Below are 115,343 nucleotides of genomic sequence, written 5' to 3' on the forward strand. Positions count from 1 at the left end.
CGCTTTCGAGGTCGAGGCCATTCAGATCCTGGCCGTCGTAGTAGATCGCCCCGGTCTCGGGGGTTTCAAACCCCAAAAGCAGGCGCAGCAGGCTCGACTTGCCCGAGCCGGAGGGGCCGACCAGCGCCACGAACTGGCCGGCCTGTATCTGCAGGGAAATATCCTTCAGCACCAACGGGCCATGCTCTTTGTAGCGAAATGAGACGTGATTGATTTCGAGCGCGCCTGCCAGCGTGCCGGGGTCGGCTTTCGCCTGCGTGACCTCGGGGATCGTCTGGAGAATCGGCTTGGCGCGCTCGTAGATCGGCACAATCGTCAGAATGGCGATAAAGGCGCCGCTGAGCTGCAGCGCGGCCGCCAGAAGCTGGGCAAACGCCGCATTGAACGCCAGAAACTGGCCGGTCGACAGCCCGCGCTCGATCGAGGCCGCAACCGTCGCAAAAATCACCAGCGAGGTGATCACGGGGTAGACGGCGTTAAAGACCGCCAGGCCATTCGCGACATTGCGCGCCCGGTAGGCAAGCCTGCGCTGCTGGCTGAACTGGTTGACCCACGTGGCGAAGGCGTGATGCTGCGCGCCGGCGACGCGAAATTTCGCGATCCCGTTGAGGAACTGGAGCACGGTCCCCGAGATCCGCCCTTCGATCTCGGTCAGCTCGCGCTGGTAGCGCACCTGAAGATAGCCCGCCAGCGTGGTGGCAAACACCGCGATCAGCACCAGCGCGGTGGCCACAACCGCCAGCACGCGGTCGTAGAAGAACAGCAGCAGCAGATTGAATACCGAGAACACCCCCGACAGGATCGACGTGATCACCGGGCCGGATATGACCTGCTGGATTGCGGTGATGCCCATGACCCGCAGCCCAAGATCGCCTGCCGAATAGTTGCGGAAGAACGGCACCGGCAGGCTCAGCAGCCGGTCCCACAGCGCCGCCTGGAGCGCGCCGGTGATCTTGCCCTCGATACGCAGCATCGCAATGCTGCGCGTTATTTGAAACAGCATGGTCGATAGCGCGATGGCCAGCAGCACCAGGCCGATGATCAGCAGCTGGCCGCGCTGCGACTCGGGGATCAGCCGATCGAAGATCACGCCTGTCGCGATCGGCACAACCATAGCCAGCAGGCCCGCCGCCAGGCCCATGCCCACAACCATAAGCAGATCGTCGCGGCTTTGGCGCGCGCCAAAGCCAAGCAGATCCCAGAGCGATAGCATGGTGCGCGGCAGCGTGCGGTAGAACGTATAGCAGCTCGTGGCGAGCGACGCGGCAACCTGCGGCGTCACCGGCGTGCTGGCCTGGGTGGTCGGGTCGTGCAGCATATAGCTGCGCGGCGTGGTCTGCAGGAGCGCGACCGGCCGCCCGGTCGCCTCCACCAGAGCGACCAGCGGGCCGTTGTCGTCGCGCCACCATTCGCCCGCAAGCGTGACCTGCCTGACACGAATATTCGAAGCTTTCGCGATCTGCCGGATCGCGCTCTGCTGGCTGCGGCTGGCCTGCGAGCCGGCCGGCGGGCGGATCTCGATCCGCAGCGCCTGGCCGACCAGCTGGCATGCGGCGAGTAGCGGGTCGTTCAGCGGGCCGGGCTGGCGCGCGAATGGCGTGGCGGCCTGCGGCTCCAGCAGCGATGCGATCTGGGCAACGGCGTTTTCAATCACCAGGGCTTGCGAGTCGGCCTTTCGCTGGAGCCGCTCGCGCTCGCTGGTTTCTTCCACCAGCACATTGCGCGTCAGCGCCAGCAGCATAAGGCTATGGAAATCGGCCAGGCCGGCCCACACGTTGTTCTGCTCGAGCAAGGGCGCTGTGCCGAGCGCGGCGACCTGGCCGGGCTGCGCCGCCCGCGCCCAGGTATACACCGACAGCGGGATGTAGCCCTCGCCGCCGAGCGGCGGCAGATCGTCGCGCCCCATCCACTGCGAGCTGCCGGCCAGGTGCTTGATCCACAGCACGCCGTGCCTGGGCATGACCGAATTGTGGAGCTTGAGCGCAGTTGGCTTGCCCGCGTCGAGATGGATCACATCTTTCGGCGGGACATCGCGAGCGACCGCGCGCGAAAGATTGTTGACCCAGCGGTCGAGCAGCGCGCTGAGCACTGCCTGATATTCGATTTCGCCGGCAAGCTGGCGCAGCCGGGTGTGCTTCAGCCGCAAAACCTTGGTGCCCGGAACACCGCTTGCCAGCAGGCCCACGCCCTGGCCGTCCTCCGAGCGCTCGAAGCCAAACAGCAGGTCGCCGACCTCGGCGCGCAGCATGTGCCGGCGCGGCGCAATAAACTGCCCGGCGCGCAGGCGAACGGCGAACACGTCGACCTTGCCGGTATACACGATGTAGCAGGTTGCGGGGTCGTCGAGCAGAAACGGGTTGTTCGCCTCCAAAGAAAGCAGCTGGCCTTCTTTGTAGCGCAGGGCGAGCAAAAATAGCTCGAGCCCCGTGGCGCTGTCGCTCGCACCCTGGGCCGGCTGTGAGTCGGTCATCGTTATAGCATCTCCAGGTACGACTTCGGCTTCGACGTCTGGTCGGCCATCATCAGGCGGCGGTATGGCCCGTCGACGCGCTGCATTTGCATATGCGTGCCGCGCTGCACCACCTTGCCGCGATCGAGCACGATGATCTCGTCGCAATCGCGAATGGTGCTGAGGCGGTGGGCGATAATCAAGCAGGTGCAGCCGCGCCGCCGCAGGTTATCGTCGATCCGCTGCTCGGTGATCGGGTCGAGCGCGCTGGTGGCTTCGTCCAGCACCAGGATCGACGGGTTGCCAACCAGCGCGCGGGCGATCTCGAGCCGCTGGCGCTGGCCGCCGCTGAAGTTGCGGCCGTTCTCTTCGACCTGAAAGCTATAGCCGCCGGGCCGATCGGAGATTTCCTCGTGGATGCAGGCGTCTTTGGCGGCCTGCACGATATTGGTCTCAGAGATGGTCGTATCCCATAGCGTCAGGTTGTCTTTGATCGTGCCCTCGAACAGCGCGATATCCTGATCGACGATCGCCAGCGAGTTGACGATCCGCGCGTGGGGCGTGGCGCTGCGCGGCTGGCCATCGAACAGCACCTCGCCGCTCCACGGCGCGTACAGGCCCGTCACCAGCTTCGCGATCGTCGACTTGCCGCTGCCGGTGCCGCCGACCAGCGCGACGCGCGAGCCGGGCTTGAGCGTCAGGCTGAACTGCTCGACCAGCGGCGGCTCGAGCTGGCTGTAGCCGAAGCTGATGTTGTGCAGCTCAAGGTAGCCGGTGAGCTTGGTGGTGGCCGCGCCGGGCACATTCAGCTCGGCCAGCGCGTGGTGCTCGGCCGGGTAGCGCAGCACGTCGTCGAGCCGGGCCATATCGCCGGCGGCCTCCTGCATTTTCGCGCCCAGGCTGACCATCTGGGTGATCGGGGTCATGAAGGCGAGCATCAGCACCTGAAAGGCCGCCAGCACGCCGATACTGAGCTGGCCGTCGATGACGCGCAGGCCGCCGATAACCAGAATGGCGGCGGTATTGATCGCCGTCAGCAGCGGCGGAACAGCCGCCAGAACCTGCGTCGAGAGCCCGAGGTCTTGCTCGGCGTTGACCGACTTGGCGAGGTAGCCCGAGATGCGGGCGAAGAAATCGGACTCGGTGCCGCTGGCCTTGAGCGACTCGATCGACTGCAAGCCGTTAAAGGCCGTGCCCATCATCTGGCCGCGCTGCTGAAGCAAGCGCTGGTTCTGGTCGGTGCGCTTGCGCGCCACATAGCGCAGCGCCACAAGGTTGACGATCGCGATCGCGACCGCCAGAAGCGTGAGCACCACATCGTAGCGCAGCATCAGCCCGACGTATATCACCACGAGCACGACGCCGAGCAAGTTGGTGGCCAGGTCGCCCGAAAGCAGCTGCGCCACCTTATCGTTCAGCGCGACGCGGTTGCTGATCTCGCCGGACGAGCGCTGGGTGAAAAAGACGATCGGCAGGTTCAGCACATGCCAGAAAAACGTGCTCGCCGAGGTCAGCGCGAGCTTCGCCTCAAGGCGCAGCAGGTATCGCTGCCGAAGCCAGGTGAAGACGCCCAGCAGCGCTGCGGTCACGATCATCGCCAGCAGCAGCGGCTGCAGCCAGCTCGCCAGGCGCCCGACCAGGTATTGGTCGATGAAGATCTGCGTAAAGCCCGGAATGACCAGGCCGAGCAGCACCAGCGCCAGGCTCACCAGCACCACGTACAGCACCGCCTCGCGCGAGCCGCGGAGGCGCCGCCCGAGCGCCTGCACGACGCTGGGCCGGGTTCCGCCTTTCACAAAGCTAGGCTCTGGCTCGAACACCAGCACCACGCCGGTGAATGATCGGTCGAACTCTTCGAGGCTGGCGACGCGCGGGCCGCGCGCTGGGTCGTTCAGGTAGACTTTGTCTTTCTCAAAGCCTTCGACCACCAGGAAATGGTTGAAGTTCCAGAAGGCGATAAACGGCGCCGGCACGGCGCGCACGCTGGCCATATCTTTGCGCAGGCCCTTGGCGGCAAGCCCGTAACTGCGCGCCGCCTTGACGATATTGCCGGCCTTGCTGCCATCGCGCGACACGCCGCAGGCGACCCGCAGCTCTTCAAGCGGCACGACGCGGCCATGGTAGCCGAGAATAATGCCCAGCGACGCGGCGCCACACTCGACTGCTTCCATCTGCAGCACGGTTGGCGTTCTGGCGCGCTGCGGGCGGGCGGCGCGCCGCGCGGCCGGCGGTTTCTCTTTGGCGCCTGCTGGTGCGCTCATGGGGTTGCTCTCCAGTGTTGTTCATCGCCTGCGCGGCACTTTCGCTTATCTGCGTGCGCTTGTCCGCGCTCCGCGCGGAAGACCGCACACAAAGTACCGCTGCCAAGGGCAAAAAACGCCGGCGCGTGTCGCGCGGGCTAGCGGAGCATCAGGCTGATCGCGCGCTGCTCGTTGATCGTGATCGTGCCCTGGCACAGCATGCCCTTCTGCAACGGCATCGGCGGCCCCTGCGGCGACGACCACTTGTAGCCGCTGGGGGTGGCCGGGTCGCGGACGAATTGCACCTGCACCGGAACGATCAGGCCGGCGCCCGCCAGCGCCTGGGCATAGGCATCGTTGCCGAGGCTGCCGCGCATGCCCTCCTGGTCGGAGGGCACATCGGCGACCGCCGTGACGGTGCCGAGCAGCACGCCCCACTGCTCTTTCGGCGCGCGCGCCAGCGCCAGCTTCACGGGCATGCCCGGCTGGATCTGCCGGCCATCGTCGATGCCGACATACACCGTCGCCTGCAGCTCGGCGGCATTGCCAGCGGCGGCAGTCAGCGACCCTCGGCCTGCGATGGTGGTTGGAATGGTGGTAAACAGGCCCCAGAGCAGCGCCACCACCAGCAGGCTGCCGAGCGCGAGCAGCGCAAGCCAGCTCCGCGGTGTCGTCACGCGCATCAGCTCGTCCAGCTCTTCAAGGGACGATAGACGATCCAGGGCTTCCTTGCGGAACATCTGCACTCCTCGCCATGCTACGTCTTGGTTTGGGCCGTCGCCGTTGTTGGGGTTAGAAAAGGGGTGCGCGAGGGGCTATGCCCCTCGCACTTCCCTGTTCAGACAGTTTCTCAGAGGCTGTCTGATGCCGGATTGCCACGGTACGAGCGCGATATTTAGATGGTGCTGGCGGTCGCAATACTGCCCGCCGTGCCAAGCGTCGAGCACGGCAGAGTCGAGACCGTGCCCATGGTGCCGGCGGTGCTGGCGGTGTCGCCGCCGACCACCTGGTTGAGCTGCTCGTCCGATAGCTCCTCGCCGGGCTTGGGCGGGATGGTGAGGTACATCACCGTGTCGGTATTCTCGACCGCGCGCACCTCGATGCCCTGCGGGATCGGCAGGCCCTCCTCGCGCAATACCGCTGCGGGATCGGCGAGCAAGCGTGCCTTAAATTCCTCGTCGGCCCAGGCCTTGGCCAGCACCTGCCCCGACAGCTTCGTATACTCCTGGAACTGCTCTCGTTTGGATTCCACCTGCTACTCCTTACTATCAAGAGCTTAACTCGCGGTGCTGATCGTGCCCGCACTCATGATGCTGCCGAACGAGGTGCAAATGCTGCTGACCGACGACAGGCAGCCCGCCGATCCAGCGGTCGTGCCGCCGGCAACCTGGTTGAGCTGCTCGTCGGAGAGCTCGTCGCTGGGCTTGGGCGGCAGGGTGATGTATACAACATTGCTGGTGTTCTCGACAGCCCGCACCTCCAAACCCGCCGGCACAGCGATGCCCTGTTCGGTGAGCACACTGGCGGGGTCGGCCAGAAAGCGCGCCTTGAACTCGTCGTCGGCCCAGGCTTTGGCCACCACCTGCCCGAACTGCTTGGCGTACTCCTGGAGTTGCTCCTGGTTCATGTCCAACTGAGTGCTCCTTTAAACTAGGGCTTACGCAGTTGCGCGGTTCGGCTTCCCGAAGCCGTGCATAGTGCCTGCGGCAGCACGGTACTGTTTGATCATCGTGTGTCCATTTTCCGCGCTGTGCGCGGAAAATGGACACCTCTACGGAATTCGGTACCGCTCTGCCGAAGGCTGAGCTCGCCAACTGCGTAAGCCATATAAACATTAACTGGCGGTACCAACGGTGCCGGCGCTCGAGGCCGTGCCGAAGCAGGATCCGAACGAGCCAAGGCACGAGATGCTTCCAGCCGAGCCGGCCGTCAGGCCGCCGGCAACCTGGTTGAGCTGCTCGTCCGATAGCTCGTCGGAGGGCTTGGAAGGGATGGTAAGGTACACAACATTGCTGGTGTTCTCGACGGCGCGCACCTCCACGCCGGCTGGCGGCGCGAGCCCGGCCTCGGCCAGCACGCTGGCGGGGTCGGCCAGCAGGCGCGCCTTGAAGTCGTCGTCGGCCCAGGCCTTGGCAACCACCTGCCCGTATTGCTTGGCGTACTCCTGCAGCTGATCCTGATCCATTGGGTGTGCTTCCTTTCGTTTCAAAGGCTGGTTTCTAACCAAACGAGCTAGCGGTTCCAACCGAGCCGACAGTCATGATGGTGCCGCAGAGCGTGCCAAACGTGCCTGCGGTGCCGGTGCTGCTGGCAGTGCCGCCGCCGGCGAGCTGGTTGAGCTGCTCGTCAGACAGATCCTCGCTCGGCTTTGGCGGCAGGGTGAGGTACATCACGCTGTCGGTATTTTCAACCGCGCGCAGCTCAACCCCGTCGGGCACCGCAATGCCCTCGGCCTTCAGCACGCTGGCGGGGTCGGCCAGCAGGCGCGCCTTGAAGTCGTCGTCGGCCCACGCTTTGGCAATCACCTGGCCATACTGTTTCGTGAACTCCTGAAGCTGGTTCTGGTCGGGATTCATCTTTTGGCTCCTTGATGAGGGTGAAAAGTCGTTCCAGTGGTGGTGAATTGTTGGTGGAACTTAGCTGGCTCGGACGAATTAGCGCGATCCAAGACGGTCGATGCTCTTGCTCCTTCCTAGCTTGCGCGGCTGCCCAACATAAATTCGCCAACCGACGACTCCTTGAGGTAATCGAGGCCCGCGGCCTGGGCAAGCAGGTCGGAGTTGCCGCTGCCCAAGCCGCAGGGCGCGATAGCCATCGCCGTGGCCACCAGGTACATCGTCTGGTACATCACGCCGACATTTTTGAGCGTCGCCGCGTAGGCCATGCCGTCGTACTTCCAGCCCATGCGCTGAAATCGCGCCGCAAAGGTGATCAGCACCTGCGGCACGCACAGCCGCGCGGCCGAGATCGAGGCGCCGTCGAGCAGGGCCTCGACATGCGCGTTGCGCGGGGCGAGCCTGCACAGCTGATGCTCGAGCGGGTCGTAGTGGTAGATCCCCGAGGGCAGACCATCGCAGGTATTGACCGTCAGGTACAGCTCCAGCTCGTAGCCCGCGCCGCCGCCTGGGTATGGGCGGCTGCTGGCCTGGTAGATCATGCCGGGGCTTGAGAATGGCTCGATCAGGTAGCGCACGCGGGCGGTGCGGTAGAGAAATTCGCCGATCTGCTGCAGCGAGATTGGCGGGTCGGCATAGTCGCGCACCGAGCGGCGCGTTTCCAGCACGTGCGTGAATGGCAGATCGTGCTGCATGAGCGCGTCGAGATCGGGCCGATACAGGCCGACGACGTCGCCCGACATCTGCGGCTTGACGGCCGGCTGCGACGGGATCTTGCCGAAGAAGCGGTAGTTGGCGCCGAATGGGTAATCGTGGCGGCCGACGCGGCTGCGCGAGTGGAACAGCAGGTCGTGGAAATTCCACTGCTGCAGCGTATCGTCGTGGTCTTCCTGCGTCGTGCCGTCTTCATTCGCCGGCACAGCCAGCGACAGCTGCGCGAGCAGGCTCACGGCCGTCAGCGCAATGTCCTCGGGCAGGCCGGCGTGGCTGCTTAGCTCGCGGGCCGAGCGTGGCAGTGCCAGCGCGCCGATCAGCGCCGCGCCTGCGTCGCCCTCCAGCAGCACGCGGGCGTGGCACAGCGGCGACTCAAGCACTATCTGGTTGCGCAGGCGGCGGCAAAAGGCGAAGCGCGAGAGGGCGTAGCCCGCGTCGGGCTCGATCGGCCCGGCCTTGAGCTGGAACTTCGGCGACATCGGCTCGATCGTCAGCAGCCGGCGCTCGCGATCGGCGAGCGTGTAGCGGAGCACTTTCCACGCTTTCCACTGCTCGATCCGGTAGTACAGCCCGGCCAGCGACACCTGCCCGTCGAGCGAAAGCAGCAGATCAGCCAGCTCATCCTGGCGCGCGCCGTCGGCAACCAGTGAGCGTAGCACGGCGCGCATGCCGGGCGTGGCGCCGCGCAATGTTTGCGTGGCCGCCGGCAGGTGAACCTTGACCTCCTCGGCCTCCTCGGCGATCTTCACCTCGCGGTGAAACGAGAGAATAAGCTGTGACGGATCGTAGATGTTCGCGCGCGGCGATGGGGCTACGCTGGCCACCATCGCCGGGGCGGGGAGCATTTCTGCGATTTCCTGGTGCACTTCAATAGCCTCCTGCGTGCTTACCCGACCAGCCGGATCGATTGAATCTGGCGTGGATGCTCGAGCCTGAGCAGGGCGTGGGCGACTGCGCCAACACCCCAGATCGCCGAAAGGTTGTGGCGGTCGGCGGCGAAGGTTTCGGGGAACCACGACCCGTGCGCCTGCCGGCGCTGCCACAGCGCCTGGCCAAGCGCCTGCGCCACGTGGGCATAGCGGCGCTCCTGGCTGGCCCGATACGCCGCGCTGGCGACCTCCAGGCCGTCGAGGAGCGCCCGTGACGAGTGGCCCGCCACGTCGGCCTGAAGGTACCGGTCGGCGCCTGCCAGCGCAGCGCTATCGCTGGTCGCGCCGTCGGCGATCAGGCCCAGCCGCGCGAGCAGGTGCCCCACCGGCGCGCCTTCGTCGGGCGCCCGCTCGCGCAGCAGCGCGCCCGCCTGCGCGGCGGCGTCCTGGATCGGCGCGGGGGCGCTCGGCAGGCGCGCAATCCGCGCCAGCGCCAGCGCCATCCCGCCAGCCGCATCGGGCACGCTCGCGAGCGCCGACGCGGCCGGGTAGCTAGTGCGGGGCAGGCTGCCATCCGCCGCGCGCGAGCGCAGCAGGTGCTCGGCCAGCGCGAGCGACCCTGGCGCGGGCGGCTGCGCGCCGTGGCCCGCCAGGGTCGCCAGCAGCAGGCCGGAGGTGCCCGCGACAAGATCGGGGCCGGCCAGGCGGCAGAGCTCGGGCAGCGGCAGCAGCGTCAGGTACGCCCGCGCCGCCTCGTCGAGCTCGGCATCGGCGAGCGCCCGTGCGCAGCGCCGCAGCACGTAGAGCTGCGCGCCAAGGCCATACAGCGCGCCGCAGGCCGTGGGGATGATGCTGCCAAAGGTGCTGCGCTCGAGCACCTCGCGTATCATTGTTGGCGCCTCGCTCACCAGCCGATACGACGCCAGAAGCGTGTGGCGGGCTGCCTGGCGAAAGCGCGCCAGCCCGGAAACAGCGTACAGATCGGCGAGAACGATCGCCAGGCCGCCCGTGCCGGTGAGGATGTCGGGCTGCAGCACCTCGACGCAGCGCATATCGCTGAATGGGTGGTAGGTCAGCCCGGCCCAGGCCATGCTACCGTCGGGCGCCTCAGCGGCATAGCTCAGGATCTGGTCGCCCAGCTCGATCGCGGCGTCGGTCCAACCCGGGCAGTCGGGCGCTGCGGCGCGCGTGTGCCCGGCCGGGCGCGCGGGCGGCGTATGCTTCCCGGCGGCCAGGCACGAATTCAGAAAATCGCGCTGCTCGTCGAGCTGGCGCTGGCAGTGCGCCGGGTCGAGCAAGCGCTCCTTCATCCGATCAAAGGCGTTCTGGCCGAAGTAGCCCTCGATCGGCGCGCCTTCAACCGTAAGCACCGCAGGGCCGCACGGCAGGCACTGGAAGAACGGCACATCGTTCTCGCGAATGCCGGCGATCTCGCTGGCGGCCAGGCGCAGCGCCTGCGGCTGCGCGCCATGCTGCTGGTAGGCCATGCGCAGCATCTGCAAAAGGAACTGCTCGCGCCGCACGCCATCGGTCATTCGCGAGGGCGCGAGGCTCCACTGCAAGATCTGGTAGTAGGTCCAGGTGTCGCGGTGAATAAACCGCACCGGAACACACGCCATCGCCCGCAATGGGCTGTCGGCGCCCAGCAGCACCTCGCGCCTGGCGTACAAGCAGTCGTGCATGGCCTGGTAGCCCGCGAGCAGCTCGTCGACGTAGCCGTCAACAGTCATCGGCGTGCCGTTCAGGGTCGGCACGTGCTCGGTATGCTCCCAGGTGCGGTACTGATCGGGGGAAGCGGCCTTGGTCAGATCGCCAGACAGCTGCGCCTTGAATGGCGTCAGAAAGTGCTGCTGGCTGTTCAGCGCGCCCAGGTCTTCAGCGCTCACGCCCATGCCGATCACGGTTGGCATGGTCACGGTGCACGTCAGCACAACCGACTCTTCCACGCGGCGCTGGGCCTCGCGCTCGGCGGGCGCCAGCGGCCGAATGGGATGATCGCGCGGCTGCAGCAGCATCTCGAGGTCGATAAACACCGGCTGGTCGCCGCAGGCGATCAGGTTGTCGAGCCAGAAGTCGCGGGCTTCGAGCATTTGCAGCAGCCGGATGGTCATGCCCATGCGCCGGTAAAAATGCGCGACCTGCTGCTCGGCCTGGCATGCCGCCGGCGCAATGTGGGCCTCCCAGGCGTACGAGCCCCTGGTGAGGATGGTGCGAGCCATGAGCGGCAGCTCAAGGTACGGGTTGAGCGCGCGCACCAGATCCATATACGCCGCGGCGATGCGCAGATCTTTGGGCTTGTACACCGCCTTGCCACCCGAGGCGAACGTCAGAACGGCCACCGAGCGCCCATGGTTGTGCATGTCGCCGACATCGCCTTTCACGCCAGCGACCGGGCCGCCCGGCACGCCCGCAAACAGCTGCTCGGCGAGCACGTCGCGGTCGGCCGCGAGGCGCCCGAGCAGCTCGGCGGCGAAAGTGTGCCAGTTGGTGTATACCACCCCGACGATGTAGGCAAGCACCGGGTAAAGCTCAAAGCGGCGCATCCAGGCTGAATTCGTGCCATTGAAGGCAGATTGCGCGGCCGATTCCCGCGAGCCACCCCAGGCCGACATGGCCAGCATCTCGTAGCGCAATACCTGGATACAGGGCTGAAACAGGCGCCGCCGCAGCATCGCCAGCAGATCGTCCAGCGCCTGCGCGGCAAGCAGCTCGTGCTGCGGATCCAGCTGAAGGAGATCGTGGCGGCCCAAGCGCATAAACAGCGCATATGGATCCGACGCGGCCTCGGCGTCGCCGTCGGCGTCGATCAGCCGAACCAGGCTGCGCGCCCAGGCCGGCAGCTGGCCGGGATCGACGACAAGCACATCGGCCAGGCCAGCGGCGAATTCATCGCGGCTGCGGCCATACGCCGCCAGCAGCGCGTCAAGCTGCTCGGCGTCGTCGCCCACGAGCACCTTGGTCCAGGCCAGCATGCGCTCTGCCTGGTGCGCCTGCTGAGGCATCGGCGCGAAGCAAGGGTTGCTTGCGCGCTCGTGTGGCGGCGCGGCGCGGGCAATCACCCGGAGAAGCGCACCGGTTGGTTGGAACGACGATGTGCTCATGCTACCTATATAAAAATCGGAATTGGGTTGAGCTGATCTTCGCGCAGGCGCTCGGCGAGCCAGCCCATCTGCACCGGCACATCGTACAGGCGGCCGGGGGCAAAGCGCGCCCAGAAATGCCGCATCCCCGGCACGATCACCTTGGCAACCGGCAGCCCGACGTCAAGGCGCGTCTGGTCGAGCACCAGCATCTCCATGCCCTTCGCCTCGACGATCGCCTTGCAGCGCAGCACATCGTCGCGCACATCGTCGCTCCACGCGCGCGGGTAGTCGCTTGCATGGCGTGCCGGCAGGCCGGGCGCGGGGGCGAGGTACGGGTGCTGTTCAAGCCTGGCGGTCTGCCACCAGTGCCGGCTATCGGCGTCGTCGTACTGGTACGCGCCGCTGCCGTCGGCGCGCACGTGCATCACCGCCGGCAGGAACTGATTCATCTCGGTCAGGGAGCGCAGAATGCCAATGCGCGGGTCGAAGTGCGACCCAAACGAGAACAGGATATCCTCGGCCGGCTTGTCGACCCGCCGCGACACCGCCGCAAATGTGGGGATCTCCAGGTCGCTGGTGATATCGAGCACCCACAGGTCGCGGTTCAGGCGGCGGTAGCGCTCTTGCAGCTCGGTGAAGTACGGCTCTTTGAAGCTGGCGAGATCCACCGACGGCCGCTGCAGCCGGTTGTACCACCAGATCGCCACGGCGTCGCGCTCGACCAACTCAAAGAAGCCCTGGAGAATCGCCTCTTCCAGCGTATTGCCGGCGGCGTTGCCATTTGAGTCGGCCCAGGCGAAGAACTCGCTCGGAAGAATCGGGTACCGGTAGTAGCAGTAGGCCGTCGGCACGTACTTAAAGGTCTCGTGCGTCAGCGACCAGATCGGCGTCCACTCGATCGGCACATCTTCGTCCATGGGGTCGGAGACAACCTGGAAGGTTGAGCCGCGCGCATTCCAGGCGTTGCGCCGGCGGTACTGCTCTTCGCTATAGTTCTGGCAGGCGTTCGGGTGGATCGCCGCGTCGCCAAGCTGGCGGTAGCTCGCGCGAACGCGCAGCTCGTCGCCCTGGAACAGGCCCGAGTAGCGCTCGATCGCCTCGCACAGGGCGCTGGCGCGCGCCTGGGCATCGCTCATGCCTTTGCCGGCGCTTTTGCTGCGCAGCCCCTGCTTGAGGAAGTGCAGCGTCTGGGTTTGCGATGCGAAGTTGTGCCCGGCCATATACACGTGCAGAAACTGCTCTTCGTCGGTCGGCGTGCGCGCCAGCAGCGTCACCGCGCCGGTGATCGGGCTGACGTGCTTCTCGTACTTGGCGATTGTATGCTCGGGGGTGGCGATCCGGTGGCCGCCGTCGGCGACAAACTGCTTTTTGCGGCTCTGGAGCCGCACAGGCTCGGGCTCACGGGCCGCGAGGTACGCCGGGTCGCCGCACTTTGGGCACTGCGGCCGCTTGATCAGCGGGTGGCGGTAGCTGCTCAGGCTGGGGAACTCAAGCGTCAGGATCTGGCCCTCAAGATCGGCGCTCTCGCCGCGCGCCAGCCACAGCGCGATCTCGGTCGCGGCGAGCTGCAGCGCGGCCTGGTTTGTCGAGGGCAGCTCGGCGCGCGATACCGGGAACGGCTTGCGAATGCCCTTGCGCTGCTGCAGGTAGCTTTCGACCTCGCGGTTTGGCGCCAGGCGCTGGGCCAGGCACGCCCAGCAGCCGGTCTTGCCGGGAACAAAGATCGGCCCGATCCATAGCACCATGCCGCTTGGCTTGATCAGCATCCACGGGTGCCCCGAGCGCAGCGCGTCGGCGTTGATCTGCTCAAGCCCCTCCTGCAGGTAGTCGTCGGTCACGACCACCGTGAGGTCGGCCTGGCCCTCGTCGGGGTCGACAAGCGCGACATGCAGGGCCTCCAGCGCGGCGGCAAGGCCGGCGGTGGCGGCGCTGCCGCGCGCGGTCAGCGCCACGCGGCGAGTTTGCAGGCGGCGGCTCGCCTCCTCTGGGTCGAGGTTGAACGAGCGCCAGAACGCGGCCTGCTCGTCTGCGGCCGTGGTGCCGGCAACAATATAGCCCTTCTGCTTCATCTGGTTGAGGGCGTAGTACACCTGCGCCGGGCTGATCTCGCCGGCCAGCAGATCGACGATCTGATCGACGGTATGCGTGCCGTCGATCAGCGGCGCCAGCCGGCAGTGCACCACGCCCTTCAGAACAAAGTGGCCTCGCTCGGACAGCAGATAGACGCCTTCAGACTCGACAACCTCGACATGGAAAACGGGGTTAAAGATCGGCCGATCAATCATCAATCCGGCTCCTGCACTATAGCTCAACGAGCGCGCTTGCTGAAGGGTAGTGATTACGGGCAACTATAGTGGGGTATCGTGACGAGATCGTGACTTGGCTCGCCGAGCGTTTGCCGAGCCGAACTGAAACAGGCGGGTGCGCGATTCTCTGCCCGCCGCGCGCCCTTTCGGCCAGCCGCTCAGCCGATCAGCGCGTTCATGATCTGCCTGTAGGCCATCGTCAGCAGATGATCGGGGTAGCGCAGCGCAAAAATGTCGGCGCTGGCCAGCGCCATCAGCTCGTCGGAGTGCGGGATCACCGCCGCCACATCGCAGTTGTATGTTTGCTCGACGCGCTGGCGCACCTCGTCGGCGTCGAACATGTGCGGAACCTTGTTGACAATCAGCACCATGTGCGGCACGCGCAGCTTGCGGGCCACCTCGACGGTCACGCTGGTGCCTTGGTAGTCTTGCTGGTCGGGGCGCAGCACCACCGCCAGCGCGTCGGAGATCGCGATCGAGAGCAGCGTCTCTTCGTTCAGGCCGGGGTGCGTGTCGATCAGCAGCACATCGAGCTTGAGCGTGCGCACGAGCTGGTAGAGGCCGTCGTTGAGCATCGACACATCGTAGCCCTCGCGCAGCACGCGCGCGATCTCGCCGGCCTTGATGCTGGCCGGGATCAGAAACACCTGGCCGCCGATGTCTTTGCCAAGCCGCGACGTGACATTCATCGCCGTCTGCTCGATCGCGCACTTGCCCCACAGGTAGTCGTTGAGCGAGTAGGTGATCGAGCTTTCGTCGAGGCCAAACAGCACGTGAATGCCGGGCGACTGAATATCGGTGTCGATCACGCCCACGCGCTTTTGGTCGGCCGCCAGCAGCGCGGCCAGGTTTGCCGTGGTGTTCGATTTGCCGGTGCCGCCGCGGAACGAGTGGATCGAAATAATCTTGGGCATGGCTGGTGTTCCTTTACTCGCTGCTATCCTGATCGCGGTATTTCGCGCGCATTGCCGCCACGCGCTCTTGCAGATCGAGGAAATAGCTACTCTCGGTGATCTCGGCGACGTGCTCTTGCTTCTTTTTCTCGTCGATGCGGATGCTCAGGTCGACGATCTGCTGGCGCAGGTTGCGCTCGCGCAAGTTTACCTGCTCGGCCATCCGCTTGAACACCTGCGTAAGCTGGGTGACTTCGTCCTGGATCCGCCGGTTTAGCAGGCGGTCGAGCAGGCTGGCGTTGAACTCGCCCTGCTCCATCGCTCGCGCCGCGCTGGTCAGCTGCTGCACGGGCCGGATGATGCTGCTGCTGACCAGCACGGCGGCGCCCGCCAGCACGACAATGCCGCCGAGCACGATCCAGAGCATGTTCGTACGCTGCCGGTTGCGCTCGTCCTGAATGGTTGTGCGAATGACCGTCGCCGATTTGTGGAACTCGTCCACATTCGCGCCAATCACAACCCCGCCGAAAATACCCGAGCCGCGATACACGCCGTAGCCGAACCGAATCGGCGCGTAGGCCGACGCCTTCTGCGCGCCGGCCCGATTGGTGGTGATGGCGAAGCCCGGCTTGCCCTGCAGCACTGCGGTGAAGATCGTCGGCCAGCTCGGATCCGACCACGCCGCGTAGCGCAGGTTGAACGGGTGGCGGGCCAATTCGGCCGCCGTCATATCCTGGCGCATATACGACACGACCTGCCCGGTCTCGTCCAGGCCGCGCATGCGCGAGAGCAGCGGGTGCGCGATCGTATAGCCATCCTGGTCGAACATAAACGCGTAGTTTCCGCTCGCATACGCCGGGTAGAGCGTCCAGGCGTCGGCGGCGACCGGCTGGATGTGCGTCGTGTACTCCATGAGGTGACGGTGGTCGAGCGATAGGAGCACCATCCCCGCCAGCGCCCCCGCGCGCGTGTAGACGGCGGTGCCGAAGCGAACCACGCCCTGGTACTGGCTATACCTTAGGCTGTCGCTCGCGTCGGCGCCGGCTGCCTGGCCGGCAGGCTGCTGCGCCGACGAGGTATGCCAGCCCATGACCGGCGACACGTACACCTGGCCGGGCGGCAGCGTGCGGATCTGCGCGACGTAGTCCTCGGTCTTGTAGGTTGTATTTGCCGGAACGCCGACGTCGCGCAGCTGGTCGGCGGGCACGAGCTGCCCGTCGACGATCCGCAGCAGCTCGCGCCCGCGCGCGTCGAGGTACGCGATCTCGCGATACAGCGGTATGCGCTGGCGCTGCTCGCGCGGCGCATCCGCGCTGCCGACGGGGTAGCGGATATCGCGCCCGTGCATGCCGTAGAACGCCAGGTACGCCTCCGGCGTCGGCGGGATGAGCGTCAGCGAGCGGGTATCGTCGACGCGGGCCTCGAGGAAGCGCGCGATCGTATCGGCGGTTTGTGTGGCGTGGGCCTGCAGCTCGTGCAGCGACTTGTCGTCCAGCAGCTGCACCGCCGAGTCGGTCGCCTTCTGGCTGGCGGCGGTGTAGCCCGTGAGCGCGCTGTAGCTGATCAGGCCCAGCGGCAGCAGCCCGGCGATCAGGGTCGCCAGCAGTATCTGGGCGAGCAAGCTGATGCGCCCGGCTCGCCTTGGCGTGGCGGGCTGGGCCGGCGGTGAGGCCGGCCGCCGGGATAGCCAGGCAATACGATTACGGATCATGGACGACCCGTCCTTCTGCGCGTACGAGCTTGCCAGCGCTGTCGTAGATCGTGCTGGCGCTTTCGAAAAAGCTAAACGGTATCTTCAGGCCGGTCGCGCGGGCGCGGCGGAAGTTGATCGCGATATCGGGCGGCGAGATCGTGCCAACTTTTAATGCGCCGGCTTGCGCCCTGCCAGCCAGAATATCGACACCATAGACCGCCGCGAGGTGCGCGTTGCTGCCGAAGCTGACGCCAATCGAGAGCACCGCGCTCGCATCGCCCGCCTGCACCACGTCGGGAACCGCGCTCAGCACCGCAATGGCGCCCGCCGACGCGTTGATCGTCGCGATCTCGTTGAAGATCGACGTGCTGCCCGTCACCCAGAATATGCTGTTTTGGCCGCCGGGGTCGGCCTGGTCGAGCGCCGCTGCGGCGCGCGCGACCTTTTCCGCCAGCTCGGCGTGCGCCCGCCGATCGTCCTGCACCACGATATCGAGCACCCGGATGCCATAGGCGGCGGCTGCCTGCTTCAGCGGCTTGACCTGGGTTTCGATCGCGCTGGCGTTGCTTGCGGCATACAGCACGCCGATGGCCTGGAGCTGCGGCTTGAGCGCTTTGAGGTACGTCATCTGCACTTCGATCGGCACGTTGAGCGAGGTGTAGGCGATGTTCGTCCCGCTGCCGCTGGTGTAGTCGGGCAGCTGGCCCAGCAGCACCGGATCTTTCGAGCTGACCGACACCACCGGGATGGGGCCGTTGCGGAAGCGCGCCGACACAAACGCAGTTGCGTCGGAGCCCATCGAGAACAGCAGGTCGAAGCGCTCGGCAACGGCGCGATCGAGGGCTTGCTGGCCGGCGGCCGTGTCGTTGCGCATATTGACCACCGAAAAATCGGCGGCGAGCTGTTTGGCGGCAAACACTTGGAGGATCGCGCCGATCGCCGTGTCGTACGCCGGCGAGGGCTTGGTGTACAGCACCAGCACGCGCTTGAGCGCCGCGCCGCGATCGCGCTGCGTCAGCGCCCAGCGCCAGGGGTCGCCAGGGTCGCGCGCGACCTGCCAGCCGGCCGCGGCCTGCGCATCAACGCGGAACCACGCCTGATCGGCGGCCGAGGCTGCCGGCTGGGCTGCCACGGTTGGCGCCGGTGCCGGCAGCGCAGCTGGGCTGGCCGCCACGGCCGGCGTGGGGGTAGGCGGCTGCGCGGCGGCCGGGCAGCAATCGGTGGCGGCGCGCTTAACCCAGCCGAGGCTGCCATCGAGCGCGCGCACGCGGAGCCAATCGCCCGGCGCCTGCGGCTCGAGGGCCACCAGCCGCTCGCCGGCATACAGCTTGCGCAGCACGCGAAAGCTCGCGCCGGGGCCGGCGCGCAGATTCAGCGCCGGCGCGGCAACCACCACCGCCACCTCCGATGGCGTGGGCGTGGCGCTGGCGCCAGGCCCGCGGCCAAGCGCCGCCGCCGGGCCGCCGAGCGCCAGAAGGCAGCCAAGCCCGGCAAACAGCAGGCAGATTGCCGCGCGCCGCCAGCGGTTCATTGCTGCCCCTTCGGTGCCTGCCGCGCCAGCATACGCTCGCCCGGCCTGAAGCCAAACAGCAGGCTCAGGCTCAGCACCACCATGCCGAGCCAGGCGATCGCGATTGCGCTGCCCTGATTGACGAGCAGCATCAGGCTCACGAGCAGCGGGCCGGACATATGGCCGATGCGCTCAAGAAAGCGGTACAGCGATGCGGTCGTGCTGCGGCCAAGCGTATCGGCGGCATGGGTGTTTGAAATATGCGTCACGATCGGCGCGTGAATACAGCCGTGCGCCACGCCCAGCACAATAATGCCAACGCTGAGCACAAGCGCCGGCAGAAAGCTGTAGTTGCTATTCATCACCGCCTGCCAGCCGATCAAGCCCATCAGGATCAGCCCGATGCCGCTCACAAACGCGCCAATAAACAGTATCGGCGTGGTTTGGCCGAGCCGATCGACCAGCCGCGCGATATAGCGGCTCGAAACCAGCACGCCAACCGAGTATAGCATAATGATCTGGCCGATATCCTCCTGGGCGTAGTGCTGCTGCGCCAGAAGCAGCGGCAGCGCAAAGATCGTCACGCCGGTGAGAATTGCTTTGGCGGGGATCCCGATCAGCAGCATCGACTTGACGAACTGCAGATCGCGCACCGCGTTGATCAGCCCGGGGATCAGGCCGTGGATCGCCGCGCCGTTTGGCGTAGATGCGGGCGACTGCGCGCGCCGCGCGATCAGCCTGGCGGCATACAGCGCCAGAAACACCGCGATCACCGCTGCCAGGATGAACACGTTCTTCACGCCCATCGACACAACCAGCAGCGCGCCCATCGCCGTGCCCGAGATCATGCCGCCGTTGTAGCCGTACACAATGATCGCGGCGCCCTGCGTCTTCTTGCCCTCGGCGGCCATATCGAGAATATACGACTGCACGCCGATATACAGCATTCCCTGGCCTAGCCCGGCCAGCACGCGCAGCGCGATCACGATCCTGAAATCGGCGACAACCGCCATCAACGCCAGGCTGGCGGCCACGAGGCAGGCCGAGAGGATCAGCAATGGCCGGTTGCCGCGCCGCTCGGCAAAGCGGCCGGCCGGAATGAGCGCCACGACAAATGCCACGAAATAGGCCGTGAACGCAACCGAAACCAGGTTCGGATCGATGCTCGATGCGCGCGCCAGCGTTTGAAAGTACTGCGGCAGAAACGACGTCGTCAGGCCTTCGGTAAACACGCTGATAAAATAAAACGGCTTGATCAGCTCAAGCTCGAAGGCTTGCCGCTGCGCGGGATCGGCCACGCCGCTGCCGGCCTGGTCCGAGAACGAGTGGATAAGCGAGAACAAAAGCACCGAGAGAAAGCCCGACGCGGCCAGCAGCACAACGAAATTTTTAACGCTGCGCCACAGCTTGCTATAGATAGCGCTCGCCGGAATAGCCACATAGATCTCTTCCGATGCTGCGCGCGGCGCCTCCGCCGCCACAGCGCCGCGCGCCGGGTCAAGCGGCAGCTGGTATTCGATGCTGCCCGAGGCGTGCGTCAGCAGCGCGCCAACGCGCCGTGGGTCGCTGGCGACGACGATGCGCTGGTTGTGCGTGAGCGCGATCAGGCTGATGTCGGGATTGAGCGCCTGGCTGTCCTTGAACGCCTGATCGATCTGGTCGAAGTCGCCAAGCTCGAGCCCAAGCTCGATCGGCGCAAGCAGCCGCAGCTGCAGCGAGCGCGCCAGCGCCTGCGTCTTCGCCTGAATGCCATCGGCATACAGCGTCACGAGCGCGCCGATCACCACCGCCGCCATGAGCAGGCAGGCCAGGCCGTAGCCAATACTCAGCCAGCGCACCTCGGAGTCGCTGCTGGCGCGCTGAAAGGGCGGCCACTGGTTGATCAGGAACCACACAAACAGCCCGTACACGCCCGCCAGCAGCACCCCGGCGCCTGCCACCAGCACAAAGCGCCGCTCGATCGCCGCGGCGATGGCGGAGCGCGGCATTGTAATATACAGCGTGCCCACCGGCTCGAACTTATTTTCGAGCTTCAGCGCCACGCGGTAGAAAGCCGCGTCTTCGGCCACCTGATAGTGGGCCTGCTTCGGCTGCAGCGCGCTGGCCGCAAAGCCCGGTGCAGTCGCGCTTGCCGGTTCGACGCCCGCCTGGGTGTTGGCGAAAACCGCCTGGCCGCGCGCGTCGGCCACCACGATCGCCGCAATCTGCCGATCCGAGTCGAGTATCGGCTGAGACACAGTTGCGAAGCCGGGGAACTGCTCGAGCGGCAGGCCGGCCAGCAGAACAGTGCGCAGCGATGCGGCAACCACCTCGCCCTGCGCCGCCAGGGTCTCGATCTGAAAGGACGGGTAGGTGCGGTTGGCCTCGCTCAAGGCCACATAGCCCAGCAGGGCCAGCGAGAGCGCGAGCACGAGGACGGTGCCAGCAAGGGTGCGCTGGCGCTGCCTGGCTGGCGCTGGCGAGTGCAGCACAGGGTTGCTCACGCTGTAACCACGCTATCGGCCGGTGCCGGCGCGGCGGCGTGGAAGCGCGGCGGCTGCGCGGCCGCGCGCAGCGGGGGCTGGCTGCCTTCGCTCAGCAGGCTGATGATCTGCTTGGCGAGCACCTGCTCGTAGGCCAGCAGGTGGTGCAGCCGATCGGCCAGCAGGCCAAAGATAACATCGGTGTAGCTCGTGCCATCGGCGGTCGGCCCGGCCATAACCAGGCTCGTGCCGGCGGCGCTGGGCCGTTTCAGATCCGGCTTGGGGTTGACCTCCAGAACATGCAGCGCGCCCGCGTGGTCGCTGCGCACATCGACCCGCACGATCGAGCGCAGGCCGAACTCCTGGTAGATCGTCTGCGCCAGCTGCAGCAGCTCATGCTTGACTGGCTGCTCGTCGTCGCCCAGCAGGCGCAGCCGGTCGAGCGTGATCGGCCGCTGGTCCAGCGACGTGTAGATCATCTCGCCTGGCTCAAACAGCCGCTCAAGCGCCGAGAAAGCGCGCGGCGCGGCGTGCTGGGCGAGCGCGCCGTGCTCATAGGTGATCGGGCCGCAGACGGCGACACAGTACTCGGCGCCGGAAAGGTAGCGCTCGATCAGCACGCTGTTACACGTCACTGCGTACACATGGCCGGCAACCTCGGGCAGCGCGGCTGGCGTGTCGGCGAGGTGCACGTGCCGCGAGGCGCGCCCCGACACTGGTTTGACCACAAATGGCCCCTGGTACGCGCCAAAGACGTCGCGGAAGCGCTGGTCGTTCTCGGGCCGCAGGGGGCCCTGGGCGGGGTGCCAGGTGATGAAAGGCGCCGTCCTGATGCCCAGCCCCTGCAGGCAGCGCTTGAACAGATCTTTGTTGTCGAGCAGCGTGGCATTGAGCGGATGATGGCCGATGTAGGGCAGGCCAAGCATTTCGAGCATCGCCGGGGCATGGCTGATCGAGTTGTAGCCCTGCACCCCGCCGGTATTCAGCCACACCAGGCTAATGCCGTCGTCGGCAAGCCGCTGCGGCAGGCGCATATCGTCGGGCAGCAGCGTGACGTAGCCGAAGCCAAGCTCTTTCAGCGCATCCTGAATGTCGCAGGCGACGTGCTTGTAGCTTTTCCAGTCGCGGGGGTTGTGAACGCGCTGGATCACCGCGCCCGGCTGATTTTTATCGCCGCCATACACCACTGCGATGCGCGCCCTGGTGCGGAGCAGGTCGAGGTACTCGGGCAATCGCGTCGCGTCGTATGGAAAGCTCGTGTCCACCAGGCCCTCCTGCTCGGCCGTTGCTGGCGCAGCCGCTGTGAAACCACCAGTATCGTAGCAAGCTATCGTGACGAGATCGTGACTTAAAGCTGCCTGAGAAGCCTGTGTACCACCAGGGCGCCAGGCGGTGCTACGCTCCGTATCGTGTCCATTTTCCGCGCTCCGCGCGGAAAATGGACACAGAAGATCAACACGTACTATGCTGCCGCTCGGGCAGTTTCTTAGAGCGCCACGCCGCCAGGGCCGAGCCCGCTTGTATACTCTTCGGCGGGGAGCGCCGCGTATGCGCGCAGCAGCGCCTGGTGGGCCGGCACATTTTCGAGAAACGACTGGCGCAGCGCGCGGTCGGGGATGTGGCTTGCGTACTCTTGCAGCCGCCGCCTGGCCATGTGCAGCACGCCAGCGGCCCGCGCGTCGTTGGTGGCCGCCAGAACCTGGTAGCACGCCAGGTAGATCGCGAACGGCCGCTCCACGCCGACATACGGCCGGGTTTCCAGCGCCGCCAGCATCGCTTCGGCTTGCGCGCGCGCGCGCGGCAGATCGCCCTGGGCCAGCGCGATCTGCGCCAGGCCGGCGCGCGGCTCGGCCGCCTTGTGGAGGTGCTCAAGCGCGGTGTAGAAATCGAGCGCCTGGCTGTAGGCGCTGGCGGCCTGCTCGAGCTGGCGCAGGCCGGCGTGGGCCATACCCAGGATCACCAGCGCGTTGGCCTGGCTTGCGCGGCCGTCGAGCTGGCAGGCCATGCGCCAGCCGTCCTCGGCATAGCGCAGCGCCTCGGCGTAATCGCCGGCCGCGTGCGCCAGCAGCGCCAGGCGCAGTATGCCCTGAAACGACTCGCGCGCCAGCAGCTCGGCGGCGCGGAGCGTTTGCTCCCAGCGGTCAAACCAGTGCTGCGCGCCAAGCAGGTTGCCCATCAGCAGCTGAAGGTAGCCGCTGTCGTTCATCGCGCCCGCCTCGCCGAGCAGGTCGCCGAACGTATGATGCGCCGTAAGCGCCTGGTCGATCAGCTCCTGGGCGTAGCCGTACTCGCCTTGCAGGCGCGCCACCTCGGCGATCGCCAGCTTCAGATGGTTTTCGCCGCGCAGATAGCCCAGCGTTCGCGCCAGATGCAGCGCCGCCTCGCCGTGGTGGCGCGCAACGGCATACTCGCCTCGGGCCTGGGCGATGTCCATCAGATCGGTGCGAAAGATCATCTCCGAAAGGCGCTTCTTCAAAGGCTGGCACATGCGCAGCCCCTCGTCGACATAGCCTCTGGCTGCGGCGTAGTCGTCCTCGGTCAGCGCGATCGAGCACAGCCAGTTATAGGCGATCAGCGCGGTTTCCACCTGCGACTCGCGGGCGCCGCTGGCGGGCTGCGCGCGCAGCGCCAGCGCGGCCGCCTGCTCGAACAGCGCGCGCGCCTGCGCCGATTGCCCCTGGCGGCGCAGGGCCTGGCCCTTCACCAGCGAGCCGTGCGCCTCAGCCTCGGCGTTGCCGCAGGCGCGCGCCAGCTCGATCGCCTGCTCGGCCAGCAGGCGCGCCTGGTCATTTTTGCCCTGCAGGATCAGCGCCGAGCCGCGAAACGTCCACACGGTGCTCAGCGCGCGCTGGAGCGACTGCAGCGCCTCGGGCGATGGCGCGCTCGCGAGATGCGCGGCCAGGCGCTCGGCGGCGAGGCCGAATACGCGCGCCCATTCTTCGGAAGCGCCGGCCATGCGGTAGAACTGCGCGAAGCAAAAGGCCGCCAGGTACAGATCGTCGGCCTGCGCGTGATCGGCGGCCCAGGCCCACGCCTGGCGAATATTGTCGATCTCGTCTTCCAGCTCGGCAATCGCCTCGCGGGGCTCGTCGCGGGCAATGCGCCGCTCGCGCGCGGCCAGAAACTGCAGGTAATAATGGCTGTGCCGCGCCATCACCGCGCCGTATTCCTCGGCCGCCGCGAGCTGCTCGGCCGCAAACTGGCGCAGCAGCTCGTGGATCTCGTACGCCGCCGCGCTGGTCGATCGGCTTTCCACCCGGCGCAGCAGCGATTTGTGCATGAGGCTCGTGAGCGTGCGCAGCGTCGCGCCGGCCACCGCCTCGGCCGCCTCGCGGCTGAAGCTGCCGCGAAACACCGCCAGATGGCGCAAGACGCGCCGGTCGGCTTCGCTCAGCAGCCCCCACGACCACATGAACACCGCGCGCAGGCTGCGCTGGCGCGCCGGCACGCCCGGCCAGTCGGCCTCCAGAAAGCCGCGGTTCCGCTCGATCTCGGCGGCGATATCTTGCGGCGAGAGCATCGCGCTCCAGGCGGCCGCCAGCTCGAGTCCCAGCGGCATGCCCTGCACCAGCCGGCAGATGCGCAAAACCGCCGGCAGGTTCGCGTCGTGCAGCCTGAACGACGACTGGGTTCGCCGGGCGCTTTGCACAAACAAGCGCACCGCCGCCGAGTCGGCAACCTGGCTGTACGCCAGCCCTTCGACCTGATGCACATACTCGCCGTAGACCAGCAGCCGGGCGCGCGACGTCGCGATGATCTGTACGCGCGGCGCGGCCTGTATGATCTCGGCGACCAGCCCGGCACCCTCGGGCAGGTGCTCGAAGTTATCCAGAACAAGCAGCATGTGCTTGTCGCGCAGAACGTGCAGCACCGCCGCCCGCAGGTCGTTGGCCTGCGCGGCCATGCCTAGCGCATGGGCGATGGCGGCCGGAATCGCGTCGGCGGAGCTGAGCGGCGCGAGCGCGATAAAGAAAATGCCGTCGGCGTAGCGATCGAGGCTGGTGCGCGCCAGCTCGACGGCCAGCCGGGTTTTGCCCATCCCGCCGATGCCCAGCAGCGTCAGCAGGTGCAGGTCGGGCCGGCCTAGGATGCCTATAAGCGTGGCGATATCGTCTTCGCGCCCAACAAACGGGGTAAGGTGCATCGGCAGGTTGTGCTGCGGCGACGTGGCATGGTATGGCTCCGAGGCGTCCAGGCCCGAGCGTATGCGCTCATACAGTGCGCGCGTCTCCATGTCCGGCGCAATCCCCAGGTCTTCCTGCAGCACCTTGCGGCAGCGCGTGTAGGCCGCCAGCGCCGCAGCTTGGTCGCCGGCGAGCGCCAGCGCCCACATCAGCTGCCGGTGCGCCGTCTCGCGCCAGGGGTCGAGCGCGAGCTGGCGGCGCGCGCTTTCGGCCGCTGCCACGAAGCGCCTGGCGGCCAGGTGCTGCTCGGCCAGCGTCGAGAGCACTGCCACGGCCTGCTGGGCAAGCTGCTCGCGCGTGAGCAGGAGCCATTCTTCAAACGCTTCGCTGTCGGGCAGGCTGAAACCCGAGAGAAACTCGCCGCGATACAGCGCTGCCGCACGCGTCAGGTCTTCCGGGTCGGCGCTGCGCGCAAGCTGCGCGAACTCGCTCACATCGGCGTACGCCGACGCGCCAACCCACGCGATCGTATGGCGGGTGGCATCGATCAATGTGCTGGAGGCGCCGATCGCGCGCCGCAGCCGCACCAGTGCCTGGCTCAGGTTGCGCAGCGCAAGCTCGTTCGGCTGGTCGGGCCAGAGCAGCGCGGCGACCGAGTCGCGCGCGTGCGGCCGCCCCGCTTCCGTCGCCAGGTACGCCAGCAGCGCGCGCACTTTGTCGCCGCGGAAGTATGGTATCGGCACGCCGTCGCGTGCTACCTGGAAACCACCAAACAGATGTATCGCGATTGTGATCATTCTCTTCCTATCGCGCCGCCCCCACATCCCCGCCGATCGCTCGCTTTGGCAGTTTCGCAGAACTTCGTATGCGCGGCATATCGCCCATGCGCCTTTTAGCAATGTACGGAAATTTCTACACGTGGTCGTAGAGTGGTCACGGTAGATGCGTATGCTTACCTGACCTATAGCGAGTATACAAGAATTCCGAAGAAACCGACAGGCGATGGCGACACGCGCTCTTGCTTCAGATGAAGGTTTGAGCCATACATACGTGTTGCATGTATGGCGCGAGCACCCCAATGCGCCCTGGCGCGCATCGCTGCGTGCAAGTGGCAGCCAGGAACGGATCGGGTTCGCCGATCTCGAGCAGCTGGCGATCTTTCTGTTCCGCCTGACCGAGCAGCGCCCGCTTCCTGGTTCAGATCCCGCGCCCGGCGATCCAACCACCACATGAGAACATCCAGCACCATTGCCCATCTCGTCGCCACCCCACCTATCGCACCACCAGTATCGGCCTAGCGTAACGTTCAAGAGGCTCTATGGATATGTTGCGTATCACGGTCTTAGGGTCGCTGCAGATCGTCCGCGCGGATCAGCCGGTGACCGGCTTTGTATCGAGCAAGGCCCAGGCGTTGCTGTGCTACCTTGCGCTGACCGCCCGCCCGCATGCCCGCGCCGCACTGGCCGGCCTGCTCTGGGGCGAGCTTCCCGAAACCGATGCGCGCATGAATCTTCGCCACGTGCTCACGAACTTGCGCCAGGTGGTTGGCGCGCACCTGCGCATTACGCGCGAAACCGTCGAGTTCGACCGCAGCGCGCCGTACTGGCTCGATGTCGAGCAGATCCAGCTGCACGTTCAGCCCGGCGCCGCGGCATCGCAGGCGAGCACCGATGAGCTGCTGGAGGTTGCCAAGTGCTATCGCGGCGACTTGCTCGAAGGTTTCCATGTGCGCGAGGCTCCGGCCTTTGAAGAGTGGCTGCTGATCCAGCGCGAGTGCATACGCCAGCGCATGCTGCATGCCCTGCACGAGCTTACGGTGCAGCTGACGGCCCGTGGCGCGCACAGCGCCGCACTCGCATGCGCGACGCAGCTGCTCGCGCTCGATCCACTGCGCGAGGATACATACCGCCAGCTCATGCGCCTGCTGGCGCAGAGCGGCCAGCCGAGCGCCGCGCTGCTCCAGTACCAGGCATGCAAGCGCATGCTTCACGCCGAGCTAGGCGCCAAGCCCGCGATCGAGACGACCCAGCTGTTTGAGCAGATCAAGGCCGGGCGCTTCCCAGCCCCGGAGATCAAGCCCGAGCCGCCGCGCACTCCCGCGACCGAGCGCCGCCACCTGACGCTGCTGGCATGCCAGGTGCGCGGACTGCTAGCCCTGGCCGAGCACCTCGACCTCGACGCGCTGGGCGAGGTCACGCGCTCGCTGCAGGCGCTGTATAGCGACATCGCCAGGCAGTTCGGCGGGCGCATCGCCGAGCAGCGCAGCGACGGCGTCCTGATCGCGTTCGGCGCCCCGCAGATCAGCGACCCTGCGCTCGCCGCGGTGCGTGCCGCGCTGGCCCTTATGGATGCGCTCAACCAGTTTACCTCGCCGGTGGTGCGCACGCCCACGCTCACGGCGCAGATCGGCATTCACACCGGGCGGGTGATTGTGGCCGAGCAATACGATATGCCCCACGCGGCCATCGGCATTGTGGGGCTGCCGCTCATGGCGGTGCACCGCCTACAATCGCTGGCCGCGCCGGCGACCATCCTGATAAGCGGGACCACCGAGCGGCGCGCGCTGGAGCGGGTTGCCTACAAGGCGCGCGGCACGTACACGTTCGACGAGCTGAAACAGCCGCTGGCGGTATTCCAGGTGGTTCAATCGCACCCGACTCGCCACCGCCTCCCCGCCGCCAAAGCCTACCCGACAGCGATATAGCCTGGCGCTGTTCCTAGCTGAACGCTTGCCTTATAGTGGGAGTTCGGGGCGGCTTCGCCGCACCCGAACTTTCTTTTTGTCTGGCACTGCGTGGCGAAGCCACGCAGCGCCAGACAATCTATACGTGATCAAACCAAGAGCGCATGATAAGGCTCGGCGCTAGCGCAACTCCGGCAGCCCTCATGGCGTATAATTCATAGAGCTTCGACTATATACATGATTAGCGAGGGGTTCCCGATATGCCTTTTTGTCCGCAATGTGGGGTCGACAACCCGGCCAGCGCGCGCTTCTGCGATCAGTGCGGCGCGGCGCTGATCCCGGTGCCGGCCGCTCCCGCCGCGGCTACGACCCCGGCAATGCCGGCCGCGCCGCCATCGCCTGTCACGGCGGCGCCGGCGGTGCCGGCCAGCGCTGGCGCGCTGAGCTGCCCGCAGTGCGGCGCCGCCGCGATCCCCGGCGAGGCGTTCTGCGATAACTGCGGCGCGCCGCTGAACGCGCCGGCCAGGCCGGCCGCATCGGCGCCCACGCCGCCCTACAGCGCTGGCGTGCCGCCGCAGCCCGGCTACCCGCCGCCGCAGCCCGCGAGCTACGCGCCGAGCCAGCCGCCCGCAACCTATACGCCGCCGCCGATCCAGCAGCCGCATACGCCCGTGCCCTACACGCCGCCACGCAGCACGCTGGCCCCCGCCCGGCTGGTGGTGGTGGCGAGCGGCGCCACCGTGCCGCTGCCGGCCGCCGCTCAGGCGCAGATCGGGCGCGCCGACCCGGTGAGCAATTTCTACCCGGATGTCGACCTCAACCCCTACGGCGCGCTCGATAATGGCGTCGGCCGGCGGCACGCGCGCCTGCTGGTGCAGGGCGGCCAAGTGCAGCTCGAAGACCTCGACAGCACCAACGGCACCGCGCTGAACGGCCAGAAGCTCGCTCCGCGCCAGCCCCAGCCGCTGCGCGATGGCGACCAGATCACGGTTGGCAAATTGCTGCTGCGCTACCAAGAGTAGCCACAAGCGCCAAGCCAGGCGCCGGAGGCCAAAGAGCACGCCATTGCGGCACGCTGCGCCGAGCATTCCGGCCCCTGGCTTCGGTATTCTCACGGCACAACGCCTATGCATCCTTGCCCTGCATGCGCCGCGCCGCTCGACGACGAAGGCATCTGCACTTCCTGCGGCGCCCTCACGCGCGGCCTGTTCCGCGAGCTCGACCTTGGCACGCCGCAGATCGCTCGCGCGATCGCCAACGGCCTCGATTTCTACCTGCTGCTCGGCGCGGCCCCGCCCGACGATACGCGGTCGATCGCGCGGCGCTACCGCCAGCTACGCGTGCTGTTCCCCGACGACCCGCGCGGCCTCGCGCCCGAACCGGCCCGCCGGCTGGAGCTGCTCGAGCTGGCCGGGCGCACGCTCACCGACCCGCGCCTGCGCCAGGTGTACGACGACCTGCGCGCCAGCGGCGCGCCGACGGTGACAAACGCGGTGCTGCGCTGCGCTGGTTGCGCCGCGCCCTTGCCGCCCGACGCTGCGCGCTGCGCGTTCTGCGGCACGCCGCGCCCCGCCGCCCCGCAGCCCCCCAACGCGCCGCCGGCCAACCATCCCGGCTCGGCCCCGGCGGCCGAGCCGATCGACTACTACGCGCTGGTCGGGCTGAATGCCGAGCACCTGCTGCCGCCCAGCGGCCGGCCCGCGCGCGCGCCGCTGAGCCGTGGGCTGAGCGGGAAGGTCGACGGCGCGCCCGACCGGGCCGGCGCCGGGCCACTCGTGCCGCCCGGCCCACCCTCGCCCGCCGACGTCGACGCGGCGTGCCTCGTGCGCCAGAAGACCATCCTGCTCGCGCCAGGCTACGCCCCGGCCGAGCGCGACGCGCGCGCCGACGAGGTCGAGGTCGCGCGGCGCATCCTGCGCGACGATCAGCGCCGCTCGCGCTACGATGCCCTGCTGCTGGCCTTTCGCCAGGGGCTGTACGACCACGGCAGGCTCGATTCGCTGCGCCAGCTGCAGGATCTGGCGCGCGCCGACATGGCCGAAGAGCGCGGCGAGAGCGTATCGGCCGGGCAGGCCGCAGCGCTGCTGAAGCAGGGCCTGGGCTACCTCGACGCCCGGCTGCCGCGCCAGGCGCTTGAGCCGCTGCGCAGAGCCGTGGCGGCGCTGCCGGGCTCGGCCGCCGCCCACGGGGCCTACGTGCGCGCCCTGCTCGGCGCCGACGACCCGCTGGCTCTGGGCGGGCACGCGCTCAGGCTGGCGCTGCGCAGCCTCGAGGCGCTAGACCGGCTGGGCGCGGCCAGCACGCAGCACGCGGCCCTGGCCGCCCTGTGCCGCGGGCTGCTCTCGCGCGACGAAGGCGACCACGCCAGCGCCCAGGCCGAACTACGGCGCGCGGCGGCGATCGACGCCGGGCTGGCGCCGGCCTGGCGCGGCCTGGCAGCGCTGGCGCTGAGCCACGGCGACACAGCCGGCGCGGCCGAGGCCTGCCGCCGCGCCCTGGCGCTCGACGCGCGCGACGAGCGGGCGCTGCTGATGCTGTGCGCGGCCTACCTGCGCGCCCGCCAGCCCGCCCAAGCGCGCGAGGTCGCAGCCCAGGCGGCCGCGCTGCGCGCCGGCGGCGCAACTGCCGACGACGTGCTGCGCGAGCTAGGCGCCTAGCGGTTGTTGGTAGTTAGCCCTATCTATGCTATACTCGGCAGCGTAGAACTCTTGCCTGGCACAGCGCGCGCCATAGCACCATATCTCTAGCGCATCCATACCCCGCAATCGCCAACTGCCCGGCCACATTCCGAGGTTCCCAATGCACCGACGTATCCAGCTGCTGATTGTCGCGCTCGTCGCACTGAACTTCGCGCCGGCCGTGCCAGCGCTCGCTCGCTCGGTCGGCGCGCAGCCGGCCGGCGGCAGCGGGTTCGCCTACTTCCCCGAAACCGGCCACAACGTCGGCCTGGCGATCAAGCGCTTCTACGACACCCACGGCGGCATCGACATCTTTGGCCTGCCGCTCACCGAGGTGTTCGACGAAGACGGCATACGCGTGCAGTATTTCGAGCGCGCGCGCTTTGAGCTGCACCCCGAGCTTCCGCCCGAGTTCTATGTGTCGCTCTCGCTGCTCGGCCGGCACTTCACCGAGGGGCGCGCCGAGCCCGCATTTCAGTGGCTCGCGGCCGCGCCCGCAGCCGACCGCACATTCTTCGCCGAAAGCGGCCACTCGCTGGGCGGCTCGTTCCGCGGCTTCTGGCAGGGGCGCGGCGGGCTCGCCGCGTTTGGGCTGCCGATCTCGGAGGAGTTCGGCGAGATCAACCCGCTCGACGGCAAATTTTACGTGGTGCAGTACTTCGAGCGCGCGCGCTTCGAGCTGCACCCCGAGAACGCCGGCACGCCCTACGAAGTCCAGCTCAGCCAGCTTGGCCGCCAGCTGCTGAACGAGCGCCCGGCCGCGCAGGCGCAGGCCGCGCCGGCCCAGCCGCTGGTGCTGCTGGGGCGGGCCGTCACCGGCTTTCGCACCTCGGCGGCCGAGCGGCGCGACAATATCGCGCGCGCGGCGGCGCTGTTCGACGGCGTGGTGGTGCAGCCCGGCCAGGAACACTCATTTCTGAGCGCCGGCAACTTTTCCGAAGAGGAAGGCTTTGTCGAAGGCTACGCGATCGTCGGCGGCAAGCTCGAAAAGGTAGTCGGCGGCGGGCTGTGCCAGGTGGCCACCACCCTGTTCCGCGCCGCGTCGAACGCCGGCATGGAGATCACCGAGCGCGCCGGCCACACCTACGTGGTGTACTTCTACGAAAATATTCTGGGCTTCGACGCCACGGTGTTCAGCCCGACGCGCGACTTCAAGTGGCGCAACGATACGCCCGGCCCGATCACCATCGCCACTGCGGCCGACCTCGCCGCCTCGACGGTGACGTTTGAGCTGTGGGGCACCAGCGACGGCCGGAGCGTCAGCTACGAGGGGCCGTTCACCAAAAATGTCGTGAAGCCCGGCGGCGCCACCTGGCAGTACGACCACCAGCTGAGCAGCGGCCAGGTTCGCCAGCTGGTGCACGGCCGCGCCGGCATGGACGTCACCCTGATCCGCACCGTCACAATGCCCGATGGCAGCGTCAAGCACCTCGACAACTTCTTCACCCACTACCAGCCCTGGAACGACTTCTACACCTACGGCGCCGGCGTGCTGCCGCCGTCCGGCGTCACTGTGATCGACCCGCGGGTGGTGTACGAGGCGCGCCCGCTCGCACCGCCCACGCGGCCCTTGCCCGACGACGGGCTCTAGGCACCGCAGCTGGATTGCGCGCCTAGCAGGCGATTGTCACCGAATCGCAAGCTCCGGCGCGGACGTGCTGATGTACAATCGGGGTAAGAAAGGGGGAGATCGACCAACCGTTAGCCGGCTCTGTGATACTGTGGCCCGTTCGTACGCATTTTGTACCTCGCAAAGGAGATCGCGGCTATGATTGTTCAGGGCGTATCGATTGGCGACATGCTTAACCAGAGCGTCGCCGTACTGACCAAGCCAAGCGTGCAGTCGTTCGAGCAGTTCGAGCGGCGCGGCGGCCAGCGCGAAGGCCTGATCTATGTCGGTGTCGCGGCGGCGCTGGCCGGCATTGTCGGCGCGCTGTTCGGCCTACTCACCGGCGGCGTCGGCGGCCTGATCGGCGGCCTGGTGATTGGCATCGTCGGCCCGCTGCTGAACTTCTTCGTGTTCTCGTTCCTCGTCTACACGATCGGCAAGAGCCAGGGCGGCACCGGAACGCAGGACGAAGTGTTCTACACCACCTCGCTCTACACCGCGCCTATTCTGGCCGTCAGCGGCATTGTCAATGCCATCCCGCTCCTCAACTGCCTGCTGCTGCCTGCTACGTTTGTGCTCGGCCTGTACCAGCTGTACCTTGGCTACCTGGCCACCCGCTCGAGCATGAACCTCGATCAGAACAAGGCGATCATCACCGTCGTGCTGTCGATCATCGCGATGTGGATCGCCGGCGCGATCCTGACGTTCGTGCTGGCGGCGATCGGCCTCAGCGCCGCCGCCGCCTCGGGCGCGCTCAGCTCACCGTAATCACTCGGCAGCCGCCCGATCGTACCGGCCGAGCCGCGCGTTTGCGCGGCTCGGCTTTGTTGTGCGCCAGCGGCAGTCAGGGCGCGTGCAATCAGGAAACTGACATTGCACCAGCCTGGAGTAGTAATCTGCTCACTTGCCGAACGCGCCGCGCGTCGGGTATAATAACCCGCAATGCGCCGCACGACGAAGCGCTACGTGCCCGCTGTACGCCGCTCCTCGCGCATCGAGCGCCGAGGGGCGCGTTTGCGACATGCCGGCCTACTGTAGTCAGCCGGCGGCCAGCCGGGCTCAACCGCGCTGGCTGGCGACTACCGACTGCCGACCGGAGAAGATAGATGTTCAACTTTCTTAAGAAAATAGTTGGCGACAGCAACGACCGCGTGGTCAAGCAGATCGCGCCGCTCGCCGACGAGATCGAGTCGCTCGAGGCCGAGTTCCGCGCCCTGACCGACGCGCAGCTGGCCGAGAAGACCAGCGAGTTCAAGGCCCGGCTGGCCGATGGCGAGACGCTCGACGATATTCTGCCCGAGGCCTTTGCCACTGTGCGCGAGGCCGCGCGCCGCACGATCGGCCAGTTCCACTACCGCGTGCAGCTGATCGGCGGCATTGTGCTGCACCAGGGCAAGATCGCCGAAATGAAAACCGGCGAGGGCAAGACGCTGGTGGCAACCCTGCCGCTGTACCTGAACGCGCTCGAGGGCCGCGGCTGCCACCTGGTGACGGTGAACGACTACCTGGCGAAAGTCGGCGCCGGCTGGATGGGGCCGATCTACCACCGGCTGGGCCTCAGCGTCGGCTTCATCGCCCACGACTACTCGGCGCTGTTCGACCCGGAGTATATCGACCCGGACGCGAACCCCGAGGACCAGCGCCTGGTGCACTGGCGGCCGTGCGCGCGCCGCGAGGCCTACGCCGCCGATATTACCTATGGCACCAACAACGAGTTCGGCTTCGACTACCTGCGCGATAATATGGTCGTCGAGCTGAGCCAGCTGGTGCAGCGACCGCTGCACTACGCGATCGTCGACGAGGTCGACAACATCCTGATCGACGAGGCGCGCACCCCGCTGATCATCTCAGGCCCGTCGCATGAGAGCAGCGACGAGTACCGGCGCTTCGCCCGCCTGGTGCCCATGCTCAAGCCCAGCAGCGTCACCCCCGACCAGGTGAAGAAAGAGGGCATCGATCCCGACGGCGACTTCATGATCGACCCGCGCAGCAAGGGCATCCAGATGACCGACCAGGGCATCGCGAAGATGGAGCACGCGCTGGGCATCCCCGAGCGCGAAAGCCTGTACGACCCGAAGTACTACCAGCTCACGCACTTCCTCGACAACGCCATGAAGGCCCAGTTCGTCTACCACCGCGACCACGACTACGTCGTCGAGGGCGGCGAGGTGGTGATCGTCGACGAGTTCACCGGGCGCAAGATGCCCGGCCGGCGCTGGAGCGACGGCCTGCACCAGGCGGTTGAGGCCAAGGAAAATGTTCCGGTGAAGCAGGAGAACGTCACGCTGGCGACGATCACCTTCCAGAACTATTTCCGCATGTACAAAAAGCTCAGCGGCATGACCGGCACGGCCTACACCGAGCGCGAGGAGCTGGGCAAGATCTACAACATCGACGTCACCGTGATCCCGACGAACAAGGCCATGGTTCGCAAGGATCAGGACGACCAGATCTACCGCACCGAGAAGGCCAAGTTCGATGCGGTGCTGCGCGAGATCAAGGAGATGCAGGAGACCGGCCGGCCGGTGCTGGTGGGCACAACCTCGGTCGAGACGTCGGAGCGGCTGAGCGAGCTGCTGCGGCGCAATGGCGTCAAGCACGAGGTGCTGAACGCCAAGCAGCACGAGCGCGAGGCGCACGTGGTGGCGCAGGCCGGCCGGCTCGGCGCGGTGACGATCGCCACCAACATGGCCGGCCGCGGCACCGACATCCTGCTCGGCGGCAACCCCGACGGCCTGGTCGAAGAGATCCTGGCCGAGCGCAAGATCGACTTCGAAGACGCCACGCCCGAGCAGCTGAGCGAGGCCCGCGCCGAGGCCGCCCGCCGCACCGAGGCCGAGCGCGAGAAGGTCGTGGCGATGGGCGGCCTGCACATCATCGGCACCGAGCGCCACGAGGCCCGCCGGATCGACAACCAGCTGCGCGGCCGCGCCGGCCGCCAGGGCGACCCTGGTTCGTCGCGGTTTTACCTCTCGCTCGAAGACGAGCTGATGCGCCGCTTCGGGCCGATGGAGCGCGTGAAGGGGATCATGGAGCGGCTGGGCGTTGAGGACGAGGTGCCGATCGAGGCGCGGCTGATCAACCGCTCGATCGAAGGCGCGCAGACGCGCGTCGAGGGCCAGAACTTCGACTACCGCAAGCACACCGTCGAGTTCGACGACGTGATGAACAAGCAGCGCACGATTATCTACGCCGACCGGCGCGCGATCCTCGAGGGCCAGAACATGCGCGACCGCATCCTGCAGATGATCGGCGAAGAGATCGGCAGCCTGCTCGACCAGCACCTGCCCGAGGCCGAGGGCGAGGAGTGGGACACCGAGGCGCTGCTGCGGGCGGTGCGCACGATCGACCCGATGCTGCCGGCCGAGATCACGCCTGAGTCGCTGCTCGAGCTCGAGCGGCCGGCGATCGAGGACCTGCTGCTCGAAAAGGTCGAAGACGACTACATGGCGCGCGAGGAGGCGATCGCCGCCGAAAATATGCGCTACGTCGAGCGGCGCATGATGCTGGGCGCGATCGACCGCCAGTGGATCGACTACCTGACCGGCATGGAGGACCTGCGCCAGGAGATCGGCATGCAGGCGATCGCCCAGCGCGACCCGCTGCTCGAGTACCAGCGCAACGCCTACGGCATGTTCGACGAGCTGAAGCACAACATTCAGCGCGACATCGTCTACCAGATCATCCCGGTGTCGTTCCAGTACGAGCAGTACATGCGCCAGGTGGTGGCCGAGCAGCAGCAGCGCCTCCAGCAGGCCCAGCACGCCGGCGAGAGCGAAGAGCAGGCCAAGGCCGCCAAGACGGTGCGCAAGCCGACGGCGGCCAAGATCGGGCGCAACGATCTGTGCCCGTGCGGCAGCGGCAAGAAGTTCAAGCACTGCCACGAGGGCCGCGAGGGCGAGCTGTTCGCGCTGCTCCAGGCGCGCGGGCCGAGCACGCCTTCCGCCCCGGCGCAGCAGTCGGTGTCGGCGCAGCTGGCCACCGGCGGCACTGGCACCCCGGCGCCAGCCGCGCCGCGCGGGCGCGCCGCCCCGCCGGCCACTACGCCGCCGGCAGCCCCGGCCGGCAACGGCAAGGGCGCCAAGCAGCCGCAGCAGGCCCAGCGCGGCAAGGGGCCGAAGCGGTAGGAGCAAGCAACAGCCACGCGCCACGAGCCAGGAACCACGCGCCGCGGGTTCTTGGCTTTTGGTTGGTGGCTCCTGGTACGATGTGAGGCCCGGGTTGGACCGCGAACTGCAAGATCAGCTCGAACGCTACGGCTTTAGCCAGGTGCTGGTGGTTCATCGCCAGATGGTGGTGCTGTCGACCCACCGGCCGGATTTCGAGAGCATCGATAACCATTTCCTGCCCGCGCCGGTGGTGCTGCAGGGGCGCGAGCGCGGCTCGGTGCCGCACGCGGCCCAGCCCTCGGTGCGGCACTTCGCGCGCCTCGGCATCAGCCTGGGCTTCGCCGACCACGACGGCGTCGCAGCGCTGACGACACACCCCGAGATCGAGTCGATCTATGCCTGCCACCCGGTCGGCATTGTGCGGCCGGTGCAGACGACCGCCGCGGCGCTGCGCCAGAAGCTCACCTGGGGCCTGCAGGCGCTGCATGTCGAGAAGCTGTGGGCCCAGGGCCTCACCGGCAAGGGCATCCGCGTCGGCCACCTCGACACCGGCGTCGACGCCGGCCACCCCGCGCTGAAGGGCCGCGTCGCCGGCTTCGCCGAGTGGGACATGCTCGGCAACCAGGTAGACGGCGCGCAGCCGCACGATAGCGACGTGCACGGCACCCACACCGCCGGCACGATCGCCGGCAAGCCGGTGACCCGCAGGGCCATCGGCGTCGCGCCCGAGTGCGAGTTCTACTCGGGCCTGGTTGTCGAGGGCGGCGCCGTGCTGGCGCGCGTGCTCGGCGGCATGGAGTGGATGCTCGAGCAGAACGTGCGCGTGCTGAGCATGTCGCTCGGCTGGCGCGGCTACGACCCAAGCTTCCTGGTGGTGACGCGCCGCCTGCGCCAGCAGGGTGTGCTGCCGGTGTTCGCGATCGGCAACGAGGGCGTGGGCACCAGCCGCTCGCCCGGCAACTACCCCGAGACGCTCTCGGTCGGCGCGATCGACCGCTCGCGCCACGTCGCGCCGTTCAGCGGCAGCGTGCGCTTCAACCGCGACCGCGACCCGATCCAGCCGGATGTGGTGGCCCCCGGCGTGAACATCGTCTCGGCCAAGCCCGGCGGCGGCTACCAATCCATGGACGGCACCTCGATGGCCACGCCGCACGTGGCCGGCGTGGCCGCGCTGCTGTGGCAGGCCCGGCCCGAGGCCACCGTCGACCAGATCGAGCTGGCGATCCGCCAGACCTGCGCCAAGCTCGAAGACGAAGACCCGCTGCGCTATGGCGATGGGCTGGTAAACCCGCTGGCGGCGCTGGCGGCGCTCACCGGCACTTGAAGTTTTACGTTTTGGGCGTATAATCAAAGCTCGAACCGTGGCACCAAACCGGAGGTAGGTATGATGCGAGCATGCCATGTTGACCCCGCCCTGACACACCAGCTCGACGCCGCGCGCGCCGACGAGCCGGTTGAGGCGGTGCTGCTGCTGCGCCAGGACGAGCCCGCCACCCAGCGGCCGATCGACGCCGAGGCGCTGATGCGCTGGGCCAGCGGCCAGGACGCCGACGCCGAGATGAACTACATGCCACGCATCGGCGCGCTGGTGGTGCGCGCGCAGTCGCAGGTGATCCGCGAGCTGATCAGCCAGCCCGCCGTGGAGGTGGCCAGCGCCAACCGCGTCGCCTCGGAGCCGTATATCTAACCCCCGGTTGAGCTTTTACCACAAGATCCCTCGGCGCCAGGTAGTATAATAGCCTGGCGCCTTTTGTATGTGTTAGGGCCTACGCAGCTGGCGCGCTCAGCCTTCGGCAGAGCGGTACTTTCTTGGTGTGCGGTTTTCGAAAACCGCGCACACACGATGCTGGTATCTCGCCGCATTGATACGCTGTTCGCTTGATCACGTATCGATTGTGTTGCACGACGTGGCTACGCCAGTCGTGCAACCAAAAAATTTGGGGGGCGGCTTCGCCGCCCCATGCACATTAAGCTTACGCCACACAGCTATCGGTACTCATCAAAAACCGCTGGAAGGTACACGGATGTTTCCTGCGTCGGTTCTTGCGGCAGCCTGCTTGAATACAGCGTGCCAGCGTCGTCAGCGCGTCCCGCAGCCGTGCGGGCTGCCCCATCGCCGTTGCCAGCGCGATCCAATGCGTACGAATTGTCTGTGCCGCTTTGCCCCAGCTCCGTGCGGGCGCATCCACCGCTCACGAGCAGCAGCCAATGCTGCACAATTTGATTGAGCAAGCGTCCATACAATTCACACGCACCCGCCACGGCTGCACGTCCCGTACCAGATCAATCTGCCCGTGGCTTTTCCACAGCTTAAACAGCAGTTCGATCTGCCAGCGCGCCCGCGCCAGCACCAGCGCCTCGTCACGGTCAGTCCGTCCGGCGGGATGGTGGTCACAAACACGCTCCACGCCGCCAAGGCCAAGCGCAGCGCGTGACCATCTGGCCCTGCGCTTTGGCTTCCTCCCGCAAGCGGCGGCGGCGCTGGTCGACCACCTCCTGCGGTGCCCGCACTGCCAGCAAGCGCGCCCGCACCTGCGCCTCCCGCCCCAGCCGCACCGGCAGATCGAGCGTTGCCTCGGGCATGGCGGCCAGCAGGTCGGCAGGCGCCACCAGCGTCCATCGTCCGTTTGCAGGCTGGTCAGTGCCTGCATGCGCGAGAACCAGGACACGCCCCGCGCGTCCAACTCCGCCAGCAGGGCGAGGTCAAAATAGCCCAATCCACCAGCCGGACCGCGCCCTGCGGCAGATCGTGATGCAGGGTGGCGTGACATCCGACTCGCGGCCATCGTGCAGGGTCGGGCCGCGCAAGCGCCCGTGCGCAGGTCGAGGGCGACCTGGAGCTTAAGCGCCGCGTTGCCGGCGTCGGGCGTGCCATACCGCAGCCGGTCCAGACCGCAGCGAGCGCCTCGGGCAAGGCGATCGTGGTACTATCTTGCACCACCACCTCGGCGAAGCGGTCGAGGATGGGCAAGCTGAGTGGGTCAGCACACAGCACCTCGCCACCAGCCCCGAGCACGTGTTCCAGACAGGTGGCGGCGGTTCGGTCAAACCGCTGATGCAAGGCTTCGGGCGAGATGGTTACGCCCGGCGGCACTCGTCTGCGTCAGGGCGCTCAAGCTCGCCTGCGGGTCGGCACCGAGGCCAAACACGAGCGTTTGCACGAACCACTGCCGGTCAGTTTGGCGTCCGAGCGCTGAACAAGCCGGTCTGGCGGCCGGCACGGTCGGCCCTCGGTCAACACCGCCGCAAGCGTGGCGGCCAGCTGTGGTATAGTCGTCATCAGGGCGGCTCCTGTCGGTGTTTGGTTGTGGTTTGGCGACAACAACCATACCACAAGAGCTGTCCTTGTCTACTACGCTTAGCGTATGGGGGGCGGCTTCGCCGCCCCAACCCCCACGAAAGTGTAAGCGATCAAGCGAATTTTGTATGAGACATGAGGCGGCCCAACTGCGTACGGCCTATGTGTACCATGTAGATAAGGGAGAGTTGTTGTGACTCAACAGAATCGACCGCGCCCGGTGCTGCTGGCGATCATGGACGGCTGGGGCGAGCGCGAAGCGACCGAGGGCAACGGCATCAAGCTGGCAAATACGCCGAATATCGACCACTGGCGCGCGACCCGGCCCTGGACGCTGCTCGGCGCGGCTGAGAAGAATGTCGGCCTGCCGATCGGCCAGATGGGCAACTCCGAAGTCGGCCACCTGAACCTCGGCGCCGGCTTCGTGGTGATGCAGGATATCACGCTGATCGACGACAGCATCGCCGACGGCAGCTTTTTCGAGAACGACGCGCTGAACGACGCGGTGGCGCACGTCAAGGCCAACGGCTCGCAGCTGCATATCATCGGCCTGCTGGGCACCGGCGGCGTGCACAGCCACCTGAACCACGAGAAAGCGCTGCTCGAGCTGGCCAAGCGCCACGGCCTCGACCGCGTGTACGTGCACGCCTTTACCGACGGGCGCGACACCATGCCGCAGAGCGGGATCGGCTACATGAGCGACCTCGAAAGCTTCATGGCTGCGCTGGGCGTCGGCAAGGTGGCCAGCGTGACCGGCCGCTACCACGCGATGGACCGCGACCGGCGCTGGGATCGCACCAAGCTGGCCTACGACGCGATGGTGTCGGGCGTGGGCCGCCCCGCCGCGAGCGCCCATGCGGCCATCCAGCGCTCGTACGACGAAGGCGTGACCGACGAGTTCATCAAGCCCGCAGTGGTGACCGAGAACGGCCAGCCGGTGGCGACGATCAACGCCGGCGACTCGATCGTCTGCTTCAACTTCCGCGCCGACCGCGTGCGCCAGATCACCAAGGCGTTCGTGCTGCGCGACTTCGACGGCTTCGCGCGCGATATGCTGCACGACCTGCTGTACGTGACGATGACCGAGTACGAGAAGGGCCTGCCGGTGCAGATCGCCTTTGAGAACGCCGACGTGGAGGTGCCGCTGGCCCAGGTGATCAGCAGCGCCGGCCTGCGCCAGCTGCACGTGGCCGAGACCGAGAAGTACGCGCACGTGACGTTTTTCTTCAACGGCGGGCGCGAAGAGCCGTTCCCCGGCGAAGACCGGCTGCTGGTGCAATCGCCCAAAGACGTGGCGACGTACGACCTGAAGCCCGAGATGAGCGCCTACGGCATCCGCGATGGCATCCTCAAAGTGCTGGCCGACGGCACGTACGACTTCATTATTGTGAACTTCGCCAACGCCGATATGGTCGGCCACACCGGCGTGATCCCGGCGGTGATCAAGGCGGTGGAGACGGTGGACACCTGCCTGGGCGCGGTGGTGGACGCAGTGGTGGCAGCCGGGGGCGTCGCGCTGATCACCGCCGACCACGGCAACGCCGAGCTGCTGATCGACCCGGCCACCGGCGGGCCGCATACCGCGCACACCACCAACCCGGTGCCGTGCATCCTGGTGGCCGCGCCGGGCGTGGGCCTCGACGGCGCGACGCTGCGATCGGGCGGGCGGCTCTCGGACGTGGCGCCGACGCTGCTGGAGCTGCTGGGCATCGGCCTGGCGCCGCAGATGACCGGCCGCAGCCTGCTTGTGCGCTGAACCGTTGGCACAGCAGGTGGCCCGCGCCGGGCGGCTCTCGGGGAGGCATAGCCTCCCCGAATTTTTTCTTCGGGTTGTCTGCGAAGAAGCCGAGCCACTCCGGCAACTGCACTGGCCATTCCGGCGAGTGAATTGGCCATTCCGGCGAGTGAGTTGGCCATTCCGGCGAGTGAGTTGGCCATTCCGGCGAGTGAATTGGCCATTCCGGCGAGTGAATTGGCCATTCCGGCGAGTATGCAATATGTTTCGGCTCTGTAGTATAAGAGATCTCCTAGCGATTGGGCCATAGGCCGATGGGCGCACCGCCCGCAGAGCTAAGCAATACCCGATCTCAACATCAAAGTCAGGGTCTTCTTTTATAAATAGACTATTGCAGTTACACGATTTCTTGCGTATACTATTCTTCAGTAGTGCCCGCAAGCCCAGTCCTCACACAACAACATACAAGACCGAGCCTTTGAAGCTCGCTGTTCATACTGACAACCGTCAGTGCAATGCTAATCGCAAACTGGTGGTGATAGATAGTGCACCGCCAGCAATTTCTGTAGTATCCGACTGTAGCGTCTCGTCGATTACAATGCTGCAAAGGACCTATCAATGGACTTCATCGATCGCATTCGTGAGCTTGCCACCCGTATTCCCAAACAGCTAGAGTATATTCAGACGGAAGAAGCCACAAAAAACGCGCTCATCATGCCTTTTATTAGCGCGCTTGGTTACAATGTCTTCGACCCTACCGAAGTTACCCCTGAACTCAATGCTGATATTGGCATTAAAAAAGGCGAAAAGGTTGACTATGCCATTCTACGCGATGGAAAGCCGATCATGCTATTCGAGTGCAAACATCATGCGGCCGATCTAAGTAAGGTGCACGCTTCACAGCTGTATCGCTATTTCAGTGTAACCGAGGCTCGCTTTGGTGTACTCACTAATGGAATTGTCTATTGGTTCTACACTGATCTTGATGCTCCGAACAAGATGGATGCGAAGCCATTTTTTGAGTTCTCCATGCTCGATCTCCGTGATCAAGCGGTTGAAGAGCTGAAAAAGTTCTCTAAGTCAGTATTTGATCTATCGAACATCCTTACAACTGCTAACGAACTGAAATACAGCCGCGAGATCAAGCGGATCTTTGCGGAGCAGTTAGCTGAGCCTTCTGATGAGTTCGTAAAGTTCTTCGTCGCCCCGATCTACACTGGAAAAATGACACAGAAGGTGCGCGAGCAGTTCGCAGCGCTGACGCGCCTGGCTTTGCGCCAATACATCTCTGATCAAGTGAATGAGCGCCTCAAGACAGCACTGGCTGTCGAGTCGGCACCACCCGCACCCGCACCCACTGAGCTAGTAGTTTTGACTAATAGCGCCACACCAACGCCATCGGAGCCAGAGCACGGGGGCATACAGACCACAGCAGAGGAGCTTGAGGCCTTCTACATCATTCGTGCTATTCTCCGCGAGGTTGTGCCGGTCAAGCGCGTAGTGATGCGCGACGTGCAAAGCTACTGCGGTATTCTGCTCGATGATAATAATCGCAAACCGATCTGCCGTCTCTACTTTAATAGTATAGTGAAATCGATTGGCTTCTTTGATGGAGAGAAAGAAGCTCGTATCCCTCTGCTCCAAATGGACGAACTCTACGGGCACGCCGGCCGCCTTAAAGCGACAGTTGTACGATACGATGCCGCGAAGGCACCACAGAAGGCAACATAGCCATACTATTGGTAGTCTGTAAACAAAGTTGCAAAGTATTTCTTCGTTACAATAAGTCAAACTTCATATCCTCGCCGACTAGGCATGGAGATGCTTCACTGCGTTCAGCATGACATAGACGTTCGATGGGTCAGCTAATACCGTATCATTTCGTCGACACTGTACTCGGCTTTTGGCTTTCGTTGACGCTGTACTCAGCTCCTGGGCGCGCCATGAGGTATGCGCCACCGGCGTAGCACTCGCACCAGCATTCATTATGGGGTCTGGGGCGCAAGCCCCAGCGCCGAGGTGCAGGAGGCTGGCGGCAGCCTCCTGCGGCCCGCGCGGCCCGAGCGCACCCTACCGAAGGCGCGCACGATGCGCGCCCTACGGGAAAGAATGCCGTGCCAGCGTCAGCGCCGTACGCGCATGCCTTGCGGCGCACAATACGGTGTCGGTTTTCCATGAGGCATGCGCCACCGGCGTAGCACACGCACCTTCATTATGGGGTCTGGGGCGCAAGCCCCAGGGTGCAGGAGGCTGGCGCGCCTCCTGCGGCCCGCGCGGCCGAGCACCTACCGAGGCGCGCACGATGCGCGCCCTACGGAAAGGCCGTGCCAGCGTCAGCGCCGTACGCGCATGCCTTGCGGCGCACAATACGGTGTCGGTTTGCCATGAGGCATGCGCCACCGGCGTAGCACTCGCACCAGCATTCATTATGGGGTCTGGGGCGCAAGCCCCAGCGCCGAGGTGCAGGAGGCTGGCGGCAGCCTCCTGCGGCCCGCGCGGCCCGAGCGCACCCTACCGAAGGCGCGCACGATGCGCGCCCTACGGGAAAGAATGCCGTGCCAGCGTCAGCGCGTACGCTCCTGCCTCGACCGCACACCATCACATGCTTCTGCGCCACGCGGGTACGGGAGCGCAAGCTCCCAGCTCCCACTGGCGAGGAGGCGCGCACGATGCGCGCCCTACGGAAAGAATGCCGTGCCAGTCAGCGCCGTACGCATGCCTTGCGGCGCACACCATCACGTGCTTCTGTGCCACGCGGGTTACGGGAGCGCAAAGCTCCCAGCTCGCCCCGATGGCGAAAGGCGCGCACGTGCGCGCCCTACGGAAGGGCCAGCGTCAGCGCCGTACGCGCATGCCTTGCGGCGCACAATACGGTGTCGGTTTGCCATGAGGCATGCGCCACCGGCGTAGCACTCGCACCAGCATTCATTATGGGGTCTGGGGCGCAAGCCCCAGCGCCGAGGTGCAGGAGGCTGGCGGCAGCCTCCTGCGGCCCGCGCGGCCCGAGCGCAGCGTAGGCGGCCCGCGGGGCACGAGCGCACCCTGGCGCAGCCTCCTGCGGCCCGCGCGGCCTGAGCGCAGCGTAGGCGCCCGCGCGGCCCGAGCGCACCCTACCGCAGCGTAGGCGGCCGCATCCTGTAATCTGCGCAGCTTTGTAGCAGCCAGGCTTTTATGGTATACTGCACCGCAGCAGAAGGCCATATCCAGGAGTAGTAGGCGCGCCTTCGCAGAGAGCGGCCGGGGGGTGCGAGGCCGCATAAGCGCCGAACTCGCCTGGGTGGCGTCGCGAGTTTTGAAGCCTGAGCTTGCCAAGCATGCGCACGCTCACAGCCCAACACTCCGCGCAGTGGCCTCGGGCGCGCCCGTTACAGCGCAGTGCGAGGATGGCAGCCGCGCGCGGCCGGCCGTCGAAGCAGGGTGGTACCACGAAGCAGAGCCTTCGTCCCTGGCATGGGGCGGGGCTTTTTTGTTTTGAGCGTTGCCTGCTGCGCTTTGCCGCGCGGCCAGGCACAACAGGTAGCATAAACGCCGCATGGAGATCTACCAATCGTACGCCGCCGTCTACGACGCGATCGGGCAGGGGCGCCTGGGCGCGCAGCTGGCCGCCTGGGCGCTGGAGTGGCTGGCGGCGCGCGGCGGCACGCCGGCGCGCGTGCTCGACCTGGCGTGCGGCACCGGCGAGGCGGCGCGGGTGTTCGCGCGGGCCGGCTGCGCGGTGGTGGGCGTCGATCGCTCGCGGCCGATGCTCGAGATCGCGCGCGGCAGATCGCGCGACGAGCAGCTGGCGATTTCGTTTGCCGAGGGCGACATTCGGGCGCTCGCCGCAGCGCCTGGCGCTGGCTTCGACCTAGCGACGTGCTTCTACGACAGCCTGAACTACCTGACCGCCGACGGCGACCTGGAGCGCGTGTTCGGCGGCGTCGCGGCGGCGCTGCGGCCGGGCGGCTGGTGGATCTTCGACTTGAACACCGAGGCGGTGTTTCTCGACTACCACCAGCGCGACATGGTCACGTACGATGGGCCGGGCATGCTCGTGTACAACCAGCTCGCGTACGACCAGGCGGCGCGCCTGGGCACCGGCCGGATCGTCTGGTTCGCGCGCGAGATCGACCGCTGGTGGCGCGGCGAGGAGACCCACGTCGAGCGGGTGTGGGCCGACGCCGAGGTGCGCGCGGCGCTGGATGCCGCCGGGCTGGCGCTGGTGGCGCGGCTGGCGCCGGGCGGCGAGCCGGCCTCCGAGCAGGCGTATCGCGTGGTGTATGTCGCGCAACGGCAAATTTCACCTGTGCCTCCGTGGTGAGCAAAGCTGATCAATTTTAACGTGCCTGTTTTGAAGAATGGCGTTAAACGAATCATTCTATAGCAATAAGCTCTGTGTCCTCTGTGCCTCTGTGGTGAGCAACATGGCAGCAACAACAAGCAAAAGCGCCCGTGGCGCGTCGGATGTGCTCGGTTTTTTCTACGGGCTGTGGGCCTTCTCGGCGCTGGGCCGCTCGTCGTGGGAGTACCTGTTTAAGCAGAACGTGAAGACGTATGTGCCGGCGCACCTCTCGACGTTTGTGGGCGTGCTGTATATCTTCATCATCGTCGGGCTGCGCCAGCGCACGCCGCGCTGGTGGTGGATCACCCTGGCGCTGCTGTCGGTCGAGCTGCTGGGTGTGCTGGTCGTCGGCACAGTCGACGTGATCTGGCGGCCCTTCCCGTACGCCACGGTCTGGTCGAACTACGGCGTCGGCTACTTCTTCATGCCGCTGCTGCTGCCGTTTGTGGGCTTATGGTGGATGCTGCGCAAAAGTACCCGCGCGGCGTATGGCGTATGATCGTTGCAGCGCGTGCGTTGGCGGTGCAATAGACACTGTTACTGAGGAGCTACGAATGACGACGACACCCCCAAAAAAGCAGCGCGTCGACCGGTTCGACCCGGCGATCGAGCCGCGCTGGCGCGAGTTTTGGCACCGCGAGGGCATCTTCAACGCCGGGCGGCGGCCGAGCGCGCCAAACCGCTACATCCTCGAGATGTTCCCCTACCCCAGCGGCGACCTGCACGTCGGCCACCTGAAGAACTACGTGATCGGCGACGCGCTGACGCGCTACTACGTCATTCGCGGCTACGACGTGCTGCACCCGTTCGGCTGGGACGCCTTCGGGCTGCCGGCTGAGAACGCGGCGATCAAGTACAAGCGCCACCCGCGCGAGTGGACCTACAACAACATCGCCGAGTCGAAGCGCTCGCTCGATATCGCCGGCATTATGTACGACTGGAGCCGCGAGGTTACCACCTGCGCGCCCGACTACTATACGTGGAACCAGTGGCTGTTCCAGCTGCTGTATAAGAAGGGCCTGGCCTACCGCGCCAAGTCGCTGGTGAACTGGGACCCGGTCGACCAGACCGTACTGGCGAACGAGCAGGTCGATGCCGAGGGCCGCAGCTGGCGCTCGGGCGCGAAAGTCGAGAAGCGCGAGCTCGAGCAGTGGTTCTTCCGCATCACCGCCTACGCCGAGCGGCTGCTGAACGACCTCGACAAGCTGGCCGACTGGCCCGAGCGCGTGAAGGTGATGCAGCGCAACTGGATCGGCAAGAGCGAGGGCGCCGAGGTGGACTTCGCGGTTGCCGCAGCGGTGAGCGACGATCAGAGCGCACAGCCTTCCAACGATACCATCAAGGTGTTTACCACCCGCCCCGACACGCTGTGGGGCGCGACGTTCATGGTGCTGGCGCCCGAGCACCCGCTGGTGGCGCAGCTCACCAGCCCCGAGCGCCGGGTCGAGGTCGAGGCGTATGTGGCCAAGTCGAAGCTCGAGAGCGAGATCGAGCGCACCAGCACCACCAAAGAGAAGACCGGCGTGTTTCTTGGAGCGTACGCCCTCAACCCGGTGAACGGCGAGCGCATCCCGATCTGGATCGCCGACTACGTGCTGATGGGCTACGGCACCGGCGCGATCATGGCCGTGCCGGCGCACGACCAGCGCGACTTCGAGTTTGCGCGCCAGTTTGGCCTGCCGATCAAGCTGGTGGTGCAGCCCGCCGGCCAGCAGGTCAGCGCCAACGACCTGACCGAAGCCTGGCCCGACGAGGGCGTGATGGTGAACTCGGGGCCGCTCGACGGCGTGCCGGCCGGCAAAGGCGAGGGCCAGAGCGTCAAGGCGGCGATCAAGTGGCTCGAAGAGCACGGCAGGGGCAAGGGCACGATCAACTACCGCCTGCGCGACTGGCTGATCAGCCGCCAGCGCTACTGGGGCACGCCCATCCCGATGATCCACCGCGCCGACGGCAGCGTGGTGCCGGTGCCCGAGGATCAGCTGCCGGTGGTGCTGCCCGAGATCGACGACTACCTGCCCAAGGGCAAGAGCCCGCTGGCCTCGGCCGAGAGCTGGGTAAACGTCGCCGACCCGGAGACCGGCGCGCCGGCGCGGCGCGACACCGACACGATGGACACGTTTGTCGATTCGTCGTGGTACTACCTGCGCTACACCGACGCCCAGAACGGCGGCGAGATCTTCGGGCACGAGGCCGCCGCACGCTGGATGCCGGTCGACCAGTATATCGGCGGCATCGAGCACGCCATCCTGCACCTGCTGTACTCGCGCTTTATCACCAAGGTGCTGTACGACGAAGGGCTGGTGCCCGACGACGAGCCGTTCAAGGCGCTGTTCACGCAGGGCATGGTGCAGCGCCGCGTGCGCACGCCGCTCGAGGCGGTTTCGGCCGATATTGTGCGCTTCCCCGAAGAGCTGCGCCGCAAGATCGAGCTGCCGGCCGAGGCGCAGACGCTTGAGCGCGCGCGCGCGCTGCTGAAAGACCATGGCTACACGCTCGAGCAGGACGGCGACGCCTGGCTGGCGGTGAGCGGCCCGGTGACGATGAGCAAGAGCGCCGGCAACGGCATCCCGGTGGGGCCATTCGTGCGCCAGTACGGCTCGGACGTGGCGCGCGTGGTGGTGCTGTTCGCCGCGCCGCCCGAGAATAGCATGGAGTGGACCGACGAGGGCGTGAGCGGCGCGCAGCGCTTCCTGAACCGCGTGGTCGGGCTGTTCAGCGCGGATCGGGCCGAGATCGCAGCGTACGCGACCAAGGACCAACAAGCCGCAACCAGCGGAGCCGGCGCCGGTTCGTCGTTCGTCGTCCGCCCTTCGTCGGCGGATTTTGGACCGGCGGAGAAGGAGCTGTACCGGCGGCTGAACGAGACGATCAAGAAAGTCACGCAGGACACCGAGGCGTTTCACTTCAACACCGCGATCGCCGCGCTGATGAGCCTGCTGAACGACGCGATCGGCTACCGCAGCCAGGCTGGCGAGGCCACGCCGGTGTTTGCACTGCTGGCGCGCTGCTACGTGCGGCTGCTGGCGCCGTTCGCGCCGCACCTGGCCGAAGAGCTGCACAGCTGGCTGGGCGGCCAGGGCAGCGTCTACGACGCAGGCTGGCCCGTGTGGGACGAGGCCGCGCTGGTGCAGGACGAGATCGAGCTGGTGCTGCAGGTGAACGGCAAGGTGCGCGGCAAGATCAATGTGCCGGCCCAGGCCGACGAGGCGCAGCTGCGCGAGTGGGCGCTCACCAACGAGCGCGTGCAGAGCTTTATCGAGGGCAAGCCGGTGCGCAAGGTGATTGTGGTGGCGGGCCGCCTGGTGAATGTGGTGGTGTAGCGCGCGGCGCCAATCCGCCGGAAGAGCGTTCGGGTGGCGCGGCTACCCGAACGTTCTTTTTTTTGGGCTGGTGCCAAATTCGGCTGATCACCTGCTTTATGGCACTCATACGCTGTTCGCTTGATCACGTATCGATTGTGTTGCACGACGTGGCTTCGCCACGTCGTGCAACACAATGCGGAATTTGTGTGCTGGAGCAAGCACATCACTGCACGGTGGTGATGGCGCGGCGAAGCCGCACGCACCATCACCAAGATTTCTGCGGGGGCGGCTGCGCCGCCGCACCCCACCGTGCAGGGTGTATTTGCCCAATACAACAATAAGAAAATTTGGGGGCGGCGAAGCCGCCCAAACCCCACCAAAGTGTCAGTTATCAAGCGAATGCTGGCATGAAAGAAGCCCGGCCTACTGCTTCATTGCCCTGCGCAGCGCCGCCGCGAGCGGGTTATCGTCGTCGTCGTCGTCGGGCGCCTCGTCGGTGGTGTAGGCATAGCTCGGCCCGGCGGGCGGCTCGTCGGCGGGCGGCTCGTCCTCGGCAGGAGCCTCTTCTTCCTCATCCCAATCGAGGTGCAGGTTCTCGGCGCCCGCCAGCGCGACAATATCGTCGACGCCGAAGCGGATGAGATTCACCGCGTCGGGGCCAAGATCGCGCTCGGCCAGGCTGCCCACCAGCTTCACCTGCGGCAGCAGCGCCAGCACCTCGTCGAGCGTCGGCGGCGGCACCGGCGGCGCGTCTTCGGCAGCCATCAGCTCGGCGACGGCGCGCGCATCGGGGATGCCGGTATCGACCAGCAGGATCGTCACCGAGACGCGAAAGAACAGCATCCCCAGGATGGCGCGCGTGTCGCGCAGCTGCTGCACCGCGCGGCGGACGCTGGTAGCCTTCTGGCTGGCCTTGATCTCGAACACCTGAACCGACACCGATCAGGATTGCCACCGTCGTCGCAGCGCTTCATGATCGCCAGCGCCCACCGTGCCTCCAGTACTCGACGTCCGCAGCTCGGCCGGCTGGCTGCCAGCCGTCAACGCAGCGCGGCCATCGACCTCGCCGTGAACGGCCTCGCCTGTGCGGCGGGTCGAGCAGATCCCCGCATCGCGTCTGGCGTTAACCTGCGGTACGGGTCGTCGACATCAGCCGCCGCGGGCGCAGAAGCGAGGGGGCACGGCACGCTCCTTCTACAGAGGCGGAGGAACCGGGGTAGCGGTTGGCGATGCGTTCCGGCCTATTCTAGCACGGAGCACCGGCGCACACAACCGCCGCGAGCGCGGGGAGGCGGGAGAGCGGGAGAGCGAACCCACACCCGAATCCGCGCCGCGAGGCATCCGCCACCGGCGTGGCGAGAGCGCCGGCATTCTTTTACGGGGTCTGGGGCGCAGCCCCCGCAAGCCCCGAGAGGGAGAAGGCGCGCACGATGCGCGCCCTACGAGAAGGCCGTGCCAGTGGCAACGTCATTCGCTCATGCCTCGTGGCACAGAGTGACGTGGCGCTTTGCCACGAGGCATCCGCCACCGGCGCCGCGAGAGCGCCGGCATTCTTTTAAGAGGAACGTGGGCGCGCAGCCTACTGACCCCGAGAGGAAGCGCGCACGATGCGCGCCTACGAGAAGGCCGTGCCAGTGGCGATGTCAGACGCTCATGCGCCGTGGCACAGAGTGACGTGGCGCTTTGCCACGAACATCCGCCACCGGCGTGGCGAGCGCCGGCATTCTTTTACGGGGGCACAGGGCGCGCGGCCCAGCCGAGAGGGAGAAGGCGCGCACGATGCGCCCTACGAGAAGCCCTACAGAAGTGGCGATGTCAGACGCTCATGCCTCGGCGCCAGGTGACGTGGCGCTTTGCCACGAGGCATCCGCCACCGGCACCGCGAGAGCACTTGGCGACTACTAAGAGGGAACGTGGGCGCGCAGCCCCGCAAACCCCGATAGGGAGAAGGCGCGCACGATGCGCGCCCTACGAGAGGAGAGGCCGTGCCAGTGGCGGCGTCATTCGCTCATGCCTCGTGGCGCAGAGTGACGTGGCGCTTTGCCACGAGGAGCATCCGCCACCGGCGCCGCGGAGGCGCCGGCATTCCTTTTACGGGGCACGGGGCGCACCTTCAAGCCCGAGAGGGCGAAGGCGCGCACGATGCGCGCCCTACGAAAGGAAAAGAAGCCCTACAAGTGGCGATGTCAGACGCTCATGCCTCGTGGCGCGCAATGACGTGGCGCTTTGCCACGAAGACATCCGCCACCGGCGCCGCGAGAGCGCCGGCATTCTTTTACGGGGTCTGGGGCGAAGCCCCAGCGGCGAGGTGCAGGAGGCCGGCGGCGGCCTCCTGCCGCGGGGCACGGACGCGCAGCCCCCGCAAGCCCCGAGAGGGAGAAGGCGCGCACGATGCGCGCCCTACGAGAAAGCCCCGCCACCATCAACGCCGTACCTCATGCCTCAGGGCGTAAACAGCTTCCAATATCCTTCCGAGACAACCTCCACGGCGCCACCGGCCACTTTGATGGCGGTCTCGTCGTCGATCGCGTAGGTCGGCACAGGCACCTCGGCGGCCATTCTTTCCACTTTGGCCGTGGTGCTTTCCGGGTGGTTCGGGTGATCGACGTGCGGCAGCAGCGCAAAGTCGACTAGCCCCAGCCCGGTGTCGATGACAAACGGCGTAGTCGGGTTGTCGTACGTCTCTCCGAACGTAGGCGCCGTCACCATGCTGCCGGCGCTCAGGCCCACATAGACGGTCTCGCGCAGCGACGGCAGCAGCTTTGCCAGCCCGGACTCGCGCATCCAGCGGCACAGATAAAAGACATCGCCGCCGCCCACCAGCAGGGCGTCGGCCTGCTCGACAGCGGCGATCCAGTACTCCTCTTTGATGCTGGGCAGCGCCGCCAGCTCGAGCACGCCCAGCGACTTCCAGCCCAACTCGCACATGGGGTTGGCGGTTGCCCCGCTGATAAAGCGGTAGGCCATTGCAGGCCCGCCGGGAAAGGGGTAGAGCGCGGCGGGAATGCAGAGCGCGCTCGCCTCGGCGATCGGCTTGCCCAGCAGCTCCACGAGCGCGCTGTGGATGCTCGCGTTCTTGATGCCGGCGGACGTGAGAAGATATTTCATGGGGTTCTCCTTGACATGGGTGCGATATATCGCGCCCGTACGGCGGGGAGGCGCGCTGCCGCCAGCTTATGCCACAGCTGCCGCCGAGCTACTCTTCAGGCGGCGCGAGGCCTTTGCGCCGCAGGAAGTTCAGCGTCTCCATGGCCATGGCCTTGAGCAGCGCGGCCTCGCGCACATCCGGCTCGGCGCGGTGCACCAAGCTGCGCAGCGTGCGCAGCATCCCCTCGGCCTGGTGGGCCTTGAAGAACTCGACCGCCCAGAGCGCGCGCTCGAGCGCGCCAAACAGCGCCTCGAGCTGGCCGGCGTCGGCCGGGCGAAACGGCCGCTGGCGCGCGGGCGCGGCCACCTCGGCGGCCATGCGCAGCTCGTAGGCCACCAGCAGCACCGCCTGGGCCAGGTTCAGCGAGGCGTAGGCCGGGTCGGTTGGGATGGCGATCAGCGCGTGGCAGCGATCGAGGTCGTGGTTGGTGAGCCCGTTATCTTCGGGGCCGAACAGCAGCGCCACCGGGCCTTCGGCGGCGCGCGCCAGCAGCGCCGGGGCCAGCGCGCGCGGCGCGACGGGGGGCGCGCCGGCCTCGCGAGAGCGCGCGCTGGTGCCGACCACATAGATCGCGTCGGCCAGCGCGTCGTCGAGGTGCTCGTGGATCGTCGTGGCGCTCAGCACGTCGGCGCTGCGGTGCGCGATGCCCTCGATCTCGTAGGGGCTATACTCGGCCGGCTGCACCAGGCGCAGGCGGCGCAGGCCCATATTCTTCATGGCGCGCACCGCGCCGGCGATATTCACCAGCTTGCGCGGGCGCTGCAGCACCACCACAATATTGTCGAGCGCTGAACTCATTCGACTGTAACTCACTCCCGGTAGCATGAAACCGACCGCACCAACGGAGGCCGCCGTATGGCGCTGCGCGTGTTGTACCATCTTTCAGGCGCCACCGCAAGCGGCGTAGACACAACGCGCGCCGCCGTGCTACAATCGCGGCAAACGTATCATCTCCGTCGCCACACCGCGCCGCCCAGTGCGCAGGCCCGTGGCAGTTCAGGCGGTCTACAAGGAGGTAGCACCGATGCGACTTGAGCGTAACCTTGGCATGGATCTGGTGCGCTGCACCGAAGCGGCAGCGCTGAAGGCCGCGCGTTTCATGGGCCGGGGCGATAAGATCGCCGCCGACCAGGCCGCCGTCGACGCAATGCGCTTCTCGCTCGAGAGCATGCCGATGGACGGCTTGGTGGTGATTGGCGAGGGCGAGAAGGACGAGGCGCCGATGCTCTATACTGGCGAGCGCGTCGGCACCGGCGAACTCCCCGCCGTCGATGTCGCCGTCGACCCGGTTGAGGGCACGACGCTGCTGGCCGAAGGTATGCCCGGCGCGATCGCGGTGCTGGCAATCGCCGAGCGCGGCGCGCTGTATAACTGGTCGGGCATCGCCTACATGGACAAGCTGGCGGTCGGCGCAGGCGCGCGCGGCACGGTCGACATCAACGCGCCGGTGGCCGAGAACATCCGAAACGTGGCCAAAGCCCTGAACAAACAGGCCGAGGACGTGACCGTGGTGGTGCTCGACCGGCCGCGCCACAAGGATCTGATCCGCCAGATCCGCGAGACTGGCGCGCGCATCAAGCTCATCCTGCACGGCGATGTGTCGGCCGGCGTGATGACGGCGATCGACGACCCGCCGGCCGATATTCTGATGGGCATCGGCGGCGCGCCCGAGGCGGTGATCACCGCCTGCGCTATGAAGTGCGTCGGCGGCGAGATCCAGTGCAAGATCTGGCCGCGCAACGACGACGAGCGCGCGCTCGTCGAGACGCAGAAGCTCGACATCCACAAGGTATACCGAACCAACGACCTGGTGCGCGGCGAGAATGTGTTCTTCGCGGCCACCGGCATCACCGACGGCGAGTTCCTGCGCGGTGTGCGCTACTACAGCGGCGGCGCGCGCACGCATTCGGTGGTGATGCGCCTGGCCTCGGGCACGGTGCGCTATATCGAGAGCTCGCATCACTGGGATAAGCTGATGCGTATCTCGGGCGTGCAGTATGCCCAGCGCGCGAATGGCGGTGCGAAGTAGCGCAGCCCATGGCGACGGCCCCCGCTCACGGTGAGCGGGGGCCGTTTCTGTTGCTCGCAGGGCGAGCCTAGCGCCGCGCCGGCTGCCGCAGCTCGCCCTCGTACGGCACGCCCGCCTCGCCCAGGCTTGTGTCGGGAAGCAGCGTGTGCGCCGGCGGCTGCTCGGCGCGCGCCGATGTCAGGATCGCGCCCTCGGACGCCAGGATGAGCATCGCGCCGAGCACCAGCAGCACCCCGGCCAGGCCACCCAACACCAGAACCAGCGGCCCCACCGCCACCACGCCGTTGAGCAGGCCGATGCTGATCGGGATGAAGCAGCCGACCAGCAGGCTGCACAGCACCAGCAGCAGCCCGAGCGCGTGGCGCTGCGGCTGCCAGCGCCGCGCGGCATTGCCTATGCCTTCGCGCGGCTCGCGCAGCAGCCTGGCGATCGGCCGTACGTCGAGGCCGCAGCCTGGGCAGTGCGCGGCAGTGGCGCCAAGCTCGGCGGCGCATTGTGGACAATACATCCTTCTCCTCCTCTGTGTGAGCCTCGCTCACCTTGCAGAATGTACCTGAACCAGACGATCGGCAGCGCCGCGATGTTGCGCCGCGAGCCGGCGCACGTGTCAAACCGGCATCAGAGTGCGTTTTATATATAAGCGCCGGCTCGCGGCGCGCCACGCCACAAGCAGGAGCACACGCACGATGTCGAACAGCGCCGAACCAATTGTTTTCTCCTGCCCGCGCTGCGGCGCGGCAATCGCCATGCAGGGCAACCAGGGCACCTGCGCCTACTGCGGCACGCCAGTGGAGCGCCCGAACAGCATCAACAGCGTTGGCGGCAGCGTCAACTCGTGGTCGCTGAATATCAACACTGGCTACCCGCGCGCCGGCACGCCGCGTCCGCGCGTGCGCTTCCCGCTGATGCTGGCACTGTTTCTCGCCGGGCTGATCGGCTTCGGCGGGTTTCTGGCGGGCCGCGCCAGCACCGTAGCAACAAACGCTCCAGCGCTGCTCAAGCAGCTTCCCAGCCTGCCGGCAAACCTCCCTGCCGACATCGCCACGGTCGTGTCGGTGGCGAGCAACGAGCGCGCCTGGGTGAACGAGCTGGTGGCGGTGCTGCCGCGCGATGGCCAGGGCGGCGACCTGCTGGCCTACATGTACCACAGCGACAGCAGCCGCTACACGCTGGCGCTGATCGACGGCAGCAGCCACGCCGCGCGCTGGCAAAGCCCGCTGCTGAGCAAAGACGCCTACCAGGGCGCGGTGGCGCTCGGCGACGACCAGGTCTTCTTCACCGACAACGATCAGCTGGTGGCGCTGCGCCGCCGCGACGGCAGCGTTGCGTGGCAGGCCGCCCTCGCCGTCGAGCCGCGCAACAGCTGCGACGGCTGCCTGCGGCTGGTTGGCAAGCAGGTGGCGGTGCTCGAGAAGGACGGCACGGTGCAGGTGTTCAGCGCCCAGAGCGGCCAGCCCGCCTGGACGCAGCGCCTGGCGAACCAGCCCAATCAGCTGAACGTCGCCGGCAGCCGGATCGTGACCATAACCGAGAGCGACGACCACAAGCGCACGGCGATCGACTTCCTCGACCCGGCCAGCGGCAAATCGACGCTGCAGCTCGCGCCAACCTGCCCGCGCGCGCACGACACCTTCGACGACGAGCGGCCCGACGCAAGCTCGTCGATGCTGTTCAACGCCGATGGCAGCTCGATGTACCTGATCTTCGGCTTCTTCGCGCGCTGCGCGCAGTCGTGGGACTTGAACGGCGGCACGCTGCGCTGGCAGACGCCGCTGAAGGATAACCAGTTTGGCGCAAACTGGCTGTACGACCAGCCGCTGCAGACCGACGGCGCGATCTACACCAGCGACGGCAGCGCGATCTGGGCGCTCGACACCGCCAGCGGCCAGGCGCGCGTGCTCGCCGCCGACAAAGACTACACGCTCACGCCGCTGATGGCGCGCGACGACGTGCTGATCGCGCGCGCCGCGCCCACCTGGGACTCGCAGCGCCAGGAGATCTGGGGCATCGACACCAAGAGCGGCGAGCGCCGCTGGCAGCAGAAGCTCAAAGCCCACGACATGCGCCATGGCAGCTCGTCGGGCGACTGGGAGGCGCGGCTGACGCCAAACGGCCTGCTGGTGGCGCAGGTGCTGCGCGACGACGCGCAGCTGCAGATCGATATGTTCGACCCGCGCACCGGCAAAAGCCTGGGCCAGCAGCAGCACGCGCTGGCCGACATGCACATGCCAAGCCTGCGCGCCAGCCTGTGGGGCGACGACACCGCGTGGCTGATGATCGACAGCACGGTGTTTGCGATCGACATGAAGAGCGGCCAGATCGCCTACCGCATGTCGTGAGGGCGGCGCGCTAGAGCGCCAGCGCGGCTCGCTCGATATACTCGAGGCTCTGGTGGCGGAAGTAGGTGTTGTACAGCTCGGCGTAGTGCCCCCCGCGCGCCAGCAGCCCGTCGTGGCTGCCCTGCTCGATGATCGCGCCGTGGCGCAGCACAATGATCCGATCGGCGTGGCGCACCGTCGAAAGGCGGTGCGCGATCACAATCGCGGTGCGGTCGCGCAGCACCAGGTCGAACCCCTCCTGGATCAGCGTCTCGGTCAGCGGGTCGATGCTGGCGGTGGCCTCGTCGAGGATCACGATCGCGGGGTTTTGCAGCAGCACGCGCGCCAGCGCGACGATCTGGCGCTGGCCGAGCGAGAGGCTGGCGCCGCGCTCGCCCACCGGGCTGGCGAGGCCATCCGGCAGGCTGGCGATCCAGTCGCCGCCGCCGACCGCGCGCGCCACCGCGATCACCTCAGCGTCGTCGGCGGCGGGCCGGCCGTAGCGAATATTGTCGAGCACTGTGCCGTCGAACAGAAACGGCGTCTGTGTGACGATGCCGAGCCGCGCGCGGTAGGCCGGCAGGTCGAGCGCGCGAATGTCGTGGCCGTCGATCAGGATGCGCCCGCCCTGAAACTCGTAGAAGCGCGCGATCAGCTTGGCGATGCTCGATTTCCCGCTGCCGGTGTGCCCCACCAGCGCTAGCGTCTCGCCCGCGCGGATGCGCAGATCGAAGTCTCTGAGGACGAAGGGCGAAGGATGATCGGCGCCGTCAGCCGCATGTGCAATCCTGCCTTCGTCGGCCTGGCCATTGGTCGTCGGTGGTTCGCCGTTCGTCTTTGGCGGGTCGCCATAGCTGAACGAGACGCGCTCGAAGGCGATCTCGCCGCGCAGATCCGGCAGCTGCCCGGCGCCGACCTGCACCACCTTGGGCTCGGCGTCGATCAGCGCGAACACGCGCTCGCCGGCGGCGAGGCCGATCTGGAACTGGCTCCAGAACGAGGCGATGCTGGTGAGCGGGAACCAGAACAGCGCCAGGCCCTGGATGAACAGAAACCACTCGCCGGCGCTCAGCCCGCCCGCGCGCACTGTCAGCCCGCCAAAATACACCAGCGCGGCAGTGCCAATGCCGGCCATAATGTTCAGCACCGGAAAGATCGCGCTGAACACAAACCGCGAGCGGCGCGTCACCACAAACGACTGGCGGTTCACCGCGAGGAACTCATCGTAGATCGCCTGCTCGCGGCGAAAGGTTTTGGCTACCCCAATGCCGCTGACGGTCTCCTGGATGTGCGCGCTGACGCTGGCGTTCACCCGGCGCGACTCGGTGATGGTGCGGCGGGCAATCGCGCGAAACCCCAGCGCCGCAAGCACAATCAACGGCGCCAGCCCCAGCAGGATCAGCGTCAGCCGCGCGCTGACCGAGAGCAGGTAGCCGATCAGCAGCACGATCAGCAGCAGCCGGCTCATCAGCTCCATCGTCAGCGTGATCACCTGCGAGAATGCCTGCGTGTCGGAGTTGACCCGGCTGACGACTTTGCCTGACGAGAAGGTATCGTAGAACGACAGGTCGCGCTCCATCACCGCGTCAAACGCGTCTTCGCGCAGCTTCAGCACCACATCGCCTACGGCCTCGGCCGAGAGCCGCTGGCGCACCGCGTTGAACAGCCACGACACCGCGCCGAGCAGCATGATCAGGCCGCCGAGCGCCAGAAGCGCGGTTTCGGCCACACCGGCCTGCAGCCGATCGAGGCTGCGCGAGATCACGATCGGCACGCCGGTATCGACAAGCGACGTGAGCACGATCGTCAGCGCCACCACGGCCATCTTTGGCGCCTGCGGCCGGAAGTAGCCCAGGATGCGCCTCACCAGCTGGCCGTCGGTATAGGTGCGGTCGTACGCCTCGGGGTCGAGGCCGTCCATTAGAAAACCCATGTCGCTCCTTTATTCCTGCGCGGGAGGCTTGGAGAGCTATACCCTCGAAATGCCTTTTCTTTTTTGGGCGCTGCCGGCGTTTTTGCCTTCGGCAGATCGGTGCAATCTGTGCTATCTGCGGATGATCGCTCTATACGTCGTCGAGCGCAAGCGCCGGGTGCGCGCCGGCGGGCTGCAGCTCTGCGGCCTCGGGCTGCTCCAGCGGCGGCAGCTCGGCGTCGTAGCGCGCGAAGATACGCCGGTAGAGCGGCGAGCGCCGCAGTAGCTCGTCGTGGGTGCCCTGCGCCACCAGCCGGCCGCCGTCGAGCAGCAGAATGCGATCGGCCCAGCGGATCTGCGCCAGCCTGTGGGTGATCAGCAGGGTGGTGCGGCCCTGCTGGGCGCGGCGGATGGCGCGCTGGATCTGATCTTCGGTGGCGCTGTCGATCGCGCTGGTCGAGTCGTCGAGGATCAGGATGCGCGGGTTGTTGAGAAACGCGCGCGCCAGGGCGATGCGCTGGCGCTGGCCGCCCGAGAGCGTCACGCCGCGCTCGCCAATCACCGTATCGTAGCCCTCGGGCATCTGCAGAATGAAATCGTGGGCCTGGGCCTCGCGCGCGGCCTGCTCGACCTGCTCGCGGCTGGCGCCGGGCGCGCCAAAGCCAATGTTCTCGGCGATCGAGCGCGAGAACAGGAAGACATCCTGCTCGATCTTGGCGATCTGCGAGCGCAGTGCGGTGAGGTTCCACTCGCGCACATCGACGCCGTCGATCAGCACGCGCCCTTCGCTGGCGTCGTAGGTACGGTTCACCAGCTGCGTCAGCGCGCTCTTGCCGCTGCCGGTCTGCCCGACGATCGCAATCGTTTCGCCGGGGCTAGCGGTGAAGCTGATATTGTTAAGAACCGAGGACGAAGGACGAAGCACCAAAGCGGGTGTTTCCGTGTTCGATGCACTGTCGTAGACAGAAGCTGTTTGGCCTTTCGTCTTTGGTCTTCCGTCTTCCTCGTGAGTGGTAAGCACGGAGGACGAAGGACGAAGCACCAAAGCGGGTGTTTCCGTGTTCGATGCACTGTCGTAGACAGAAGCTGTTTGGCCTTTCGTCTTTGGTCTTCCGTCTTTGGTCTTCGGTCTTCCATCTCCAAGTGAAGCGCCTTCGTCTTTGGTCTTCGGTCTTCCATCTCCAAGTGAAGCGCCTTCGTCCTTGGACTTTCGTCCTTGGTCGGCGTAGCCAAAGCTCACATCCTCGAACACAATTGCGCCGGCCAGCGGCGCGCTGTAGCCGCGCGGGTTTTCGTCCAGCCCGGTCTCGGCGCGAATGATCTGCAGAATGCGCTCGGCGCTGGCCAGGCCCGACTGCACCGTCGAGAACGAGAACACCGAGATAAACGTCGGGAAGCGCAGCAGGTTCATCAGGCCTACTGCGCCGATCACCTCGGCGATGCCCACGCGGCCGGCGCGGTAGAGCCACAGCGCGTGCAGCAGCATCAGGCCCAGCGCGAAGCCATACACCAGCAGCGGCAGGTACAGCGCCTCGATCTGGCCCTGGCGCACGAAGAAATCGCGCAGCTGGCGTGCCGACGTGCGGTACTTGCGGCGCTCGAACAGCTCCTGCGCGCTGGCCTTCACCACCTCGATACCCGAGACCGTCTCTTCGAGCCCGGCGTTCAGGCGGCCAAACTGGTCGCGCTGCGCGCGCGACACAGGCGTGAGCCGGCGCATGTAGCGGCGCACCAGGATGAGGTAGCTAGTGATGAACAGCAGCGGCACGATCAGCAGCTCGGCGCTCAGCAGGCCGATGTACAGCAGCGGCACAATCAGGCCCATGATCATCTCGAAGCTCAGGCTCACGCCCGGCACGATCAAGCTGCCCAGCTGGGCCACGTCGTCGGTGGCGCGGGCCATGATATCGCCGACGCGCTGGCGGTCGTGGAACGCCTGGCTCTTGCCGAGCAGGCTGGCGTACAGCTCCGCGCGCGCGTCGGCGGTGACGCGCGCCGCCACGTGCTCGCCGGCCATCGTGCCGGTGAGCATCGAGAGCCCGTCGGTGATCAGCAGCGCCAGAATGCCCAGCGCGATCAGCAGCAGGCCGTTCGGCGCTGTGGGGCGGGCGATCTCCTCGGCGGCGCGGCCGATCATCACCGGCGCACCGGCGTACACAAACCAGGCCAGCGTGTAGCAGCCAAGCATCAGCAGGCCGAACAGCTTGTAGCGCACGATGTGCGAGAGCACCCAGCGCACCGGGCCGCGCCGATCGTAGCTGTGGGCGTTCTCGACGCGAAACTCTGTCTTCTCGGGCACACAAACCTCCTGCGCTGCTTGATGGCGGTCAGCGCATCATAGCACGCGATCATGTGTTCATATACCGCCGCAAGGCTGAACTAGCGGCGCGACTTTGGAAAGCACATGCGGCTGCAGCGCGCCTTCGAGACTGTGTGTGTTTGTGTGGCAAACGCCCGAGGATGACCGTATGTGAAACCAGAACTAAGCGATGACTGACACTTTGGTGGGGGTTTGAGGGCGGCTTCGCCGCCTGTCGTATTGTGTTGCAGTACGTGGCTTCGCCACGTACTGCAAGCTATACGTGATCAAGCGAACAGCGTATAAAAGGTTGTGGCCCTGGGATTAGGCGCCGCTCAGCCGCCAAGCCCCGGCAGCTTCGCCAGCACCTGCCCGATCAGCGTGCCAAGCGCCAGCGCCGAGGGCAGCGCGCTCAGCGTCGTTTCGAGCATGGCGCGCACATTCTCGAGGCGCTCGCCGGCGCGCGCGACATTCGGCTGCGGGCGGTCGAGCGCCTTGATCGCGCTGTCGACATCTTCGCCAATCTCGTCGGCTTTGTCGGCCGGGAGGTCGCTGGCCTTCGCAAGCTCGGCCTTGAACTGACGCAGCGCCGCCAGGAATTCGTCCTTGCCGGGACTGGCGCCGATGTTCAGGCTGCCGGCGATACTGTAGACGCTGCTGGTGCTGCTGCCGCCCGACTGGCCGACCGGCGCGTTGAAGGTTCCGCCGTAGATATGAATGCCGCCGTGCGGCTGCGGCGGCTGCGCGCCGGGCACTTCCGCCTCGGGCGCGCCAATGTCGTCGGGGTGCAGCTCGACCGCCACTCCCCAGCCTTTCAGGGCCGCCGTGATCCGCGCGATCTCTGCGCGCGCTTCGAGGATGCCATTTACCACGGCGGGCAGGGCGTAGGCTCTGCCGCCCTGCAGCCGCTCCTGGCGCAGCAGCAGCGCCAGAGTGCGGCGGTTGACCGCCAGCAGCTCGAGCTGGCCGGCAATCTCTTCGTTCGAGGGCATCGCACAGGCTCCTTGTTTTCTCCAGACGTGAACTTGCGATATGCAGCAGGGACGGAAGACAGAAGACGAACTACTTTGTCAAGAACGTTTTCCGCCATTGACGCCGACAAGGAAACGCCCTGTCATGCGGAACGAAGCTCCGCTCTCTCCAAGCGATACACAGCGGTGTGCAGCACATGACGGTTCTCTCGATTGCTTTGGTATTACATACAGAACGCGGCGCGGGCGCGTTTTCGCACACCTGCCGGCGGCGTGCTGGCGCGGCGGCGCAGCTCATCTCGCCGCCAGGGGTGTAGAGCCAAGCGGCGCAGCTCAAACCTGCTGTCCGGTAGGCGTGCGATGAGCCACAAAGACTCGAAGACGCGAAGCGTGTGTAGCTCCCGAGCGCCTTCGAGTCTTTGAGTCTTTGTGGCAAGCTTCTGCAAAGGCTCAAAGACTCGAAGCGAGTGTAGCTCCCCAGCGCCTCGGAGTGCCTTCGTGTCTTGGCGTCTTTGTGGCAAGCTTCTGCGGCGCAGCTCACCTCGCCGCCAGGGGTGTAGAGCTAAGCGGCGCAGCTCAAACCTGCTGTCCGGTAGGCGTGCGATGAGCCACAAAGACTCGAAGACGCGAAGCATGTGTAGCTCCCGAGCGCCTTCGAGTCTTTGAGTCTTTGTGGCAACCTTCCGCTGGCCTTGGTATTTGAAAGGTGTTGGATCTAGCCGCGCCCACGCAACCGCAGCGCGCGGCAGCGCGTGCAGCGCGGGCAGCGGTCACGGGCGCGCCAGGCGCACTGCCTCTGCCAGCCAGTCGACCGCGTCGAGCGAGACTTTGTCGATCGAGCAGATCAGGTGATCGACGCCCTGCGCGGCGTACTCGCGCAGCGCCGCAGCCACCTCGGCCGGGCTGCCGGTGAGCACGCGCTCGGGCGGCTCGCTCGGCGGCGTGCCGGCGTCAAGGTACATCAGGTGCACACCGACCGTCACGCCAAGCGAAGCGGGGTCGCGCCCGGCGGCGGCGCAGGCCGCCTCGACGCCGGCGCGGCGCTCGGCCAGCAGAGTTGGCTGCCCAAGCCAGGCGGTATTCCAGCTATCGGCGTAGCGCGCCACCAGGCCGTGCATGCGCGGCTTGAACGAGCCGATCAGGATCTCGGGGCCGTGCGGGCGCGGGCCGCGCGGGCGCAGCTCGCAGTTTGGCGCGCGGTAGTAGCTGCCGCTGAAATCGACGCGGCCCTCGCGCAGCAGCGGCGTGATAATCTGCAGCGCCTCCTCAAACCGATCGACCTTGTGGTCGAACGGCACGCCGAACGCATCGAACTCGGGCTGGTGCCAGCCCGAGCCAAGGCCGAGGATCAAACGCCCGCCGCTGATCTCGTCGAGCGTATCGGCCATCTTGGCCAGCAGCGCCGGGTTGCGGAACGGCACGCACATCACGATCGTGCCCAGCTGCACGCGCCGCGTAGCCTCGGCCAGCGCCGCGAGCATGCTCCAGCTCTCCCAGATGCCGGCGGTGGGCTTTTCGCCAAAGCGGAACAGCAAGTGATCGTACACCCAGATCGAATCAAAGCCGGCGGCCTCGGCGCGCAGCGCGTGCGCGCGGATAGTGGCGTAGCTCGGCGTGCCGCCCAGCGCGTCGTCCTCGGCGATCGGCATCACCAGGCCGATCTTCATTGTCTGAGTCGCGGAAGCGTCCATATGCGCACAGCTCCTTTCGCCCGGCGGGCATGCGGGTATCGTAGCATGAAATAAGACGCGCCGTGGCGGCGATCTATGTTGCCTGCGGCGCGCGGCCACTCGATTGCGCTATGGTATGATTGACACGCATACGCGTTGGGATCCGGGCGGCAAAGCCGCCCCCGAAAACTTTGGCCGGTCGCGGCCACGGCGGTGGCCGCGACCGGCCAAAAAGAGATGATTTTGAGGGCTTGCGCCCTCCAAGCCTCCCACGCGGGAGGACAGCGTGTTTCTCGTGTGATTGACAAGACTTACGCGGTCGTGTGCGATAGAGGCTTGTTCTGCCTGCGGCAGAGCAGAAAAGAAAGGGAACAACGATGTTCGATACAGTGCGCGCCGCACTACAGACCGAGCTGGCGCAGATCGAAGCCGCCGGGCTGCTGAAGCGCGAGCGCATCATCACCACGCCGCAGGGCGTCGTGATCGGCACCAGCGACGGCCGGCAGGTGCTGAACTTCTGCGCCAACAACTACCTGGGCCTTTCCTCGCACCCCGAGGTAGTTGCCGCCGCCAAGCGCACCATCGACCGCTACGGCTATGGCATGTCGTCGGTGCGCTTTATCTGCGGCACGCAAGAGATCCACGTCGCGCTCGAGCGCAAGCTCGCCGAGTTCCTGGGCATGGAAGACGCGATCCTGTACGCGGCGGCGTTCGACGCGAACGGCGGCGTATTCGAGCCGCTGCTGGGTGAAGACGACGCGATCATCTCGGACGAGCTGAACCACGCCTCGGTGATCGACGGCGTGCGGCTGAGCAAGGCGCGCCGCTTTCGCTACAAGAACAACGACATGGCCGACCTCGAGGCCCAGCTGCGGGCCGCGGTCGGCGCGCGCCGCACGCTGGTCGTATCCGACGGCGTATTCTCGATGGATGGGATCATCGCGCAGGTGGGGGCCATCTGCGACCTAGCCGAGCGCTACGGCGCGATGGTGATGATCGACGACAGCCACGCCACCGGGTTTGTAGGCGCCACCGGCCGCGGCACCCACGAGTATCGCGGGGCCATGGGCCGGGTAGACATCATCACCGGTACGCTGGGGAAGGCGCTTGGCGGCGCGTCGGGCGGCTTCACCGCCGCGCGGCGAGAGATCGTCGAGCTGCTGCGCCAGCGCTCGCGGCCATACTTGTTCTCGAACACGCTGGCCCCGGCGATCGTCGGCGCGTCGCTGCGCGTGCTCGAGCTGCTGAGCGAGACAACCGCGCTGCGCGACAAGCTCGAGGCCAACACGCGCCAGTTTCGCGCGGGCATGGCCGGCGCGGGCTTCAACATCCCGCCTGGCGAGCACCCGATCACACCCGTCATGCTTGGCGAGGCCGCACTGGCGCAGGACTTCGCCAGCCGTCTGCTCGACGAAGGCATCTACGTGATCGGCTTTTTCTACCCGGTGGTGCCGCAGGGCAAGGCGCGCATCCGCGTGCAGATCTCGGCGGCGCACGAGCCAGAGCAGATCGACCAGGCGATTGCCGCGTTCGCCAAGGTTGGCCGCGCGCTGGGCGTCATTGACTAATACGAGCTACACGGCGGGGGTTCGGGGCGGCTTTGCCGCCCCCGAAAACTTCGTTTTTGGCCGGTCGCGGCCCCGGCCACGGCGGTGGCCGCGACCGGCCAAAAAGAGATAATTTTGGAGGGCGCAAGCCCTCCAAGCCTCCCACGCGCGAGGGCAGCTGCCGGCGCAGGCTAATAGCGCACGAACAGCGAGGCCATGAAGATCAAGTAGGTGATGAGCGCGGCGAAAGCCACGCGGTTGGCCAGGCCGCCCAGCTCGGGCCGCATGCGCAGAAAGCACGACGCCGCCAGGAACACCCACACCAGCGCATGAAACCAGCGCACCACGAACAGCCGCAGCGCGCCCGCGTCGGCGACGCGGTCTTTGGGCCACACCACCACGAAGACCGCCGCGACCACCAGGCACAGCCCGCCCCACACGGCGATCGGCAACCCCAGAAACTTTGCCTCCATAGGGAATGCCTCGATTCACCCACACTAGTGCTCTGTCAACGACGTTTCCTTGTACCGCTCGAAGCGAAGAAATGCCATGTCATGCTGAACGAAGCTCCGCTCCCTCGCTGCCGAATCATTGAGGGAGGGAAGCTTCGCTCATCATGACAATGAAATCCAAGGGAACGTTGTTTACGAAGTACTAGCGGGCATCGAGAGCGGTGGCAGCGATCTGCTCGCCGCTCGCGTTGGGCAGGTAGATATAGCGCCCGCCCAGCCAGCCGGCCAGCTTCTGCGCCTCGCCACGGCTAAGGTAGCTGCGCTGCGTATCGACGACAATCGCCTGGATGCCGGCGGCGGCGACCTCGCGCCCGAGGTGCTGCAATTCGGCCGCGATGCCATCGCGCGCCGCGCGCACGCCCACATTCGCGCGCCCGTCGGTCAGCAGCACCAGCACCGTCTGCATAATGCCGCGGCTGCGAGCCTGCGCCGCCACCTCGATCGCGCCGAGCAGCGCGGCGGCCAGCGGAGTGCCGCCGCCGGTGGGCAGCAGATCGAGCGCGCGGCGAGCCAGCTCGACGCTCTGCGAGGGCGGCAGCAGCAGCTCGGCGGCCTGGCCGCGAAACGCCAGCAGCGCCACGCGGTCGCGGTGAATATACGCCTGCTGCAGCAGCGCGTGCACCGCGCCTTTGGCCTGGCGCATGCGATGCAGGGCCATGCTGCCGCTCGCGTCGACGCCGAACAGAAACAGCGCGCCGGCCTTGGATCGGAACTGCTTGACCCGTATGTCGTCGGCGCGCAGATATAGCGGCGAAGCACGAAGGGCAGAGGGCAGTTGTTGCTCTTCCGCCTTTCGCGTTTCATCCTCGGTGCGCAGGCGCTGCCAGGGCGCGGCGGCGCGCAGCGTAGCCGGCACATCAAGGCGGGCGCGGCGCACATCGCCGGGGGCGCTGCGGATGTGGCGGCCGCGCTTGCCGCTGGTGGTGCCGCGCGAGCCGCTGCGGCCACGCCGTAGCGCGCGGAACGGCAGCTCGGCAAGGTCGGCGGGAAGCTCGGTCGCCAGCGCGCTGAGCACCTGCTCGTCGGGAAGCTGGGGGCTCGGCGGCTGGGGCTGGCTGTCGGTGTCCGCCGGATCGGCAGGCGACTCCTGCGGTGGTGGGTTGCTGGTTTGTGGCTCTGGCTCGGCGGGCTGATCGGCCGGCGGCTCGGGCACGCGGGTAGCGCGCGGCAGGATCACCAGGCGCGCGGCCTGCTCGATATCTTCGGGCGCCACCTCGTCGCGCAGCGCCAGCGCTGCGGCGGCGCAGGCCGCGCGCACCGCGAACGTATCGGCGCGGTGGCCCTCGACGCCGCAGGCCAGCGCGAAGGCCACCAGCTGCTCGACCTGCGCGTCGGCGATGCGCACCTTTGGCAGCTGCTCGCGCGCGGCCTCGAGCAGCCCGCGCAGCAGATCCAGCTCGTCGTCCCACTCCGCCGCGTGCCGGGCCAGGCTGCCGCCCTGCCGCTTGGCAGATGCATGCTGATTGCGCAGGTAGCCAAGATTGCGGCGCACCACCTCGGCGCGCTGATCGGCGCTGGCGGCGGCCGGCAGCACCACCAGCAGGCCAGCGCGATCGAGCAGGTGGCGGCGCGGCGGCCCCTCGGCCGGGTCGTACGAGCCGAGCAGCCGGAAGCGCGTGCTGACGCGCGCGCTGATGCCCTCGCGCTCGACAAGCATCTCGCCGCTCTCGAGCGCGCCGAGCAGCAGGTTGGCGCTGCTGTCGGGCAGCAGGTTCAGGCCATCGACGTAGATCGTGCCGCCGTTGGCGCGCGCCAGCAGGCCGGGGCGCATCACGCGCGTGCCGCCCCGCAGCGTGGCCTGGATGTCGAGCCCGCCGAGCAGCGCGTCCTCGTCGGCGCCGACCGGCAGCTCGACAAACGGCGCGCTGGCCGGGCCGAGCAGGCTGCGCGCCCCGCGCGCCAGGCTGCTCTTGCCGCTGCCCACCGGCGCGGCGATAATCAGGCCGCGCAGCTCGGGTTCGACTGCCAGCAGCAGCAGCGCCTGCTGAGCGGGCTCGAGGCCCACCAGCGCGGGAAAGGGAAGATGGGTGCCGGCAATCGGCATAGCAGGTGCCTTATTCGCGCGTAGCAATCGGAATCGTCTCGTTCACGGCCCGCTCGATCCGCGTGTCGTCGCCGCTCTGCTCGAGCGGGTCCTTGCGCAGCCGGTGGCGCAGCGACAGCAGGGCCACGCGCGCAATATCGGCGGGCTGGGCGGCGGGGCGGCCCTCGAGCGCGGCCAGCGCAACCCCGGCGCGGCAGAGCGTCAGCTCGCCACGGTGGCCATCGATCGACAGCGCCACGCACAGCCGGGCGGCCGCCAGCAGCGCGGCGTCGGTCAGCTCGACGCTCGGCAGGCGTTTTTGGGCCGCGCGGATCTTGCGCCCGAGCTTGGCCTGCTCCTTCTCCCAGCGCTCGGCAAACACGTGCGGGTCGAGGTCGAAGGCGCGGCGGCGGCGCACAATCTCGACGCGCTCGGCCACGTCGTCGATCGTGGTGATGCGCGCGTGCAGGCCAAAGCGGTCGAGCAGCTGCGGCCGCAGGTCGCCCTCCTCGGGGTTGCCGCTGCCCACCAGCACAAAGCGCGCCGGGTGGCGCACGCTCACGCCCTCGCGCTCGACCACATTTACGCCGCTCTGGGCCACGTCCAGCAGCAAGTCGACGAGGTGATCTTCGAGCAGGTTCACCTCGTCGATGTACAGAAAGCCGCGGTTGGCGCGCGCCAGCAGGCCGGGCGCGAACGACTGCACGCCATCGACCAGCGCGCGCTCGATGTCGAGCGCGCCGACCACGCGATCTTCGGTGGCGCCAAGCGGCAGATCGACCACCGGGACGGGCCGGGTCGAAGGGCGAAGGGCGAGGGGCGAATGCCCGTTGCCGGCTTTTGCCTTTGGTTTTTCGTCTCTCGCTGCCTGGCAGTGCGGGCACACCGGCGCGGGCCGCGCGGGGTCGCAGTTGTAGGGGCAGCCCGTCACCGCGCGCATTGGCGGCAGCAGCGCGGCGAGCGCGCGCACGGCGGTGCTCTTGGCAGTGCCGCGGTGGCCCATCACCATCACGCCGCCGATGGTCGGGTCGACCACACACAGCAGCAGCGCCAGCTTCAGCTCGGCCTGCCCGACGATCGCGGTGAACGGGTACACCGGCGTGGCTTTAAGCTCCGAGCGCTGCGAATCGACATGTTCCTTACCGTTGGCTATTGCTTGCATGGAATCCTCAACAGAAAAGCTGCATCGCCCCTACTGATCGTACAGCGGCTCAGGGCTGGTTGAAAGTGAAGAACTCAACACTCAGCACGCATAACTCATAACCCCGCTACGCGTCGCCCGCCAGCGCCACCAGCTCGGTGAGCGTCGGCTGGGTGCTGCGAAACGCGCGCACATTCACGCGGCGCAGCAGCAGCAGCGAGGCAGCCAGCATGATCGCCTCGATCAGGAACACGCTTATGTAGCCGCTCGACGCGCTGCCGCTGGCGGCGGTGACGATATCGCGCACCACGCCGCCCAGCAGCATGCCCACGCCGCGCGCCAGCGCGTCGGCCACGCCCCACGCGCCGATAAACAAGCCCACCTGCTCGGGCGTGGTCATGTCGAGCATCAGGCCCAGGTTGGTGCTGGTGGCGATGCCGGTGCCGAAGCCCAGCGCAAACACGCCGGGCACGAACAGCGCCTGCGCGTCGGCGATACCGCTGGCGGCGATCAGCAGCAGCCCGGCGGTGGCGATCAGCGCGCCCAGCAGCGCGCCGGCCTTTTTGCTCAGCCAGCGGCTCAGCAGCAGCCCCTGCAGCAGCAGCGCGATCAGCGTCGCGCCGCCCCACGTCGCCGTCAGCTGGGTGGTTTGCTGCACGGTCATGCCGAACTGCTGCGCGCCATACGGCTCGAGCAGAATGTCTTGGCCGAGGATGGCCGCGAGCAGCAGAATCAGGTACAGGAAAAAGCTGCGCGCCTGCGGGTTGCTCAGCACCACCCGCAGCGCGGCGCGCTGGCTCACGCGCGACTGCGCGTGCGACGGATCGCCGCCGGCGGAGGGCTCGAGCGCATCAGTCGCCGCTCGCTCGCGCCTGGGCATTTTTGGCTCGAGCCCGGCCAGGCCGAGCGCGCCGATACCCAAGGCGATCAGCGCGGCCCAGTTGAACACGCTCACCAGCAGCTCCGGGGTGTACTGCGCCAGCGCGCGGCCGGTGACGATCGCGGTGACGATAATGCTGACGATCATCATGAACCACATGATCGCGATCGTGCGCGAGCGGTAGCGCTCTTCCGAGAGATCGCTGGCCAGCGAGAGGTAGCCCACCACCGCCAGGTTATAGCCGATGCCCCACGCGCCGAACGCCAGCAGCCCCAGCAGCACGCCCGGAACGCTGCTGCGCGCCATCAGCAGCGCGACGTGCGGCGTCAGCGCGGCCCCGCCGATGCACAGCAGCAGCCCGAGCGCGATGTAGGGCGTGCGCCGGTACCCGCCGATCGGGTGAGTGTCGGAGTGCTGGCCGACCCACACCTGCAGCGGCGAGAGCAGGTACGGCAGCACCACCAGCACCGCCACCACCGTCGCCAGGATGCCGAGGTCGTGGATCATCACGCGGTTCAGCACGCCGTTGATCAGCACAAAGGTGATCGCCACAGCAACATGCAGCATGCCCAGGCGGACGGTTCGAATGATCGCCATGCGTGCCCTCCACAAGCTAGAGTCTATCGCCGCATCGTACATGCAGACTGGTTGCGCAAGCAGGTTCTCTCGGAGGCGCGGCTGCTCCCAAGCCCACGGCAATGCGCACCATTCAGGCAAGTTCCGCATTACACCAGCTAAATCGCACTGCCGACCGCCTGCGCCTGCACGCCCTCGAGGCGGTCCTCGAGGTCGCCGTAGATCTCGCGCAGCGCGGCGAGCGTGCTCTCGTCGGCGTCCCAGAAGCCGCGGTCGCTGGCCTCGAGCAGCCGGCGCGCAATCGCCGCAGTCGAGTGCGGGTTCAGGCCGGCCATACGCTCGCGCAGCGCCGTGTCGAGCAGGAAGGTATCGGCGACGCCCTGGTACACCCAGCCCTCCACCGCGCCGGTGGTGGCGCTCCAGCCGTAGGTATTGCCGACGCGCGCCTCGATCTCGTGCACGCCCTGGAAGCCGTGTGCGAGCATGCCCTCGAACCACTTCGGGTTCAGCAGCTTGGCGCGCGTCTCGAGGCGCACCATCTGCTCGAGCGAGCTAAGCCGCCCGGTGGTGCCGAGCGCGTCGGCCACCAGCACCGGCGGGCGGGCGCCGCGCAGCTTCTCGACGCTCTTGGTGATGCCGCCCAGGTTCTCGTAGTAGTGGTCGATGTCGCTGATGCCGACCTCGAAGCTATCGATATTCTGGAAGGTCGCGTCGACCGTCGCCAGCGTGCGCTCCATCACCTGGCGGGCCTCACGCCACTCGCCGCGCGGGCCGTAGGCGAAGCTCTTGCGCCCGACGAACGCGTCGGCCAGCTGGCTGTCGTCGTCCCAGGCGCTGCTTTCGACGAGGTGGTTGACATTGGCGCCGTAGCTGCCGGGCGCGTTGGCGAACACGCGCGTGGCGGCCTCGGCCAGCGGCACGTGCAGCTCGGCGGCCTGGGCCAGCGCGTGCTTGCGCACAAAGTTGAACTCGGCAGGCTCGTCGGCGGCGGCGGCCAGGCGCGCGGCCTTGTCGATCAGCAGCATCTGGTGCGAAAGCAGGTCGCGGAAGATACCGCTGACCGTCACCAGCACGTCGATGCGCGGGCGCCGCAGCTCGGCCAGCGGCACAAGCTCGACATCGCTGACCTTGCCAAGCTCGTCGAGCACCACCCGCGCGCCGAGCAGCGCCAGCGCCTGGGCCACGCCCTCGCCGTCGCTCTTGAGGTTATCGGTGCCCCACAGCACCAGCGCGACCGTCTCGGGCAGGTGGCCCTGCTCGCGGGTCAGCCGCTCCAGCAGCTCGCGCATCAGGTGCTCGCCGGCATCCTGCGCGGCCGGTGTCGGCACGCGGAACGGGTCGAGCCCGTGGATGTTCCGGCCGGTCGGCACCACCGCCGGGTTGCGCACCACGTCGTTGGCCGGCGAGGCCGGAATATAGCCGCCGCGCAGCGCGCGCGCGAGACCGTTCAGCTCTTGCTCGTCGGCCATGTTGTGCAGCAGGTCGTACAGGTATGTCCACAGCGACCGCAGCTCGCCGGGGCGGATGCCGGCCTCGCGCTGCAGGTACGCCTCGGCTGCGGCGTAGATCGTCGCCCGCAGATCCGGCGCGCGCCCGGCGGCGGCATGCGCGGCGTACTCCTGAACCAGCAGGCGCATCGCCTCCTTCACGATCGCCTCGACGCGCTCCCAGCGCGCCTGGGCGGCGGCGTCGCGCCGCAGCGCATCGCGGGTGGCCTGGTAATCCCAGCCGAGGCGCGCGGCCACCAGCTGCGGCAGCGGCACCGGCGTGGCCGAGCCCGCGAGCACCGGCCGGTAGAACGCCGCCACCAGCGCGAGGACATCGGCCAGCTCGGCCGGGCTGGGCGTGCTGCCCAGCACGTGCAGGCCCACCGGGATCATGCGCTGCTCGACCAGGATCAGCTCGTGCGCCAGCGCGGCGACAAAGGCGTCGGCATCGTCGGCTGGCGCGTCCAGCGCGATATCGAGCCGCTCGGCCTGGGCCTTGATATCGCTCAGCAGCTCGGCGCTCGGGCGGGCGCGGTAGCCGTCGATGCTGTCTTTCAGCAGCCGCAGCCCGCGGTAGAGCCCGGCCTGCTGCAGCGGCGGCACCATGTAGCTCACCAGCGTGGCCGCGCCGCGTCGCTTGGCGATGGTCGCTTCGGAGGGGTTGTTGACGCTGTAGTAGTAGAAGTTCGGCAGGCCGCCGAGCAGCCGCGCCGGCCAGCAGCGGCTGCTGAGGCCGGCCTGCTTGCCAGGCATGAACTCAAGCGCGCCGTGCGTGCCGAAGTGCACCACCGCGTCGGCGGCGAACACGCGATCGATCCAGGTGTAGAAAGCCGCAAAGCCGTGGTGCGGCGCGGCGTCTTTGGCCATAAGCAGCCGCATCGGGTCGCGCTCGTAGCCAAAGCTCGGCTGGATGCCGACGAACAGCTTGCCGAAGCGCGCGCCGAGGATGTGGAAGCTCCTGCCGTCGTTCAGCAGCTCGCCGGGCGCCAGGCCCCAGAACGGCTCGATGTCGGCGTAGTCGGGGAACAGCCGGCGGTACTCGGCCAGCGGCAGCTGTGCGGCCACATTGCCGTCGGTTCCGTACACCTGGGCGTTGCCGTCCACAATCGCCGCGCGCAGCTCGTCGGCCGTCGGCGGCACGGCCACGTCGTAGCCCTCGGCGCGCAGGCGCACCATCAGGGCGTGCAGGCTGGCGAACACGTCGAGGTAGGCGGCGGTGCCGATGTTGCCGAGCGTGGGCGGGAAGTTGAACAGCACCACGGCCAGCTTCTTCTCGGCGTTGGGCTTGTGGCGCAGCGCCACGCGGCGCGCCACCCGGTCGGCCGCGCGCTCGATCTGGTCGTGCAGCGCCACAAAGCGGTCGCTGCCCTCGGTTGGGCCGCCAAACACCAGCGGCTCGGCCGCGGCGTCGAGCTCGGGCAGCGCCACGTTCATGGCCAGCTGAATCGGCGCGAGGCCGGTGTCGTCGCGCTGCCACTCCTCGACGCGCTGGAACGCCAGCGGGATCATGTCGAGATAGCCGACGTCGAGCGCCTCAAGCGCCACGCGCGCCTCGTCGGGCCGGCTCTCGGCCATGCCGCCGATCAGCGAGAAGCCCGCGCCGTTGAGCAGCACGTCCACATCCGACGAAGAGCGAAGCGCAAAGAGCGAATCGGCGGCTTTGGTCTTTCGCCCCTCGTCCTTTGCCTTAAAGAACTTATCGATCGCCGGCCGGAAGTCGAGGCTGGCGCCATAGGCCATGCGCACTTCAAGGCCGCGCGCCTCGAGCGCACGAAACAGCGCGTCGAGATGCGCGGTGTTGCCGCTCAGCGCCACGGTGCGCAGCGAGAGCAGGCCGACGGTGCCTTTTCCAGCCGGCTGGCTCTTGGCGCGTGGCTCGTGGCCTTTGGCCAGCCACTTCTGGTACGCGGCCAGCTCGCCAAACGGCGCCGGCGCGTCGGGGTGCAGCAGCGCCACCTCGGGGTACTCGATCGGCTCCTCGATCGCCAGCCGGCCGCCGTAGCCCGGCACATAGCGCTCGATCAGCAGCGCCAGCATGCGCCGCAGGTTCTCGGGCGAGCAGTGCATCCAGTACTGGTGCACGGCAATATAGGTGTGCAGGTCGCGGGCCTTGCCGGGGATGTGCTTCAGGATCTTGCCGAGGTTGCGCAGCACCGCCAGCTGGCGCTGGCCCTCGCCGTGGCCGCCCTTCGGGCGAAACTTGCGCGCCCAGGCCATCAGCGGCGAGGTTGGCGCGTCCTCGGCGCGCTCGCGCGCCCGCAGGTCGAACTTGCCCAGCCGGGTCAGCCGGATGAGCGCCGGGTTGCTGGTGATCACGCACACCGGGCAGCGCGCGCCGGCCAGCACGCGCTGCAGCGGCCGCACGTACTCCTCGCCAAACAGCATCGCGCCATACACAAAGTCGGCGGCGGCGACATCGGCGGCCAGCCTGGCCCAATCGGCCTCGGAGCGCAGGGCCGGCGCGTCGTATAGGCCCAGGTCGAGGGCGATACCGCTTTCGCGGCGCAAGCGCTCGGCAGCCGTGCGCAACGCCGACGCGTGGTTGCCGTCCATCGTCAGAAAGATGAAGCGCATAGTTACCTCTACGAGCCGAGAGCTGGGAACCAAGAAGCGGCACAGCGCAGTGCGGCCTTGGCTCGCAGTCCTTGGCTCTGCTGATCAGGCGGTTTTCATAGCATGGTCGCGGCCTGGCCCTGGGTAGTTCGGGAAGCCCGCCAGCCCCTTCCAGCGCGTTGCGTCGGCGGTTTGCTGCGCCGGCAGGCGGAAGGTAGCCAGCAGGCGCAGGCCAAGCGCCGCCTTCAGGCGCGAGGCGCGCAGCTTCGAAACCGCGTCGCCGCGCGCGTCGAGCGCGCGGGCCTGTGCGTCGTAGCGCACGCAGGCGTCGAGGTTTTTGAAGAACTGCGGATTGTCGACCGGCAGCGTCACCGGGTACACCTGGGTGCTGATGCTGTTGGTCAGGCGGATCACGCGTTGGTCGTACTCGCGCCAGTTCAGGCCCAGCGCCGAGTAGAAGTCGGCGCGGCGCGCGTCGTTCAGGTACATCGTGGCATACACCGCCAGCAGGAAGAAGCGGATCCAGCGCCGGTTCACGCCCTCGAGCAGCTCGGGCTGGCTGCGCATCAGCAGCGAGAAGAACTCGCCGTGGCGGTACTCGTCGTTGCACCACTTCTCGAACCACTTGAAGATCGGATGGATCATGCCCTGCGGGTGCTGCTGCAGGTGGCGGTAGATCTCGATGTAGCGCGCGTAGCCGATCTTCTCCGAGAGGTACACGCTGTAGAAGATGAACTTGGGCTTGAAATACGTGTACTTCTTGCGCGTGTGCAGCACGCCCAGGTTCATCTCCACGCGCAGGTCGGCCATGGTCTTGTTCAGAAAGCCGGCGTGGCGGCCTTCGTCGCGGCTCATGCACTGGAAGATCCGGCGCATGACCGGATCTTTCAGGTGCTTGACCATCTCGGCATACAGGATGCAGCCGCTAAACTCAGCCGTGCAGCTGCGCTCGAGGAACTCGACGAACTGCGCGCGCGCCGGCATGCTGTCGAAGCCGGCCAGAAACTCGTCGTTGCGCACAAAGTGGCCTTTGTTGTAGTCGCGCTCGAACTCGCCGCAGATCCACTCGAACTCATCGCGCATGTGCTCGACATGGAGCTTATCGACGGCCTTGTAGTCGGTGGTGTAGAAGCGCGGCGTCAGGATGGCCTCCTGCATCGCGTGCTCGGTGGTGGGCGTGAACTCGCCCGGCATCTGCATCATCGTCGGGTTGAACCAGAACATGCAACACCTCCAGTAGGCAGCCGGCAGCAGGCAGTAGCGGCGCTCGCTGGCGACTGCTGGCTGCTCACGGGTGCTCGACCAGCTCGTTGATCTCGGCCAGGCTGCTGCGCTTCACCAGGTAGCGCTTGAGCCAGCTAGCTTTGTACAGCCGCACGCGGCTTGGGTAGGTCAGCTCGCCCTCCGTCTGCCCGTGGTGTTTCGGCACGCTGAGCAGGTGCAGGGTGTCGCCGGGCTCGATCTCAAGCTCGGGCGGCATGTCGACATGGAGGTGAAAGTGGTCGTGCTCGCTCTGGAGGTGCACCAGCGCGTCGCCCTCGCGCACTACCTCGCGGTTGTACCAGCGCGCCAGGGCCACGCCGGCCACGCCAAGCAGCGCGGCAACCAGTAATTTGCGCATTCTCGCTCCTTCGGAGGCGAACGCGGTAGTTCCTGCTCTGAACTACCGCGGCGTCGTAAAGCCCGTGGGGGTTTGGGGCCTGCGGCCCCCCAAAAAACTCTCTTGGCGGGGCGTGTATGGCAGCAGAGCTAGCATACATGCCCCACCGTGGAGGTTCGGAGGGGGCAAAGCCGCTCCGAGCCTCCTTTTCCGATGAAGCCTATTGGCGGCCGGCGCGCGGCGCGGCCTCTACCAGGGTCACGTGGTAGAAGCCGTGGCTCACGCGCGCGGTGCGGCGCACCTGTAGGCCGCACTCGGCCAGCGTGCGCGCCACCTGCTGCGGCGCGATCATCTGGATCTCGGTGCGGCGATGGTTGCTCGGGAAGCGCCCGCCCAGCCAGTGCAGCGCCGCCAGCAGCCGCTCGCGCGGCGCATAGGTGAACACCATCGGCCCGCGCGTGCGCGCCGCCAGCGCCCGGCAAATGCCCGCGAAGCCCGGCGCCGGGTAGTGCACCAGCACGTCGAGGCACGCCACCGCGTCGTAGCGCCCGTCGAGGCCCTCGATATCGCCCACGCGGAAATCGACCCTGTCGCACAGCCCGGCGGCGCGCACCGCCTGCTCGGCGGCGCCTACCATCTGCGGCGAAATATCCACCGCCGACACGCGCAGCCCGCGCCGGGCCAGCGCCACGCTCAGCAGCCCGGTGCCGCAGCCGGCATCCAGCACCTGCGCGCCAGTGCCGGCCTCGCCAGCCCCCTCGCAGATCCACTGCTCGGCCAGCGCCAGCATACGCGCGTGGCCCTGGCGGATCGTGCGGCGGATGCGCGACACCTCGGCGTCGCCGTAGATCGCGCTCCAGCGCTCGAAACCCAGCCCATCGAAGTAGGCCAGCAGCCGGGATTTATGATCCGATACTTCGGTCATAAGCGAATTCGCAGTGCCATGCTTCACCTCGTTCAGCATGACATCGACATCAATGGCTCAGGAAATACACGATCACTTCGTTGACAAAGTAGTAAGTGGTGAGTGCTGAGTGTGGATCTGCTCGCACACATTCCACGCTCAACACGCACGGTTCACAGCTCGGAGCTTACTTCCAGCCGCCGATCACATTGAAGATCTCGCGGTCGCCCAGCGGCGAGGGCACCTCCGAGCGCGGCTGGTTCAGCAGGTAGTCGGCCATCTCGGTGAACGGCTGCAGGCACACATCCTTGCCCGGCCCCTCCATCTCGAACAGCGTCTTGCCGGCCAGCCGCGAGCGGCGGATCAGATCGTGGTACGGCACCTTGCCGATGATCTCGGTGCCGACGGTGCTGGCGAACTCGTCGAGCAGCCCGATCCCGCCGCCGTACTCGTAGTCGACGCGATTCGCGATAATGCCGGCCAGCTTCACCTTGTAGCGCACGCTCTTCTGCTTGATCGCCAGGCACAGCCGGTTGGCGGCGAAGATGCTGTCGAAGTCGTTGCAGGCGATGATCACGCCGAAGTCGGCGTAGTTCAGCGGCGCCGAAAATCCGCCGCACACCACGTCGCCCAGCACGTCGAACACGATCACGTCGTACTTGTGGTACAGCCCGAACTCATTCAGCAGCTTCACCGTCTCGCCCACCACGTAGCCGCCGCAGCCGCTGCCCGCCGGCGGCCCGCCCGACTCGAGCGTGTCGACGCCGGCAAAGCCGTGCTTCACCACATCGTCGATGTCCACATCCTCGATATGAAAATCGGCTTCGGTCAGCACGTCAATCACGGTGTTTTGCAGCGTACCGGTGAGCGGGAAGGTGCTGTCGTGCTTGGGGTCGCAGCCGATCTGCAGCACCTTGGCGCCCTGCAGCGCGAAGGCCGCCGAGAGGTTCGCGCTGGTGGTGCTTTTGCCAATACCGCCCTTGCCGTAGACCGCGAGCGTGAGACTCATGCCAGTTCCTCCTTCGAGCAGAACCGAGAACCAAGTGCTGAGAAGCGCTATCCCAGCTGGCTCGTGGCAATGCCGCCTAGTGAATCCACCTGGTTCGCATTCATCGGGGCTCAGCGCCGAGCGCTGGCCGCTGTGTTGGTTCTTGGTTCTCGGTTCTTGGTTCCAGCGCGCGCCCGAACGCCTGCGCATACGCCGGCCCATACGGCTCCAGCGCGGCGTATACGTGCGCCGGCACCACGCGCGCCTCCATACGGCCGAAGCGCGAGCGCACGTACTGCAAATTGCGCAGCATCTTCATCTCGATCACGCTGCGCGCGAACTCCAGGCCTTTCGGCCCACGCCAGCGCATCATCGCGGCGATCAGCTTGCGCACCGGCGCGGGCGGGCGCCGCCGCGGGCTGGCCAGCCCGGCCAGGTAGCTCGCCACCGCCGTACGCCGGTCGCCCGCGTCCAGCAGCTCGCGGAACTCCAGCAGCGGCCGCACCAGATCGAGCAGCGCCTCGCCGCGCGCGTTGCGCACCATCACCCACTGCCAGCCAAACGGCGCGCCCATGTAGCCAAAGGTGATGTCGGCCAGCGTGTTGGCGTAGTCGAAGCAGGCCAGGCAGGCCGACGGAAACACATCGCCCAGGCGCACCATCGGGATGTCGATGAAGTTCACCTTCTCGAGGTGGCCGTCCTCGTGGCGCAGGTGCACGCTGAAATCCTGCATGAACTCGAAGTGCACCACCGTGGCGGGCGATCGGCTGACGATCGACAGGAAGTTTTGCAGGTCGGGGTAGGCGACGTTGTCGCTGCAGGGGATGCCGACCACGTACAGCTCGTCGAGGCCCAGCTCGGCCTGCGCGGCGCGCAGGGCGTGCACCTGGCAGCCCACGCCGATCACCGCCAGCTTGCGCACGCCAGCCGCGCGCACTTCGTCGAGCAGGCTCAGCCCCGGCGCCAGGCAGGGCTTGTTGCCGGCGCTACCGATCACCTCGGCCGGCGTGCGCGCCAGAAACGGCTGGGGCGCGAAGCGCGTGCCCGGCACGGCCCGCGTGGTGATCACCGCGTCGGCCAGGCCGCGCTCGAGCAGCAGCGCGCCCAGGCGGGTGGTGATGCCGCTCCACTGCGCATGCGGGTTGGGCTCGCGCAGCCGCGCGGCCAGCACCTGCCGGCACACGCCGAACAGCTGCTCGTCGGCCGTGGCGCGCGCGCGGCCGTGCACGCGCTGCTCGATCGCGGCGGTGCGATTCTCGACGAACACGCAGCTCTGAGCCATCAGCGGGCGCATGCTCGTGTCGCAGAAGCCGCAGTCGCTGCACAGCTTTGGCCGGCCCTTCAGCCGCGCGTCCTGCGAAAGCAGCGTGATCGTCTGCAGGCCTTTGGTTGGTCCATCCATAGGTGTGTGCTTTCCTAGCCAGTGTGGGGCGAAGCCGTCGCTCTGCCTCGTCCGCCGCCTCGCCTAGCCTTGGGGCGCGGCGGATTCGCCCTTACGTCTACCCACCCAGCGCCTCTTTCGCCGCCTGCAGCACGTCGACGGTGATCGACGCCAGGCCGCGCTCGCTGGCATACTTCTCGACATTCCGCTGCACCCGGCCGCGCACGAAGAACGGCACTTTCTTCAGCATGGCCTGTGCGTCGGCTGTCCAGGCCGGCGACACCTGAGCAGGTTCGCTGCTCGTGTCTTGTGCCTCCGGTTTCGCCTCCTGGGCTGCCGGCTGCTCGCCGGCGCTTGGCGGCTGCTCGTACTCCAGGCCTGCGTCGCCGAACAGGTCGATCAGGTGTTTCTCGAGGCCCAGCGTGGCGGTGGTATACACCTCATCGGCAATCACGTCGGCGCCGTCGAAGCCCAGCATCGGCCGGTAGCCCAGCAGGTGGTTCTCGATATGCGTCGGCGGCGCGATCACCATGCACGGGATGTCGAGCTTGCGGCAGCTGTGGCGCTCCATCTGCGTGCCGCACACCAGGCTCGGCTGAAGCTCGCCGATCCGCGCGGCCACGTCCTGAAAGCGGTCGGTCACCAGCAGGCCGTCGGCAGCTGGCCGGCTGCCGGCTGCGGTTTCGGGCAAGTAGCCCGCCAGCTGCTCGCTCACCCAGCCGGCCTCGTGCGCCAGGTAGGTGCCTGCGCCGGCGATCTCCATGCCCAGCTCGTCGTGCAGAAACTTCACCATGCCCACGGTGTGGGTCGCGTCGCCGAACACAAACGCGTTCTTGCTGCTGAAGCTTTCCATGTCGGCGGTGCGCGCGAACCACGGCACGCCGCTTGGCGCGCTCATGCCGTCGAGCGAAAAGGCCGTGAGCGGCGGCAGGTGTATGGGCGCGGCAGTCGCGCTCGCGAGCGCCCGCGCCGCAGGCTCGTCGAGCGCCGGCTTCGCCTTTACGGCCGAGCCTACCGCGTTGAGCATTTCGACAAGCTTGTTCAGCCACTTCAGCGTCGGCTGAACGCCGATCGGCGCGTCGAGCAGCGCGGGCGTGCCGAACTGCTCTTCGAGGTACTCGGCCGCGCCGCGCCCCAGCTCACGGTACGGCGCAATGTTCAGCCAGGCCGCCGGAAGCCGCGCCAGGTCGGCCAGGCCGGCGCCCAGCGGCGCCACCACATTCAGCTGCACGCCCAGCGCCGCCAGCATCCTGCGCAGGCAGATCAGGTCGGTGCGCACGTGGAAGCCCAGCGACGCCGCGCCGACGATGTTCACGCTTGGCTGGGGCGTCAGCGGCTGCGGGCGGGCGTAGCGCTTCACCAGCAGCGTAAACAGCCCATCGGCCGAAAGCACCTCGGCCATGCGGTACGGGTTGGCGTCGTACACCAGCACCTCGGCCTGGGTGCGCGCGCTGTCGGCGACGATCTGCAGATCCTCTTGCAGCAGTATCGTGCTGCACGAGGCGCACACCACGATCAGCTCGGGGTGCAGCTTGGCCTCGACCTGGCGCAGCGTCTCGGGCAGCCGGATGGTGCCCTGCGCCAGGTCGCGCCCGCTCACCACGCTGGTGGTCATCTGCGGGAAGGCCGGCGTGCGCTCAAGCATGGTGAAGATCGGGTTCACGTAGTCGTCGCCCTGCGGCGCGTGAAACACCGCGTGCACCTTCTGCATGCTGTTGGCGATCCGACCGACGCCGTGGTGCGCCGTGCCCTCGTACATCCAGAGTGCTAGTCGCATCTGCGCTCCCCAAAGTCATCAGATCGGCGGCGCGAGGGCGAAGCTTCGCGCGCAACGTTGCGTTCGGCTCATCGTCAAGGCGGCGCTTCGGCCTTAGCGTATGTGGAGCGGGATCGCCCCCGGCATCAGCCCGGCGCTCCACACCGGGTCGTCCAGCGGGTCGAGCCGGGCGTGGCGCGCGAGCGGCTTGGTGAACATGCCCGCCAGCGTGCCCGTGCCGGCCCAGCCGTGGATCGGCATGAACGCGAACTCGGTGCTCCACTTCGCCACCACGCCCTGGCCGATCAGCGGGTTGGTGGTGCCAAGCGCGCTGATCACCAGGTCGGGCTGCTGTTCGGCGATCGTGCGCAGCTGCCGGTCGAAGTTCGGCTGCTCGATCACCGGCACGCCCTCGAGCGCGGCCAGCTCGCGCGCGTGAAACTTTTTGTTCACATACGGCGTGCTGCACTCGACGATCTCGCAGCCGCAGGCGCGCAGAAACCGCGCCAGCGGCAGCTCCATCAGCGTGTCGGCGGTGAACAGCACGCGCTTGCCGCGCAGCCGCTCGGTGTGCGGCGCCAGCCGCGCCCACGCCTGCGCCTCGCGCTCGCGCAGGTCGACGTCCAGTCCAAACAGCCGCGCGAGGTCTTCCCAGAAGGCGCGCGTGCCGTCGGGGCCGAACGGGAACAGCGAGCTGAGCAGCGTCGCGCCGCGGTCGCGCGCCAGCCGCGTGGCCACCTTCGAGAGGTACGGCTGCAGCGGCGCCAGCACCGTGCCCGGCCCGATCGGCGGCAGCTCGTGGAAGTGCGTGGCCGGCAGGAAGCCCGCCACCGGGATGCCCAGCCGCGCGGCCTCGAGCGCGAAATCGTCGGCGATCGCGTCGTTCACCGAGCCCAAAAACACCACCCGCCGGTCGTCGGGCGGCGCGGGCGGGCAGAACGGCAGCAGCGCCTGCAGCACCGAGTCCTCGGCCTGGCTGAAGGTGTAGTCGAGCCCGCTGGCCGGCACAAACAGCACCGGCAGGTCGGGCCGGCTCAGGTGGCGCGCCAGGCCGTCAAACTCGACCTTCATCACCTCGGGGGTGCACGACGACAACAGAAAGATCACCGAGGGCTTGTGGTCGGCCCGGATCTCGTCGATCAGCGCCTCGAGCTCGGGCTGCGGCTTCGAGAGGTCGGTTTCTTCCAGCAGCGCCACGCCGAAGCGCGGCCGCGCGAAGATCATCACGCCCAGCGCGTTCTGCAGCAGGTGCGCGCAGGTGTGCGTGCCCAGGATCAGAAAGAAGCTATCTTTGATCTTCTGGTACAGCCAGCCTACGCACGTCAGCCCGCAGAAGCTGTGGTACAGGCCATCCTCTTTTTGAATGCTGATCGGCGCCATGTGTTCTCCATTGCACCGCGCCGGGTGCCTGCTAGTGCGTAGTGCGTAGCGTGATGCGAGCTTACGCACTACGCACTACGCACTAAGTTGCCCGAACCCTCAACCCCTCGTTACACCGTGCCCTGGAAATTCGTGTCGGGCGCGAGGTCGGGCCGGGTCTGCTTCAGCTCGATGATCTGCTCGCCCGTCAGCACCTTCGACTCGTCGAAGCCCAGGTCGATCTGCGTGCTCAGGCCGTGGAAGCTCACCCGCCCCAGGTCGTAGAAGCGCTTGCTCATGGTGCTTTTGGCGAAGGCGCGCAGGCAGCCGCGCATATATTTGCGCTTGAACGGATCCTTGATGAACGGGTACTCGAGCAGCGCCTTGCGCATATAGAAGCGGCCGTAGTTGCGCAGCACGCCCTTCAGCACATCCTCGCGGTCCATGCCGTCGGGCTGGATGATCGGCGTCACAAAGTTGTATTTCGAGTAGTCGCGCACCTCGACGCGGTCGCCCAGTTCTTCAAACAGCTCGGCGAACGGCCAGGGCGTATACATATTCCAGTTGGCCATGTCCGGCTTCCAGTCCTGCGAAAGCCGGTAGGTTTCCTCGATCGTCTCGGGCGTCTCGTTCTCGAGGCCCATGATGAACTGCGCCTCGGCGACCATGCCGTGCTGCTTCAGCAGGTCGATCGCCTTCTTGTTCTGCTCGATCGTCGTCTGCTTGCGAAAGCGGTTCAGGTTCATCTGCGCTGCCGCCTCGGTGCCAAGCGACACATGCACCAGCCCGGCTTTGCGGTACAGCGGCAGCAGCTCTTCGTCGCGCAGAATATCGGTGACGCGCGTATTGATGCCCCAGTGTACCTTCACCTTGCGCTCGATCAGCGCATTGCACATCGCGATGAACTTCTTGCGGTGGATGGTCGGCTCCTCGTCGGCCAGGATCATGAAGCCGACCTTGAACTCCTGCACCAGGCGCTCGACCTCGTCGACAAACGCGTGAGGCTCGCGCACGCGGTAGGTGCGCCAGAACTTCCACTGCGAGCAGAAGCGGCAGGTGAACGGGCAGCCGCGCGCGAAGTTCGGCACTGCCACGCGCGTGTTGAGCGGGATGTAGATGTACTTCGCCCACTCGAGCAGGCTCCAGTCGGGCGTGAGCGACTCGAGCGGCGTGATCGGCGGGTGCGCCGGCGTGGCCACCACTTTGTCGTGCTCGTCGAGGTAGGCGATGCCGCGGATGTTCGCGCGCTCGCTGTCTTCCTCGCCCGCGTCGATCGTGCGCAGCAAATTGACGATGATCTCCTCGCCCTCGCCGCGCACGATGTAGTCGATCCACGGCGCCTCGGCCAGCACCTGCGCGTACATAAACGTCGGGTGCACGCCGCCGAGGATCGCCTTGACTTTGGGGTTTACCTCCTTGGCGATCTTCAGCGTGGCCTCGGCCTTGTAGATCATCGGCGTGATCGCCGTGGCCAGCACCACGTCGGGCTGGTTCTTCTCGATGATCTGGCGCACGACCTCGTCGCTCAGGTCGTTGGTCATCGCGTCGACAAAGCGCAGGTTGCCGAACCCGGCGTTGCGCAGCGCGCCGCCGATGTACGCCACCCAGCTGGGCGGCCAGTTGCCGGCGATCTCGGCGCCGCCGGCGTGGTAGTTCGGCTGAATCAGCATGATTTTCATGGCATCGCCTCCACCACAATCCGAAATTCACAGCGCGCGGCGCCGCATGCCAGGCAGCGCTCTTCGCGCACCCGCAGCCGCGGGTCGATCAGCGTCGTCACAAAGCCTTCGAATGCCGCCTGGTAGAACGAGCAGATCGGCGCGTCGCTCGCCTGGTCGCGCGCGGTCAGGCAGCGCTCGATCGTCAGCAGCGGCGTGCGTCCAGGCGTATAGCCGAACTTCCCGCTGCCGGCGAATGTCCAGGCGTGCTTGCCGATTGCGCCGAGCAGCAGCCGCAGCCCGAGCTGCCGCGGCAGCGCGCGCAGCAGCCGGTGTACCGGCTGCGGGATGCGGTTGCGCATCACGTACTGCGACGTCAGCGTGCCCGCGCGCGCCATCACCCGGCTGGTCTCGGCGCGGCCCAGCGCGCCCAGCAGGTCGTGGTACAGCTCCACAAACTCGCGCTCGTCGATCATCGCGCCGGGGCGGTAGCTTAGCAGCCAGGGCTTGCCGATCCGCTCCAGCAGCTGCGCGCACAGCCCAGGGCCGCGCAGCTCGGTCAGGGCGTTCACCGTCTGTATCACCGCGTTTGGCCCGATCGTGCCGGCCGACTCGGCCGCTCTGCGCGTGGGCCGCTCCAGCAGATGTGTTGTCATCGCCGCCTCGTCAGTTCCACGACTACCCACATCCAATCCACCTGCACTGCGCTCGCGTGTGCGCCGCCGCTGCTTGCTAGCCAAACACCAGAGCGCGCGTTCCTGTGGCGCGAGCGCGGGACGCATCAGGACGGCCGAGTGTGCTGCGCTCGCGCGCCCGCGCTACGCCACCGCCGAAACTTCCATGCTGCGCACGATATCGCCGCGCGTCAGCCCGCGAAACTCCTCGATGCTCACGCCGCGCAGCAGCGCCACGCCCACGACCATCAGCAGCGTCTCGATGCCAAAGATCGTGGTGTAGCCAAGCTGCGCGCTCATCAGCCCGCTCTCGATCAGCACGCTTTTCAGCGCGCCGCTGAGCACCGAGGCGCTGCCGGTGCCAAACGCCTGGGCCATGCCCCACATGCCCATATACAGGCCAGTCGCGCCCTCGACGGTCATATCCATCATGAGCGAGAGCGCGCCGACGTTGTACAGGCCAGTGCTCAGGCCCATCAGCAGCAGCGCCGGGTTCAGCAGGCTGCGCTGCTGCGTGAACGCACAGACGGTCAGCAGGCCCAGCCCTACCGCCGTGCCCATGCCGCCCAGCAGCGCGATCAGCTTCTTGCTCAGCGGCAGCACCGAGCTCACAATGCCGATCAGCACCATGCCGATCAGCACGCCGCCGCCCCACGTCTGGGTGAAGGTCGTCGTCTCCTTCACCGTCATACCGAACACGTCGGCGCCAAACACCTCGAGCACCGCGTCCTGCAGGAAGATCCCCAGGATCGACAGGAACACAAAGCCGAAAAACGCGCGCACCTGGGGGTTCTGGCGCAGCAGCCCCAGCGTGGCCGTCACCACGTTGCCGGCCGGCACAGCTTGCCGCGAAAGCTCAAGCGCCGCCGCCAGCTCGGCGCGGCTTTTGCGGCGCTCCACGCCTAGCAGCCCGGCGGCCCCGGTGATCATCACGATCCAGGGCGTCAGGTTGTACAGCGATTGCATCTTCTCGGGCGTGTAGGTGTCGCCCATCACCACCTTGATCACAATCGCCGCAGCGATCGCGCTGGCGATCGTGAACGTCCAAACCACCGCCACCACGCCGCCGCGCCGCTGCGGGCTCGTCACCTCGGCGATCAGCGCGTGGTGCGAGTCGCCCGAGGCGGCGATGCCAATGCCAAACATAAGCAGCAAGCCGAACCCGGCCGCCACTGCCAGGCCCGAGCCCTGGCCCATCGCTACGGCAAGGCTGGGCAGCGCCAGGAACACCAGGCTCGAAAGCAGCGAGCCAAGCAGGAAGTACGGCGTGCGCCGCAGCCCAAACAGCGGGTGGCGGTCGGCTAGCCGCCCAAACACGATCTGAAAGGGCGACAGGAAGTGGTGCATGCCGATCATCACCGTAACCAGCACCGCCGCCACGCCCAGGTCGTGGATCGCAATGCGGTTGAAGTTGCTGGTGAGCAGCGCGAACATCCAGCCCACGCCTAGCTTGGGCAGCGCCAACCGCAGCGTCTTGAACGCCCCGCTCATAAACCCGATCACCGGCGAGCGCCGCGCTACGCCCTGCTCCATCGATGATTGAACAGCCATATGTCTGCCCTTTCCAAAAAACGCAAATGCGCTTACGACAATGTAGTAACGACACTGCACTACAACAGCAAAGAAACATTGGCAACACGAAGCCAGATCGCCCTAACGATAGGCAACCGCAGTGAAACTTGTGCTTTCCAGGGCGAACCACGCAGTTTGGCAAAGAATCGGTGATTAGAGTATAACATATAATTAACTACTTTCAATCTTTGCAAAGCCTCTAGTTTTAATTTACAATAGCTCTACATCACGGATGTGCAAAATTTCGCTGTTTACAAAACCTCTATATTTATTCTGCAAAGTGCACTCGTGCACAAAGAATGCATAAGAGCGCGCACTATGTATTGATCGTTGCATAAAAGCACATATTGGTGTGCAAACATAGTGCACTGGCTGTGAGCCGGGCCGCGCACGCCGCCGCGCCGCGCGCAGCCGCGCTGCGCCAGGCCGCGTACAAACGTAGCTAAAGCGAATTGGTTGTGCTATAATGGCCGCGGGAAACGAACACACGCGGAGAACACCACCATATGTCGCTCTACGTCCCTACCGGAACTCCCCCGCTGATCAGCACCGCCGTGGCGCGCATCGAGCGCCGGCTGCCAAGCGCCGGCGAAGTGCGCGTCCGCCAGGGCCAGCGGGTCGAGCCCGAAGAGGTCGTTGCCAGCGCCTATCTCTCCGGCACCCCGGTGATCGTCAACCTGGCGCGTGCCCTCAGCATCGCCCCGGCGCTGGTCGAGCGCGCGATGGTACGCGAGGTTGGCAACAAAGTCAGCCGCGGCGAGATGCTGGCGCGCTCGAGCCGTATCGGTGGGCGCACCTGCCTGTCGCCAATCACCGGCAAGATCGAAGCAGTCGACGCCGAAACCGGCTATGTCACGATCTCGCCCGATCCGGTACAGTTCAACCTAGCGGCCAGCGTACGCGGCCTGGTGATGGAGATCATCCCGAGCCTCGGCGTGGTGATCGAAACGCCGGCAGCCCAGGTGTACGGCGCGTTCGGCATGGGCCGCGAGCGCGCTGGCGTGCTGCGGCTACTCGTCACCGACCCTGCCGAGCCCATCCGGCCCGAAATGATCGACGCACGCAGCGCCTACGCGATCATCATCGGCGGCAGCGGCATTAGCGCCGCCGCGCTGCGGCGCGCCGCCCAAGAGCAGGTGCGCGGCGTGATCGTCGGCAGCATCGACGAAGCCGAGCTGCGCGCGTTTCTGGGCTGGGCATCGCCGGCCAGCTGGCGCAGCGGCCTGGGCGATTGGGCGTTCCCCAACGCCGATCTGCCGCTCGACCTGACGCTCGTCGTCACCGAGGGGTTTGGCTCGCGGCCCATGGCATTGCCGCTGTTCGAGCTGCTCGCCAACCACGATCGGCAAGAAACATTGATCGAAGGCAGCACGCGCCTGCGCGCACCACTGCAGCGCCCGCGCGTGGTGGTTCCGCTCTCGTCGCGCACCGCTGGCGTGCAGATCGAGCCGCCGCGGCCGGCGCTGCGCAGCGGCGCCAGCGTGCGCCTGCTCGACTCAGCGCATCTTGGCCAGGTCGGCCAGGTACGCAGCGTCAGCGCGTCGCCGCGCCGGCTCACCACGCGGGTGCGCGCGCGCGCGGTCGAGGTCGCGCTCGACGATGGCACTACGGTGCTGCTGCCCCAGGCCGATGTCGAGGTTCTGGCCTGACGCTCGCGGCACTCGGGCGCGGGTAACAAACAGCCGGGTGTTGCGCCATGGGGCGCCCATACGAGGGCACCAAGGCTGGTTTCCCTGGCGGATCAATCGCGTTGCACCCAACCAGAGCATCCAAAGCTACTCGCTAGAGATACCATGCAATGAGTCAGGTTGTCGGATCACGCCGTAACCCAGGGGCCAACGGCGCAGGGAACACCCCGCGCATTCTTGTCGTCGACGACGAGCCGTATATGTGCGATGTCTGCTCGCGCACGCTGCAGCGCGGCGGCTATGCGGTTGTCGCCACCAGCGACCCGCAGGCGGCTGCCAGGATGCTCCGCGGCGACGAGCGCTTCGATCTGCTGCTTACCGACATCAAGATGCCGGCGATGAGCGGCCTCGAGCTGGCGTACATCGCGCGCGAGCAGGATCCAACCATCGCGATCATTATTATGACCGGCTTCGCGACCATGGAAAACCTGCAGCAGTCGGTGCAGCGCGGCATCGCCGATTTCTTGTCCAAGCCGTTCGAGCTCGAACATTTGCGCCTTGCCGTCGACCAGGCGCTGCACAAACGCTCGATCTTGCAGGATAACGTTCGGCTGGCCGCCGTCGAGCGGCTGCTCGATAGCAGCCAGGCGCTCAGCGCGACGCTTGAGCTCGCCGAGGTGGCCGATACCTTGCTGCGCGTGTCGCTCGAACAAACGAATTTCCGCGCCGGGTTCGTGGTGCTGATGGCCGAGCCACAGGCGCCGCTGACGATCGTGCCGTCGCTGGCGGGCGGTACACTGTTCCCGGCCGGCCACGCGCTGATCGAGCGCGCCTTCCGCGAGCAGCAGCCGCAGCTGGCCGACGGCGAGCAGATCTGCCAGGTCGATGGCGCCGCGCTGGGCCAGGCGCTGGCGCTGCCGCTGCGCGCCCAGGGCAAGATCAATGGCGTGCTGCTGCTGTGCGACGACCACGCCAGCATGCTGCGGCCGGGCGTGCTCGAAAGCGTGTCGCTGCTGGCAAACCATGCCGGCGCCGCGCTGCGCAACGCATCGCTGTACGGCGAGCTCGACAAAGCCTACCAGCGCGCTCAAGAGCTCGACCGGCTCAAGAGCGAGTTTATCTCGATCGCATCGCACGAGCTGCGTACACCGCTCTCGATCGTGCTCGGCTATACCATGATGGTGCGCGACCAGAGCGAGAACGAAAAGCGGCTGTACCTCGAGCGCGTGATGGATAGCGCTCAGCGCATTAAAGATATCGTCGACGATATGGTCAGCCTGCGCCACCTCGATACCGGCGAGACCGAGCTGGCGCCCGATCAGGTGGTGATCCAGGAGCTGATTCGCAACGCGATCGAGCGGGTGCGCCCCGGCGCCGACGAGCGCCGCCAAACCATCACGCTCGATATGCCCGATCAGCCGCTGCTGTTTGTCTGCGATCACGAGAAAGTATTGCTGATCCTTGGGCACCTGCTTACCAACGCGGTGCGCTTCACGCCGCCCAAGGGCGCGATCGAGATCCGCGCCCGCCTTCGGCCAAGCGGCCCGATCGATAGCGGCGGCAGCCGGATTATACCGGCCAGCCAACCAACCTCGGCCCTTCCATGGGTCGTGGTCGAAGTACAAGATACAGGTATAGGCATTCCTGAAAGCGAGCTACCGCGCATCTTCGACCGCTTCTACCAAGTCGCCGACTCGCTGACGCGCGACCATGGCGGCATCGGCCTTGGCCTAGCGCTTGTGCGCGAGCTGGTGAGCGCACTTGGCGGGGCGGTGTGGGTCGCTAGCCAGGCAGGCCAGGGCAGCACCTTCGCCGTCGCGCTGCCGTATCGCCAGCCGGTCGCCGGCACACCGCAGCAGTAGCCCAGCCATACGAATGCATAATCGACGTTGTTTGGGAAAGGCAAAGAGGAGCAATGGCCTACCGTCTCCTAGTTGTGCCGGGCGACAACGAGGATCTACGCGCGCTGCCAGGCCAGCTCGCCAACGATATCGAGGTGCGCATCCTCGACTCGGCCAACGATGCGCTGTGGGAAGTGCGCAACTCGCCGCCCGAAGTGATCGTCGCCGATGTCGAGCTGCCGGGCATGAGCGGGCTGGATCTGGCCGAGATCCTGCCAAATTTCGGCGTGCCCACCCGTGTCGTGCTCTGGAGCCGCTCGCACAACAAAAAGGCCGCCGAGCAGGCTACGAGCCACGGCGTTTACACCTTTCTGAATGGCCCGGTCTCGGCGAACGATCTGCATAGTGCGCTCTACCAGGCGCTCGGCCACGCCATGGCGCCGCCGCCCGAGCCACCGGCCCCGCCCGAGCCACCAGCCCGCCGCGCCGATGCGCAGCCCGCCAGCTCGCTGGCCGATCGGCCACGCCGCGAGCCGCGCACGCCACCGCCGGCGCCAAGCGAGCCGGCCGCACGCCGCGCCAGCGGCACCCCCCGGCCGCGCGGCGGCTCGATCGTCATAACCGCCGATAATCTCAAGCCGATCCGCAGCCGCATGGAGGCGCTCTCGCAAGACGTCGGCTCGCAGTGCATTCTGCTCGCCAACCGCGCCGGCATGGTGCTGGCCGAAGTCGGCATCACCGCCGGCCTGCCCACCATGATACTGCTGCCGCTGCTCTCGACCAGCTTCTCAACCGCTGGCCAGATCTCGCAGATCTTGCGTGAAGACGACTCGACCGCACTATATATGCACGAGGGCCTGCGCTACGATCTGTACTGCTTTGATATTCTGCAAAGCTTCATGCTGGTGATCGTGTTCGATAAGAGCGGCGTGGCCACAGCCAAAATCGGCTCGGTCTGGGTCTACGCCAAGCGCGCCATCCGCGACATGCAGGACATGCTCAGCTAGCCCCGCCAACACGCGCGCCCGGCACTGCGTTTCGCGCAGCGCCGGGCGCCGACACCAGGTGTAACCCGCCTTCTCCGACACAGCAACGGCTTCCGCCGAGCCACGCGCTAGTGCGTGATTTTGCGCTCGAGCGTCGCCGCCTCGGCAACCCACGCGCTCACCTGATCGAGCGAGGGCAGGCGCCGCACCAGCGACTTGGCCTCGTTTACCTCCCCCAACTTGGCATGCAGGTTTTCCGGCCGGCGCTGCGCCAGCTCAGGCACTGTGTCGACGCCCGCAGCCTCTAGCAGGTCGGCATACTCCCAGCCAACCCCTTTGATGCGCGCGAGATCGGCGTGGTTCACCCAGCGCAAGATCAAGCTCTCGCTGATGCCCGTGCTCGCCGCCAGCGTCGCGCGCCCCTTGGCCGAGGCACCTTGCTCCAGCAGGTGATCGGTTGTGATAACGCCGCCGCCTTTGAGCTTCTCGGCATACGCCGGCCCAATGCCTTCGATCTCCTTGATCGGTGCCATTGTGTGCTCTCCTTTGCATGTCGGCAGAATATTGACATCGATGCCTTCGCCATGGCTCAGCTGCCAGGGGTTCGTACAGGCGCACTATACCGCGCCCCTGCGCCACGCCGCTAAAGCTGAGCCAAGCCTTCAACACGATTATACACAAACTCACAAATTTGCGCAGCAGCACGACCTATGCTATACTCGCGCCCGCTTGAATCAGCACAGTGTGATTTTTAATTCAACCTCCAATCAAGGTTGAATTTTTATGCCCCTAGGCCCTATGCTTGTGAAAGAGTTCGCAAGCAAATGTTGACTTTCTGTTTACCTCATGGTATAGTCTTTGTGAAAGAGTTCCCAAAGTCGTAGCGGAGAAGGGAGCCCACCCTCATGCGTAACCGGATACTCATTATACTTGGCGTGTCACTGGTTATTGGTATTGCGCTGTATGCCGCGGGCATCAAGATGACTCGGGCAGATCTGGCGATCTCGGCCGCAGCCGAGCCGATCGTGTGCTTGGGCGGGCAGCTCGAGGGCGAGCACTGCGCCAGCGGCTTTCCGATCACCAATTCGCTGATCGAGACAGTGATCATCGACTTGCTGCTGCTGGCGACGATCTTCTTCGGCGCACGCAACATGCAGCTGATCCCGCGCGGCTTCCAGAACGTGATCGAGTTCGTGATCGAGTCGTTCTACAACTTCTCGCAAAGCGTCGATCGCAAAAATGTCGCCAAGTTCTTCCCGCTCTGCGCCTCGATCTTTCTGTTCGTGTTGTACTCGAACTACTTCGCGCTGGTGCCGGTAATCAGCACCATTGGCGTGTGCCGTGTCGAGCATGCGGCGCCGCAGAGCAAGACCGCCGAGAACACCACTGCCGCGGCCGAGGCCGGCAAAGAGCACGTAGCGCCTTCCGAGGTGTTTGCCAGCCTGCCGGGCTACTGCGCCGATGGCCACGTGGTGCCGTTCTTGCGCGCGCCCAGCGCCGACTTGAACGTAACGCTGGCGTGGGCGCTGGTGGCGGTGTTCACCATCGAGCTGTTTGGCTTTCAGGCGCTGGGGCTTAGCTACCTCACCAAGTTCTTTAACTTCAAAGAAGGGGCGATGGGGGCCTTCGTGGGCATCCTCGAGCTTATCTCTGAGTTTGTTCGCATCATCGCTTTCGCCTTCCGTCTTTTCGGCAACATCTTCGCCGGCGAGGTGGTGCTGGGCGTGATGGCCTTCCTGTTCGCGTACCTGCTGCCACTGCCATTCTACGGCCTCGAAATCTTTGTGGCGTTCATGCAGGCGTTTATCTTCTCGGTGCTGACGCTGGTGTTTATGTCGCTGGCAACGCTGGCACACGGCGGCCACGACGAGCACGGCCACCCCGAGACAATGCCATTCGAGGCCGCCGATCTGCCGGGGCACGGCGGGTCGCACTAACAGCCAGTCGGCGGCTGGTCGGGGTATCAGCCGGGCTGCTCAACTGGGTTCAACGCGGTCTTCAGCCGCGAGACATGTATTCTACACGTATACAATACTGCTTTTAAGGAGGGAATCATCATGACGGACGCAGGTTTGCGACTCATCGCCGCCGCACTGGCAGTGGGCCTAGGCGCGATCGGACCTGGCGTTGGTATCGGCATCGTTTTCAGCGGCGCGCTCACCGCGATGGGTCGCAACCCCGAAGCCGAGGGGACACTGCGAACCTATATGATTCTTGGCTTCGCGCTGACCGAGTCGCTGTTCATCTTCGCGCTGGTCGTCTCGCTGCTGATCGCCTTCCAGATCATCTAGCGATTGCCCCTGGCTGCCGGCGCCGCCCCTGCGGCCGCACGGCGGCAGGCTAGGATGTAGGAGAACAGCATTGGAAAAGCTTGGTATAAACTGGGGCCTGCTGGTCGCGCAGCTGATCAACGTGGTCTTGATCGTGTGGCTGCTCACCATGTTCCTATACCGGCCGGTATTGAACATGCTGAACGAGCGCACCCGGCGCATCCAGGAAAGCCTGAAAGAGGCCGAGCAGGTCAAAGAGCAGCTGGCGCGCGCCAACCAAGATTACGACGCCAAGCTGGCGCAGGCGCGCCAGGAGGCGGCCGGCATTCTGGCGCAGGCGCAAGAGCGCGCCAAGCTCCAGGAGCAAGAGCTGATCACGCAGGCGCGCCAAGAGGCCGACCGCATTCGCGTCGAGGCGCGCAAGCAGGCCGAGCAGGAGCGCGACCAGCTACTGGGCGATCTGAAGAACCAAATGGCCGAGCTGGTGACGATCACCGCGTCGCGCGTGCTGGGCGAAGAGCTGAAATCGAACCACGACAAGCTGATCGCCGAGTCGCTGGCCAGCCTGGGGCGGCAGAACTAGACGATTTTTGATTTTGGATTTTGGATTACGTCGCTCGTCGTCCAAAATCGCAAATCCAAAATCCAAAATTGGAGGAATAGAGTGAGTACGTCCGAGGCCCAGGTTTTCGCACGCGCGCTCTACGATGCACTTGTCGGCGACGCGCTGCAATCGCTCAAAACGGCCGCGGCCAAGCTCGCCACGCTGCCAAACGACAGCGCCGCACGCGCCCAAGCGCTCAGCGCCGCGGTGCCGGCTGGCGCCCCGCGCGAAGTGCAGAACTTCGTGCAGGCACTGGCAAACGAAGGCGCGCTCGACCGGCTGCCGAGCATTGTGGAAGCATTCGAGCAGTATGCTGCCAGCGATACCCGCCCAGTCAGCGGCGAAGTCGTGAGCGCGGTTGAGCTTAGCGAGGCCCAACGCAATACGATCTTGAACGACCTGCGCGGCCGCTACGGCAGCCGGCTCGATCTGCGCTTCAACGTCGACCCATCGCTGATCGGCGGGCTGATTATTCGCATCGGCGATCAGGTGCTCGACAATAGCCTGCGCACCCGCCTTAGCGCCATCCAGCGCAATATGCTGGCGGGCTAAAGCCGGCAGACGACGGCGAGGCCGTGCAGAGGATGGCGGGCAGGTGTACCCCGAGCCGCGGGGCGACCGCGCCCGCCGATTTTGTATCAGAGAAACAGGAGGTGCCGGCAATGGCCGTAGCAACACAAGAGCTATATCAGCGTTTACTGAAAAGCATTCAGTCAGGCGTCGACTTGCGCCCCCAGCTGGTCAATGTCGGCACCGTGGTAGCGGTGGGCGACGGCGTGGCCCGCATCGAGGGCCTCGACCAGGCAATGGCCTCCGAGCTGCTTGAGTTCCCGGTGAAGGCCGGGCGCAGCGAGCCAGTGTATGGCATCGCGCTCAACCTCGAGCAAGAGTCGGTCAGCGCGATCATCCTCGGCGACTACCTGAGCATCGAAGAGGGCGACCAGGTCAACTCGACCGGGCGCGTGATCTCGGTGCCGGTAGGCCAAGAGCTGGTCGGCCGCGTCGTCAACGCGCTAGGCCAGCCGATCGACAACAAGGGCGCGATTACCAGCGAAACCTACCGCCCGATCGAGCGTATCGCCCCGGGCGTGATCACCCGCCAGTCGGTCGATACGCCGGTACAGACCGGCATCCTGGCGATCGACGCGATGATCCCGATCGGCCGTGGCCAGCGCGAGCTGATCATCGGCGACCGCCAGACCGGCAAGACGGCCGTGGCGATCGATGCGATCATCAACCAGAAGGGCAAGGGCCTGGTGTGCATCTATGTGGCGATCGGCCAGAAGCGCGCCCAGGTGGCCCAGATCGTCGGTACGCTCGAGCAGTACGGCGCGATGGAATATACCATCGTCGTAGCCGCCACCGCCTCGGAGTCGGCCGCGCTCCAGTATATCGCGCCCTACGCCGGCTGCACGATCGGCGAAGAGATCATGGAAAATGGCGTGATGATCGGCGGTGAGCTGGTGCGCGACGCGCTGATCGTGTACGACGACCTCTCGAAGCACGCCACCGCCTACCGCCAGGTGTCGCTGCTGCTGCGCCGCCCGCCAGGCCGCGAGGCCTACCCCGGCGACGTGTTCTACCTGCACTCGCGCCTGCTCGAGCGCGCCGCGCGCCTCAACAAAGAGAACGGCGGCGGATCGCTCACCGCACTGCCGGTGATCGAAACCCAGGCCAACGACGTGTCGGCCTATATTCCAACCAATGTGATCTCGATCACCGACGGCCAGATCTTCCTTGAAGGCGACCTGTTCAACGCCGGTATTCGCCCGGCGCTGAACGTCGGTATCTCGGTTTCGCGTGTGGGTGGCGCGGCCCAGACGCGCGCGATGCGCTCGGTGTCGGACAAGCTCAAGATCGACATGGCCCAGTTCCGCGACCTCGCGGCATTCGCGCAGTTCGCATCCGACCTGGACGCCGCCACCAAGGCACAGATCGACCGCGGCCAGCGCCTGCAGGAAGTGCTGAAGCAGCCGCAGTACCAGCCGCTGGCGCTTGAAGACCAGGTTGCGGTGCTGTTCGCGGCGAACAACGGCTACCTCGACGACGTGGCGGTAGCCCAGGTGACACAGTGGAAGAGCGACTTCCTGCAGTTCATGCACACCGCGCACCCCGAGCTTGGCCGCGAGATCTTCGAAAACCGGCTCGATCGCAAGTTCCCATCCGACAGCATCCGCAATGCGCTCGAGACGGCGATTAAAGAGTTCAAGCAGACGAGCAATTACGCTGAGTAAGCAGTCGGCAGCCGGCAGTAGGCAGCGCTCCGAGCGCGCTTACTGCCGACTGCGAACTGCCGACTGCAAACTGAGGAATACATGCCAAGCACACGAGAAATTCGCCGGCGGATTCGCTCGGTCAAGAATATGACCCAGATCACCCGCGCCATGGAGATGGTGTCGGCGTCGAAGATGCGGCGCGCCCAGCGCAATGTGCTGGCAACCCGCCCGTACGCCGACCGGCTCTACGACGTGATGGGCGAGCTGACGTCGCGCGCGGTGGGTGGCCGCAAGGGCACACTGCTCGAGGTGCGTCCGAACGTCAAGTCGGTCGCGGTGATCCTGGTGACACCCGACAAAGGCCTGACTGGCGCGATGATCACCAACGTGCTGCGGCGCGTCGGCCGGTTTGTGCTCGACGAGCGCGAGCGCGGGCGCCAGATCGACGTACTGGGGGTCGGCAAGAAGGGGCGCGATTTCCTGGTGCGCACCGGCCAGAACCTGGTGGCCGAGGTGACCAAGCTTGGCGACTACCCGAAGCTGGTCGACACGCTGGGCATCGCCACCACCGTAATCAGCGGCTTCCGCGATGGCCGCTACGACGAAGTGTACGTAGTGTACAGCGAGTTCGTCAATACGCTGGTGCAGCGCCCGGCCGTCAAGCGCCTGCTGCCGGTCGAGCCGCCAAATGAGGCAGCCGAGAAGCAGGTCGACTACACCTACGAGCCCAGCCAGGAAGAGGTAATGAACGAGCTGCTGCCGCGCTTCGTCGAGGTGCAGCTGTACCAGGCCATTCTCGAATCGATCGCCAGCGAGCACAGCGCCCGCATGGTGGCGATGCGCAACGCCACCGACAACGCCAAAGAGCTGACCCGCGACCTGACGCTGACCTACAACAAAACCCGGCAGGCCAACATCACCAAAGAGGTGTCCGAGATCGCCTCGGGCGCCGCGGCCCTCGCCGAATGATGATTTTGGATTTCCGATTTTGGGATTTTGGATGACACGCAGCAATCGCAAATCCAAAATCCAAAATCCAAAATGGAGGATAGCATGGCTGGAGCAACCGGAACCGTAACTGATATTATCGGCGTGGTGCTCAACGCAAAGTTTCCGCCCGATGGCACCCCCGAGATCTATAACGCGATCGAGATCCCGCTCGACGATAGTGGCGGGCGCCTGGTTGCCGAAGTGCAGCAGCACCTTGGCAACGGCGTGGTGAAGGCGGTGGCCATGAGCACCACCGACGGCCTGCGCCGCGGCCTGCCGGCGCGCGACACTGGCGCGCCGATCGCGGTGCCGGTAGGCCCGGCCACGCTGGGCCGCGTGTTCAACGTGCTGGGCGACCCGATCGACACCAACGACCCGGTGAACGCCAGCGAGCGCCGGCCGATCCACCAGCCGGCCCCGTCGTTCGACGAGCAGTCGACACAGGCGCAGATCTTCGAAACCGGCATCAAAGTGATCGACCTGATCGCGCCATTCACCCGCGGCGGCAAGACCGGCATCTTCGGCGGCGCCGGCGTGGGCAAGACGGTGGTGATCCAGGAGCTGATTGCCAATATCGCCAAAGAGCAGTCGGGCTACTCGGTGTTTGCCGGCGTGGGCGAGCGCTCGCGCGAGGGCAACGACCTCATCCACGAGATGAAAGACGCCCGCATCGACGCGAATACCACCGTGTTCGACAAAACCGTGATGGTGTTCGGCCAGATGAACGAGCCGCCGGGGGCGCGCCTGCGCGTGGCGCTCACCGGGCTAACCATGGCCGAGTACTTCCGCGACGAAGGCCGCGACATCCTGCTGTTCATCGACAACATTTTCCGCTTCGTGCAGGCCGGCTCGGAAGTGTCGGCGCTGCTCGGGCGCATGCCCTCGCAGGTGGGCTACCAGCCGACGCTCGGCACCGAGATGGGCGAGCTGCAAGAGCGGATCACCTCGACCAAGAAGGGCTCAATCACCTCGATGCAGGCGGTGTACGTGCCCGCCGACGACTACACCGACCCGGCGCCGGCCACCACGTTCGCGCACCTCGACGCGACGATCTCGCTCGAACGCTCGATCGCGGCCAAGGGCATCTACCCCGCCGTCGACCCGCTGGCCTCGACCAGCCGCATCCTCGACCCAAACATCGTCGGCGAGGAGCACTACCGCATCGCCCGCGAGGTGCAGCGCGTGCTGCAGCGCTACAAGGATCTGCAAGATATCATCGCGATCCTCGGCGTGGAGGAGCTCAACGACGAGGACAAGCTGACGGTGGCGCGCGCGCGCAAGATCGAGCGCTTCTTCAGCCAGCCGTTCACCGTCGCGCAGCAGTTCACCGGCCGCCCCGGCAAGTACGTGCCGATCGGCGAGACAGTGAAGAGCTTTGTGCGCCTGCTGGCCGGCGAGGCCGACCACATCCCCGAGCAGTACTTCCTGTTGCAGGGAACGCTCGACGACGTGATCGCGGCCTACGAGGCGTCGCGCAAGTAGCCGGCAGCAGCAGCTTGCAGCTGGCAGTACCGCTCGCAAGAGCGACTGCCGGCTGCCGGCTGCCAGCTGCCTACTGAGGGTCTTATGCCGATTCACCTAGAAATCGTGACTGCCGAGCGCGTGGTACTCTCCGACGATGTCGATCAGATCAACGCGCCGACCAAAGACGGCCGGGTAGGCATCCTGCCGCGCCACGCTCCGCTGCTGACGATCCTCGACGTGGGCGAGCTCGATATTATCAAAGATGGCGTCACCACGCCGTTCGCGGTATCGGGCGGCTTCATGGAAGTGCTGCCGACGCGAGTGACGATCCTGGCCGATACTGCCGAGCGCGCCGACGAGATCGACGAGGCACGTGCCGAGGCGGCGCGCCGCCAGGCCGAGCAGCGCATCTCCCAGCGCCAGAGCGACCAGGAGCTCGCGCTGGCCGAGGCCGAGCTGCGGCGCGCAATGATCCGCCTGAAGGTGGCGCAGCTCAAGCGCAATCGCCGCTAGCGCGCGCCGCGGGCTAGCTGGCCGAATAGATTGGATGCGGAGGCGGCGCTGCCGCCCCCGCATTGTTTGTTTGAGCGCCGTGCGCGCCGGCTCGCGAGGCAAAAATGCCGACCGCGCAGGCCGCGCCAGGGGCACGAGCCAGACGCCGCAGGCGCCAAAACAAGCACCCGGTAAAAATGCGGTACAATGCGCGCGTAAGCAATCGACCAAACGCTGCAATTCGGAGCTGGTATGCGGAAAATCGGAATCGACCTCGGCACCGCCAATGTGCTGGTCTATGTCAAGGGCCGCGGCATTGTGCTTTCGGAGCCGTCGGTCGTGGCGCTCTCAACCAAAGATAATCGCGTGAAGGCGGTGGGCGCCGACGCGCTGGCAATGCTCGGGCGCGAGCCCGAGAGCATCGAAGTAGTGCGGCCGATGCGCAACGGCGTGATCGCCGACTACGACATCACCGAGGCGATGCTCAAGTATTTCATTAAGAAATCGGGCGGGCCGCTGAACCTGAGCAAGCCCGAGGTGATGATCTGCATCCCCGCCGGCGTCACCACCGTCGAGATGCGCGCGGTGAAAGAGGCCGCGCTCTCGGCGGGCGCGCGCTACGCCTACCTGATCCGCGAGCCGCTGGCCGCAGCAATCGGCGCGAACATCCCGGTAGCGCAGCCTTCGGGCAACCTGATCATCGATATCGGCGGCGGCACCACCGAGGTAGCGGTGATCTCGCTGAACGACATCGTGGTGAGCACATCGGTGCGCGTGGGCGGCAACCGCTTCGACGAGGCGATCGCCGCGTATGTAAAGCGCAAGTACAACGTGCTGATCGGCGAGCGCACCGCCGAGAGCGCCAAGATCGAAATCGGCGCCGCGCTGCCGCTGCCCCGCCCGCTCTCGATGCAGATCCGCGGCCGCGACCAGGTGGCCGGCCTGCCACGCACGATCGAGATCTCGTCTACTGAGATCACCGAGGCGATCCAGGAGCCGCTTGAGGCGGTGGTGAATGCGGTGCGCTCGGTGCTGGCCGAGACGCCTCCCGAGCTGTCGTCCGACATCATCGACAAAGGCATGATCATGACCGGCGGTGGCTCGATGCTACGCCGGATCAACGAGCTGCTCACCGAGGTGACGGGCGTGCCGTGCTATGTGGCCGACCAGCCGGCTAACTGCGTGGCGATCGGCACCGGCCTGGCGCTCGAGCATATCGACATTCTGCGCGATAGCCTGAGTGGAGATGATCTGAATTAAACGAGAAACTTTGTGCTCGTATTTTGGCGCTTTGTGCCAAAATACGAGCACAAAAGAAAGCGAAGTACCAGGCTGCCGCAGGCAGAACAAGCCGATATCGCAGGCGACCGCGTAAGTCCTATTAATAACACTAGGACTTACGCAGTTGCGTTGTTCGGCTCTCGAAGCAGTGCATTTCGCCTGCGGCAGCGTGGTACGTGCCGATCATTGTGTGTTCATTTTCCGCGCGGAGCGCGGAAAAACCGCACACCTCAAGATGTAAAGTACCGCTCTGCCGAAGGCTGAGGGCGCCAACTGCGTAAGTCCTAAACACATGAAACAAAAACTTAACCCGCCCGCCACCGGCTTGGTGCTCGAGATCGGCAGTGGCGATAACCCAAACCCACGCTCGAACGTGCTGGTCGATCGCTTCCTCGGATCGGACAACCGCGAGCGCGGCGGCGATCTGGTGGTCGACCGGCCATTTGTGGTGGCCGACGCGCATCACCTGCCGTTCAAGCAGGGCGCGTTCGCATACACAATCTGCTCGCACATCCTTGAGCATATGGACGATCCGCAGCAGTTCGGGCGCGAGCTGCAGCGCGTCAGCGCGGCCGGCTACATCCAGAGCCCTTCCGAGATCGCCGAGCGGCTATTCCACTGGTCGTTCCACCGCTGGTATGTCAACCTCGTCGGCGATACGCTGGTGCTGCACCCGAAAGAGCCGGCCGAGCCAATGGGCGAGCTGTTCGACTACCTGTACGAGTATAACCCGGCCTACTACTTCTTTCAGCGCAGCATGCCCGACTTGTTCTGGATCGAACGTGAGTGGCACGGCGACGACCTGCGGATCGAGGTGCGCGACCAATCGCCGCTGCCGCTGCGCGACCCAGCCGCGCTGCGCGCGCTCGCCAGCCCGCGCCTGGGATTCGCGCAGCTGGTGGCGCTGTTCTTCAGCACGCTGCTGGCGCGCATGGTGCGCGCCGATACGCGCAAAAAGATCCGCAAGCTGCTGGGGCAGAGCTACGTATAGGGAAGAGCCGATGGCAGCACCAGCGTTTGTGCTTCGCGGCTCTCAAGCCATAGAGCAGGCACGTTGACCCAGCTTACCATCCAGCTCGTCAAGCCTGGCAAGGGCCACACCATCACCTACCACGGCGAGCTGCTGCGCGCCGACGATGAGTGTGTGCTGGTGCTGGCGCACTGGGAGCGCCCCAGGCTCGACCTGGGATACGTGGTATTCGAGCCAGGCGACGAGTTCTACGAGTACTACTACACCCGACGCTGGTTCAATATCTTCGCGATCCGCGCACCTGGTGGGCCGCTCAAGGGCTGGTACTGCAACGTGACGCGCCCGGCAGAAATCGAGGGCAGCACGATCACATCGGAAGATCTGGAGCTGGATCTGTTTGTGGCGCCCGATCGTACGACAATGCTGCGGCTCGATCTCGACGAGTTCGAGGCGCGCGGGTTCGCTGCCGCCGAGCCAGATACCCACGCCGCCGCGCTGGCCGCGCTCGACGAGCTCGAGCAGATGGCCCGCTCGGCTACACCGCCATTCGCCCACCGGTGATGCCTCGGCGGCGCCTGGAGAAACGACGCATGCGCAGACCGATCGCTCTGGGCGCGCGGCTCGCCTGGCTGCTGGGGCTGCTACTGACGGCATGCGCCGCTTCTACAGCGCAGCCAGCCGCCAACAGCCAGCTGCCGACAGCCCTGATAACGCTGGCAACTGCGCCGCCTGCCGCGCCCACGCCACAGCCAACTGCGCCGCCCGCCACGCCTACACCAGCGCCAACCGCGCCGCCCGCCACGCCCACGCCACCACAGCGCTGGCGCTTTGTGGTGCTGGGCGACACGCGCACCGAGGGGCTGAAGCCGCCCGACGTGACATACCAGATCGTCGAGCGCGCCGCGCAGGCCCAGCCGGCGATTGTGCTGGCGCTGGGCGACCTGATCTACGCCATGGACACGCGCGAGCAGGTACGCCAGCAATGGCAGAGCTGGCGCGAGGCAGTGGCTCCGCTTGGCGCGAACCCCGAGCGCGGCGCGCCCTGGCTGCTGCCAACACCCGGCAACCACGACGTACAGGGCCACAGCTGGGCCACTGACCTGTTTGCCGAAGCCTTCTCCGAGCTGCCGTCGAATGGCCCCCCCGGCCTCGATCGGCGCGCCTACGCGCTCGACTACGGCGGCGTGCGCTTTATCTCTCTCGACTCCGAGCGCTTTGAGGCCATGCACCTGCTCGACGACGCACAGCTCGGCTGGCTGGAGGCAGAGCTGCGCGACAACCCAAATCGTTTCACGATCGTATTCAGCCACGACCCAGCCTTTCCTGTCGGGCCGCATGCCGGCTCGTCGCTCGACGCCTACCCGCAGGCGCGCGACCGCTTCTGGAAGCTGCTGCGCGACTACCACGCCACGGCCTACTTCGCCGGCCACGAGCACCTGTACAACCGCCGGGCGATCGACGGCGTGCAGCAGATCATTGCCGGCACCAGCGGCTCGTTCGTCTATAGTGGGTTCGGCGGCGAGTTCTACCACTACCTCGTCGGCGAGGTCGGCGCCGACGCGATCGACATTGTGGTGTACGACCAGGGCGGCCAGGAGCGCGACCGCTTCATGCTGCCTGCGGCCACGCGGTAGCAGCGCGATGGGCAGGCGCGGCTAGCTGGAAGCCAGCGCGGGCTGGGCCTGCTCGGGTAGGCCTAGCGGCACTGCCAGGGCCATACCCTGGCCTACCGCGACGGTCAGCGCGCCAGGTAGCACCTCGAACTCCCATGCTGGGCGCTCTTCCAGCACCTTCAGATCGGCGTTGGCTGGCAGGGGCAGCGCGCTGGTAATACGCACACGCCGGGCGCGCCAATGGCCGACACGTGCGTCGAAGACGCGCCGGCTGTCGGCAATCGCCACAAAATGCTGCTCGAGCTCGCGCTTACTCATACCGTCGTACAGCGCAACGTCGAGCAAACCATCGTCCATCCGGGCGTCGGGCTGGATCAGCATGTTCTTACCAAACAGCGGCGCATTTGAAACCGTGATTACCTGGGTGTGAACAAGCACTGGCGCGCCGTCGTCGCATGTCACATCTACGTCGGCGGCCTGATGGACCAGCGCTGCACCGAGATGCCGCACCAGCCTACCCCAGTAGCCCTTCTCGCCATCTTGCCCTAGCGGCACGGCCAGCGCGCTCAGGCCAACACCCGCACTTTCAAGAAAAAAAGCATCGTCGGGCGAGCCTGGCGCGCGCACCCGGCCCAGGTCGACGCGGCGCGTGGCGCCGACGCCGAGCAGCGCGCAGGCAGGCTCAAGCTCAAGCGGCACGCCAAGCGAGCGCGCGATGTTGTTCATGGTGCCAAGCGGCAGAATGCCAAGCGCAGTATCGCTGCCCACAAGCTCGCCGGCCACATCCTCGATCGTGCCATCGCCAGCTGCGACGATCAGCAGATCGTAGCGCTGCTCAACCGCCTGGCGGGCGAATGCGCGCGCCGCCTTCCCCGATGTCTTTATTCCTACTGTGGCGGAGATACCATAGGTGTGCAAGCAGCCAAGAATGCGATCGAGGCTGTTTCCGAGTTTTTGCACGCCCTTGGCGCGCGGGTTGAAGATCAGCAGCGCCTGGCGCAGCGGTATATCGCCAGCGGCAGACTGATCGCGCGTAGCATGATCGAGCTGCGCACGCCGCGCCAGCGCCGCGTCGAGCTCCTGAAGCTTGCGACTAGCGTTTGCTAGCCGCGCCTGGGCCTTCGCCAGCTTCTTCAGCTGCTTGGCATGTTTACGCCGGAGGTCGGCGCGCTTGCGGGACTGCTTGGCCTTTGCCATAATCGCTCATTTCTTCACGCCGGGCAGCGCGTATATGTGTGTCTGTATCAGCCACCTACAAGAGTGTGAACAAAATCCCGAATTATCGCCGACAAGCTCCGCTGAGCCTGGGCGCCCTCGCTGGCGGCAAGCGCCTGCTGAAAAGCGCGATGCTCAGCTGTGCTACGAACACGCCAGGCAGGCGCTTCGGGCGTAGTGTTCCAGGGCATATCGATGCACGCGAGTGTCGCCTGCGCCGGTGGCACGCCAAGGGGCCGCGCAGGCGCGTGCACAGCGTGAAACCAGCCGTTTGGCTCCCAGTGACGGAATGGCAGCGGCAGGCTCGCGACCCCATAGGCCCGCAGCACATCATAGGTTGCGTTCATGCAGTTGTGCAACACAATATCGTAGGGGCGTGTGCTGAGCCATGCAACGACGCGAAGAGCGCCGGACGGGTTGGCCAGCGGTACTTCCAGGCACTTCAATGTAGTGTAGCGCCGCGCGAGCATTGGCGAATACGGGTCGGCGGTTCGCACCTGCCAGAAGCCCATCGTGCGCGGCCCGGAGCGCAGCCAGTGGTGTGGATTCTCGATCGAACCAACATGGAACGTGCCGTCGCCGCAGTCGATCCCCCAGCCAACGTGGCCAACGCCATCGGCACCGCTCGGCCGAACGAATATCATCGCCTGCATGATTGCCTCCCACGCTTGCTTTCATCGTGCAGAGCAACCATTTCCTCCCCAGTAGGCACCAGTGCACAAAGCGTGCCAGGCTAACGCCAAGGCGCACCGCTTGCGACTACGCCACGGTGCTGTGCGCGCTTGCGCATCCTCACAACCCCTGCTACACTACGCCGCGTTATGACCTCAATTGGCGTTGTAATCGTCTCATTCAACACTCGCGAGCTGCTGCGCGGCTGCCTTGAGTCGCTGCGCGGCTGCGAGCTGCCTCTGCGCGTGGTAGTGGCCGACAATGCCTCGCACGACGGCAGCGCGGCCATGGTGCGCGCGCGCTTTCCCGACGTTGAGCTGATCGCGCTCGATCGCAACCTGGGCTTTGCCGCAGGAACAAACGTGGGCCTGCGGGCGCTCGGCTTCGAGCAGCCAGCGGCCGGCAGCCAGCCAGCCCACGACTACTGCCTGCTGCTTAATCCCGATACTGTTGTGCATCAAGGGGCGATCGAGGCGCTGGCGGCGTTTCTGGCCGCGCACCCGCGGGTTGGCGTGGTCGGGCCGCGGCTGCTCAACCCCGACGGCAGCCTGCAGGCAGCGGCATTTCGCTTCCCAACGCTCATGATGACCGCGCTCGACCTGTTCCCACCCGGCGAGGTGCTGCCAGGCCGGCTGTACAACTCGTGGTGGCACGGCCGCTACCCGCACGAGCGATCGGCCAGCGCGCCTTTCCCGATCGACCACCCGCTGGGCGCCTGCATGCTCACGCGCCGCGCCGTGCTCGATCAGGTAGGCCTGCTTGACGAGCAATTCTTTATGTATGCCGAAGAGGTCGACTGGTGCTACCGCGTGCGCGCGGCCGGCTGGTCGATCTGGCAAGAGCCGCGCGCGCAGGTGACCCACGTCGGCGGCGCGTCTACCAGCCAGTTCCGCTCAAAAATGCAGATCGCGCTGTACAGCAGCCGGATGCGCTTCTTCCGCAAGCACTACTCGCGCGGCTTCGTGCGCGGCCACACCTGGATCGTGCGGGCAGGGATGCTGCGCGCCGCGCTGCGCGCCTGGCGTGAGTTCGCGCGCGGGCGCATGGCCGCCGACGATCTGCGCGCCCGGCTGTGGGCCTACGGCAGAATCTCGCAGCTGTAAGCCCTGCCTGCCTGGCTTCGGGCTATGTGCTCAGGGCTGGGCATTCGGAATTCACAACGCCTATGCTTAGCGTCGCGATTATCGCCAAAGACGAGGCCCGCTACATCGGCGCGGCGATCGATAGCGTGGCCGGGCTGGCCGGCGAGGTGCTGGTGCTGCTCGACGACCGCACGAGCGACGAGACGGCCGCGATCGCTCAGCAGCGCGGCGCGCGTGTGCTCGCCGAGCCCTGGCGCGGCTTCGCGGCCCAGCATAATCGCGCGCTCGGGCTGTGCGCCGGCGAGTGGGTGCTGTTCCTCGACGCCGACGAGCGCGTGACGCCCGAGCTGCGCGCCGAGATCGCGCAGGTTGTGGCGCGCGACGGGCAATCGGCAATCGCCGGCTACTGGATCCCGCGCTACAATCAGTTCTTCGGGCAGGTGCTGCGCGGTGGCGGCTGGTACCCCGATCACCAGCTGCGGCTGCTGCGCCGCGACGCGGCGCACTACGACACCAGCCGGCTCGTGCACGAGTTCGCCGAGGTCAGCGGCCCTACGGCCTACTTGGGCGGCCACCTGCTGCACCTGAATATCGAGCAGCTGAGCGAGCTGTGGCAGAAGCAGCGCGCCTACGCACTTCAGGAAGCGCAGATGCTGTTTCGCGCCGGCCGCCGCGCACGCTGGCGCAACTTTGCCGGCGCGCCGGCGCGCGAGTTCGTGCGGCGCTTCGCGAGGCTGGGCGGCTGGCGCGATGGCCCGATCGGGCTGCTGCTATGTGCAACGCTCGCCTACTTCGAGATCGTCAAGTTCGCGCATCTGAAAGGGCTCGAGCGCGCGGCCCGCTAGCACCGGCGGGCTGCGGCTGAAATGCCATGCCAACCCTCGCGATTATCATCGTTTCGTGGAATACGCGCGAGCTGCTGCGCCGCGCGATCGACAGCGCGCGCGCCTCGCTGGCTGGCTCGGGCATCGGCACGCGCATCGTCGTGGTCGACAACGCCTCGGCCGACGGGACGCCGGCCATGCTGCGCGCCGACTACCCCGAAGTCGAGCTGATTGAGGCGGGCACGAACCTGGGCTTCGCCGGCGGCAACAACCTGGCCCTGCGGCACGTGCTGAGCACCGCGATCGACTACGTCTTTCTGCTGAACCCCGACACCGAGTCGCGCGGCGATGCGCTGCCCATGCTGGTGCGCTACCTCGAGGCGCACCCCGACGTGGCTGTGGTGGGGCCGCGGCTGGTGTACCCCGACGGCAGCGTGCAGCCTTCGCGCCGGCGCTTCCCCACGCGCGGCGTGTACTTCTGGGAAAGCACGCCGCTGGAGCAGCGCTGGCCAGCCAACCCGTGGGCGCGGCGCTACCGCTGCGCCGACACACCCGACGACCGCGAGCAAGACGTCGACTGGCTTGTAGGCGCGGCGCTACTGGTGCGGCGTGCGGCGGTCGAGCGCGCCGGCCTGCTCGACGCGGGCTTCCAGATGTATTCGGAAGAGCTCGAGTGGCAGCGCCGGATTGGCCTGCTGCCCTCAGACATCGGCCGGCGGATCGTCTACCTCCCCACGGCAACGATCGTGCACCACGAGGGAAAGAGCAGCGAGCAGGCGCCGGCGCGGCGCTACCTCAATTTTCAGCGCAGCCGCATCCGCGAGGCGCGTATGGCCTACGGCGCGCGCTTCGCCGGGCTGCTGCGCTGGTTCCTGCGCGCGGCCTACGCCGCCGAGCTTGCGGCCGAGGCGGGCAAATGGCTGCTGGGCCACAAGCGCCCGCTGCGCGCCGGGCGCGTGCGCGTCTACTGGCAGCTGCTGCGCGAGCTGTAGCCCTGGCCGCCGCACCGCACCCAGGTGTGCTATCATAACGCTGCACGACGCCAAACACTTTAGAATCTGTCTGAAAAGGGTGGTTTGGAGGGACTTCGTCCTCCAAATATCCACTTTTTCTGGCGGGCGGCGGCCACATTCGTGGCCGCCACCCGCCAGAAGAAGTGCGAGGGGCATAGCCCCTCGCGCACCTCCTTTTCAAACAGGCTCTTAGGGCTTACGCAGTTGGCGTGCTCTGCTGCAGGCTCAATCTCGCGGCTTGAGGAAGCCGAAGAGCGCAAGTGCGTAACTCCTACGCTTCATCGGAAATGAAGGGGCCTCGTATGACAGAATCAGCACCGGGCCGATCGGGCGCGCTAGGGGCGCTCGCGGGAGTAGTCGCCAGCCTATGCTGCCTAGGGCCGAGCGCCGCGGCCCTGCTGGGCGCGGGCTCGTCGTCGGCGCTGTGGGGGCTGGCGCTGGGGCGTGGGCAGGCGCTCGCGCTGGGCGGCGCGCTGCTGCTGTTGGGAACCGGGCTGGCGCTGCGGCGCGCCCGTGCCTGTGGGCTGCGCGAGCGCTCGCGCTTGCGCCAGCCGGCGCTGCTGCTGGCCTCGGGCGCGCTGAGCTACGCGCTGCTGGGCATCGTGCTGCCGCGCATGGCCCCGCCGGCCGAGCTGACGCCGGCGCAGGCGGCGGCCGCACCAGCTGCCTCAACGCGCCGCCTGACAATGATCATCGAGAAAATGAACTGCCCGCCCTGCGCCTCGCACGTGCAGAACCTGCTGGCGCATAAGCCTTATGTGCGCGCATTTAGCGCCGAATCCGGCAGCGAGCAGGTCACGATCGACTACGACCCGGCGCAGATCGGCGCAAGCGAGCTGGCCGGGCTGTTCCCGCAGCGCTTCGGCATCACGCTTGTGAGCGACGTAGCGCTGGCGCGCTAGCCCTACTCGTAGCGCAGCGCGTCGATCGGGCTCAGGCGCGAGGCACGGATGGCCGGGTACATGCCGAAGATCAGGCCAACCGCCACCGATGTGATCGTCGCCAGCAGCACCGCGCTCAGCTGAACGCGCGCCGTGGCCTCGGCGGCCAGCCGGCGCAGCAGGTAGGTGCCGGCGATCGAGAGCACAAAGCCAAGCGTGATCCCCAGCACGCCACCGCTCAGGCTCAGCACCAGCGCCTCGATCAGAAACTGGCTGCGGATATCGCGGCGGCGCGCGCCCACCGCCTTGCGCAGGCCGATCTCGCGCGTGCGCTCGGTGACGCTCACCAGCATAATGTTCATAATGCCGATGCCGCCCACCAGCAGCGAGATCGCGGCGATCGCGCCTAGAAACGCCGTCAGCGCCCCGGTGATCGTGCCAAATGAGGCGATCAGATCCTCCTGCGTCACCAGCGTGAAATTGCTGTCCTGGTAGCTCAGGTTGTGGCGCTGGCGCAGCAGCGCGGTGGCCTGCTCGATTACCGCGTCGATGCTGCGGTCGTCGACAGCCTGGATGTAGATCACGCTCACCTGCACGCGGTTGATCGTGCCGGGCGGCGGCGGAAACAGCCGCAGCTGTGCGGTCGAAAGCGGCACGAACACCTGGTCGTCCTCGCTTGGGCCGAAGTTGCCGCCCTTGGCCGCCAGCACGCCGATCACCTCGAAGCTCACGTCGTTGATGCGAATGCGCCGGCCGAGCGGGTCTTCGTCGCGAAACAGCGTCGTGCGAACATTCGCGCCCAGCACGGCCACGCGCGAGCGCGCCTCGACGGCCTGCTGGTCGAAAAAGCTGCCCTGCTCGACTTTGGCATTGCGCACGGCCAGATAGTTGCTGGTGACTCCGGCAACGCGCCCGTCGAAGCTCGCGCCGGCATAGGCGATCAGCCCGCCGCGCGTGAGCGTCGCGCACACCGCGGCGGCGGCCGGCAGGTTCAGCGGGTCGGCCAGCGCCGCCACGTCGGCGTTTGTGAGCTCGGGCGGCACGCGGCGGTTCTGCTCGGGATCATTGGTGCCGGCGAAAACAAACACCAGGTTCGAGCCCAACCCCTGCAGCTGGCTGGTTACCAGCGCCTGGATCGCGCCGCCAAGCGCGAGCAGCGTGATCACCGCGCCCACGCCGATGATAATGCCGAGCATGGTCAGGATCGCCCGCAGCTTATTCGACAGCAGGCTTGCGAAGGCGATGCGGATGGATTCGAACAGATTCATATACGACTCGCGCAGTTGGCGCGCTCAGCCTTCGGCAGATCCGTAGGTTTTTCCGCGCTCCGCGCGAAAAAACTTACACAGGAGCATGGCCAAATGTCCTGCTGCCGCATTGAGGGAGCCGAACAGCGCAACTGCGTAAGTTCAATCATAATCGAGCGATCAGATACCAGTTGAACAATCCGCGCTAATCGTTGGTAGGGACACGGTCATCTTCAGAATGCAGCGCCGCACTAGCGGCGCACGCCTGGCGGCGGGCCAAACAGCAGATTCAGCCGCGCGTCGATACCCTCGACATACACGCACGTACGATCGTCGAGGCCCGACGTAATCTCGATCAGCTGCTCGTTACTCAGGCCAGTCGCAACCTCGCGCTGGTCGAGGTCGACACTGGCCGGGCGCTGGTCGGCCGGCAGCAGGCACAGCGCCTGGTCGCGCGGCACATCTACCACCAGGCGCCCGCGGTCGTTGCGCACCGCGCGGCGCGGCGCGACCAGGGCATTCGGCTTGCGCGCCACTTCGATATCGGCATTGGCCGACATGCCCGCGCGCAAGCGTGGCTCCTGGGCGCTGGTTGTCACCCGCACCTGGTACGAGGTCACCGTCGCGCCGGCGCTGGCAAGCGGGCTGATGGTCTCGACGGCGCCAGGCAGCGCTAGGCCGGGCAGCGCGTCGAGCGTCAGCGTCACCGGCTGGCCGGCGGCGATCCGCGATACGTCGATCTCATCGACGGTGACGTCGACGTGGTAGCTCGACAGGTCGGCCAGCACCAGCGGCGCGCGCGTGGCGCTCGGCACTTCGCCGGGCCGCAGGTTTACCTCCGCCACCACCCCGGCGAACGGCGCCGCGAGCGTGGCCTGATCGAGCGCCAGCCTGGCCAGGTCAAGCGCCGCCTGGGCGCTCTCGAGCTGTGCCTCGGCGGCCGCCAGGTCGCTGGTGCTCGGGCCGGCGCGCAGCCGGTCGAGGTTCGCCTCGGCCTGCGCCACCCCAGCCTGGGCCGCTGCAAGCGCGCCGCCGCGCTGATCGCCGCGCAGGCGGTTGAGGTTGGCGCGCGCCGAGGCCACCTGGGCGCGCGCAGCCGCCAGCTGGTCGGCGTCGGCGCCGGCGCGCAGCTTGTCGAGGTTCGCCTGGGCGCCAGCCAGCTGCTGCTCGGCCGTCTGCACGCCGCTGCTCTCGGCCTGGCGCGCGTTTTCGGCCGCCACCAGCGCCTGCTGCACCGACTGCTCGGCGCTGTGCAGGCCGGCCTCGGCCTGGACGTACGCGTCGTAGTAGCGCTGGCGCTGGCCGTCGCTCAGGGTGTTCGGCTTGCTCTTGCCGGGCCTGCTCGAGTCGGGCACTTCGGGGGTGATCGGATCGTTGCCGGTGGCCTGAACATACTGCCAGCTCTGCAGCGCCGTGGAGTAGCGCGATTGCGCCTGCGTCAGCGCGCTGCTCGCCTGCTGCACCTGCAGCTCGGCGCTGGTCTTCGCCGCCGAGAGCTGGCTGCGCTGGGCTTCCAGCGCCAGCTGGGCCTGCTCAACCTGGCCCTGGGCGACGGCCAGGTCGGTGGGTTTCGGGCCACCCTGCAGCCGCGCGAGCTGGGCCTCGGCCTGATCGAGCTGCGCCTCGGCGGCGCGCATATCCGCGTCGGTGACGCTGCCGCGCGTCTGGCGCTGCTGGGCCTCGGCCTGCTGAAGCTGCGCCTCGGCGGCGGCGCGCTCGGCTGCGCTTGCACCGGCGGCCACACGGTCGTAGCTGGCGCGGGCCTGCGCAAACTGAGCCTCGGCCTGGCGCACGCGCAGCGCCAGCTCGCGCGTATCGAGCCGCGCCAGCGCCGCGCCGGCGGCCACACGGTCGCCCACGCGCACCAGCACCGCGTCGACCCGGCCAGGGCTGGCGAAGCCGAGCGTCACCACCTGGGCTGGCTCGAGCTGGCCGCTAGCGTTCACGGTCGCGGTAAGTGTATCGGCATGCGGGAAGATCAAGCTGAAGTTGCGCCGCGCGGGAGCCGCTGCGCTGCGCCACCAGAATACCCCCAGTGCGCACAGCGCCACCGCCAGCACCAGCCCAATACTTGTCAGCCATACGCGGCGCGGCAGCTGGCGGGCGCGAAAGAACGCAGACATTGAAAGCCTCATCGTACGGGGATCGAGGATCGTTCCACAGGGGTATTATACTGGAGGTATTAGCGTCGTGCTAGGCGCCGAGCTCGCGCGCTGGCTCTTCCGGCGATTCAGCCACACCGTGCAGACCGTGCAGAAACTGCATCAGCAGCTGCTCAAACTGCTCGAGCTGGCGGTCGGTGAAGCCCGACAGGATGCGCTCAAGGTCGGCCTGCCGCGCAGACAGCACCCCTTGCACGCGCGCCTTGCCGGCCGGCGTCAGCACCACCTCGATCACCCGGCGATCCTGCGCGCTGCGCACGCGCTCGACGAGGCCATCGACGATCAGCCGATCGACAATGCCGGTGAGCGTGCCGCCCGATTGCTGCGTGGCGTCGGCTAGGTCGCCCATGCGGCACGAGCCACTGTCGTAGATCGCCAACAGCGTGACCATCTGCGGCATCGTCAGGCCGATCTCAGGCCGGGTGAGCGTTTGAATCGCGTGCTTCTGGCCGTGCCATGTCAGCTCGCGAATCATACGATCGATGGTTTCGATTCGTGCAGATTGCGCTGTTCGTTGGGACATGAGATCCTCCCGATCCGGCTGAGGGCAACTAGAATGCAAGATATCCTAGCGCACAAATAACCCGGCGTCAATGAAAGTGACGCAAACCCTTTGCAGCAAGAACAATACCGGCAATTGACAGTTCCTGGCTAGGCTACGTAGCTAGCCCGCAAAACTATTTACGCTTCAGTTTATACGGCGCAATACGCTGTTGACATGTATGCTAGAATACTCGCAAATAACCTAGAAGGATGTCAGGAAAAAACGCCAAGTGGTGCCACAAGCGCCGATCATTCTGCCAAGGAATCGCTGGCTATGGATTGTGCCGAGGCCCGCCGCCTACTCGCCCAGGGCATTACGCCTGGCTCCGCAACCGCCACCCGCGCCGCGCTCGGCTTTCACCTGGCCGGCTGCGCCGGCTGCAGGGCGTATCGCCAGGCCGCCGAACAGGATCTTCTCAGCGCGCTGCTGGCACAGCCTGGCCCCCCAAGCCAGGCCGCGGCGCCAGGTGCGCCCGCACACAGCGCGCCGCAGGCCGCCCGGCCGCGCCACGGCCCGCGCACAGTCGCCGCGCGCGTGCTGTGGTATTCCGGCCTCGGCGCTCTGGCCGCTCTGGGGCTGCTGGCGGCCACGATCGTCGGCTGGGCTGCGCTCGCCAGCTTCACTATTCACCGCAACGTCCAGGCCATGATCATCGCGACGGCCCCGGCCGCAACCGCTACGCCGACAGACGTGCCAGCGCCGTCGCCAACTGCCGCGCCGCCGACCGCCGCCCCTGCTACGCCAACCGCGCCCAAACCAAGCGCCACGCCCGTACCCACCCCGCCGCCGCCCACCGCCACACCCATTCCACCAGCCGCTGGCGCGCCTGCCACCATCTTGCTGCTTGGCAGCGACCAGCGGCCAGGCGAACATGACCCGTCGCGCACCGACGCGATCATCATCGTGCGCGTCGACCCGCAAAAGCACCGCGTCGCCATGCTCTCGCTGCCGCGCGATCTGTGGGTCAGCATTCCGGGCTACGGCGAGACGCGGATCAACGCGGCGCATGTGTGGGGCGAAATCTACAACGATCCCGATGGCGGCATCGGGCTAGCGCGCAAAACGGTTAGCGCGCTGCTGGGCATTCCAATCGACTACACGCTGTACGTCGATTTCCAGGGCTTTATTGGCGCGATCGACGCGCTTGGCGGTGTCGACGTCGATGTCGAAAAAGAGCTGCTCGACGAAAACTTTCCAACCATGGATTATGGCTATACCGTCGCGCACTTCTTACCAGGGCCGCAGCATATGGACGGCGCCACCGCGCTCATGTACAGCCGCATCCGGCATCCCGATAGCGACTTCGCGCGCATGCGCCGCCAGCAGGCGGTGCTGGCCGGCGTGCTGGCAACACTGCGCGGGCGCAATGTGCTTGCGAGCCTCAAGCAGCTCGAAGACCTCACAACCGCGCTGCGCGGATACGTCACAACCGATATACCCGAAGCCCGCCTGCTTGGGCTCGGTTGGGCGCTGCGCGACTTCGTGCCGGCGCAGATCGAGCATTATCAGCTCGATAGCGACATGCTCAGCTTTGGCGTAGGCGACGACCGCTGGGCCGAGGTAGCCATCCCTGGCGCCCTTGAGCAGCTTGCGCGCCAGCTGATCGGCCCATAACCGCTTTTCAATTATTTACGATTACTAAGCAAGCCGGTGTCGATTTTGTAAATAAAATCGGCACCGTTTTTTGTGCTACAGCTTACAATAATCGGCATTTTACGGCATAAAGAAGCCAAGAAACGCCATATATTGACAATTTGTGAAAAATCTATTAGTATGGCGAATGTACCTAGCTTGTGTCAGTGCTGTTGTAGTTGTATGTAGGCCAGCTTGCGCGGCGCCGACGGCCGGCGCCAGGCGGCGGCGCACCAGCACAGTGCCGAAGATTGCAAAACTGTTATCTTCCTGGCGTGGGATTCAAGCGAGGCAATGGTTTGGGAGGCTGAGCTGATACGGTAGTTTAGCCGATTGTAATGCAGCGGTAGTACTATTTCAATGAAGCAAGCCTGAGATCTTGCTGATGGTTTGCAAATTTTAACGAGTTATGCTAAACTCGCCAGTAATCCCAAGAAGTCGATCTTCGTACATATGCCCTGTCGTTCTTGAAACGTCTATGTCTGCGCGTATGTATGCGGCCTGGGTGTCGCGAAGATCACAGAGTGAGGAGTCGCTCCATGATCGAGCATAGTCATCTGCCAATGTCATCGCCCGAGCCAGGCGATCTGCGCCAGCTTCAGCAGCGCGCGAATCGCCAGAGCCAGCGGTATCGTCAATCGGCGCAGGCACGCTTGGCGCAATGGCAACTCCAGGGCACGCTCGGCTCCCCGGTTCGGTCTCTATCTCGGCTCCCCGCTCGGTTTCTTCTCCACGCGATCGTGGCGCTGGTACTGCCCGTCGCTGTGTTCCTGAGCCAGTTTCCCACCACGGCGCTCCCCTTGATCAGCAGCCAGCCGGCCATGGTGCCTGCTAGCGGCGATATTGTCGTGCCAGGCGCGCCGCTTAACCTCGACGCTCCGGCGATCGAGGGCGATGCGCCGCTGGAAGACAATGGCGATATTCCCGTGCCGCTGTCGCTGGTGTCGCGCACCGAGGCGATGGCTCCGGTGGTGGTGGAAGCCTCGATCGCCGGCGAGCGGATCAATCTGCGCAATGGCCCCGGCACCGAGTACGACGCGATCGGCCGCATCTCGGGCGGTACGCCGGTGCAGGTGATCGGCCGCTACCACGAGGGCAACTGGTTTCAGGTGCGCGAGCGCGCCGGCAAGCCGGTGTTCTGGGTTTCGGGCGAGCTGCTGAACCTACCCGAAGGCTCTGCCGATACGCTATTCGAGGTCCAGGCCGACCAGATCCCGCCGCCGCCGCCGCCCAAAGTCGCCACCGTGAGTGAGACTGGGCTGCAGCTGCGCGATGGCCCCGGCACCAATTATGTCTCGATGGCCAAGCTCGACGCCGGCGCGCAGCTTGAGCTGCTTGAGCGCTACCAGGATTGGTTCCACGTCGGTATCCCCGGCGGCACCGATGGCTGGGTCAAAGGCGAATTCCTGGGCATCCAGCCCGGCATTGTCGAGCGCCTGCTGGCCGCCGAGAGCGTGCCCGACCCGAACCCGGCGCTGGTTGGCCTGATCGCCGAGAACGCAGTGAACCTGCGCAAAGGCCCCGACTCGAAGTATCAGAAGATCGGCGGCGTCAATGCCGGCCTGAAGGTCGACCTCGTCGGCAAGTTCAACGATTGGCTGCAGATCAAGCTTGGCGACGGCACGAAAGCCTGGATATTCAACGATTTCCTCAACGTTACCGAGCGCGTGATCCGGCGCGTGCCTGTCTCGAAAGATTTCCCGGCGCTGCCGGTGGCTCCACGCGCCGCGCGCAGTAATGGCCGCAACGTCGATCTCTCGAACATCCCGGCCAGCGGCGATGTGGCCAGCTACGCGCTCCAGTTCACCGGCGCGCGCTATGTGTACGGCGGCACCAGCCCGCGCGGCTTCGACTGCAGCGGCCTGACGAGCTTTGTATATGGCAAGTTTGGCGTGAGCCTGCCGCACACGGCAGCTGGCCAATTTAACACGCGCTATGGCGCCGCGATTAGCTCGATGGACAACCTCAAAGCCGGCGATCTGGTGTTCTTCGCCGGCACCGGCGGGCACCGCGGCATCGGCCACGTAGCCATTTTCATCGGCGGCGGGCGCATCGTCCACGCCAT

The 115,343-nt window shown here is 66.5% G+C and carries 84 protein-coding genes (2 of these 84 cut by a window edge); 38 read left to right on the forward strand and 46 right to left on the reverse strand.

Going from position 1 to position 115,343, the window contains the following annotated elements:
* The 16 genes from U0177_RS00745 to U0177_RS00820 all read right to left on the reverse strand — a co-directional run.
* A protein-coding gene (locus U0177_RS00745; RefSeq protein WP_409568663.1) for an NHLP bacteriocin export ABC transporter permease/ATPase subunit crosses the window boundary here: on the reverse strand, window positions 1–2,470 show its 5' portion. It extends 491 nt beyond the left edge of the window; only the first 2,470 of its 2,961 coding nucleotides appear in the window; its start codon is at window positions 2,468–2,470; its stop codon lies off the left edge, out of view.
* Window positions 2,471–2,472: 2 nt separating this feature from the next.
* Window positions 2,473–4,710: an NHLP family bacteriocin export ABC transporter peptidase/permease/ATPase subunit gene (locus U0177_RS00750; protein ID WP_409568664.1), complete on the reverse strand. Its 2,238-nt coding sequence runs from the start codon at window positions 4,708–4,710 to the stop codon at window positions 2,473–2,475.
* 137 nt (window positions 4,711–4,847) lie between these two features.
* A complete protein-coding gene (locus tag U0177_RS00755; RefSeq protein WP_409568665.1) occupies window positions 4,848–5,429 on the reverse strand; it encodes a hypothetical protein in 582 nt (193 codons plus the stop codon).
* Between the two features lie 155 nt (window positions 5,430–5,584).
* Entirely contained in the window at window positions 5,585–5,941 is a 357-nt protein-coding gene (locus U0177_RS00760; RefSeq protein ID WP_409568666.1) for an NHLP leader peptide family RiPP precursor, read from the reverse strand.
* Window positions 5,942–5,965: 24 nt separating this feature from the next.
* Window positions 5,966–6,316 carry an NHLP leader peptide family RiPP precursor gene (locus tag U0177_RS00765; protein ID WP_409568667.1) on the reverse strand — a complete coding sequence of 117 codons (351 nt, stop codon included), beginning with the start codon at window positions 6,314–6,316 and terminating at the stop codon, window positions 5,966–5,968.
* Between the two features lie 207 nt (window positions 6,317–6,523).
* Entirely contained in the window at window positions 6,524–6,874 is a 351-nt protein-coding gene (locus U0177_RS00770; RefSeq protein WP_409568668.1) for a thiocillin family RiPP, read from the reverse strand.
* 34 nt (window positions 6,875–6,908) lie between these two features.
* Complete coding sequence (locus tag U0177_RS00775) at window positions 6,909–7,265, reverse strand: thiocillin family RiPP (protein WP_409568669.1); 357 nt, start codon at window positions 7,263–7,265, stop codon at window positions 6,909–6,911.
* A gap of 116 nt (window positions 7,266–7,381) precedes the next feature.
* Window positions 7,382–8,863 (reverse strand): SagB family peptide dehydrogenase, encoded by a 1,482-nt coding sequence (locus U0177_RS00780; RefSeq protein WP_409568670.1) that lies wholly within the window; start codon window positions 8,861–8,863, stop codon window positions 7,382–7,384.
* Between the two features lie 41 nt (window positions 8,864–8,904).
* Window positions 8,905–11,859: a type 2 lanthipeptide synthetase LanM gene (lanM, locus tag U0177_RS00785; RefSeq protein ID WP_409568671.1), complete on the reverse strand. Its 2,955-nt coding sequence runs from the start codon at window positions 11,857–11,859 to the stop codon at window positions 8,905–8,907.
* Window positions 11,860–11,993: 134 nt separating this feature from the next.
* Entirely contained in the window at window positions 11,994–14,255 is a 2,262-nt protein-coding gene (locus tag U0177_RS00790) for a TOMM precursor leader peptide-binding protein (RefSeq protein ID WP_409568672.1), read from the reverse strand.
* Between the two features lie 179 nt (window positions 14,256–14,434).
* A complete protein-coding gene (locus tag U0177_RS00795) occupies window positions 14,435–15,190 on the reverse strand; it encodes a MinD/ParA family protein (protein WP_409568673.1) in 756 nt (251 codons plus the stop codon).
* A 13-nt stretch (window positions 15,191–15,203) separates the two neighbouring features.
* On the reverse strand, window positions 15,204–16,880 hold the full coding sequence (locus U0177_RS00800) for a HAMP domain-containing protein (protein ID WP_409568674.1): 1,677 nt from the start codon (window positions 16,878–16,880) through the stop codon (window positions 15,204–15,206).
* Complete coding sequence (locus U0177_RS00805; protein ID WP_409568675.1) at window positions 16,870–18,393, reverse strand: ABC transporter substrate binding protein; 1,524 nt, start codon at window positions 18,391–18,393, stop codon at window positions 16,870–16,872. Before U0177_RS00805 ends, U0177_RS00800 begins: the two co-directional genes overlap by 11 nt.
* Complete coding sequence (locus U0177_RS00810; RefSeq protein WP_409568676.1) at window positions 18,390–20,855, reverse strand: MFS transporter; 2,466 nt, start codon at window positions 20,853–20,855, stop codon at window positions 18,390–18,392. The genes U0177_RS00805 and U0177_RS00810 overlap by 4 nt, the downstream gene beginning before the upstream one ends.
* Complete coding sequence (locus tag U0177_RS00815) at window positions 20,852–22,099, reverse strand: D-alanyl-alanine synthetase (protein WP_409568677.1); 1,248 nt, start codon at window positions 22,097–22,099, stop codon at window positions 20,852–20,854. Before U0177_RS00815 ends, U0177_RS00810 begins: the two co-directional genes overlap by 4 nt.
* A 221-nt stretch (window positions 22,100–22,320) precedes the next feature.
* Window positions 22,321–25,755: a BTAD domain-containing putative transcriptional regulator gene (locus U0177_RS00820; protein ID WP_409568678.1), complete on the reverse strand. Its 3,435-nt coding sequence runs from the start codon at window positions 25,753–25,755 to the stop codon at window positions 22,321–22,323.
* 205 nt (window positions 25,756–25,960) lie between these two features.
* On the opposite strand from U0177_RS00820, the gene U0177_RS00825 reads away from it, so the two are divergent.
* From U0177_RS00825 to U0177_RS00865, 9 genes are all read left to right on the forward strand, one after another.
* Window positions 25,961–26,191 (forward strand): hypothetical protein, encoded by a 231-nt coding sequence (locus U0177_RS00825; RefSeq protein ID WP_409568679.1) that lies wholly within the window; start codon window positions 25,961–25,963, stop codon window positions 26,189–26,191.
* A gap of 85 nt (window positions 26,192–26,276) precedes the next feature.
* Complete coding sequence (locus U0177_RS00830) at window positions 26,277–27,662, forward strand: BTAD domain-containing putative transcriptional regulator (RefSeq protein WP_409568680.1); 1,386 nt, start codon at window positions 26,277–26,279, stop codon at window positions 27,660–27,662.
* 239 nt (window positions 27,663–27,901) lie between these two features.
* Entirely contained in the window at window positions 27,902–28,663 is a 762-nt protein-coding gene (locus U0177_RS00835; RefSeq protein ID WP_409568681.1) for an FHA domain-containing protein, read from the forward strand.
* 105 nt (window positions 28,664–28,768) lie between these two features.
* Window positions 28,769–30,298 carry a molecular chaperone DnaJ gene (locus U0177_RS00840; RefSeq protein ID WP_409568682.1) on the forward strand — a complete coding sequence of 510 codons (1,530 nt, stop codon included), beginning with the start codon at window positions 28,769–28,771 and terminating at the stop codon, window positions 30,296–30,298.
* Window positions 30,299–30,440: 142 nt separating this feature from the next.
* Entirely contained in the window at window positions 30,441–31,910 is a 1,470-nt protein-coding gene (locus U0177_RS00845; RefSeq protein WP_409568683.1) for a VanW family protein, read from the forward strand.
* A 177-nt stretch (window positions 31,911–32,087) separates the two neighbouring features.
* Window positions 32,088–32,696 carry a Yip1 family protein gene (locus tag U0177_RS00850; RefSeq protein ID WP_409568684.1) on the forward strand — a complete coding sequence of 203 codons (609 nt, stop codon included), beginning with the start codon at window positions 32,088–32,090 and terminating at the stop codon, window positions 32,694–32,696.
* Between the two features lie 338 nt (window positions 32,697–33,034).
* A complete protein-coding gene (gene secA / locus U0177_RS00855; protein WP_409568685.1) occupies window positions 33,035–36,055 on the forward strand; it encodes a preprotein translocase subunit SecA in 3,021 nt (1,006 codons plus the stop codon).
* Window positions 36,056–36,149: 94 nt separating this feature from the next.
* Window positions 36,150–37,361, forward strand: a complete 1,212-nt coding sequence (locus U0177_RS00860) for a S8 family peptidase (protein ID WP_409568686.1) — start codon at window positions 36,150–36,152, stop codon at window positions 37,359–37,361.
* Between the two features lie 60 nt (window positions 37,362–37,421).
* Window positions 37,422–37,724 carry a hypothetical protein gene (locus U0177_RS00865; RefSeq protein WP_409568687.1) on the forward strand — a complete coding sequence of 101 codons (303 nt, stop codon included), beginning with the start codon at window positions 37,422–37,424 and terminating at the stop codon, window positions 37,722–37,724.
* 704 nt (window positions 37,725–38,428) lie between these two features.
* Here the strand turns inward: U0177_RS00865 and U0177_RS00870 are convergent.
* Complete coding sequence (locus tag U0177_RS00870) at window positions 38,429–38,647, reverse strand: hypothetical protein (RefSeq protein WP_409568688.1); 219 nt, start codon at window positions 38,645–38,647, stop codon at window positions 38,429–38,431.
* An 881-nt stretch (window positions 38,648–39,528) separates the two neighbouring features.
* Between U0177_RS00870 and gpmI the strand changes: the two genes are divergently transcribed.
* The 5 genes from gpmI to leuS all read left to right on the forward strand — a co-directional run bounded on the left by gpmI (window position 39,529) and on the right by leuS (window position 48,711).
* The gene (gene gpmI, locus U0177_RS00875; RefSeq protein ID WP_409568689.1) at window positions 39,529–41,091 is read left to right on the forward strand and encodes a 2,3-bisphosphoglycerate-independent phosphoglycerate mutase; all 1,563 of its coding nucleotides are present in this window, start codon (window positions 39,529–39,531) and stop codon (window positions 41,089–41,091) included.
* 597 nt (window positions 41,092–41,688) lie between these two features.
* Window positions 41,689–42,801 carry a type I restriction endonuclease gene (locus U0177_RS00880; RefSeq protein ID WP_409568690.1) on the forward strand — a complete coding sequence of 371 codons (1,113 nt, stop codon included), beginning with the start codon at window positions 41,689–41,691 and terminating at the stop codon, window positions 42,799–42,801.
* A gap of 1,801 nt (window positions 42,802–44,602) precedes the next feature.
* A complete protein-coding gene (locus tag U0177_RS00885) occupies window positions 44,603–45,370 on the forward strand; it encodes a class I SAM-dependent DNA methyltransferase (protein ID WP_409568691.1) in 768 nt (255 codons plus the stop codon).
* A gap of 103 nt (window positions 45,371–45,473) precedes the next feature.
* A complete protein-coding gene (locus U0177_RS00890; protein WP_409568692.1) occupies window positions 45,474–45,890 on the forward strand; it encodes a hypothetical protein in 417 nt (138 codons plus the stop codon).
* 55 nt (window positions 45,891–45,945) lie between these two features.
* Window positions 45,946–48,711, forward strand: a complete 2,766-nt coding sequence (leuS, locus tag U0177_RS00895) for a leucine--tRNA ligase (RefSeq protein ID WP_409568693.1) — start codon at window positions 45,946–45,948, stop codon at window positions 48,709–48,711.
* Between the two features lie 405 nt (window positions 48,712–49,116).
* Here leuS and U0177_RS00900 read toward each other — a convergent pair whose 3' ends face one another.
* The 3 genes from U0177_RS00900 to U0177_RS00910 form a co-directional block, all read right to left on the reverse strand.
* A complete protein-coding gene (locus U0177_RS00900; protein ID WP_409568694.1) occupies window positions 49,117–49,632 on the reverse strand; it encodes a hypothetical protein in 516 nt (171 codons plus the stop codon).
* Between the two features lie 1,503 nt (window positions 49,633–51,135).
* Window positions 51,136–51,801, reverse strand: coding sequence for a Type 1 glutamine amidotransferase-like domain-containing protein (locus U0177_RS00905; RefSeq protein WP_409568695.1), 666 nt, complete (start codon window positions 51,799–51,801; stop codon window positions 51,136–51,138).
* Window positions 51,802–51,889: 88 nt separating this feature from the next.
* On the reverse strand, window positions 51,890–52,639 hold the full coding sequence (locus U0177_RS00910; protein ID WP_409568696.1) for an RNA methyltransferase: 750 nt from the start codon (window positions 52,637–52,639) through the stop codon (window positions 51,890–51,892).
* Window positions 52,640–52,865: 226 nt separating this feature from the next.
* Here U0177_RS00910 and glpX point away from each other — a divergent pair, with 226 nt between their 5' ends.
* Entirely contained in the window at window positions 52,866–53,870 is a 1,005-nt protein-coding gene (glpX, locus tag U0177_RS00915) for a class II fructose-bisphosphatase (protein ID WP_409568697.1), read from the forward strand.
* Between the two features lie 67 nt (window positions 53,871–53,937).
* Here the strand turns inward: glpX and U0177_RS00920 are convergent, their stop codons facing one another.
* Complete coding sequence (locus U0177_RS00920) at window positions 53,938–54,378, reverse strand: hypothetical protein (RefSeq protein ID WP_409568698.1); 441 nt, start codon at window positions 54,376–54,378, stop codon at window positions 53,938–53,940.
* 178 nt (window positions 54,379–54,556) lie between these two features.
* Here U0177_RS00920 and U0177_RS00925 point away from each other — a divergent pair, with 178 nt between their 5' ends.
* Window positions 54,557–56,209: a PQQ-binding-like beta-propeller repeat protein gene (locus U0177_RS00925; protein WP_409568699.1), complete on the forward strand. Its 1,653-nt coding sequence runs from the start codon at window positions 54,557–54,559 to the stop codon at window positions 56,207–56,209.
* A gap of 10 nt (window positions 56,210–56,219) precedes the next feature.
* Here U0177_RS00925 and U0177_RS00930 read toward each other — a convergent pair whose 3' ends face one another.
* The 4 genes from U0177_RS00930 to U0177_RS00945 form a co-directional block, all read right to left on the reverse strand.
* Window positions 56,220–58,121, reverse strand: a complete 1,902-nt coding sequence (locus tag U0177_RS00930; RefSeq protein ID WP_409568700.1) for an ABC transporter ATP-binding protein — start codon at window positions 58,119–58,121, stop codon at window positions 56,220–56,222.
* Between the two features lie 130 nt (window positions 58,122–58,251).
* Window positions 58,252–60,399, reverse strand: a complete 2,148-nt coding sequence (locus U0177_RS00935; RefSeq protein ID WP_409568701.1) for an ABC transporter ATP-binding protein — start codon at window positions 60,397–60,399, stop codon at window positions 58,252–58,254.
* A 335-nt stretch (window positions 60,400–60,734) separates the two neighbouring features.
* A complete protein-coding gene (locus U0177_RS00940) occupies window positions 60,735–61,391 on the reverse strand; it encodes a hypothetical protein (protein WP_409568702.1) in 657 nt (218 codons plus the stop codon).
* A gap of 749 nt (window positions 61,392–62,140) precedes the next feature.
* Window positions 62,141–63,061 (reverse strand): LLM class flavin-dependent oxidoreductase, encoded by a 921-nt coding sequence (locus U0177_RS00945; RefSeq protein ID WP_409568703.1) that lies wholly within the window; start codon window positions 63,059–63,061, stop codon window positions 62,141–62,143.
* Window positions 63,062–63,417: 356 nt separating this feature from the next.
* On the opposite strand from U0177_RS00945, the gene kbl reads away from it, so the two are divergent.
* Window positions 63,418–64,608, forward strand: a complete 1,191-nt coding sequence (kbl, locus tag U0177_RS00950; protein ID WP_409568704.1) for a glycine C-acetyltransferase — start codon at window positions 63,418–63,420, stop codon at window positions 64,606–64,608.
* Window positions 64,609–64,778: 170 nt separating this feature from the next.
* Here the strand turns inward: kbl and U0177_RS00955 are convergent, their stop codons facing one another.
* The 15 genes from U0177_RS00955 to U0177_RS01025 form a co-directional block, all read right to left on the reverse strand.
* Window positions 64,779–65,060, reverse strand: coding sequence for a hypothetical protein (locus U0177_RS00955; protein WP_409568705.1), 282 nt, complete (start codon window positions 65,058–65,060; stop codon window positions 64,779–64,781).
* A gap of 181 nt (window positions 65,061–65,241) precedes the next feature.
* Window positions 65,242–67,143 carry a magnesium chelatase ATPase subunit D gene (gene bchD, locus U0177_RS00960; RefSeq protein WP_409568706.1) on the reverse strand — a complete coding sequence of 634 codons (1,902 nt, stop codon included), beginning with the start codon at window positions 67,141–67,143 and terminating at the stop codon, window positions 65,242–65,244.
* 10 nt (window positions 67,144–67,153) lie between these two features.
* Window positions 67,154–68,284 carry a magnesium chelatase ATPase subunit I gene (bchI, locus tag U0177_RS00965; RefSeq protein WP_409568707.1) on the reverse strand — a complete coding sequence of 377 codons (1,131 nt, stop codon included), beginning with the start codon at window positions 68,282–68,284 and terminating at the stop codon, window positions 67,154–67,156.
* A 106-nt stretch (window positions 68,285–68,390) separates the two neighbouring features.
* Complete coding sequence (locus U0177_RS00970; RefSeq protein WP_409568708.1) at window positions 68,391–69,740, reverse strand: BCD family MFS transporter; 1,350 nt, start codon at window positions 69,738–69,740, stop codon at window positions 68,391–68,393.
* A gap of 137 nt (window positions 69,741–69,877) precedes the next feature.
* Window positions 69,878–73,813, reverse strand: coding sequence for a magnesium chelatase subunit H (locus U0177_RS00975; RefSeq protein WP_409568709.1), 3,936 nt, complete (start codon window positions 73,811–73,813; stop codon window positions 69,878–69,880).
* Between the two features lie 51 nt (window positions 73,814–73,864).
* Complete coding sequence (gene acsF / locus U0177_RS00980) at window positions 73,865–74,983, reverse strand: magnesium-protoporphyrin IX monomethyl ester (oxidative) cyclase (protein ID WP_409568710.1); 1,119 nt, start codon at window positions 74,981–74,983, stop codon at window positions 73,865–73,867.
* Between the two features lie 64 nt (window positions 74,984–75,047).
* Complete coding sequence (locus tag U0177_RS00985; RefSeq protein WP_409568711.1) at window positions 75,048–75,380, reverse strand: hypothetical protein; 333 nt, start codon at window positions 75,378–75,380, stop codon at window positions 75,048–75,050.
* Window positions 75,381–75,579: 199 nt separating this feature from the next.
* A complete protein-coding gene (gene bchM / locus U0177_RS00990) occupies window positions 75,580–76,284 on the reverse strand; it encodes a magnesium protoporphyrin IX methyltransferase (RefSeq protein WP_409568712.1) in 705 nt (234 codons plus the stop codon).
* A gap of 166 nt (window positions 76,285–76,450) precedes the next feature.
* Window positions 76,451–77,272, reverse strand: coding sequence for a ferredoxin:protochlorophyllide reductase (ATP-dependent) iron-sulfur ATP-binding protein (gene bchL, locus U0177_RS00995; protein ID WP_409568713.1), 822 nt, complete (start codon window positions 77,270–77,272; stop codon window positions 76,451–76,453).
* Window positions 77,273–77,372: 100 nt separating this feature from the next.
* Entirely contained in the window at window positions 77,373–78,653 is a 1,281-nt protein-coding gene (locus U0177_RS01000; protein ID WP_409568714.1) for a Coenzyme F420 hydrogenase/dehydrogenase, beta subunit C-terminal domain, read from the reverse strand.
* Between the two features lie 97 nt (window positions 78,654–78,750).
* The gene (locus U0177_RS01005) at window positions 78,751–80,409 is read right to left on the reverse strand and encodes a ferredoxin:protochlorophyllide reductase (ATP-dependent) subunit B (protein ID WP_409568715.1); all 1,659 of its coding nucleotides are present in this window, start codon (window positions 80,407–80,409) and stop codon (window positions 78,751–78,753) included.
* A gap of 93 nt (window positions 80,410–80,502) precedes the next feature.
* Window positions 80,503–81,768, reverse strand: a complete 1,266-nt coding sequence (bchN, locus tag U0177_RS01010; protein WP_409568716.1) for a ferredoxin:protochlorophyllide reductase (ATP-dependent) subunit N — start codon at window positions 81,766–81,768, stop codon at window positions 80,503–80,505.
* Window positions 81,769–81,878: 110 nt separating this feature from the next.
* Window positions 81,879–83,426, reverse strand: a complete 1,548-nt coding sequence (gene bchE / locus U0177_RS01015) for a magnesium-protoporphyrin IX monomethyl ester anaerobic oxidative cyclase (RefSeq protein WP_409568717.1) — start codon at window positions 83,424–83,426, stop codon at window positions 81,879–81,881.
* Window positions 83,423–84,061, reverse strand: a complete 639-nt coding sequence (bchJ, locus tag U0177_RS01020) for a bacteriochlorophyll 4-vinyl reductase (RefSeq protein WP_409568718.1) — start codon at window positions 84,059–84,061, stop codon at window positions 83,423–83,425. The genes bchE and bchJ overlap by 4 nt, the downstream gene beginning before the upstream one ends.
* Window positions 84,062–84,223: 162 nt before the next feature.
* Window positions 84,224–85,630 carry a BCD family MFS transporter gene (locus U0177_RS01025; RefSeq protein ID WP_409568719.1) on the reverse strand — a complete coding sequence of 469 codons (1,407 nt, stop codon included), beginning with the start codon at window positions 85,628–85,630 and terminating at the stop codon, window positions 84,224–84,226.
* A gap of 527 nt (window positions 85,631–86,157) precedes the next feature.
* Here U0177_RS01025 and U0177_RS01030 point away from each other — a divergent pair.
* The 3 genes from U0177_RS01030 (at window position 86,158) to U0177_RS01040 (ending at window position 90,127) form a co-directional block, all read left to right on the forward strand.
* A complete protein-coding gene (locus U0177_RS01030; protein WP_409568720.1) occupies window positions 86,158–87,300 on the forward strand; it encodes a hypothetical protein in 1,143 nt (380 codons plus the stop codon).
* A gap of 149 nt (window positions 87,301–87,449) precedes the next feature.
* The gene (locus U0177_RS01035; RefSeq protein ID WP_409568721.1) at window positions 87,450–89,141 is read left to right on the forward strand and encodes an ATP-binding protein; all 1,692 of its coding nucleotides are present in this window, start codon (window positions 87,450–87,452) and stop codon (window positions 89,139–89,141) included.
* Between the two features lie 53 nt (window positions 89,142–89,194).
* Entirely contained in the window at window positions 89,195–90,127 is a 933-nt protein-coding gene (locus U0177_RS01040; RefSeq protein ID WP_409568722.1) for a response regulator, read from the forward strand.
* 107 nt (window positions 90,128–90,234) lie between these two features.
* Here U0177_RS01040 and U0177_RS01045 read toward each other — a convergent pair whose 3' ends face one another.
* Window positions 90,235–90,639: a DUF4332 domain-containing protein gene (locus U0177_RS01045; RefSeq protein ID WP_409568723.1), complete on the reverse strand. Its 405-nt coding sequence runs from the start codon at window positions 90,637–90,639 to the stop codon at window positions 90,235–90,237.
* Between the two features lie 447 nt (window positions 90,640–91,086).
* Between U0177_RS01045 and atpB the strand changes: the two genes are divergently transcribed.
* From atpB to U0177_RS01105, 12 genes are all read left to right on the forward strand, one after another.
* A complete protein-coding gene (atpB, locus tag U0177_RS01050; protein WP_409568724.1) occupies window positions 91,087–92,043 on the forward strand; it encodes a F0F1 ATP synthase subunit A in 957 nt (318 codons plus the stop codon).
* A 120-nt stretch (window positions 92,044–92,163) separates the two neighbouring features.
* Window positions 92,164–92,397 carry an ATP synthase F0 subunit C gene (gene atpE / locus U0177_RS01055; protein ID WP_409568725.1) on the forward strand — a complete coding sequence of 78 codons (234 nt, stop codon included), beginning with the start codon at window positions 92,164–92,166 and terminating at the stop codon, window positions 92,395–92,397.
* A gap of 70 nt (window positions 92,398–92,467) precedes the next feature.
* Window positions 92,468–92,959: a F0F1 ATP synthase subunit B gene (locus U0177_RS01060; protein WP_409568726.1), complete on the forward strand. Its 492-nt coding sequence runs from the start codon at window positions 92,468–92,470 to the stop codon at window positions 92,957–92,959.
* Window positions 92,960–93,040: 81 nt separating this feature from the next.
* Complete coding sequence (gene atpH / locus U0177_RS01065; protein ID WP_409568727.1) at window positions 93,041–93,532, forward strand: ATP synthase F1 subunit delta; 492 nt, start codon at window positions 93,041–93,043, stop codon at window positions 93,530–93,532.
* 110 nt (window positions 93,533–93,642) lie between these two features.
* Window positions 93,643–95,214, forward strand: coding sequence for a F0F1 ATP synthase subunit alpha (gene atpA / locus U0177_RS01070; protein ID WP_409568728.1), 1,572 nt, complete (start codon window positions 93,643–93,645; stop codon window positions 95,212–95,214).
* A gap of 81 nt (window positions 95,215–95,295) precedes the next feature.
* On the forward strand, window positions 95,296–96,165 hold the full coding sequence (locus tag U0177_RS01075; protein WP_409568729.1) for a F0F1 ATP synthase subunit gamma: 870 nt from the start codon (window positions 95,296–95,298) through the stop codon (window positions 96,163–96,165).
* 84 nt (window positions 96,166–96,249) lie between these two features.
* On the forward strand, window positions 96,250–97,668 hold the full coding sequence (gene atpD, locus U0177_RS01080; RefSeq protein WP_409568730.1) for a F0F1 ATP synthase subunit beta: 1,419 nt from the start codon (window positions 96,250–96,252) through the stop codon (window positions 97,666–97,668).
* A gap of 84 nt (window positions 97,669–97,752) precedes the next feature.
* Window positions 97,753–98,163, forward strand: coding sequence for a F0F1 ATP synthase subunit epsilon (locus U0177_RS01085; RefSeq protein ID WP_409568731.1), 411 nt, complete (start codon window positions 97,753–97,755; stop codon window positions 98,161–98,163).
* 231 nt (window positions 98,164–98,394) lie between these two features.
* The gene (locus U0177_RS01090; RefSeq protein WP_409568732.1) at window positions 98,395–99,402 is read left to right on the forward strand and encodes a rod shape-determining protein; all 1,008 of its coding nucleotides are present in this window, start codon (window positions 98,395–98,397) and stop codon (window positions 99,400–99,402) included.
* Window positions 99,403–99,715: 313 nt separating this feature from the next.
* The gene (locus U0177_RS01095) at window positions 99,716–100,414 is read left to right on the forward strand and encodes a class I SAM-dependent methyltransferase (RefSeq protein WP_409568733.1); all 699 of its coding nucleotides are present in this window, start codon (window positions 99,716–99,718) and stop codon (window positions 100,412–100,414) included.
* Between the two features lie 63 nt (window positions 100,415–100,477).
* Window positions 100,478–100,954, forward strand: a complete 477-nt coding sequence (locus U0177_RS01100) for a DUF402 domain-containing protein (RefSeq protein WP_409568734.1) — start codon at window positions 100,478–100,480, stop codon at window positions 100,952–100,954.
* Window positions 100,955–100,983: 29 nt separating this feature from the next.
* A complete protein-coding gene (locus U0177_RS01105) occupies window positions 100,984–102,027 on the forward strand; it encodes a metallophosphoesterase family protein (protein ID WP_409568735.1) in 1,044 nt (347 codons plus the stop codon).
* 21 nt (window positions 102,028–102,048) lie between these two features.
* Here the strand turns inward: U0177_RS01105 and U0177_RS01110 are convergent, their stop codons facing one another.
* Window positions 102,049–103,203: a diacylglycerol/lipid kinase family protein gene (locus tag U0177_RS01110; RefSeq protein WP_409568736.1), complete on the reverse strand. Its 1,155-nt coding sequence runs from the start codon at window positions 103,201–103,203 to the stop codon at window positions 102,049–102,051.
* A 47-nt stretch (window positions 103,204–103,250) separates the two neighbouring features.
* Entirely contained in the window at window positions 103,251–103,874 is a 624-nt protein-coding gene (locus U0177_RS01115) for a hypothetical protein (RefSeq protein WP_409568737.1), read from the reverse strand.
* 168 nt (window positions 103,875–104,042) lie between these two features.
* Between U0177_RS01115 and U0177_RS01120 the strand changes: the two genes are divergently transcribed.
* The 4 genes from U0177_RS01120 to U0177_RS01135 all read left to right on the forward strand — a co-directional run bounded on the left by U0177_RS01120 (window position 104,043) and on the right by U0177_RS01135 (window position 107,714).
* Window positions 104,043–104,996, forward strand: a complete 954-nt coding sequence (locus U0177_RS01120; RefSeq protein WP_409568738.1) for a glycosyltransferase family 2 protein — start codon at window positions 104,043–104,045, stop codon at window positions 104,994–104,996.
* A 62-nt stretch (window positions 104,997–105,058) separates the two neighbouring features.
* Window positions 105,059–105,820 (forward strand): glycosyltransferase family 2 protein, encoded by a 762-nt coding sequence (locus U0177_RS01125; protein WP_409568739.1) that lies wholly within the window; start codon window positions 105,059–105,061, stop codon window positions 105,818–105,820.
* Window positions 105,821–105,846: 26 nt separating this feature from the next.
* A complete protein-coding gene (locus tag U0177_RS01130; protein ID WP_409568740.1) occupies window positions 105,847–106,791 on the forward strand; it encodes a glycosyltransferase family 2 protein in 945 nt (314 codons plus the stop codon).
* A gap of 323 nt (window positions 106,792–107,114) precedes the next feature.
* Complete coding sequence (locus tag U0177_RS01135) at window positions 107,115–107,714, forward strand: hypothetical protein (RefSeq protein WP_409568741.1); 600 nt, start codon at window positions 107,115–107,117, stop codon at window positions 107,712–107,714.
* A gap of 2 nt (window positions 107,715–107,716) precedes the next feature.
* Here U0177_RS01135 and U0177_RS01140 read toward each other — a convergent pair whose 3' ends face one another.
* The 3 genes from U0177_RS01140 to U0177_RS01150 all read right to left on the reverse strand — a co-directional run bounded on the left by U0177_RS01140 (window position 107,717) and on the right by U0177_RS01150 (window position 111,577).
* On the reverse strand, window positions 107,717–108,961 hold the full coding sequence (locus U0177_RS01140) for an ABC transporter permease (RefSeq protein ID WP_409568742.1): 1,245 nt from the start codon (window positions 108,959–108,961) through the stop codon (window positions 107,717–107,719).
* Between the two features lie 230 nt (window positions 108,962–109,191).
* Window positions 109,192–111,063 carry an efflux RND transporter periplasmic adaptor subunit gene (locus U0177_RS01145; protein ID WP_409568743.1) on the reverse strand — a complete coding sequence of 624 codons (1,872 nt, stop codon included), beginning with the start codon at window positions 111,061–111,063 and terminating at the stop codon, window positions 109,192–109,194.
* A 70-nt stretch (window positions 111,064–111,133) separates the two neighbouring features.
* On the reverse strand, window positions 111,134–111,577 hold the full coding sequence (locus U0177_RS01150; RefSeq protein WP_409568744.1) for a MarR family winged helix-turn-helix transcriptional regulator: 444 nt from the start codon (window positions 111,575–111,577) through the stop codon (window positions 111,134–111,136).
* 342 nt (window positions 111,578–111,919) lie between these two features.
* Between U0177_RS01150 and U0177_RS01155 the strand changes: the two genes are divergently transcribed.
* Window positions 111,920–113,260 (forward strand): LCP family protein, encoded by a 1,341-nt coding sequence (locus tag U0177_RS01155; protein ID WP_409568745.1) that lies wholly within the window; start codon window positions 111,920–111,922, stop codon window positions 113,258–113,260.
* 818 nt (window positions 113,261–114,078) lie between these two features.
* Window positions 114,079–115,343, forward strand: partial view of an SH3 domain-containing protein gene (locus tag U0177_RS01160; RefSeq protein ID WP_409568746.1) — the 5' portion only. 88 nt of this gene lie beyond the right edge of the window; 1,265 of the gene's 1,353 nt are visible here — the first part of the coding sequence; it begins with the start codon at window positions 114,079–114,081; its stop codon lies off the right edge, out of view.

It is taken from the genome of Kouleothrix sp. (assembly GCF_046328425.1).
Lineage (GTDB): Bacteria > Chloroflexota > Chloroflexia > Chloroflexales > Roseiflexaceae > Kouleothrix.

Bases quoted from the DNA above. Each gene is read 5' to 3' on its own strand.
- U0177_RS00910 (WP_409568696.1), bottom strand. From the start codon at position 52,639: ATGAGTTCAGCGCTCGACAATATTGTGGTGGTGCTGCAGCGCCCGCGC.
- U0177_RS00940 (WP_409568702.1), bottom strand. From the start codon at position 61,391: ATGCCCTCGAACGAAGAGATTGCCGGCCAGCTCGAGCTGCTGGCGGTC.
- U0177_RS00970 (WP_409568708.1), bottom strand. From the start codon at position 69,740: ATGGCGATCATTCGAACCGTCCGCCTGGGCATGCTGCATGTTGCTGTG.
- U0177_RS01130 (WP_409568740.1), top strand. From the start codon at position 105,847: ATGCCAACCCTCGCGATTATCATCGTTTCGTGGAATACGCGCGAGCTG.
- U0177_RS00885 (WP_409568691.1), top strand. From the start codon at position 44,603: ATGGAGATCTACCAATCGTACGCCGCCGTCTACGACGCGATCGGGCAG.
- U0177_RS01105 (WP_409568735.1), top strand. From the start codon at position 100,984: ATGCGCAGACCGATCGCTCTGGGCGCGCGGCTCGCCTGGCTGCTGGGG.
- bchN (WP_409568716.1), bottom strand. From the start codon at position 81,768: ATGGCGCCGATCAGCATTCAAAAAGAGGATGGCCTGTACCACAGCTTC.
- U0177_RS01150 (WP_409568744.1), bottom strand. From the start codon at position 111,577: ATGATTCGCGAGCTGACATGGCACGGCCAGAAGCACGCGATTCAAACG.
- U0177_RS01085 (WP_409568731.1), top strand. From the start codon at position 97,753: ATGCCGATTCACCTAGAAATCGTGACTGCCGAGCGCGTGGTACTCTCC.
- U0177_RS00985 (WP_409568711.1), bottom strand. From the start codon at position 75,380: ATGCGCAAATTACTGGTTGCCGCGCTGCTTGGCGTGGCCGGCGTGGCC.
- U0177_RS01045 (WP_409568723.1), bottom strand. From the start codon at position 90,639: ATGGCACCGATCAAGGAGATCGAAGGCATTGGGCCGGCGTATGCCGAG.
- U0177_RS01075 (WP_409568729.1), top strand. From the start codon at position 95,296: ATGCCAAGCACACGAGAAATTCGCCGGCGGATTCGCTCGGTCAAGAAT.
- U0177_RS00880 (WP_409568690.1), top strand. From the start codon at position 41,689: ATGGACTTCATCGATCGCATTCGTGAGCTTGCCACCCGTATTCCCAAA.
- bchD (WP_409568706.1), bottom strand. From the start codon at position 67,143: ATGCCGATTGCCGGCACCCATCTTCCCTTTCCCGCGCTGGTGGGCCTC.
- acsF (WP_409568710.1), bottom strand. From the start codon at position 74,983: ATGTTCTGGTTCAACCCGACGATGATGCAGATGCCGGGCGAGTTCACG.
- U0177_RS00750 (WP_409568664.1), bottom strand. From the start codon at position 4,710: ATGAGCGCACCAGCAGGCGCCAAAGAGAAACCGCCGGCCGCGCGGCGC.
- U0177_RS01140 (WP_409568742.1), bottom strand. From the start codon at position 108,961: ATGAATCTGTTCGAATCCATCCGCATCGCCTTCGCAAGCCTGCTGTCG.
- atpE (WP_409568725.1), top strand. From the start codon at position 92,164: ATGACGGACGCAGGTTTGCGACTCATCGCCGCCGCACTGGCAGTGGGC.
- kbl (WP_409568704.1), top strand. From the start codon at position 63,418: ATGTTCGATACAGTGCGCGCCGCACTACAGACCGAGCTGGCGCAGATC.
- atpB (WP_409568724.1), top strand. From the start codon at position 91,087: ATGACTCGGGCAGATCTGGCGATCTCGGCCGCAGCCGAGCCGATCGTG.
- U0177_RS00840 (WP_409568682.1), top strand. From the start codon at position 28,769: ATGCATCCTTGCCCTGCATGCGCCGCGCCGCTCGACGACGAAGGCATC.
- U0177_RS00775 (WP_409568669.1), bottom strand. From the start codon at position 7,265: ATGAATCCCGACCAGAACCAGCTTCAGGAGTTCACGAAACAGTATGGC.
- U0177_RS00955 (WP_409568705.1), bottom strand. From the start codon at position 65,060: ATGGAGGCAAAGTTTCTGGGGTTGCCGATCGCCGTGTGGGGCGGGCTG.
- U0177_RS01145 (WP_409568743.1), bottom strand. From the start codon at position 111,063: ATGTCTGCGTTCTTTCGCGCCCGCCAGCTGCCGCGCCGCGTATGGCTG.
- U0177_RS01040 (WP_409568722.1), top strand. From the start codon at position 89,195: ATGGCCTACCGTCTCCTAGTTGTGCCGGGCGACAACGAGGATCTACGC.
- U0177_RS01000 (WP_409568714.1), bottom strand. From the start codon at position 78,653: ATGGATGGACCAACCAAAGGCCTGCAGACGATCACGCTGCTTTCGCAG.
- U0177_RS00850 (WP_409568684.1), top strand. From the start codon at position 32,088: ATGATTGTTCAGGGCGTATCGATTGGCGACATGCTTAACCAGAGCGTC.
- U0177_RS00755 (WP_409568665.1), bottom strand. From the start codon at position 5,429: ATGTTCCGCAAGGAAGCCCTGGATCGTCTATCGTCCCTTGAAGAGCTG.
- U0177_RS00805 (WP_409568675.1), bottom strand. From the start codon at position 18,393: ATGAACCGCTGGCGGCGCGCGGCAATCTGCCTGCTGTTTGCCGGGCTT.
- U0177_RS01110 (WP_409568736.1), bottom strand. From the start codon at position 103,203: ATGGCAAAGGCCAAGCAGTCCCGCAAGCGCGCCGACCTCCGGCGTAAA.
- U0177_RS00790 (WP_409568672.1), bottom strand. From the start codon at position 14,255: ATGATTGATCGGCCGATCTTTAACCCCGTTTTCCATGTCGAGGTTGTC.
- U0177_RS01035 (WP_409568721.1), top strand. From the start codon at position 87,450: ATGAGTCAGGTTGTCGGATCACGCCGTAACCCAGGGGCCAACGGCGCA.
- U0177_RS01030 (WP_409568720.1), top strand. From the start codon at position 86,158: ATGTCGCTCTACGTCCCTACCGGAACTCCCCCGCTGATCAGCACCGCC.
- bchE (WP_409568717.1), bottom strand. From the start codon at position 83,426: ATGAAAATCATGCTGATTCAGCCGAACTACCACGCCGGCGGCGCCGAG.
- U0177_RS01095 (WP_409568733.1), top strand. From the start codon at position 99,716: ATGAAACAAAAACTTAACCCGCCCGCCACCGGCTTGGTGCTCGAGATC.
- secA (WP_409568685.1), top strand. From the start codon at position 33,035: ATGTTCAACTTTCTTAAGAAAATAGTTGGCGACAGCAACGACCGCGTG.
- U0177_RS01125 (WP_409568739.1), top strand. From the start codon at position 105,059: ATGCTTAGCGTCGCGATTATCGCCAAAGACGAGGCCCGCTACATCGGC.
- U0177_RS00795 (WP_409568673.1), bottom strand. From the start codon at position 15,190: ATGCCCAAGATTATTTCGATCCACTCGTTCCGCGGCGGCACCGGCAAA.
- U0177_RS00765 (WP_409568667.1), bottom strand. From the start codon at position 6,316: ATGAACCAGGAGCAACTCCAGGAGTACGCCAAGCAGTTCGGGCAGGTG.
- U0177_RS00865 (WP_409568687.1), top strand. From the start codon at position 37,422: ATGATGCGAGCATGCCATGTTGACCCCGCCCTGACACACCAGCTCGAC.
- U0177_RS01115 (WP_409568737.1), bottom strand. From the start codon at position 103,874: ATGCAGGCGATGATATTCGTTCGGCCGAGCGGTGCCGATGGCGTTGGC.
- bchI (WP_409568707.1), bottom strand. From the start codon at position 68,284: ATGCAAGCAATAGCCAACGGTAAGGAACATGTCGATTCGCAGCGCTCG.
- atpA (WP_409568728.1), top strand. From the start codon at position 93,643: ATGGCCGTAGCAACACAAGAGCTATATCAGCGTTTACTGAAAAGCATT.
- U0177_RS00905 (WP_409568695.1), bottom strand. From the start codon at position 51,801: ATGAAATATCTTCTCACGTCCGCCGGCATCAAGAACGCGAGCATCCAC.
- bchJ (WP_409568718.1), bottom strand. From the start codon at position 84,061: ATGACAACACATCTGCTGGAGCGGCCCACGCGCAGAGCGGCCGAGTCG.
- bchL (WP_409568713.1), bottom strand. From the start codon at position 77,272: ATGAGTCTCACGCTCGCGGTCTACGGCAAGGGCGGTATTGGCAAAAGC.
- U0177_RS01135 (WP_409568741.1), top strand. From the start codon at position 107,115: ATGACAGAATCAGCACCGGGCCGATCGGGCGCGCTAGGGGCGCTCGCG.
- U0177_RS00925 (WP_409568699.1), top strand. From the start codon at position 54,557: ATGTCGAACAGCGCCGAACCAATTGTTTTCTCCTGCCCGCGCTGCGGC.
- U0177_RS01120 (WP_409568738.1), top strand. From the start codon at position 104,043: ATGACCTCAATTGGCGTTGTAATCGTCTCATTCAACACTCGCGAGCTG.
- U0177_RS00770 (WP_409568668.1), bottom strand. From the start codon at position 6,874: ATGGATCAGGATCAGCTGCAGGAGTACGCCAAGCAATACGGGCAGGTG.
- U0177_RS00930 (WP_409568700.1), bottom strand. From the start codon at position 58,121: ATGGGTTTTCTAATGGACGGCCTCGACCCCGAGGCGTACGACCGCACC.
- U0177_RS00825 (WP_409568679.1), top strand. From the start codon at position 25,961: ATGGCGACACGCGCTCTTGCTTCAGATGAAGGTTTGAGCCATACATAC.
- U0177_RS01005 (WP_409568715.1), bottom strand. From the start codon at position 80,409: ATGCGACTAGCACTCTGGATGTACGAGGGCACGGCGCACCACGGCGTC.
- bchM (WP_409568712.1), bottom strand. From the start codon at position 76,284: ATGACCGAAGTATCGGATCATAAATCCCGGCTGCTGGCCTACTTCGAT.
- U0177_RS00820 (WP_409568678.1), bottom strand. From the start codon at position 25,755: ATGATCACAATCGCGATACATCTGTTTGGTGGTTTCCAGGTAGCACGC.
- leuS (WP_409568693.1), top strand. From the start codon at position 45,946: ATGACGACGACACCCCCAAAAAAGCAGCGCGTCGACCGGTTCGACCCG.
- U0177_RS01155 (WP_409568745.1), top strand. From the start codon at position 111,920: ATGGATTGTGCCGAGGCCCGCCGCCTACTCGCCCAGGGCATTACGCCT.
- U0177_RS01090 (WP_409568732.1), top strand. From the start codon at position 98,395: ATGCGGAAAATCGGAATCGACCTCGGCACCGCCAATGTGCTGGTCTAT.
- U0177_RS00835 (WP_409568681.1), top strand. From the start codon at position 27,902: ATGCCTTTTTGTCCGCAATGTGGGGTCGACAACCCGGCCAGCGCGCGC.
- glpX (WP_409568697.1), top strand. From the start codon at position 52,866: ATGCGACTTGAGCGTAACCTTGGCATGGATCTGGTGCGCTGCACCGAA.
- atpD (WP_409568730.1), top strand. From the start codon at position 96,250: ATGGCTGGAGCAACCGGAACCGTAACTGATATTATCGGCGTGGTGCTC.
- U0177_RS00830 (WP_409568680.1), top strand. From the start codon at position 26,277: ATGGATATGTTGCGTATCACGGTCTTAGGGTCGCTGCAGATCGTCCGC.
- U0177_RS01025 (WP_409568719.1), bottom strand. From the start codon at position 85,630: ATGGCTGTTCAATCATCGATGGAGCAGGGCGTAGCGCGGCGCTCGCCG.
- U0177_RS00800 (WP_409568674.1), bottom strand. From the start codon at position 16,880: ATGATCCGTAATCGTATTGCCTGGCTATCCCGGCGGCCGGCCTCACCG.
- lanM (WP_409568671.1), bottom strand. From the start codon at position 11,859: ATGCTGGCCTGGACCAAGGTGCTCGTGGGCGACGACGCCGAGCAGCTT.
- U0177_RS00890 (WP_409568692.1), top strand. From the start codon at position 45,474: ATGGCAGCAACAACAAGCAAAAGCGCCCGTGGCGCGTCGGATGTGCTC.
- U0177_RS00845 (WP_409568683.1), top strand. From the start codon at position 30,441: ATGCACCGACGTATCCAGCTGCTGATTGTCGCGCTCGTCGCACTGAAC.
- U0177_RS00780 (WP_409568670.1), bottom strand. From the start codon at position 8,863: ATGCTCCCCGCCCCGGCGATGGTGGCCAGCGTAGCCCCATCGCCGCGC.
- U0177_RS00945 (WP_409568703.1), bottom strand. From the start codon at position 63,061: ATGGACGCTTCCGCGACTCAGACAATGAAGATCGGCCTGGTGATGCCG.
- U0177_RS00920 (WP_409568698.1), bottom strand. From the start codon at position 54,378: ATGTATTGTCCACAATGCGCCGCCGAGCTTGGCGCCACTGCCGCGCAC.